Below are 114,871 nucleotides of genomic sequence, written 5' to 3'. Positions count from 1 at the left end.
GGCTTGAGCAGGGCTGCCGCAGCGTATCAGTGCGGTGCCGCGAGTGGTGGGTGACTGTCGGCGGGATGTGGTACATCAACTGTCGTGAGTGTTTCAAGCCCTGCCCGCACGGTGCGGCGGCCAATAATGTTGATCACATCCCTCCTGCTCGGTGCGTCGTCCGTCGTCATCCTGATTTCGCTAGTTGCCACACACTCATCACGCGCATTTTGGAGCGTGGCCGCCCAGCCCTTAGCGACGGTTTTCACCGGAACAGGCGCAATCGTGGCCGCCGGTCTCGTGCTTCTCAATGGGCACCTCGGCCGCAAGCAGGAAAGGGGTCAGCACGCCGACAAGGAGCACCGCGAACGGATCAGTACCTTGCACGGTCGGTACTCGACGATCGCTGGCCACATGGCGGATAAGTCGCACACTACAAGGCTTTTTGGTGTGCATGCACTGCTTGCGTTGGCCGACGATTGGGAAGATATCGGCCACGACAGGCAGAAAGATGTCTGCATCGGCATCTTGATAGATTATTTGCGGCATCCCATACCATTTACCGGCGCAAGGAATGCCAATGCCGACGAGCTGGGTGAACCGCAGGTGCGTCAAACAATTATTCGCGCTATTGCAGACCGCCGAGTGCTTCGAATCGAAGATACCGGTGAATCAGTACTCAAGGCTGAACAGTGGATGTTCTCCAAAGAATCGAATCTTGCCCACATATCATTGGCGGGCTGCGATTTGTCGCAAATCCGACTGCGTGGAGCCTACCTGGGGAACGCAGACCTTCGAGGCGCGAATTTTGAAGGGTGCGAGTTGCGAGAAGCCAATCTGAACAGTTCAAACCTTTCGGCCGCCTGCTTCTCTCTGACTGATTTGGAGGGCGCAAACTTGGTTGGAGCAAACGTTACGGGTGCATCCTTGGTGGCGGCTTATCTTGATGGAGCTACATTGTTTAATGCGACCTATTCCCAGACGACCTCTTGGCCCGATGGGAGTACACCGCCCGAGTCATCTCTCTTTATCCAGACTGGTGAGCGTCAGGCAAATGTGCAGTGCCAGTGGTGCGGACGCTCGCATGGCAGAGATGCCGCAGGACCGATGTGAGACCAGTACGCCCGCTCGCAACACAACCGATTCCTCGCTACACAATCGCAGATGACGAGAGCTGTCAGAAACTCAGAGCTGGCTTCAGCTCACTCAAGTGCGCGCTCATGCCGCACCGCGCTGACCGAACGGGCCAGCGCGGGGTGCCGACGACCGAAACCTGCTGCAGCGATACACGCGTTGCCCTACTTCTTCGCAGACGCTAATCCGCTACGGAACTCGACCGCCTTGACATCGATCACCTGTTGTGCGATGAACTACTGAGTAATAATCATTGAAGGACCGGCCGAACCGAAACGCCTTGCTGCGCAACAGGTCCCATCGCCTTGCCTGTCGATAGTCTCGCAGTGTACGTTGCAGAGGTTGGATCGTGATACGAACTGGCCCGTCCCGTGACGCGCCGGCAGGCGACATCGGCTCCGCCGACGAACTTGCCTCCGCGATCGAAGGTAAAGCCCGGCAACGAATCTCTCGGATGTACGAACGAGATCGGAAGCTGCGCTTGCGAAAAATCCGGCAGTCAAGGATCGAGCGCGGCAGCATCGCCTGTGAGGCCTGCGGGTACAGGGGCCGGCCAGGCGGGTTGGAGATTGGTCGGCTATCCATCGCTACTCTCATGCGGATGAGGCAGTGTGATGCGCAGCGGATTAGAGGGTGGTTCTTCCTGCCCGAGGCCCCGGACAACAGGGTTCCCGGCATCCTTGTATGGGAGCCGTCTGATGGCGCGAAATTGGAGTTGATCGGCGGCTTCTCGCCACAGCCGGAGTATCAGCTGACCCCAGACGGCAAGGGCGAGATGACCAACCAGCTCGTGGGCGATATCCGCTCCGGAACCATCTACGGCGAGTCGAACTCCGGGCAGAAGCTGTCGATCTGGGACGCTCAGCGCACCACCTACTCAGCAGGTCTGCAAGGTCGTGTACACGAGGAGTCGTGGGAGTCGACCTGGGTGTGCGTCGGTGCACATGTACCTAGCCCCCAGCAGGATCAGTTCTCCAGCGCGGCACTCGTACTAGACGATCTTTACTACCTGACAGATGATGGTCGCTTCTGCCCTCCGCAGTGGGTGAAGATCGAGGGTGTCGATAGTCCCGGCAAGCGGCTCGAGAACGGTACCCTGCTGATGCCGTACGCGCTCCCGATAGTCGGCGGATACCGAGCCGAATGCGTTGTAGGGGAGACTGACGAAGCCCGGTACTCCGTGGACACCAAGGCAACTCGCCCGTTTCTTAGCCCTGCGACCCAAGCTATGCCTGACCTGATGCTTGAGCTCATGACGAAGCGTCGGAGGCATGGGCCTGTGATCGAACTGCGCGTTGACGCAAGTGTCTGCATCCGGCTACCTCAAGATGCCGCAGGAAGTGCAGCCAAATTCGTCGACTGCATGGCGCCGGTGACCGATTTGCTCAGACTGGCGACATTCAGCCCATGCGGTATCGAGGCGATCGCGCTGAATACCATCGACGATGGTGAAGCCTTTCTGTTGTCGAGCCTCGGTGAACCCGCTCGCCCTGATGAGACACACCAGCCCGCACACACGGTCTTCACCTTCGCCGACGTCTCCCTAGATTCGTACTTGAAGACCCGCCAGCGCCTCACGGAACAGCGACAAGCTGGCTACGCATGGAACGTGGCGATCGGCCTCTGCGGATACTCCTCGCGGTACGTCGAGGAGTATGTCAGCCAATCGCTTGCAGCTGCTGAAGGCTTCCACCTCTGGTGCCTTGACGGCGCTCCAAATGCAAAACTCAACGAACGGCTCAGACAGCTGCATGAGCGACTTGATGCAGAGCTGCAGACCCAAGTCGCGCTCGATGCGGAAAAGTGGATCGACTGGGCCGTATGGGCCCGCAACCATGTGGCTCACGGCGGCACGAAGCGTCAGCGCATCATCAACGACAGCATGGAAGTCGTTGCGATCGCTGAATCGGTCCACCTCGTGACATATCTGGTTGTCCTGCAAGAGCTCGGCGTGCCCGTCGAGAAGATCCGCGACGCACTTAGGAATCATCCTCGCCTACGTGTAATGGCGGCCAAATCCTCAGTCGTCAATCAAATCGAACAACAGATCTCCCCGCCGTGAGGCTCGAACGAAGTGGTTCCTCCGGCGATCCGAAGGCCCAATAGACACCTTGACCAGCGAGTTCGCGACCTTGCGGCCTACTTCTTCGCAGACGCTAATCCGCTGCGGAACTCGACCGCTATCGACTCCCATCGCTGCACGTCAAACGCCCTACTCGGGGCCCGACTCGCGTTCCGAAGCCGAATAACCTATGCACGCAACCCACCGATCCGGCCGATGCCGGCAGCGACCCGAGACCGCGCCTCTGGGCAATGGCGTCGCAGCCGGTGCGGACCAGTTCCGGCGCGTACCCGAGATCATGCAACCAAGCCGCGGAAACCAAATACTCCGGATCGTCAACTATTCTGGCCGTTCGACATGCCTGCTCACCGACGCCCTGGACATGCCTCCCTCGACGGTCGAGCTCAGCCAATCATGTGCGCGAGATCTGCTGAGCCCAATCGACGACGCAACTAGTCATAGGGCCACGGTAGATGCGTTTTGCGTTGGCGCACTAACATACGCCGTCATCGCTCGAACCACACCGGCAATACCCGGGACAGGGAGACCTGCGGGATTGTGGCGCGCAGGTCTCCCTGTAATCAGGGTCAGCGGCCGGCGGGATTGACCTCGGCGGTGGAGATCGAACCGCGGCGACAACGCCGCATGACCGCGCGAATCGCAACCGGCGAGCATATGGCTACCCCGCCGATACAGATACCGGTGCCGAGCAGACTCGCCAAGGTGAAAACGACCGCAATGCTGGTGCCTAGTACAACAGCCACGACGATGCCGACTGTAAGAATCAGATGCTCTGCGCGACGAGTACGATCGTCATCGTCGAGAATCCAGCAGATATGCGAACGACGCGGGGCAGAAGGACGACGAGGTGAGGACACGAGTTCTCCCAGGAAGGATCCTCGGCCGCGTCGGTCGTTCGATCGTCTGATCCCGATCGACTCTGCTGCCGCTTACAACCGCAGTCCTGCTGCGGCCACTCTCCCTGGTACTCCTGAGCGACTACGGGCGGTCCTGGCGAACCGGTGTTCCACCCACGCTCCGCGTCAGACGACAGACGCGCTATCTCAAGTTTATCCGACCGCGTGGACCTTCGCTTTCCGACAGGGGCGGGCCGCTGTAGCGGCCACGGTAAACTCGCCGACCGCGGTCGTCACGCGTCCATGAGAGCTGCAATTGCCCTCCGACTTGCCACTCATCTGCCCAGCGGTGCAAATTCTTCTCACCTGCGCGGCCACCGAACGCTTTCGCGACTTGATTGCTGTCGATGCAGAACCCACGATGACCGTCTGCAGTATCGACGCAAGTCCATAGAGCGAATCGTGAGGCACCGTCCGGGGTGCGCTGCGGGCTTCCGTTGTGGTCCGTGCGTAATGCGACATACGGGTTGGTGACGATCGTTCCGACGTACCAGGTGCCAGGTTCCGGAAACTTCCAGGGCGGCGCGTGGTGTGGATCGAACAGAATGTCGGTCTCAGAGAAAGTATCCATGCCGCCCTCACATCGATTGACCATGATCGACAACTGAAGTCTAGACCAGACTACTTCACCCTGCCCCCCAAAATTCTTGATCGCCACCCAAGTCGGCGCTTTGAGCCAAGCGCGAATCCGCTGCAGAACTCAACAGTGATTCAATCTTCCGCAGGCAACTCCGCCCGAACCCGGGAATCGATCTGCTCGATAAGTCGGATCAGCCCATTAACAAGGTCGCCCGTAATTGGTCGATCGGCTTTATGCCCGTGGACAAGCGCGTTACGAAGACGTTGAAACGCTCTCACGCTACCCAAATGGTCATCGTCCAGGTATCCCGCAGAAATCAGCTCAGAGACAAGGCTGATGGCATTCGGACTATATTTTAGCCCCAGCTGTTTCACCAACCGAGCAAGCTTCCACTCGAGAACAACATAGGCAGAGACGAAAGCGGATGTCGGGGCCTTGTCCAGGATTATTTTGGCCTCCGCCAAGCGCTTCGCCATTTCCGACTCATCATCGAGCGCTTGGAGGTCAGGGCGCAAGAAGATGATCTCGAAGTCCCATCCGGGCAGGCCATGAACTGCCGACCTCATCTCAGCAATCAGCGCCTTTTCGTCTTCAGAGATGCCAGCCCCCTTCCGCTGGACAACTTTGAAAACTATCCCACCCTGGCCAAACTCGTCCACCGCGATGGCGTCGAACCGCATCTTCGAGAGCTCCCCGGGCAGGGCGGGAACATCAGGCGGGAAGTAGACCCTCCACGCTCCGCTATCCGGCAATCGATTGAAATGATTTAATACCGCAGACTGCACAGCCGAATCTATATCCACGGTAGCTCCCTCTTATCCATTGCGACTGCGATTGCCACGTACACAAAGGGCTCTCCCATACCGAGCGGTTCTATGATACACTCCGGCGGGTTCTTAAAAGCAATTTCCTCCGAGATATCCCGGCGGCTACCAGATAAATCCTGAATCATTGCATCGTCGAGGATGACCTCAGGATATATTCCATCGAGAATCGGCTTTAGCATATTGTCCATATCCAACGTCTCAGTAAGATGAAAAAATACGACTGAGACGGAAACCGTATCCAAGCACGGAAACATGGAGGAGTGCAATCCATTAGTGGCGCACTCGCGTACCTTCTGTTTCCACTTGGCCTTCCCCGGGCCTTTTGCCTGCAACGACCTTGGCGTTCCAGGCACCACAAAGTCCCAAATTATGCGATCCCCCATGGGCACTCCAGCCGGGCAGGCGCCGGGTACCGCTCGACCTACTTCTTGCCCCCAGACGCTAATCCGCTGCGGAACTCGACCACGTCGCCGTCCACCATGACGTAGTCCTTGCCTTCCATACGCACCTTGCCCGCGGCTTTGGCTGCGGCCATGGAACCCGCTTCGACCAGGTCGTTGTAGGCGACGACCTCTGCTTTGATGAAGCCGCGTTCGAAGTCGGTGTGGATGACGCCTGCGGCCTTGGGGGCGGTGTCGCCCTGGTGGATGGTCCAGGCGCGGGCTTCTTTCGGGCCCGCGGTCAGGTAGGTCTGGAGGCCGAGGGTGTGGAAGCCTGCGCGGGCCAGGGCGTGCAGGCCGGGTTCGGTCTGGCCGATGGATTCGAGGAGTTCGAGGGCGGATTCCTCGTCGAGTTCCAGCAGTTCGGCTTCCACCTTGGCATCGAGGAAGACCGCGTCGGCCGGGGCGACGGAAGCTTTCAGCTCGGCTACCTTCGCCTCGTCGGTGAGCACCGACTCGTCGGCGTTGAAGACGTAGAGGAAGGGCTTGGTGGTGAGCAGCGAGAGTTCCTTCAGCAGCTCGGTGTCCACCTTGCCCGCCGCGGCGAACAGGGTGGTGCCGTTGTCGAGGATCTCCTGCGCGGCCTTGGCGGCATCGGCGACCGGTTTGCGGTCCTTCTTGACCTTGGCTTCCTTCTCCAACCGCACGACCGCCTTCTCCAGGGTCTGCAGGTCGGCGAGGATGAGCTCGGTCTCGATCACCTCGATGTCGGCGCTCGGGTCGACGCGACCGTCGACGTGCACCACGTCGTCGTCGGCGAACACCCGCACCACCTGGCAGATGGCGTCGGCCTCACGAATGTTGGCGAGGAACTTGTTGCCCAAGCCCGCGCCCTCCGAGGCGCCCTTCACGATGCCGGCGATGTCGACGAACGACACGGTGGCGGGCACGATCCGCTCGGACGAGAAGATCTCCGCCAGCTTGTTCAGCCTCGGATCGGGCAGCGGGACCACGCCGACGTTCGGCTCGATCGTCGCGAAGGGGTAGTTCGCGGCGAGCACGTCGTTCTTGGTCAACGCGTTGAACAGCGTCGACTTCCCGACGTTCGGCAGGCCGACAATTCCGAGGGTGAGACTCACGAGGAGCAGAGTCTACCCTCCCCCACGAGCGGCACATGGCGGCGAGGTCTTCTCGACCTCTGCCGCCGGCCATGTGCCGCTCGCGAAGCCCGCGTCAGGGGATGAGGACGACTTTGCCGAGGTTGGCGCGATGCTCGACGGCGGCGTGGGCGGCGGCCGCTTCCTCGAGGGGGAATTCGGCGTGCACGGCGGGGCGCAGTTGGCCGGAGGCGAAGTACTGCCACAGCTCTTGACGCCAGTGCTCGTACAGGTCGGGCTGTTTCTGCGCGATGCGGGCCATTTGGAAGCCGATGACGGATTTCGCGCCCACGAGCAGGTCGTATGCCTGGATGACGCCGCCGCCGGAGCTGTAGGCGACCAGGCGGCCGCCGGGGGCCAGGGCCGCGAGCGCGGGCGTCAGGAGGTCGCCGCCGACCGCGTCGAGCACGTAGTCGGCGGGAGGTCCCCAGGTCTGTCGGCCGTACTCGACCACGTCGTCGGCTCCGAGCTGCTGGACGAAGTCGGCCTTCGCGAGATCCGACACCGCGCCCACCACCCGCGCCGCGCCGCGCACCCGTGCGAGCTGGACGGCGAGATGGCCGACACCGCTCGCGGCGGCGGTGATCAGCGCGGACTCGCCCTCCTGCGCAGACGCGGCATGGAGCGCACCGAGCGCCACCAAGCCGCTGCGCACCAGCGCGACCGCGTCCACCGCCGACGCTCCGTCGGGAATCGGCGACGCCATGTCCGCCGACAGCACCGCGTAGTCCGCGTAACCGTGCCCGAAGACGAGGCCGGTCACGCGGTAGCCGGGCGCGTACCGCTCGACGCCCTCACCGACCGCGACCACCTCGCCCGCGACCTCGCCGCCCAACGCGATAGGTTCGCGCTGCTCACGGACCTTCCGCACCACCGGCAGGGTCACCCCGACCGCCTCGACACGAACCAGCAGTTCCCCTGGTCCGGGCGTCGGCACCTCGGCCGAGACGAGCTCGAGCACCTCGGGACCACCGCTGCGCTCGTACTGCACCCGCCGCATCACACCTCCAGAAATCGTTAGAAGGCGTAACGGTAGCCGGATCGCGACGGGTGATCACAGTCCACTACACGCTGTAGTGGTACATCTCACCAGCGCCCGGAACCGGTGGAGAGCTGCCCGACACCAGGGACCAAGCACTGGCAGGCCACCCGGTCACGGCGGTGGTCCGCATGCGCTGCCCGACCATCCCGCGCTGCGATCGTCCGCGTGCCACAGCTCACGACCATGCGGCAGAAGGCTCCCAGCGCATCCGCGTCGACATGGCCACCTGCCTGCTCCACACGGCAACCGCCGAAACGGCGATCCGCGCGCACGTCGACGTCGCGAACCGAGCGGGCCAGGTGTCGGTCCCCGGGCGTAGCGTGTCCCGTATGGAGCCGACCACGGAGGTGGTGACGGCGCGTCCGGCGCCCGTGCTCGCCGCGTTCATCGACCGCTATATCGGGTATCGCATGTCCGGGTTCGCGGCGGCGACCCATCGTGGGTTGCCTTCGCGGCACATGACTTTCATCGTGGGGATCGGCCCGACGATCGACGTCGTCGAGCAGACCGATCCGCGACAGTCTCCGCGGAACTACCGGTGCGTGTTGAGCGGCCTACAGGCGAGCACGGCGCTGATCGCGCACGACGGTCACCAGGAGGGCGTGGCCGTGGCGCTCACGCCACTCGGTTGCCGCACCTTGTTCGGCATGCCCGCGGCCGCGCTGTGGGACACGTCGGTCGAATTGTCCGACGTCGTGGGTCCTGTCGGCCTCGAGCTGTGGGAACGGTTGCAGTCCGCGCCGAGCTGGCCGGAACGTTTCGCCGTGTGCGATCGGGTGCTCTGCGCGCTCGCCGATCCCGGCCGCGCGGTGCGTTCGGAACTCAGCTGGGCCTGGCGCGCCGTGGTCGGTTCCGGCGGCGCGATCGCGGTCGGCCCGCTGGCCGAGAAGATCGGGTGGAGCAGGCAGCATCTGACGCGGCGGTTCAATCGCGAGTTCGGTCTGAGCCCGAAGCTCGCGGCCCGGATCACGCGTTTCGAACGAGCCCGCCGCATGCTCGCGCACACGCCCTCCTACGTCACCATCGCCCAGGTGGCCGCCGCGTGCGGCTATTACGACCAGGCCCATCTGGACCGCGACTTCGCCGACCTCGCCGGGACGAGCCCGACCGTCTGGCTCGCCGAGGAGGTTCCATCCGTCCAAGCCGCCGACGAGTCCGCCGGATGACGATTGATCCATGACGAATCCGACAGAAACCAGCACCCGCACCGCCGTCTGGCCCGCGCTGACCTTCCGCGATGCCCGCGCCATGACCACCTTCCTCGTCGAGGCGTTCGGCTTCCGGGAAGCCGCGCTGTACACCCGCGAGGACGACCCGTCGATCGTGGAGCACGCGGAACTGCGCTGGCCGCTCGGCGGCGGCGTCATGTTCGGATCGGCGGGCAAGGACGACAGCCCGTTCGGCACCCGCCCGACCGGCACCGACTCTGTCTATCTGGTCTGCGAGGAGCCCGACGCCTTGTTCGCCCGCGCGACCGCCGCGGGCGCCGAAGTGGTCCGCGACCTGCGCGACGAGGATTACGGCTCGCGCGGCTTCACGGTCCGCGACCCGGAGGGCAACCTCTGGAGCTTCGGCACCTATTGGGGCGCTTGATCGGCGAGGCCGACGACGCCCGGCCGCTACCCGACCGCGGGGCCTTGCCGAGGCGCCGCGGCAGCGGGCGAGGTCCTGCTCAACGCCCGCCGAGCCCCGACATCGCGATGCCACGGATGAACGCGCGCTGCGCGATCGCGTAGATCACCAGCAGCGGAACCAGGATGACGATCGCGGCGGCCATGAGGATCGGCCACTGGGTGTGGTACTGGCCTTGCAGCCGGATCAGGCCCAGTGTCGCGGTGGCGACGTCCTCGCGCTGGATCATGACCAACGGCCAGAGGAAGTCGTTCCACACGGTGATCCAGGTGAGCACGGCGAGCACCATCAGCGCCGGACGGGTATGCGGCAGCAGGACCCGCCAGTAGACCTGCCAGGTGTTGCAGCCGTCGAGGATGGCTGCCTCCTCCAATTCGTCGGGCAGCGTGCGGAAGAACTGCCGCATCAGATACGTGCCGAACGCGCTGCCGAACAGGCCGGGAACGATCATCGCCCACGGGGTGTCCACCCAGCCGAACGCCCGCATCAGCAGGAACTGCGGGATCACCGTCACGGTCAGCGGCACCATCAGCGTCGCGAGGTAGGCGAGGAACAATATGTCCCGCCCGCGAAAACGGAGGCGCGCGAACGCGTAACCGGCCAGCGAGCAGAAAAAGACCTGCCCCGCCGTCACACACAGCGCGTAGACCGTGGTGTTGAGCAGCATCCGCCCCATCGGCAGCAGTTCGAAGACCTTCCCGTAGTTCGACCATTGCGGCCGCTGCGGGAGAAAGGCCGCGTCGGCGATCTCACCGTCCCGCTTCAGCGAGCCCGACATCGCCCACAGGATCGGCAGCAGCGCGCACCACGCGATGCCCACCAGCACCGCGTATATCGCGGTCCCGCGCAGCAGCCGCCGCACGATCGCCCGGTCGACCCGGCCGAACGAGACGCCCGCGCGGTCGCGCCGGACCGGCAGTGCGCGCCGCACCACCTCGTAGGTATTCACTGTTCCACCTCCGAACGCCGGGCCAGCCGCAGCTGCACCAGGGTCAGCAGGAACAGCATCGCGAAGATCACCCAGGCGAGCGCGGAGGCGTAACCCACCTCGTAGAAGCCGAACGCGTGCTGGAACAGCATGATCCCCAGGAGGTACGTACCCGTCTCCGGTCCCCCGTTCCCGCCGGTCAGCGCGTAGGCCTGGTCGAATGCCTGCACCGAATTGATGATCGTGATGATGAAGACGAACGACAACGGCCCTCGGATCAGCGGCAGCGTGATCGCGAAGAACCGCCGCAGCGCACCGGCTCCGTCGATCTTCGCGGCCTCGTAGAGCGTCTCCGGCACGCCCTGCATGGCGGCGAGCAGAATGACCGTCGCGAACGGCACGCTCTTCCACACGGTGACGATGCTGAGCGAGACCAGCGCCCAGTCGGGGTCGGTCAGCCACGGCACCGCGCCGATGCCGAGCCCGCCCAGCGCCAGATTCAGCAGCCCGTCGTCGGTGAACAGGAACCGCCACACCACGGCCATGGCGACCGCCGAGGCGACCAACGGCAGAAACGCGATGGTCCGAAACAGGCCGATACCGGCCAGCTTTCGATTCAGCGCGGCGGCGACGACCAGTCCGATGCCCACCGTCGGCACCAAGGTCGATACGGTGAAAACCGCCGTGTTGCGCAATGCGATGAGAAACAACGGGTCCGAACCGAACAGCCGCCGGTAGTTGTCCACACCGACAAAGCGCATGGGGCTGAACAAGTCCCACGAATGAAAACTCAGATAGAGCGAAAATCCCAACGGGAACAACAAGAAAATCGCGACGGCCGCCACGTTGGGCGCGACGAATGCCCACCCGGCCCGCTCTCGACGCCGCGCCAGCCGGGAGGCCACACCTCTTTTGCCCGAAGTTTGCGACCTTTGCGCGCCGGTCACGGCGTGTCCAGCAGCGCGTCGACGTCGGAGGCGAAACGCCCGTCCAAGGACGCGGCGGTGGCGGCGCCGCGCAGCACCCGGTTGGAGCCGCGTTCGAGCAGGGCGGACACCTTGCCCCACGCGGGCGTCACCGGCAGCGGACGGGAGCTGGCCGGGCCGTCGGTGAACACCTCGAGATTGCCGATCTCGCGGTGCGCGGCGGCGAAACCCGGTGAACCCATGGCCGATTTCAGCACCGGAACGAACAGCCCGGACGCGGCGATGATCGCCTGCCCCACCGGCCCGGTCGCGAACTTCACGAACTCCCAGGCCTGCTCGACGCGCGGACTGTCCGCGGCGATGGCCAGGCCGGTACTGCCGACGTCGGTGATGGCGCCGGGACCGCCGTGCGGTCCGACCGGCAGCACCGTGACGTCGATCGCGAGATCGTCGTGCCCGGCGAATTCGGAGTACAACCAGTGCCCGCCCAATGCCATCGCCGCCCGGCCCCGCCGGAACAGGTCGGGCGCCGAAACGGAGAGCGTGTCGGCGGCTTTCGGCGCCACGCGGTGGCGTACGGCGAGATCGGCGTAGAACTGGAACCCTTCGGCGAAGCGCGGATCGCCGAGGTTGGTCCTGGTCGGGCGGACCGAGGGCGAGAACCATTCGGCGCCGTTGTTCATGCCGAAGCAGGCCGCCGAGAAGTACGGCACCCAGGCGTCGGCGAAACCCCACCGGGTCCGTCCGGACGAGTCGCGCCTGGTCAACGCCGTGGCCGCGGACAGGAACTCGTCGAACGTCCAGGCGTCCCGCCAGCGTGCGGGTGGGGTGATCCCGGCCTCCTCGAACAGTGTCCGGTTGTAGTACAGGAACACGCCGGACCACTGTTCGGGCAGGGCGTACTGCCCGCCCGCGTAAGCGAAGGTGTCATACAGCGCCGGGTAGCTGTCTGCTTTCAGCTCGGCTGCGTAGCGGGGGTCGCGATCCAGCAGCGTGTTCAGATCCAGCAGGACGCCGCGCTCGGCCAGCCCGGAATAGAGCAGCTCCCACGCCATCAGCACGTCCGGGCACTTACCGCCCGCGCAGTAGGTGAGCATCTGCTGCAACGGATCCGGCCCCGAGACGATGGTGCGAATCCGGATGTCCGGGTGCGATTTCCGGAACTCGTCGATGATCTTCAGCCGCACCCGCGCCTCTTCCGGCCTGGCCTGGAAGAAGAAGGTCAGCGCGTCGTCATCGGAACCGCAGCCGCCGGCCAGCAGCGGCGCGGCCAGCGCCGACCCGAGCAGCGTCCGGCGACGGACCCGGGCGACGGGATTCGCACGCAACACAGCCCTCCTCCAGGGCGGATGTGGAGCTTCTCGAACCGCATGGCAGCATACGTCCGGCAATCACCTGGTGACGGCCGACACATGAACAATATTTCACGGTGCCCGCCCGGCGTCCGGAATCGGCACGACGGCGATCATCGATCGGATACGTTGTCACGTGTTTCAGCAAGATCCTGCGCGTTTTACAGGAGAGAAGGCAGATGGCGACAATCGAATATCTGCGGACCGATCCCGATCTGCCGCCCGTCGGCGTGGTCGACAAGTCCCCGATCACACCGGCCAAGAAATTGATCTTCGGCGGGATCGCCGTACTCGGCGCCATAGCCTGGGCGGTGCTCGCCATCTCGCGGGGCGAATCGGTGAACGCGGTGTGGATCGTGATCGCGGCGGTGTCCACCTACATCATCGCGTATCGGTTCTACGCCAGGTTCATCGAACGCAAGATCGTCGAACCACGTGACGACCTGGCCACGCCCGCCGAGATCCTGGAGAACGGCAAGGACTACATGCCGATGGACCGGCGGGTGCTCTACGGGCACCATTTCGCCGCCATCGCGGGCGCGGGTCCGCTGGTCGGGCCGGTGCTGGCCGCGCAGATGGGCTACCTGCCGGGGACCATCTGGATCGTGGTCGGCGTGGTACTGGCCGGCGCGGTGCAGGACTACCTGGTGCTGTGGGTTTCGATGAAGCGGCGCGGCCGCAGCCTCGGGCAGATGGCCAGGGACGAGCTGGGGGTGATCGGCGGCTGGTCGGCCATCGTCGGCGTGCTGGTGATCATGATGATCCTGCTGGCGGTGCTCGCTCTGGTGGTGGTCAACGCGCTCGCGCACAGCCCCTGGGGCGTCTTCTCGATCGGCATGACCATTCCGATCGCGCTGTTCATGGGCGTGTACCTGCGGTTCCTGCGGCCGGGCAAGGTCGGCGAGGTCTCCGTGATCGGATTCGCGCTGCTGCTGCTGGCCATCGTGAGCGGCGGTTGGGTGTCGGAAACCGACTGGGGCGCGGACTGGTTCACGCTCTCGCCGGTGACCATCTCGTGGCTGCTGATCGCCTACGGCTTCGTCGCCTCGGTACTTCCGGTGTGGCTGCTGCTCGCGCCGCGTGACTACCTGTCGACGTTCATGAAGGTCGGCACCATCGGGCTGCTCGCGGTGGGCATCCTCGTCACGCTGCCGGTGCTGCACGCCCCCGCGGTCTCGTCGTTCGCGTCCACCGGCACCGGGCCTGCCTTCGCGGGCTCGCTGTTCCCCTTCCTGTTCATCACCATCGCCTGCGGCGCGCTGAGCGGGTTCCACGCACTGGTCTCCTCCGGCACCACGCCGAAGCTGCTGGAGAAGGAGTCGCACGCCCGGATGATCGGCTACGGCGGCATGCTGATGGAGTCGTTCGTCGCGGTCATGGCCATCATCACCGCTTCGATCATCGACCAGCACCTGTACTTCGCGATGAACGCGCCGCTCGGCCTCACCGGCGGCACCGCGGAGAAGGCCGCGGCCTACACCAACAGCCTCGGGCTCAGCGGTCCCGCGGTCACTCCGGCGGAGCTGAGCCAGGCGGCGAGCGACGTGGGCGAATCGTCGATCATCTCTCGCACGGGCGGCGCGCCGACGCTGGCGGTCGGCATCTCGGAGGTGTTCCACCAGTTCCTCGGCGGCGCGAGCATGAAGTCGTTCTGGTATCACTTCGCGATCATGTTCGAGGCGCTGTTCATCCTCACCACGATCGACGCGGGCACCCGGGTGGCGCGGTTCATGCTCTCGGACGCGCTGGGCAACTTCGGCGGGGCGGCGAAGAAGTTCCGTGATCCGTCCTGGCGGGTGGGCGCGTGGCTGTGCTCCGCCATCGTGGTCGCGGCATGGGGTTCGATCCTGCTGATGGGCGTCACCGACCCGCTGGGCGGCATCAACACGCTGTTCCCGCTGTTCGGCATCGCCAACCAGTTGCTCGCGGCCATCGCGTTGACCGTGGTACTGGTGATCGTGGTGAAGAAGGGCCTCACGAAATGGGCCTGGGTGCCCGGTATTCCGCTGGTCTGGGACCTGCTGGTGACCATGACGGCATCGTGGCAGAAGATCTTCTCCGCCGACCCGAAGCTCGGCTACTGGAAGCAGCACAGCATCTGCCAGGCCGCGCAGGACGCCGGGAAGTTGTGCCTGACGGCGAAGACGCAGGACGATATGACCGCGATCGTGCGCAACACCTTCATCCAGGGCACGTTGTCGATCGTGTTCGCGGTGCTGGTGCTGATCGTCGCGGTGGTCGGCGGGTTGGTCGCCTACCGCGCCTGGCGCTCCGGCGAGACGAAGACCACCGAGACGCCGGAGGAGCCGTCGAAGATCTTCGCGCCCAGCGGTTTCGTCGCCACCGCGGCGGAGAGGGAAGTGCAGAAGCAGTGGGACGAGTTGATCGCGACCGGAAAGGTGCGCGCTCCCGGCGCGGCACACGTCCACGCGCAATGAGCGACTCGGCCATCCAGGGTGCCGACCGGTCCGGGCGACCGGTCGGCACCCGGCTGCGCGCCGCGGCCCGCGCCTGCCGCGACGGCGTTCGGGCGGCCATCTGGTGGTTCGACTCGATCCTGGGCGGGCAGGATTACCAGCGCTATGTCGAGCACCTGCGGCGCAGGCACCCGGGATGCGCCATTCCGACCGAGCGGGAGTACTGGCGGCAGCGGCATGCCGAGGCGGATCGCAATCCGGCCAATCGCTGCTGCTGACCGGCAAAATTTCGGCGCGTGCCGCCACACCCCTGTTTGGTAGGCGCCACAACCGCGAAGCAGGCGACGGCTGTGCGATGTCATGACCGTTGTGCGAGGTAGGGACAACCACCAGCGGTGGTGGCCGATTTCCGCTAGCACGGGTCCGCCGCAGCTGCCATTGTGGTGGACGTGACGATCACGGCATTGGATTTCGAACGTTGCTACCGGGCGGTGTCGACCCGGGACTCTCGATTCGACGGGCAATTCTTCACCGCGGTACGCACCACCGGAATCTATTGCCGCCCTTCGTGTCCGGCGATCACCCCGAAGCGGGCCAACGTGTCGTTCCTGCCGACCGCCGCAGCGGCGCAGCAGGCGGGCTACCGCGCCTGCCGCCGCTGCCTGCCGGACGCCGCGCCCGGATCGCCGCTGTGGAACACGCGGGCGGATCTGGCCGCCCGGGCGATGCGGCTGATCGGTGACGGCGTGGTCGAGCGCGCCGGAGTGCCCGGGCTGGCCGCCACCCTGGGCTACTCCCAGCGCCAGCTCACCCGGGTGCTGACCACGGAACTGGGCGCGGGGCCGCTGGCACTGGCACGGGCGCACCGAGCACACACCGCGCGGCTGCTGATCCAGACCACCGCCATGCCCATGTCCGACATCGCGTTCGCGGCGGGCTTCGCCTCCATTCGCCAGTTCAACGACACGGTGCGCGAGGTCTTCGCGGTGAGCCCCACCACCATGCGACTCGAGGCGCAGCGCGCGAAGAGCAGCGCCCCCGCGCGCGCGGCACAGGCCGGCAGCGGATCGCTCACCCTGCGGCTGCCCTACCGGGAGCCGCTCGACCGGGCCTGGCTGGAATGGTTCCTGTCCGCCCATGTCGTACCGGGCATGGAATTGTGGGAGAACCGCGCCTACACCAGGAATCTGCGCACGCCACACGGGCACGCCACCGCGCGGCTGAGCTTCCAGCGCGACCATGTGCGAGCGGAATTGTCCCTGCACGACATGCGCGATCTCGCGCCGACGGTGGCCAGGCTGCGGCACCTGCTGGATCTGGACGCCGACCCGATCGGGATCGATGACGCGCTCGGTGTCGGTCCCGCGGCGCGCATGCCCTCCTCGGGACAACTGCCCGAGCAGGCCGCCGAGTACCTGCCGGACGCGGGGTCGGGGCCGCCGCCGGAAACCGAGGCGCTGACCGAGGCGGAGCCGCTCGACGCGGCGCGGCCGTCATTCACGCCTGGTATCCGTGTGCCCGGGTGCCTGGACGGAGCCGAACTCTTGCTGCGCACCATGATCGGGCAGCAGATCTCGGTGTCGGCCGCCGCCACGCACACCGCGCGGCTGGTCGAAGCGCTCGGTGAACGGGTGGACGGGCCGATTCCGCTGCTGTTCCCGGCACCCGAAGTCATCGCCGAGCGTGGCGCAGAGGTCTTGACCGGACCGGCGCGGCGCATCCGTTCCATCATCGCGGCCGCCGAGGCACTCGCTTCCGGCGAACTGCCGCTGCACCAGGGACGTACCGCCGCCGACCTGCGCCGCGACCTTCTCGCGCTGGACGGCGTCGGACCGTGGACGGCCGACTACGTGATCATGCGCTTGCTCGCCGATCCGGACGTCCTGCTCGGGACCGACCTGGTCGTCCGCCGCGGCGCGACCCTGCTCGGCGTCGATCTGACGGACACCGCGCGCTGGGCGCCGTGGCGGTCGTATTTGTCCATGCACCTGTGGAAAGCGGCACTGACCAGCCGTGCCACACCTTCCGATGTCCCCGCGCTCGCCACCACGAAAGGCAGTGTCGAATCATGACCACCAGCATCACCGTCCGCGCCGAGGCAGGCGGCACCACCACCGCCACAGCGGATTTCGCCGTCACGCAGACCCCGCTCGGCCCGTTCACCACGCTCGTCGACTCCGACGGCGCGGTGCTGGCCTCCGGCTGGACATCCGACGCGGAGAACCTGCGCGGCCTGATCCACCCCACCCTGCGCCCCGGCCTGTTACGGCAGCGGGATTCGCTGGGCGAGGTGACCGGCGCCGTCACCGCTTACCACGAGGGTGATGTCACCGCGATCGATCGGATTCCGGTACGTCAGCAGTCCGGGGAGTTCCTCGTCCACGCCTGGGAGATACTCCGCGCCGTCCCGGCGGGCAGCCCACTGACCTACACCGAATTCGCCGCCCGCGCCGGCCGCCCCGACGCCACGCGCGCCGCGGCCAACGCGTGCGCCCGCAACGCCGCCGCCCTCTTCGTGCCCTGCCACCGCATCCTGCGCATCGGCGGCGCACTCGGCGGCTTCCGCTGGGGATTACCGGTGAAACGGTGGCTGCTCGACCACGAGGGGTGAGCGTCCATCGCCCGCAGCACTCGCGCGGGCAGACCCATGGATCGCCCGTTGGCCGCGTGAACCCAGTGGCACATCATCGGGGCCGAAAACCGGCTGTAGGCGATCATCCGTCCCTCGCGGAGGGGAGGCCCACGCTCAGGCGATGGTCGCTTGCAGGTGGGAGCCTGCGCGGCCGCGCAGGACGTGCAGGCGGCTGGGGATGCGTTGGCGCATCTCGTCCACGTGGCTGACCACGCCGACCACGCGGCCGCCCGCGCGCAGTTCGTCCAGCACTCCCATCACGGCGTCCAGGGTGTCGGCGTCCAGGCCGCCGAAACCCTCGTCGATGAACAGGGTGTCCAGCACGAGGCCACCGGATTCGGCGGCGACGGTGTCGGCCAGGCCGAGCGCCAGCGACAGCGAAGCCATGAAGGTTTCGCCGCCGGAGAGCGTCTTGGCCGGGCGGATGGCGCCGGTGTAATCGTCACGGATGTCCAGCCCGAGGCCGCCGCGGCGACCGCGCGGACCGGCCTTGTCCGAGTGGACGAATTCGTAGCGGCCGCCGGACATCCTGCGCAACCGCAGCGATCCCGCTTGGGCGACTTCTTCCAAGCGGGCGGCGAGGACATAGGAGTGCAGGGACATGCGGCGGTTGTTCGCCCCGCGCCCGGCGACCACGTCGGCGAGACCGTCCAGTTCATCGAACGCGCGCTGGGCCGGGGCGATCCGGTCCACGGCGGCCCAGAGCTGACCGCCGAGGTCCTCGAGCTGGCCGGCCCGCCTGCTCGCCTCGGCATGGGTGGCCACCGCCGCGTTGAGCGCGGCCTGCGCGTCCGCCACGAGCGCGTCGAGTTCGGCCGGATCGCCGGGCTCCTGCTCCGCTGCCGCCCGGATCTCCGGTTCGGCCAGCACCGCTTCCGCTGCGGCTCGGGCACGGTCGGCTGCCACGAGTTCCGTGTCGATCTCGGCCTGCTGCCGTGGGCTGCGGGACGCGGCGGCGACGACCTTCGCGTAGGCGCTCAAGAGCGCGACATCGTCGCGAGCGGTGACGGCAGCGGTGGCGAGGCGCAACGGGTCATCCAGACCAGCGGAGCCCGGTGTGACCGTCTCGCCGTCGCCCTCCAGCACGAAACCTGCTGCGCGCGCCAGGTTCTGGACCCGGTCGGCGATTACCGACACCTGTTCTCGCGCCGCCACGGCTTCGGCGCGGGCGTCGCGCAGGGCGGTGGCCTCGCCGACGAGGGCGGCGAGCCGCGCACGGCGGCGGTCGATGGTCTGGTCGGCGCCCGCCGCGGTACGCAGCCGTTCGGTGAGTTCGACCAAGCGCTCCTCGGCGGAAACGATGGTGGCGGCGACCGCGCTGCGGCGCGCCTCGGATGCGCGCAACTCCTCGTGCAGGCGGGCCTCGCCGTCGCGCAAACGGGTGAGTTCGGCTTCCAGCCCATCGGCGTTCGCGGCCAGTTCCGAGGTGTCCTCGTAGCGGTCGGTCGCGGCGCGCAGTGCGGCGGCGAGTTCGACACGGTCGGTATCGCCGCCGCGAGCGATGAGCGCTTCGATCTCGCGCTCTAGCCCGGTGATGCGGGCCAGCGCGCGGTCGCGGGTGCCCTCCGCGGCGCGCTCGGCCGCCACAGCGGCCTGCTCCTCGTCCTTGGACACCGCGGCGTCGGTGGGCCGGGCGGGCGCGGGATGCTCCGCCGAACCGCAGACCGCGCACGGACTCCCGTCCACCAATTCGCCGGCCAGTTCGGCGGCCATCCCGCTGAGCCTGCGCTCACGCAGATCCAGCACGCGTTCCTTGGCGTCGAGATGCGCGGTGCGGGCGGCGTCGAACTCGATCCGGGCGTGATCGAGCGCGGTGCGGCGGGCCGCCAGCTCGACCGCGGCCGTCGCGGCGGTCTGTAGCCGCTCAGTCTCCGCGGTAATGCCCGGCAGGGCCGCGGCCGCTTCGGTGGCCTCACGCAGCCGGGCCTCGGCCGCGGTGAGCGCGGCGGGCAATTCGTCACGCCGCGTGGCGAGTTCGGTCACGCGCCGGGCCAGCGTCGCGTCCTCGGTGCGCAGCGTGGCGAGTTCACCATCGAGCCTGGTCGCGGTGGCGGCATCGATCCGCACCTCGTCCAGCGCGCCGATCTGCGCGCTCCAGCGCTGGATCGCCGCGTCGATGTCGGCATCGTCTCGGACCTGCTCGCCGTCGGTATCGACCAGTTCGGCGCCACCGAGTTCGACGCTCTCCGGTTCCCGCAGCCTGGCCGCGAGTCGCAGGGCTGTGGCCTGCTTTTCGCCATCGAGCCTGCGCTGGGTTCGCACCGCCGAACGCGCTTCGTCGATAGCGGCCGCGACCGGCTCGGCCCGGCGAGCGAGGTCGAGTTCGGCTTGCAGCTCGGCCCGCCGGGCGGTGCCCGCGCCGTAGTCGTCCAGCTGGGCGCGCGCCACGCTCAGGCGGCGACGCAGCTCGCGCAGCCGACGCGCCTGTTCGGCCTGCTCCCGGACGCGCGCCGAATCTTGTTGACAGCGTTGCGTCTCCGCGACGGCGGCGGCGAGATCGGCGCGTGCCGTGGCCAGCAGGTCCTGCGACCATCCGACGCACTCGGCCGGACCGACCGAATCCGCCACTCCGGCCGCCATACCCACCTGCGTGATCAGCCGCTTGACGCCGTCCGCGCGAGCGTCCAGGTCCGCTTCGGCGGCGCGACGCTTGTCGGCGAGCCACTGCTCCGCGGTGCCGAAACGTCTGGTGTCGAAGAGCTTTTCGAGCAGTTTCTCGCGATCCTCGTTGTCCGCGCGCAGGAAGCGAGCGAAATCGCCCTGCGGCAACAGCACCACCTGGAAGAACTGATCGGCGCTCATGCCGAGCAGGCGCAGCACCTCCTCGCCGATATCCGGTATTCGGGACAGGTTCTCTCCGCGGCCGTCCAGCCAGGTCAGCGTCGCCTTCGGGTTGATGGTGCGGGTGCCGGTACCGTCGCGCTTGGCGCGCTGGAACTCGGGGCTGCGGGTCAGGCGAACTCGCCGCCCACCCAAGGTCGCCTCCAAGACCACTTGCGGTGGTGTCTGCTCCGGGGCGTGATCGGAGTGCAGTCGCTTGCTCTCCCCTCGCGCGCCGGGGACCCTGCCGTAGAGCGCGAACGCGATGGCGTCCAGCACCGTGGTCTTACCCGCGCCGGTCTGACCGTGCAGCAGGAACAGCCCGTCGGCGCCGAGCGCGTCGAAGTCGACGACCGTGGTGCCTGCGAACGGACCGAAGGCGGTCATCTCGAGCTTGTGCAGCCTCATCCCGCCGCGCCTACGCCCGGCTCCGGCAGGACGCTCATGCGGTCAGTTCCTCGGCGGCGGCCACCGCGGCCACCTGCTCCTGCTCCGGCTCCGCGACGGCGGCGGACAGCGCCCGCTCCAGCCAGCTCATCTCGCTCGAGCTGGGTACGCCGCGGACGTCGGTGAGGAAGCTGCGGGCTACTTCGATGTCGCGGCGGCCGTGCACCCGCTCACGGTAGCGCAGCTCGGGGTTCCCCTCCGGCCGCGCCCATTCGACGTGGACGGCGTAGGGGAACCGTTCGCGCAGTTTGCGCATGGCGTCGACCGGGCGGGCGACGTCGGTGAGCACGGCGGATACGTAGTGCTGTTCGGCCACGCCGTGCTGCGCGCCGCTCAGCAGCTCGTCCAGGGTGCCGGTCAGTTTGCTCAGCCCCCGTACCGTCGGCAGGTCACGGCGGCGCACCGCGTGCAGACCGGACGCGTCCAGGTCGACGATCCAGACGGCTTTGCGATGCGCGTTCTCGCCGAACGAATACGGCAGCGGCGAGCCGGAGTAGCGGACCTGTTCGGCGAGCGTCTGCGGCGAATGCAGGTGGCCGAGCGCCACGTAGTCGATGCCGTCGAAGGCCGCCAGCGGGACCGTCTCCACCCCACCGACCGAAATCGAGCGCTCCGACCCGGTGGATTCCCCGCCGACCACGAAGGCGTGCGCCAGCACGACCGTCCGCACCCCCGGCCGTCGCGCGATGTCGGCTCGCACCCGGGCCATCGCCGCGTCGAGGATCTCGGCATGCGAACGCGCTTGCGGCACTTCTAGTTCGGCGCGGGTGATCTCCGGCTCCAGGTACGGGATGCCGTAGAACGCCACCGGACCGTGCGCGTCCTCGAGCAGAACGGGGTGATCGGCGTCGGCCACGGTGGTACGCAGATGCAGCCCGCCCGCCGCGGCGAAACTCGCGCCGGCGCCCAGCCGGGCGGGCGAATCGTGATTCCCCGAAGTGGCGACGATCTGGGCCCCCGCGGCCCGGATCGCCTCGAATCCGCGGTTGCACACCGCGATCGCGTCGGCGCTCGGAATCGACCGGTCGTACACGTCACCCGGTAGCACCACCACGTCGACCGACTCCTCGGCCACCAGCTCCGCGATGGCGGCCAGTGAACGCGCCTGATCGGCAAGCAGATCGACCCCATGGAACGTGCGCCCGATGTGCCAGTCCGAGGTGTGCAGCATCCGCATGCCGCGAAACCGTAGGGCAACCCACCGACAGACTTCAATCGCCCCGCCCGCTGCGCCGGGTTTGCCCAGTAAGGGCCCGGAGTGTCCGGCGGAGTGGATGGACGTGTTCGAGCCGGTCGGCCCGCCGAGCCGAATCATCACATATCGCATGGCCTCCCGAACCCCTGCCCCGGATGCCGGAATTCGGATGGCTCGCGGAACGCGCGCGGAACACGCAGGCAGAACCGGTTGTCGACTCGATGCCCAACAGTTGCCGGGTGCGCGATCTTGTCGGTGACCTACGGCACTATCTGCGCTATGACCGCACCGATGCTCGTCGCACTGACGCTGGTGTTCGCCGCCGGTTTCGGCCTGGGCTGGCTGGGCCACGCCGCACGGGCCGGGCAGCGCGCCGCGGCGGCGGAAGCGCGGCTCGCGGTCGCCGCCGACAACGAACGGCTGCTACGGCAGTCGCTCACCGCGGCCAACGAGGATGCCGCGCGGCGGCATTCGCACGCCGTCGGCGCGATGGTGGAACCGCTGCGCGCGGCGGTCGGGGCGTTGAACGAGCACATCCAGCAGGTGGAGCGGCAGCGGCTCACCGCGTATTCCGGCCTGCGCGAACAGGTCGCGAACATGCAGCGCACCTCGCACCAGCTCACCGGGCAGACGGGGCAGCTGGTCGCGGCGCTGCGCGCGCCCCAGGTCCGGGGCCGATGGGGCGAGATCCAGCTGGAGCGGGTGGTAGAGCTGGCCGGGATGACCAGGCACTGCGACTTCGGCACCCAGGTGACCCGCACCGGTCGCGACGAGGGCGACCGCACGGTGCGACCGGACCTGGTGGTGCGCCTGTCCGGCGGCAGGCACATCGTGGTGGACGCCAAGGTGCCGTTCGCCGCCTACCTGGACGCCTGCGGCACCGACGACCCCGACGTGCGCGCCGAGCTGCTCACCCGGCACGCCAAGCATTTGCGCGCGCATGTCGATCAGCTGTCGGACAAGGCGTACTGGGCCGCTTTCGATCCTGCGCCGGAATTCGTGGTCTTGTTCGTGCCGGGCGACCCGTTCCTGGACGCGGCCCTGACCACCGACTCGGAGCTGCTGGAGTACGCGTTCGGTCGCAACGTGATCCTCGCTACCCCGACCACCCTGATCGCGTTGCTGCGCACCATCGCCTTCGGCTGGCGGCAAGAGGCGCTGTCCAGGGACATGGCCACCGTGCAGCGGCTGGGCCGTGAGCTGTATCACCGGCTGGGCATGACGGGCAAGCATCTGGACCGGCTGGGTACGCAACTCGGCAGGGCGGTGGAGGCTTTCAACTACACCGTGGCCTCGGTGGAGTCGCGGGTGATGGTCACCGCGCGCAAACTGCACTACCTGGAGATGGCCGAGCAGGAAGTGCCCGCCATCGGGCGCGTGGATTCGCGGCCCCGCGCGGTGGGCTTCGCCGACGCGGGCGAGTAACCAGGAGTATGGCCGTGCCGCCACGCCGCCACGAGCGGCGGCAACTAGTGTGCATATCGTGGCTGCTTCCGAACGTGTGCGATCCCGGGTGCCCGCGCCGCAACGCTCGATCCTGCCGTCGGTGCCGGGGATCCCGGTCGGCGCGGCGATCCTGATCGCGGTTGCCTGCACGTTTCTGGGGTTCCTGATCGATGCCGGCGGCGGCAATAACGAGCTGACCGGCACGTTCGCCGCGCTGTACATCCTCGGGTGTGTGGCGGCGGTCGCCGCCGTCCGCTATCGCGGCTTGTTCAGCACGATGGTGCTGCCGCCGCTGCTGCTGTTCGTTGCCGTGCCGCTGGCCTATCAGCAGCTCACCGGGCGTGGCTCGACCTCACTGAAGGACATCCTGCTGAACCTGGCGATCCCGCTGGTGAACCGGTTCCCGACCATGATGCTCGCCACGGTGGTCGTCCTGCTGATCGGTGGCGCGCGGATCTATCTGCACCGCCGCGAAGAGGAGTCCACTCGTCCGCCGTCGACCCGCCGCGGCGCGGGCTGGGGCAAGGCGCCTGCGAAGAAGAGCAAGCCCGGCCGTCCGTCCCGTGGTCTCGCGGACTCGCCACGCCGCAAAACCCGCCGCCCGAAGGCGGAGCCCGCCGAACCCGAGGCGGACGGCTCGGACGAGTCCACCCCACGGCCGGCCCGCCGACCAGCGGCGCAGGTCGCCGATACCCCGCCGCGCGTCGCACCCGCCCGCCCGCGGGAAGGACGCGCGCCCGCCAGGGGCGCTGCCCGACCGGCCGGGGCTGTGCCGCGGCCCGAAGGAGAACCACCGCGCGGCGCGGGCCGTCGCCGCGATATGCCCCCGCATCCCCAGCCGAATGTGCGCTACCGCGAACGTGATTCGGGCCGCCCGGAACGGCGCAGACCGGAGAACCTGTAGCCGGTCCGCTCGGCACGACGGCGCGGCTACTGCGCCCGCGGACGTGGCGACCTCACCACGACGCGCCTCGGTATCGGAGATGTTGCTCATCTCGCATGCACGCGAGGCGCGCGGACCGGAGCCGGCCCTGTCGGGCGCGGCCCGGCGTCAGCGCCGGGCGTCGCGCAGTTCGCGGGGAAGAGCGAAGACGAGGGTCTCGTTGGCCGTGGTGACCGGCTGAACCTCGCCGTAGCCGTGCTCGGCCAGCATGTCCAGCACGCCGCGGACCAGAATCTCGGGCACCGAGGCCCCCGAGGTGATGCCGATCGTGCGAACGCCGTCGAGCCAGGCCGGGTCGACCTCGCGAGCGAAGTCCACCAAATACGCGGCCTTGGCGCCCGCACCGAGCGCCACCTCCACCAGGCGCACCGAGTTCGACGAATTGCGCGAGCCGACCACGATCACCAGGTCGCATTCCGGCGCCATGGCCTTCACCGCGACCTGGCGGTTCTGCGTGGCGTAGCAGATGTCGTCACTCGGCGGGTCCTGCAGGGCGGGGAAGCGCTCCCGCAGCCGCTGCACCGTCTCCATCGTCTCGTCCACGCTCAGCGTGGTCTGCGAGAGCCAGATCACCTTCGACTCGTCGCGCACGTTGACGTTGTCCACCGCGCCGGGCCCGTCGACCAATTGGACGTGCTCGGGCGCCTCACCCGCGGTGCCCTCGACCTCCTCGTGGCCCTCGTGACCGATCAGCAGGATGTCGTAGTCGTCGCGGGCGAAGCGCTTCGCCTCCTGGTGCACCTTGGTGACCAACGGACAGGTGGCGTCGATGGTGTGCAGACTGCGCGCGGCGGCCGAAGCGTGCACCGCGGGCGACACGCCGTGCGCGGAGAACACCACCACCGCGCCCTCGGGGACCTCGTCGGTCTCGTCCACGAAGATCACGCCGCGGTCGCGCAGCGTCTCCACCACGTGGCGGTTGTGCACGATCTCCTTGCGCACGTAGATCGGCGCGCCGTGCTTGTCCAGCGCCTTCTCGACGGTTTCGACCGCGCGGTCCACGCCGGCGCAGTACCCGCGTGGTTCCGCGAGCAGCACGCGTTTTCCGCCCTCGGCAAGGGCGTTTCCGACGCCCGCCGAGCGCGCGATTCCGACGTTCAAGGGAATGGCCGAAGACATGCCCACAGGATACGTGCGGACCGCGACCACGCCACGTCCGGGAGTTGCCCGTCACATCCGCGCCGGAGCCGGTGCGTACGGGCCGCGAACTGGGGCGGAGAGCCCGCCGCGGCCGAGTTGCCGACCCGCCGCGCCGAATGTCTCGGACACTCCCGCCGGGACCTGCGTTTATTCTCCGCATTATGAGCACAGCGCCGCGCAATTCCCGCCGATCGGCCGCACGCCGTAACCGGCGAATATCGCGACCGGGCGCGCCCCTCCTTTGCATAACACACCATTTCGGGCAGGCTAGGACCATGTTTCGACCACCCTTTCTGGCCCGCGTCGCCGCCGGCGCCGCCGTATACGCCCTCGAGGAATCCCGCCGGCTACCCACGGCGGCAATGAATTTCCCGATCACGGCCATCAGTCAGGTACTGCAGACGACGATGCACGTCCAGCAGTTCGTCACCAGCCTGGCTCTGAAGGGCGACGCGGTATTCGACCGGCTGTCCAACCACCCGGTCGAGCAGCCGGAGTGGGCCACCTTCGACGAGGACCTCACCGACGACCCGAGCCCCACCACGCATCGCGGCAGTCGATTCGATCTCTTCACCGCCGACGATCCCGAACCGTTCCGCGCGAACGAGTCCTTCTCCGCCGACGACACCCGCGCCGAAGCGACCAACGGCCATGTCGCCTCGGTGACGCGGATCGCCGAGGAGCCGGCGGGAGAACCGGAGCCGGGCGACTCGGAAACCGATCCCGAGCCTGCCGCGGAAGCGCCCGAGATCGCCGAACCGGAAGTCGCCGTCCGCTACGACTACGCCAACATGACCCTGGCCCAGCTGCGCGCCCGGCTGCGCCTGCTGACGATCGAAGACCTCACCGCGCTGCTGGACTACGAGCAGCGCACCCGCGCCAGGGCGCCGTTCGTGACCATGCTCACGAACCGGATCGCCACTGTGCAGGCCCAGTGACCGAACCCCGGACTCCTTCGTCGCCGACGGCAAGCCGGGAGACCTCCGGCGGGCCCGCCGCCGCACCGGCCAACTCCGCCGAACACCCCTGGCCGGTGCGTTCGGTTTCCATGAAGGTCGCCCAGTGGATCGACCGGCTCGGCAGCATCTGGGTGGAGGGCCAGATCACCCAGATGAACCTCCGACCGGGCACCCGCACCGCGTTCCTGGTGCTGCGGGACCCGTCCGCCGACATGTCGCTGTCGGTGACCTGCGATCCGGACCTCATTCGCAATTCCCCCATCCCCTTGCAAGAGGGCAGCCGAGTGGTCGTCTACGGCAAGCTCTCGTTCTTCACCGGGCGCGGCACGATCTCCTTGCGCGTCACGGAGATTCGGCCGGTCGGCATCGGCGAGCTGCTGGCCCGCATCGAACGGCTGAAGGCGCTGCTGGCCGCCGAGGGTCTGTTCGATCCCCGGCTCAAGCGCCCGATCCCCTTCCTGCCCGGGACGATCGGCCTCATCACCGGCCGCGCGAGCGCCGCGGAGCGCGACGTGCTGAGCGTCGCCCGCAACCGTTGGCCCGCGGTACGTTTCGAGATCCGCAACACAGCCGTGCAAGGACCCACCGCCGTCGCGCAGATGCTCACGGCGCTGGCCGAACTCGATCGGCATCCCGCCGTCGAGGTGATCGTGCTGGCGCGCGGCGGCGGCAGCGTGGAAGACCTGCTGCCGTTCTCCGACGAGGCGCTGTGCCGCGCCATCGTGGCCGCCACCACGCCGATCGTGAGCGCGATCGGCCACGAGCCGGACAACCCGCTCAGCGACTTGGTCGCCGATCTGCGCGCGGCGACCCCGACCGATGCCGCCAAGCGGATCGTCCCCGACGCCGCCGCCGAACTGGCCTGCATCCGCGAGCTGCGCGAACGCACCGCCGCCGCGCTGCGCGGCTGGGTGGACCGGGAGACCAGGGCGCTCGCCCAACTGCGGTCGCGGCCCGTGCTGGCCGACCCGCTGCGCGAGATCGATCGCCGCCAGGAAGAGGTTGAACGCCTGCGCGCGGCCGCGCACCGCTCGGCCGAACAGCTGATCCGCACCGAGTCCACGGCCACCCGGCACCTGCGCGAGAAACTCACCGCCGTCGGCCCCGCCGCGACGCTGGCCCGTGGCTACGCTGTCGTACAGCGCGTCACCGGCCGGGAACGGGAGGTGGTGCGCTCGATCGAGGACGCGCCCGCGGGTAGCCAGTTGCGCATCCGGGTGGCCGACGGGGCCGTCACGGCCGCCGCGCTCGGCGCCCAGGCGCTCGGCGCGAAGCACACCGACACAGGGAGGAACTGACCTTGGCCGAGTCCGGCAAGTCCACGGGCAAGAACGGGACGGGAGCGGATCCGGCCGACGACGCGGCCGAGATCGCCGGTTTCGGTTACGAACGCGCCCGGGACGAACTCGTCAACGTCGTCAAGATCCTCGAACAGGGGGGCCTCGACCTGGACGAATCCCTGGCCCTGTGGGAACGCGGCGAGGCGCTGGCCACCCGCTGCGAAGAGCACCTGGCGGGCGCGCGCAAGCGCGTCGAGGACGCGCTGCACCGCACCGACCTGGAGCGGCAGGAATGACCATCCGCCGTGCCACACCCGACATCCGCACCACCGACCTGGCCGCCAGCCGGGATTTCTACCGGCTGCTCGGCTTCCAGGAGGCGATGGACCTGGGCTGGGTGGTGACCATGGCCTCACCGTCCAACCCGACCGCCCAGGTCCTGCTCGTAGGTCCCGACGCCGAGCAACTCCAGCCCAACATGAGCGTGGAGGTCGACGACGTCGACGCCGTCCACGCCGAGGTGCTCGCCGCGGGCGCCGACATCGTCTACCCCCTGCGCGACGAGCCGTGGGGCGTGCGCCGCTTCTTCGTCCGCGACCCGAGCGGGACCATCGTCAACGTGGTGAGCCACCGCTGACGACGGTCCCGTGCACCGCGCTCACCGCGGTGTGGCCGCTACCCGGAACCGCGCGACGCCGTCCGCGCTGCTCACCTGCTCGAACCCGGCTTTCTCCAGCACACGCACCGACGGCGGATTGGACAACTCCACGTCGGCGCGCACCACGCGGACGCCCGGCGCGGTGAACGCGTGCGCCGTCAGCGCGGCGGTGGCCTCGGTCGCGTAACCACGACCGCGCCGCGAGGCGACGATGCCGTACCCGATCTCCAGTTCACCGTCGGCGGGCGGCCAGAACAGCCCGATCGATCCGACGACGAGCCCACTCGATCGTTCGACGATCAGCCGGTGCCCGAAGGATCCGAGCCAGTCCGAATGCTCGGCGAGCAGGCCTGCGATGACGCGGTCGCCCTCGGCCGGGAAATCCGCCGCCCACGCGGCCCGACGCTGGTCGTCGAGCACGGCGGCCGTCGCATCGGCGGTCCACAACCGCAGGATCAGGCGTTCGGTGGGCAGATCGGAGGAAAGGAAAACAGACACGTGACACTCCTGGGTCATCGAGAAGAGACCGGTTCGCGTCGACGCGTCTGCGAAAGAATCAGGGGCGCGCGAACCGGCGAAGGGCATGCGGAATACAGCTGGTGGCAGCCATATTCATCGACCTCCGAGATCCGGTTCGGCACGTGTCTCGCACCGCGGTGAACTTAACGGGCGCGCACGGCGGAAGGCAAGCGTGTTTCAGGGCTTCAGTGGTTGCGCCGCGGCGATCGCCTGGGCGAGCGTGGTGAACGCCGCCTGGTTGCCCGCGCCGGTGATCAGCACGCGGGACCGGCCGAGGTCGGTGATCCACGCGGTCTCCGAGCCCTGCTCGGCGTAGACGATCCACTTCTGCGCGCCGACCTGCTCGGTACCGCTGGCGTACCGGGACCCGAGCACGAACCGGGCCAGCGCCTCCTCGGTCGCGTTGCTCTGGCTGAAACGCATGTAGGTGCCCTGCGGCGTGATGTAGCCGACCGTGCTGACCGGTCCGCCGCCATTGCCGCCGATGGACTCGCGGCTGCCGGAATTCGGCGTCCATTCCGCGGGCAGCTCCGGGTCGCGGATCGGGAACGGCAGGGATCGAGCGTCGGCGGTGAGCGCCGCCCGCGCGTCGAAGTGCGGGATCTGCCCCTGTGTCGGACCGTTCGCCGCGAAACTGCACTGGCTGGCCAGGCCCGCGAAAACCAGCGCGATCAACACCAACGGGATCAGCGACCAGAACAGATCCCGGTAGTCGTTCAGGATGCGTGGCTTTTGGTACGACACGCTCCCAGTATCCACTCGGACGGCGACGCCGCACCGCGCACCCCGACGCCGCCGAGCAGGGGTGTACGCCCGTGCCACATCGAATGAGACAATTGACCGGTACGTACCGACGCACAGGAGGCACCCCGCAATGACGGCAACTTCTCCCACACCTAGCCGCCGCGAGGCGCCCGACCGCAACCTCGCACTCGAGCTGGTCCGCGTGACCGAGGCCGGGGCGATGGCCGCGGGCCGGTGGGTCGGACGCGGCGACAAGGAGGGGGGCGACGGCGCCGCCGTCGACGCCATGCGGCAGCTGGTCAGCTCGGTGTCCATGCGCGGCATCGTCGTCATCGGCGAGGGCGAGAAGGACGAGGCGCCCATGCTGTACAACGGCGAGGCCGTCGGCGACGGCACCGGCCCCGACGTGGACTTCGCGGTGGATCCGATCGACGGCACCACGCTGATGTCCAAGGGCGTGCCCGGCGCGATCTCGGTGCTCGCGGTGGCCGAGCGCGGCGCCATGTTCGATCCGTCCGCCGTGTTCTACATGCACAAGATCGCCGTCGGGCCCGACGCCGCCGATGTGATCGATATCTCGGCCCCGATCGGCGAGAACATCAGCCGGGTCGCCAAGGCCAAGAACTCCGCGAAGTCCGACCTGACCGTCTGCATCCTGGACCGTCCCCGGCACGCCGAGCTGATCCAGCAGGTGCGTGACGCGGGCGCCCGCATCCGCCTGATCTCCGACGGCGACGTCGCGGGCGCGATCGCGGCCGCGCGCCCGGACTCCGGCACCGACATCCTGGTCGGCATCGGCGGCACGCCCGAGGGCATCATCGCCGCCGCGGCGATGCGCTGTATGGGCGGCGAGTTGCAGGGCATGCTCGCGCCGAAGGACGACGAGGAACGGCAGAAGGCCATCGACGCGGGCCACGACCTCGACCGCGTGCTGACCACCGAGGACCTCGTCTCCGGTGAGAACGTCTTCTTCTGCGCCACCGGCGTCACCGACGGCGACCTGCTGCGCGGCGTGCGCTACTACGGCGGCGGCGCCTCCACCCAGTCGATCGTCATGCGCTCGAAGTCCGGCACGGTCCGCATGATCGACGCCTACCACCGCCTGACCAAGCTGCGCGAATACTCCTCGGTCGATTTCATCGGCGACGAACACGCGGTCCCGCCGCTGCCGTGATATTTGGCCGCGACTTCGTCGCGGCGTGTTCGCGGCGCCCTTGTGGCTCGCGTTTGCGTGACCACCGCTTGCGACTTCGTCGCGGACGCGGCGGCCACGCAAACGCGAGCCAGGCCGCGAACGGAACATGCTCGGTCTCGCTTCGCTCGAAACCGGGAGTCGAGGTTGATCCGTTCACGTCAGACGCCACAGCGCCTCACCTCACTCCGCTGATAATCGGCCGCACCGGCGGAACCGTCTGTGACCTCTTCACCGACACAGGCCCATGAACACCAGGCGGGCCGCAAACGAACTATGCCACGCGAGCGTGAACCGGCAACTGCTCATCTCACCTTTCAAGACGAGCCCAGCGGTCTCGTAAGGCGGAACCTCGGCCCCGAGGTTGCCGAATTCCCCCGCCCCGGATAGAACGGCGGCAGATAGCGAACGCATCGCAGAACGGCCGGGTGAGTCGCCGGAACGATGGCGCAGGCGTCCCGGTGGACGGTTCCGGTATTCCCGGGTGGACCTCGTCCGGCGTGTGCGAATGACCTCAGGCGTGGCTGCCCCATGGGCAGCGGCCGCGGCATAGGGTCGGGATCATGAGCGAGGAGACGCAGTACCGCATCGAGCACGACACGATGGGCGAGGTCCGGGTTCCGGTGGACGCTTTGTGGCGGGCGCAGACCCAGCGGGCCGTGGAGAACTTCCCGATCAGCGGACGCGGCTTGGAGCGGACGCAGATTCGCGCGCTCGGCCTGCTGAAGGCCGCGTGTGCCACGGTGAACCGTGACCTGGGTCTGCTCGATCCCGCGAAGGCCGATGCGATCATCGCCGCGGCGAACGAGATCGCCGAGGGCAGGCACGACGACCAGTTCCCGATCGACGTCTTCCAAACCGGCTCCGGTACCAGCTCGAACATGAACGCCAACGAGGTGATCGCCTCGCTGGCCAAGGCCAACGGCGTCACGGTCCACCCGAACGACGACGTGAACATGTCCCAGTCGTCCAACGACACCTTCCCGACCGCAACGCATCTCGCCGCCACCGAAGCGGTCATCACCGACCTGGTTCCCGCGCTGGAGCATCTGCGGCTGGCGCTGCTGGACAAGTCGACGGAGTGGCGCACCGTGGTGAAGTCCGGTCGCACGCACCTGATGGACGCCGTCCCGGTGACCCTCGGCCAGGAGTTCGGCGGCTACACCCGCCAGGTCGCGGCGGGCATCGACCGCATCATGGCGACGCTGCCGCGGCTCGGCGAGCTGCCGATCGGCGGAACGGCGGTCGGCACCGGACTGAACGCGCCGGAGGGCTTCGGCGCGAAGGTCGTCGCGGAACTCGTGCGCGCCACCGGCATCGACGCGTTGCGCGAGGCCGAGGACCACTTCGAGGCGCAGGCCGCGCGCGACGGGCTGGTCGAGGCATCCGGCGCGCTCCGCACGATCGCGGTGAGCCTGACCAAGATCGCCAACGACATCCGCTGGATGGGTTCGGGCCCGCTCACCGGATTGGCCGAGCTCCAACTGCCGGATCTGCAACCGGGCAGCTCGATCATGCCCGGAAAGGTCAACCCGGTGCTCCCCGAGGCGGTGACCCAGGTCGGCGCCCAGGTGATCGGCAACGATGCCGCGGTCGCCTTCGCAGGCGCGAACGGCGCGTTCGAACTGAACGTGTACATCCCGGTGATGGCGCGCAACTTGCTGGAGTCGATTCGCCTGCTGGCCAACGTCGCCCGCCTGTTCGCGGACAAGTGCGTGCGCGGCCTGGTCGCCAATGTCGAGCATCTGCGCATGCTCGCCGAATCCTCCCCCTCGATCGTCACACCGCTGAACTCCGCGATCGGCTACGAGGAGGCGGCCGCGGTCGCGAAGGAAGCGCTGCGCGAGAAGAAGACCATTCGCCAGACCGTCATCGATCGCGGCTTGCTGGACGAGAAGCTGACCGAGGAGGAACTCGACCGCCGCCTCGACGTGCTGGCCATGGCGAAGGTGAAAGAACAGGACTGACGGAACCGGCCCGGTCGCCGCGCCGGCGCGAACACGAACGCCACCTCGGAAACCGGGGGTTTGCCGAGGTGGCGTTCGACTGAAACGTTTCCAACTCCGACCGGGCGGCCCGACCGCGACACGCGGGGCCGAGCGCCGGTGATCCGACTACGGCGGGTCAGTCGCGCAGGCGCGAGAGTTCCTCGCGCGCCAGCTCGCCGTCCGGGCCCAGGTCGGTGCGGGTGAAGATGTTCCACCGCCGCAGCAACGGGGCGAAGACCAGCTCGTCCTCCTTGGCGCGGTCGTAGACACCCGCCTCGGCGAGCACCTCGTCGCTGCTGCGGCCGTTCGGCAGCGCTACCGTGGGGACCTCGAAACCGGCGACCCGGTCGGCGATGGCCCGCACGGTCTGATCGGGCGCCAGATCCAGGGCGGCGGCGACCAGATCGGCGAAGAACACCGATTGCAGTTCGTCGTCCAGCGCGATGCGCTCGGCAATGGCGGTGACCAGGGGGTTCTCGCCGAGCGCCGCGGTGTTGCGATGCCGGACCGCGCTGGCGGCCTCCTCGAACGCGCAGTTCGCCAGCACGTCCAGCAAGTGCATCGCCGGGCGGCGGAAGCCCTTGGTCATGTGATCCATGCGCAACCGCTCCAGTTCGACCGGGTCGACGGCCCTGGTCACCATGAGGTAGTTGCGGATGGTGATCTCGTGGCGGTTCTCCTCGGCCGTCCAGCGGCCGACCCAGCGCCACCACGCGCCGGTGCGCAGGTACTTGCCGATCTCCCGGTGGTAGGAGGGCAGGTTGTCGGCGATCAGCACCGAGACGGTCAGCGCCAACTTGGCGGTTTCGCTGAGCTCGGACTGCTCCGGCGCCCAGTCGGTACCGCCGAGGAAGGCGAAGTTGCGGCCGTCGTCCCACGGGACGAGGTCGTGTGGCTGCCACCCGTCGGCGACATCGATGTGCTTACGCAGCAGCAGTTCTACGTCCACCGCGAGCGATTCGAGCAATTCGCGATCGGTCAGGAGAGTTTGCACCGAGATAACCTAGCGGCTTGGCCCGCGTAGCGGGGCGGATGGATGGGATTCACAGGTAACCGAGACCGGAGGCACGGCAACCGAGACCGCACCGCGATCTCGGACGCCGTACATCTGGTTCCTACTTGGGCGTGACGGTGATAGTACCGTTCACCCAGGTGATGGTGCCGCCGCTGAAGTCGCTCTGCTTGCCACCGGGGATGTCCTTCTCGTCGCTGACCGGGTAGCCGAGCTGCCCCTGCGCGCCGCCGTTGTCTTCCCACGCCTTGCGGATCTCGCCCCAGACGACGTGTGGATCGCCGTCGTTGGCCTCGTAGATCGTGCCGCCCGCGAAGTCCTGGTACTCCCCGTCCTCGGGGCCCTTCTCCTCCGCCTCCAGCGGAAGACCGAGCGTGCCGGTCGGACCACCGAGCTGCGTGTACTTCTTGTAGATATCGCCGTCGACGGCGATCTCGCCGCCCGGCGTGGCGATCTTGGTGCCCTCCGCGCTCGCGCCCGTGGTGGCCGTGGCGCCCGTGGTGCCGGTCGGCTCCGCTCCGGTGCGCGTCGGGCTCCCGGTGCCGCTGCCGGGGCTCATCATCGAAGTGACCATTCCGGTCATACTGGCCATACCGGTCTTGGCGCTGTCGCCCTTGTCGTTGTCATCATCGCCGCAGCCGGCCAAGACCAATCCTGCCGCGGCGAGCACTGCGGTGAATCCAGCCGTTCGTCGAGCGAAGTGGTGCATGTCCATCCTCTCGCTGTGGGCTACCGGCACACCACGGACTTCGTGACGACGCCGCACATAGCCTCGGCCGATTGTCAGGCGATGACCCGGTGACCGACAGACGGTCACCGGGTCATACCGAACAGCTATCGCGGCGGATGATACCCACCGGATATGCCGTGAAACACAGCGCGAGAGGGCCGTGCGGGATCAGGCGTTCGGGCCGTACTCCTCCAGCATCTCGGTGACCAGCGCCGCGATCGGCGAGCGCTCGCTACGGGTCAGCGTGATGTGCGCGAAAAGCGGATGACCTTTCAGCTTCTCGACCACCGCCGCGACACCGTCGTGCCTGCCGACACGCAGGTTGTCGCGCTGGGCCACGTCGTGGGTGAGCACAACCCGCGAGCCGGTTCCCAGGCGGCTGAGCACCGTGAGCAGCACGTTCCGCTCCAGTGACTGGGCCTCGTCCACGATCACGAAGGAATCGTGCAGCGACCGCCCGCGAATGTGGGTCAGCGGCAACACCTCCAGCATGTCGCGGCTGAGCACCTCCTCCATCACCTCGCGGCTGGCCAGCCCGTCGAGCGTGTCGAAGACCGCTTGGGCCCAGGGGCCCATCTTCTCGCTCTCGGTGCCGGGCAGATAGCCCAGCTCTTGGCCGCCCACCGCGTAGAGCGGACGGAAGACGACCACCTTGCGCTGCGTCCGCCGTTCCAGCACCGCCTCCAGGCCCGCGGTCAGCGCCAGCGCCGACTTGCCGGTACCCGCTCGACCACCCAGCGAGACGATGCCGACGCTCTCGTCGAGCAGCAGGTCGAGCGCGATGCGCTGCTCGGCGGAACGGCCGTGCAACCCGAACGCCTCGCGTTCGCGCACCAGCTGCACCCGCTTGTCCGGCGTGACCCGGCCCAGCGCACTGGAGCTGACGCCGAGCAACCGAACGCCGGTGTGGCAGGGCAGCTCTCGCGCTTCGTCCAGATCGATCACCGATTCGGCGTAGAGCTGATCGATGCGCGCGGTGCTGACATCGAGTTCCACCATGCCGGACCAGCCGGAGGTCACCACGTCCTGGGCGTGGTACTCGTCGGCGTGCAAACCCACCGCACTGGCCTTCACCCGCAGCGGGATGTCCTTGGACACCAACACCACTTCGCGGCCCTCGGCCGCGAGGTTGAGCGCACAGGCCAGGATCCGGGAGTCGTTGGTGTCGGTGCGGAAGCCGACCGGAAGGACCGCGGGATCGGTGTGGTTCAGTTCCACCTGCAACGTGCCGCCCTCGGTGCCGATCGGCACCTGCTGATCGAGCCTGCCGTACTGCAGGCGCAGATCGTCCAGATTGCGCAGGGCTTCTCGCGCGAACCAGCCCAGTTCGTGATGGTGCCTTTTGGCTTCGAGTTCACTGATGACCACCAGGGGTAATACCACGTCGTGTTCGCCGAACCGCGTGAAGGACCAAGGATCCGACAGCAGGACGGACGTGTCGATGACGAAGGTTGTGCCGGCTGATTGCGAGGGGCGGGCCCCCTTCGCGGCGGCTCCGCCTTTCGCGGAGCTGGAGTTCGCCGAGGGAGCGGAAACGGAGCGTGCAGCAGTCACGGTGGGCTCCTCTGTGTTCGCGCGGCAGTCGCACGAACGATCTCGCTGGACCGGTCCGTCCTGATGGACCCGACGTTGCCGTCAGGTGCCACGAGGGCCGGGTTCCGGCCCCCTCGTACTGAGTAGCTCAGTCACGGTCAGGACCTCCCGTACGAGCCACACCGCCGCGGCCCGCACACCCGACGCTACCTCCGATTACCATGTCCGCGCTCGGGGACCGGGAGGCGTGTCCGTGAACTTGTCGTAAACCGGCACGTCGCGGCTATTCACCGCAGCACGTCCAGCAGCACCGGAACATGGCTGTGCGCCGGATCCTGTACGGCCGTGAGCAATGTGACCGGACCTTCGGCGGCCAGCTCCCGCAAATCCCGCAAATCTTGCTGAACTTCCGGCGCGGCGAGCTCGGCGCGGTAGCGGCGGGCGAATTCCGCGCCTCGCGCGTCCCGATCGGCGTGGAACCAGCGCCGCAACTCGGTGGACGGGGTGAGGTCCTTGGGCCAGCGATCGACCCGCGCTTGCGCTTTGGTGATACCTCTCGGCCAGAGCCGATCGACCAGCACCCGGGCGCCGTCGTCCGGATCGGGGCTGTCGTAGACGCGCTTGACGCGGAAGCCGGGCTGCGGTTGCGGTGTCATAGCAGTCATCGCAGCACGGGGTCCGAGCGGCCACCGGATTCGCCACGCCGTCGCTGTCGGCCGATTCGACGGATAGAGTCGCTGGTATGTCCGGTAACGAGGATTTGGAGAAGCTGTCGTCGAAGGAGCTGCACGACCGGGCGATGAAGCTCGCCGTGCGACGCGGTGATGTGAAGTTCCTGTGGCGGTTGCTCACGTCGATCCCGGCGGCGGAAGCCGCCGCGGGCAATGTCGGCGAGAGCGAGGCGGACATCAAGTACGTGCTGCCCATGCTCGACGACTACGTCCACGCGGGTGACGGCGCGGTCGCCGAGGTGTTGCGGCCGGTATACCTGGACTACTTGGCCCAGCACTCCTGAGGCCGGGTCAGCCGCGGGTGAGCGCGGCCCGCCAGAGGCCGGCGGCGGTGCCGCGCAGGAAGTTCCCCCAGCTGAAGTGGTCGTGCCACAGGATGATTCGGCCGTCCCGCAGTTCGAAGGTGCCGGTGACCCAGAAACCGACCCGCACCGGCCCGAAGCGCAGGTAATCGGTGCGGTCGGTGAGCACGACGTCGCCGTCGGCCGCGATGTGGTGCAGGTCCACCCCGAAGCCGATCGAGTCGCGGCTCAGGCCGCGCAGCACGCCGCCGACCCGGCGGATGCCGCGCAGGTCGGGCAGCGAGGTGTTCTTCCAGACGATGTCCGGGTGCAGCAGGTCGATCGCCTCCTCGGAGGCGCCCATCTCCAGCGCGGCGAAGAACTCCCGCACGGTGGTGATCGAGTCCTGTCTCAGGTCGGGTTCGTCGGTCATGATCCGAGCGTAGGCCGCGCCGGTCATCCGCGGCGCGCGATGAGCACGGCCAGTCCGTCCAGAATGCGCGCGATGCCGAATCTCAGCGCACCCGCCCCTCCCGCAACCGCGCCTTCCTCGGCGAACGCCGCGGCCGCGGCCGGGTATCGTTCGGCCGCGGCCGCCACCATCTCGGCGAACTGCCCCGCGATCTGTTTCTCGAACTCCTCGGCGTCCGCCATCCGCACCTGCTGCGCCAGGCTGCGGGCGTGCCCGGTCAGCAGCACGATGGTGTCCAGGCGTTCGGCGGTGGTGAGCCCGGTCCCGGCGAGCGCGCCCAGCGCGGCTTCCATCCAGCCCAGCTCGTTCGGGCCGATCGGCCGCGCGCCCACCAACGCCTCCAGCGACCAGGGGTGATCGCGGAAGCGTTCGTAGATCGTCTCGCACCACACGGCCAGCAGATCCCGCCAGGCGTCCTGCGGCGTCTCCACGGCCGCGCTCATCTCCGGCGGCGCGCCCAGCGCCGTGTCCAGCATCAGCGCGACGAGTTCGGCCTTGCCGGGCACGTAGCGGTACAGCGACATCTTCGTGAAGCCGAGCCGCTCGGCCAGCCGCTGCATGGACAGGTGCGCCAGTCCTTCGGCATCGGCCAGCTCGATGGCCTCCGCGACGATCCGCTCCAAGGACAGCGCTGGTTTGGGGCCCCGCTTGGGGCGCTGACCGGTGCCCCAGAGCAATTCGAGTGCGGTCGGTGTCGGCATGCCCGAAATCCTTCCGGAGAACGTCTTGACGTGAAACTGTGTCCACCATACTCTTATTCGAGTCCGACGGATACAGTTTCTGTAGGACGCAGATTCTGACAGGAGTTCCATCATGCGCAACACCACCGTTCTCATCTCCGGCGCCAGCGTCGCCGGACCCGCGCTGGCCTACTGGCTGCACCGATACGGGTTCGCGGTCACCGTGGTGGAGCGCGCTCCGGCGCTGCGCCCCGGGGGCCAGGCGATCGACTTCAAAGGACGTACCCACCGCACGGTGCTGGAGCGGATGGGCGTGCTGGAGGACATCGAGCAACGCAGGACGGGCACCACCGACACCGTGTTCGTGGACGAGCAGGGCACCCGGCTGGCCCTGATGTCGGGCGACTTCACCGGCGGCGACGTCGAGATCCTGCGCGGCGACCTGGCCGAGATCCTCTACCGGCGCACGGCAGACCACTGCGAATACCTGTTCGGCGATTCGATCACCGCGCTCACCGAGAACGCGGACGGCGTCCACGTCGAGTTCGAGCACGCGGAGGCCCGCACCTTCGACCTCGTCTTCGGCGCCGACGGCATCCACTCGCGGGTCCGCAGGCTGGCGTTCGGCCCCGAGCGCGACTTCGTGAAATACCTCGGTTACTACTACGCCGTCGCGGGCGCCAGCCCATGGAGCGGCGAGACCACCGGACCACGCGAGCGGGTGACCGCGTACGCCCACAACGCTCCCGGACGACTCGCGATCAGCGGCGGCCCGAAGGCACAGCAGATGTACATGTTCGCCTCCCCCGAACTCGACTACGGCCGGGACGACAGCGCGGCCCAGCGCCGCATCCTCGCGGAGACCTACGCCGAAGTGGGCTGGGAAGTACCGCGGATGCTCACCGAGCTGGCCGGATTCGACGACTTCTACATGGACACGATCAGCCAGGTGCGCATGCCGGACGGATACACCAAGGGACGTGTCGCGCTGGTCGGCGACTCCGGATACGGAAACACGCTCGGAGGGTTCGGCACCGGGCTCGCCGTCGTCGGCGCGTACGTCATCGCGGGCGAGTTGGCATCGGCCGGCGGCGATCACGCCCTCGCGTTCGCCCGCTACGACGAGATCATGAAGCGCTACGCGAAGATCGCGGGCAACAGCAACGCCGGTCGTTTCCTGGCGCCGAAGACCGCGCGCGGCATCAGGATGCGCAACTGGTTCTTCGATTCCCGGCTGTTCGCGCTGATGACGAAATACAGCGACAACGCCGCCAACGACATCGATCTGAAGGACTACCCCGCACTGGTCGGCGCGGCGAACCCGCGCTGAGCATTCGTCAGCGGCCTTGACAACGATCGGATCGGCCGCGCCCATCGGGATTCGGCACAACCTCCCAGTTCGGAACCGTCGCGCCGTCGGCGACGAGCGGCACGACGGGGCGCACCGAGAAGTCGGCTGTGTTTCGATGGAACCGGAGTGCGGCGGGACGCGTCTATAAGGTCAGACGGCACTGACGGAAGGGGCCGCGATGGCGGACAGCCCGTTTCCCGGGTACATCGAAGCTGCGAAAACCGGGGCGCTGCGGGTACGGATGGACCCGCAAGGGTTCGTGGAGATCGATCAGGCGTGCCAGGAGTTGATCGACCAGCTCACCGGCGCCCGTGCGGATGCTCGTGAACTCGGCGAGCAGACGCAGTGGGGATTGGGCGAGGGCAATCCGCGTCTGTCGTCGGCGGCAGAACTGGTCCGGCTGTTCCGGGAGAAAGGGTTCGGCGGCCCGAACAACGCCTACGACACTCTGAACGAGTATCTCGCAGTCGCGGAGGAGATCCGGGCCATGTTCAAGGCGATCAGCGACGCCTATCAACGCACCGACAGCGAGTTCGCAGCGAAGATGCGGGAACTCCGCGTATGAACGGCCGTGGATACACACGTCGTTGGGCCATGGCGAGTTTCGTCGCCGCGTCCGTACTGACTGTTCTGCTCACCGGTTGCGACGGCGAGACGACGTCATCGGCACCGCCGACATCGACAACGGGGGCGAATGTTCCGGGCACCGGGGCAAACTCGAGCGCCGAGGCGGCCCCGCGGACAGCGTTCGATCCCTGCACCGCCCTGACGCCGCAGATCTTGACCGAGCATCAGTGGGACGCGCTGCCGCCCGCACCGAAGCAGAACAGCACCGGCGGCATCAGCTGGAAAGGCTGCCGCTATGTGGCGCGAGCCGGGTACAGCTTCACAATCCAAACAACCAACGGGACGCTCGACCAGGTGAAGGAGAAGTTTCCCTCGGCCGCAGGAATTCCCGTCGGAAGCCGAAACGCGTTGCGGTACGAAGCTCGACCGGATGTCCCCGGCGGCTGCACGATCAACGTCGAGATGCACGACGGCTCCCTGTACATCCTCGTCGATGACCCGAGCGGCAAGCACCCACGCAAACTGTCACCGTGTGACAACGCCACCGATATCGCCCGAGCAATCGCACCACTGCTGCCAGCGGGCAGCTGAACACGGGGGGAAGCGATCATGAGACAGACCGACGGCCGCGCGATCACCAATCCGGAGAACGCGCACAGTTTCTCGCACGCGGAGATCAAGCAGGCCGCCGACGCGATGAATCCGGCCGGGCTCGAAGGGGCGTTCGCGGCGTGGTCGGCCATCGCGGCGGCGGTCACGAACGCAGGGCAGCAGTTCGAGAACGCGATCAAGAACGCGGTGGAACAGAACTGGGAGGGCGCGGCGGCCGACAGCGCGGTGCGCGGTGTGCGGGACTACGCGGCGCGGGTGGGCGAACTCGGCGAGGCCCTCGGCGCGCAGAGCCTGCCACTGTCGGCGGCAGCGGACGCGGCGGCCAAATTCAAGGCTTCGGTGCCGGAATTGGTGGACGCCTCGGCAGGCGCGGGGAATGCCGAACAGCGCAACTCGCGTGAGGAACAGGCCCGCGACGAGATGAACACCCAGTACATCCAGCCGTACGGGGCGACCGCTCCGGCCATTCCCACGCTGCCGCCACCGGTGGGTCCCGCCGCCACGACGCCGACGGGAATCGAGACGGGTACCGGTATGGCTGTGAACTCCGATGTGGGTGCACAGCCGGTGGACGCCGACCGCCCCACCGACACCTCTTCCTCCGGTGACGAGCCTTCGTCCGAAGGAACCACCTCGGCCGCTGATGTGGCGGAGGAAGGCACCTCGGACGAGCCTGCGCAGCCTGCGGAGGAGGACACCTCGGAAACGACCACGCCACAGGCCGTCGCACAAGGCCACGACACGGCGACCACAACACCGGTATCCACTACAAGCGCACAGACGACGACAACCTCGGGCACGCCGTTCGTGTCCGCGCCTCCCCCTACCAGCGCACCCGCCGCCGTCGTCCCCACAGCGTTCGACGGCAGACCGAACGGCACACCGGCCCGGCAGGCCACGCCCGGTGCGGCCGGAACTCCGGGCGTCGCGGACAACGAGGCGCGGTCGGGCACTTCTCGTCCTGCCCAACCCACTACCCCCGGGGTGGCGAATCCGCAGACCAGCACGGTGGGACGTCCGGCAGCGCCCGGCGGCGCGGGGTACTCGGGCATGGTCCCTCCGGGGCTGCGTGGCAGGCGCACCGACGACGACGAACACAAGTCGCCGAAGTACCTGCGCACCGAGGAACACGCGAAGGAATTGCTCGGCGAAGTGCAGCCGACCGTGCCGCCCGCGCTGGGCGAGAAATGACGGCGCAGTGGTCGCTGTCGGCCGAGCAGTTCGCCGCGGCCTGGTTCGGCACAGGGCTGGATCGCATGCCGTTCCCGTTCCGATTCACCAGCCGGTTCCCCGGTCTGCACGAGTACCGGGAGTATCAACGGCAGTTCCGCGCCGAGCTGGGCCGCGACGAGCGTCTGCCCCTGCGCAGCGCGATCACCACGCTCGCCGGTCCCGACTGGCGCATCGAACTGTTCGGTTACGACAACACGCGCGAGGGCGTCGAACTGCGCGCCGTCGCCGCTGGGACACGCACCGGATCCGGGGTGCTCGCCGTGCAGGCGCCGGGCCCGGACGGCGGCCGAGTCCGGTTGCGCCGCTACCGAACCGATCAGCTCGCCACCGAATTGGCGCGCTTGCTGCCGGACACCCCGGCAGGAACGGTCGGCGAGAAGAGCTTCCTGCTCGACGACCTGAACGACGATCGCCCCGATGTGTTCGGAAACGCGCCGGCCAGTCAGGCCAAGGAACGCTACCGGCGTTTCTGGCGGCAATCGTGCACCACTCGCGGGACCGCGGTCGTGCTACTCGGCCCGCGCAACGCCGAACCGCTGCGCACCGGCCGCCTCCGCTGGATCGACACGGCCGATGGCCGCTACTGCGAGGTGCCCGCCAATCGCGCTCTGATGATCCGCCCCGGCACCAGCGCCGACATCACCCGATACCTGGACGAGTCGATCGTGCGGGCCAAGGCGCGCCTGGACCGGTGATCCCGCTCGCCCCGGCGGCGACGAGTGGCACATGGTCGCGGCATTTCCCGAGAAGGGAACTCCCGGCTGTGTCACTCGCGGTTCACCTCGCGCCGCTGCGCGGAACCCGGCGTCAGCCCAGCAGGCGCCAGTCCTCCAGGCCGTCGTACAGCGGAACGTCCTGCGCCAGCTTGCTCACCCGGGCGCGGAGTGCGTCCAGGTCGGCGTTGCCGGCCAGCGCGCTCGCGATGATGTCGGCGACCTCGGCGAACTCGGTGTCGCCGAAGCCACGGGTGGCCAAGGCGGCGGTGCCGATCCGCAGGCCGGAGGTGACCATCGGGGGCCGCGGGTCGAACGGAACGGCGTTGCGGTTCACGGTGATACCGATCTCGTGCAACAGGTCCTCGCCCTGCTGGCCGTCGAGTTCGGAGTTGCGCAGGTCGACCAGCACCAGGTGCACGTCGGTGCCGCCGGTGAGCACGCTGACGCCCTTGTCCTTGACGTCGGCGGCGGTGAGCCGCTCGGCCAGGATCTTCGCGCCCGACAGGGTGCGTTCCTGACGATTCTTGAACTCCTCGCCCGCGGCGATCTTGAAGGCGACGGCCTTGGCGGCGATGGCGTGCATGAGCGGACCGCCCTGCTGGCCCGGGAACACCGCGCTGTTCAGCTTTTTCGCGTACTCCTGCTTGGCAAGGATGAGGCCGGAGCGCGGACCGCCGAGGGTCTTGTGCACGGTGGAGGACACCACGTCGGCGTAGGGCACCGGCGAGGGGTGCAGACCGGCGGCGACGAGGCCTGCGAAGTGCGCCATGTCCACCCACAGGTACGCGCCGACCTCGTCGGCGATCGAGCGGAACGCCGCGAAGTCCTGATGGCGCGGGTAGGCCGACCAGCCCGCCACGATCACCTTCGGACGCGCCTGCAGGGCGATCTCGCGCACCTCGTCCATGTCGACGCGGTGGTCTTCCTTGCTCACCCCGTAGGAGTGCACCTCGTAGAGCTTGCCGGAGAAGTTCAGGCGCATGCCGTGGGTCAGGTGACCGCCGTGCGCGAGGTCGAGGCCGAGCAGCTTGTCGCCCGGGTCCATCAGCGACATCAGCACCGCGGCGTTGGCCTGCGCGCCGGAATGCGGCTGCACGTTGGCGAATTCGGCGCCGAACAGCTCCTTGGCGCGGTCGCGCGCCAGGGTCTCCACCACGTCCACGTGCTCGCAGCCGCCGTAGTAGCGCCGCCCCGGGTAACCCTCGGCGTACTTGTTGGTGAGCACGCTGCCCTGCGCCTGCAGCACCGCGCGCGGCACGAAGTTCTCCGAGGCGATCATCTCGAGTGTGTCGCGTTCGCGGGCGAGCTCGCCTGCCATCGCGGCAGCGAGCTCCGGATCGAGCTCACCGAGAGACTGGGAATTGACAGAGGCGGTCGTCTGCGTCACGACCTCAGTCTATGGGCCGCGGGCCCGGCCCTCGAGCAGGGGGTTCACCCCGCCGGCTCGTCGTGCGGCACAGCCGTGACGTGCGACACTCCCTGCGCACGCCGCCCCCCCGTGGTCAGCGGGAGTCGTCGTCCTCCGGGAGGTAGCTCTCCAACAGCGCCGCGAGATGCCGCTGCGCGTCTTCCAGCGGGCGTGTGGACTTCATGGCCCGCGCCTGGATGATCGCTCCCTCCATCGCGCTGAACGCGAAACTGCTGAACGAGCGCGCGTCGGCGGCGGTCATGCCCGCCGAGACCAGCGCCGAGCCGAGCCGCTCGTGCCAGGCGGCGAACACCTCTCCCGCGGCCGCCTGCACCCGGGGCTCGGACTCGGCCAGCGCCGCCCCCACGACCGGGCACCCGGCGCGATAGCCGGTCTTCCGCAGCGCGGGCACCCACCAGCCGAGCAGCGAATCGAACCAGCGGCGCGGCGGCGCGGCGGTGACCTTGTCGATCACCTCGCCGATCCGCGCGCCCGCCACCCGGGTGGCGGTTTCGACCAGCTCGCTCTTCCCCGCCGGGAAGTGCTGGTAGAGCGAGTTGCGTGAGGCGTTGCTGCGTTCCAGCAGGGTGGCCAGTCCCGCGGCGTGCACACCCTGCTCGCGGACCAGTTCGATGGCGCTCTCGATCAGCCTGGCGCGCGGCCCTGCGGTCATGCGAACTCCTTGCTCGAGGGTTGCGTGAACCGATCGGTCCATGTTGCAATCATCTCAGATGTGGACCGATCGGTTCATCGAAAGGATGGGATTGATGTCCGAAGCCACGGTCGACCCGGCGCGACTGTCCGGTCTGGAACTCCTGCGCACCGCGATGAGCCGGACGGATCGCCCGCCGTTCATCGGCGATCTGCTCGGCATGGAGGTCGACGAACTCGAACACGGCAAGGTGGTCTTCGCGCTGCGCACCCGGCCCGACTTCGCCAACCCGCTCGGTACCACCCACGGCGGCATCTGCGCGACCCTGCTCGACTCGGTGATGGGCTGCGCGGTGCACACCACGCTGGAGCCCGGCGTCGGGTACACGACGCTGGAGCTGAAGATCAACTACATCCGGGCCGTGCCGACCGGCGGCCGGCGGCTCACCGCCACCGGCACCACGATCCACGTCGGGCGCACCACCGCGACCGCCGAGGGACGGGTGGTCGACGAGCAGGGCCGCCTGGTCGCGCACGCCACCACCACCTGCGTCATCTTCCGCGCACAACAGTGACCCGAGGAGCACTGCCATGGCCGCACGAACACCGAGCGCCGCGGTACGCAAATTCCGGCGCGAACGCCTGATCGGCCGTTACCTGGTCAACCCGGCCGTCGGCCTGCTCGACCGGCTCGGCGTCCGGTCGCCGCTGATCGCCGAACTGGAGACCGTCGGCGCGCGGTCGGGTCGGCCGCGGCGGGTGCCGGTCACCGCGTCGATCGACGAGGCGGGCGCGTGGCTGATCTCGCAGCACGGCTACCGCTCCGGGTGGGCCCGCAACATCGCCGCCGACCCGCACGTGCGGCTGCGCCAGGGCAGCCACTGGCATACCGGCACGGCCGCCTTCGTGCCGGAGGACGACGTGGTGGCCCGCTCGCGCACGTTCGCCACGGGGCGGGTCAAGGCCGCGGTCGCCGAACGAACCATGAAAGCCCTGGAGAGCGACCCGATTTCCGTGCGTATCACGTTCGCGGACGCCTGAACCCGCGACCGCGTAGGCCCGGCGGGATCGGACACGAGCCGTGACGAGCGACGGTGCGCCGAGTGGTCATCCGATAACCGCTCGGCCCGCTCCCGCCGCCCACCGGCTCACGCGGCCGCGCGCAATGCTCCCGGCGTGAGCGGCTCGTCGAGCAGCCTGCGGAAGCGGTCGGCCCGGTCCTCGGCGTCGACCGCGCGATCGAGCCACCCGCCCAGCAGCCGATACCCCTCGACGTAGGTGGAGATGTACGCCCGCCACAGCGGCGAGGACAGGAAGCGCAGCGACTGGCGCGCCCGCTCGGGCGTCGTCAGGTTCCATTTCTGCAGGAACTCCGCCACCTCGTCATGCGAACGTCCCCGATCGTGCAGCAGCAGAGCGGCGTCCTGGCGCACGCTCAGCAGCTTGGCGGAGGCGTTCGAAAGGCGTTCGGCTCGTTCGCCGTCGAAGCGCAGCCCCAGGTCCGCGTAGATCTCCTGCGCCCACTTGCCCCAGCCGGGTCCGACGATCGAGCGCAGCGCCAGATCCGCGAGCCCCTCGGCCATCAGGCACTGCGGCGTGTTCACCAGGAACAATGTCTGCTCGGCCTGCCCGGTGGCGACCAGCCCGGCCTCCTTGCGGCAGTGCTCGGTGTGGTGGCCCGGGTAGGACTCGTGCGCGATCAGCTGCGGCAGGTGCGCCATGTGCTGCTTCAGGTCGGAATTGATCGCGACCCGGGAGTGGTAGTTGCCCAGGTAGTAGTTGAACCCGGACCAGGGCTTGTCCCCGACCACCTCGTAGGTGACGTGCTCGTGGTCGGGCAGCGGGTAGCGGGCGCGGACCAACTCGCGCAGCGCGCCGGAGAACGCCTCGACGCAGACCTGTAGGCGCTCGGGCGGGATCTCATCGGCCTTGCGGTGCGCGGCCACCCGTTCGGTCAGCGGACCGTCCCCCGCGAGCACCTCGTCCATCTGCCGGTGCGCGTCGCGGTAGTCGTCCACGTCGCCGGGCGCGATATCGACGTCGAAGTAGGCGCTGACCTCCTCGACGAACCCGATGTCGTCCCCGGCGAACTTCCGCCCGGAACATTCCAGCGCGCGCAGGTGCACGTCGAGGAATTCGGCGCGCTGCGGCGCCACCCCGGCCTCCGGCACCGCGGCGCGCAACTCGGCGGCACGGCGAGCCAGCTCACGCGGCTGCGGCGCGGGCGCGTTCTGCACCTCGCGGCGCAGGGCGGGATCGCCGGTATAGGCGTCGACGAACCCTTCCTCCAGCCGGTCGAAGGCGAGGCCGAGCCGCAAGTATTCGGTCACGAGCGGATGCGCATCCATGCCAGCCGACATTAGCGGTTCACACCTGGGGCATCGAGTCGGTTACCAACGGGTAGTGGTACCCCACTCATCCCACGATGTTGACGCGGAGCAGAATTCGGTCATGCGGCGACAGCTAGACCGAATCTCACCGGATCCGCACCCGCACTGTGCGTGTTTGCCGAAATGGAGCGTCGGGTAAGTGGCACGAATGAGCGAGCCGAGTCCCTACGTGGAATTCGACCGGAAACAGTGGCGGACCCTGCGTAAATCGACTCCCCTGGTGCTCACCGAGGAAGAACTGATCGGCCTGCGCGGTCTCGGGGAACAGATCGATCTCGAGGAAGTCGCGGAGGTCTATCTTCCGCTCGCTCGTCTCATCCACCTGCAAGTGGCCGCCCGTCAGCGGCTGTTCGCCGCGACCGCGACCTTCCTCGGCGAAACCCATCCCGACCAGCAGGTACCGTTCGTGATCGGCGTCGCGGGCAGTGTCGCGGTGGGTAAGTCGACTACCGCGCGCGTGTTGCAGGCGCTGCTGGCCCGCTGGGACCATCACCCGCGGGTCGACCTGGTCACCACCGACGGATTTCTCTATCCCACCGCGGAACTCACCCGGCGCGGCATCATGCACCGCAAGGGATTCCCGGAGAGCTACGACCGCCGCAAGCTGCTGCGGTTCGTCACCGAGGTGAAATCCGGTGCGGCCGAAGTCTGCGCACCGGTCTATTCGCACATCTCCTATGACATCGTGTCGGGCAAGCAGCACTGCGTGCGCCAGCCCGACATTCTGATCGTGGAGGGTTTGAACGTGTTGCAGACCGGTCCGCGCCTGATGGTCTCGGATCTGTTCGACTTCTCGATCTACGTCGACGCGCGCATCGAGGACATCGAGAAGTGGTACGTGCAACGGTTTCTGACCCTGCGCAACACCGCTTTCGCCGATCCGAACGCGCATTTCCACCACTACTCCGGATTCACCGACGAACAGGCCACCGCCGCGGCGCAGGAGATCTGGAACAACACCAACCGGCCGAATCTGGTGGAGAACATTCTGCCCACCCGTCCGCGCGCCACCCTGGTGCTGCGCAAGGACGCCGATCACAGCATCAACCGGCTGCGGCTCCGGAAATTGTGATTCCGCTTACAATTTCCACGCCTCGTCCAGACGCCGGGCGACATCGATATCGCGGACCGCGGCTATGTGCGGCTTACGGATCTCGGCGGAGATGTAGCGGGCGACGAAACGCTTGATCTCGTGATCGACGCTGGCGAGGATGCGCAGCAGCTGCCCGCGCTTGGTGGCGGCGGCCACGTCGACGCGCACGTCGGCCGGCCGCGGTTCGGCGATATCGATCACCACCCGCAGTGGCGGGGCCGTGCGCACCGTCAGGTGCAGGTGCACGGTGCCCTCGACGTGGAAGCGGTGCCGATCGACCGTCAAGTCCAGCAGCAGGTCGACCTCGAGCGGGATGATCAGCTCGAACGCGATCGTCTCTTCGCCGTGCCGGCGCAGCCGGGACGCGCCGAGCTGAACCTCCGCGGTCACCTTGGCCAGGCGGCCCGGACCGACGCCGATCGGGCCGAAATCGAAGGCCGTGCCGGTCAACTGTCCGAACGCGCCGGAGATTCGCTCTTCGGAGGCGGCGTACTCCAGGAAGCGTCTACCGAAGTCGGCATAGCTGATGAAGTCGCCCGATTCGCGCCGGACGGCTTCGGCGGGCCGTTGGCCGAACGCGCTCATGAGACCGCACGGTACGCGACAACGGCGGAGGTGGCGCCGAATTCACCGGGCCGAGATCGACTCAGACGCCGAAACGGCGATGGCGCGCGGCGAAGTCGCGCAGCGCCCGCAGGAAATCCACCCGGCGGAACTCCGGCCAATACGCCTCGGTGAACCATATCTCCGAGTATGCGCTCTGCCACAGCAGGAATCCGGACAGCCGCTGCTCACCGGACGTGCGAATGACCAGGTCGGGGTCGGGCTGACCGGAGGTGTAGAGGTGCTGGCCGATGGCGTTCACGGTGATCGACTGGACCAGGTCCTCGCCGGTTTCACCCGCGGCGATCTCCTGGCGGACCAGCGAGCGCACCGCGTCGGTGATCTCCTGCCTGCCGCCGTAGCCGACCGCGACGTTGACGTGCACCCCGTCGCGGCCGTCGGTGCGCTCGGCCGCGGTGCGCAGCCGCTTGGCGATCAGCTCGGGGAAGCCGTCGAGCGAGCCGACGATGCGCACGCTCCAGTTCTGCTCCGGCGCCGACAGCTCCTCGACCACGTCGGTGATCACCTCGAACAGCGTCTCCAGTTCGTCGGGATCGCGCTGCAGGTTCTCGGTGGACAGCAGGTAGACGGTCACCATCTCGATGCCCTCGGCCTCGCACCAGCCGACCAGCTCGGCGATCTTGAGCGCGCCGACCCGGTGGCCGTGACTGACGTCGGTGAAACCGTTCTCCCGCGCCCAGCGGCGATTGCCGTCACACATCACCGCGACGTGCCGGGGATGTTGTTTGCCGGCCAGCTGCCTGGACAGCCGGGCCTCGTAGATGCGATACGGCAGACCCCGCACCTGACTCGGAAGTTCCACGCGGGCAACCCTACGCCTCGGGGGCACGATCACGGCATCGACCGCGATAGGCCGGTAGAGTGGCCGGAAGCGCGCAAGTTACGGTTGCGTAGGTTACTGACGGGTTAGCCGGCTCGTCGATACCGGGTCCGGCGCGGGGCCGCGAACAGACTCGTCCGGCTGCCCCTCGAGGAGGTACTCGTGTCCGAATCGGTCGGCGCCACCCACTCGGCACCGGTCACGCCGGTTCCCGGCTCGGCGGGCGAAGCGCTCGCCGAGGCGTTGGTCAAGCCGCGCATGCGGGGCTGGATCCATACCTGGGCCGTCGGCGTCGCGGCGATCGCGGCGGTCGTGCTGATCGCCACCGCCGCGACGATCTCGGCGACCGCTGGATGGTCGACGCTGATCTACGGGCTCACCGTGTGCGGGCTGTTCGGCGTCAGCGCCGTCTACCACCGGGTGACCTGGCCGACCGCTCGCGCCCGCATCCGGATGAAGCGAGCCGACCACTCGATGATCTTCCTGTTCATCGCGGGCAGCTATACCCCCTTCGCCCTGCTCGGCTTGCCCGGACGCACCGGACAGACCCTGCTGGCCGTGGTCTGGGCGGGCGCGCTGGCCGGAGTGGCGCTGAAACTCCTGTGGCCGACCGCTCCCCGCTGGGTAGGCGTTCCGCTGTATCTGCTGCTCGGCTGGGCCATCGTGCCGGTGGCCGGACAGCTGAACAACCAGATCGGCATCGCGCCGCTGATTCTGCTGCTCATCGGTGGCCTCTTCTACAGCGGCGGCGCGATCCTCTACGCCACCAAGTGGCCGAACCCGTGGCCGGAGGTCTTCGGCCACCACGAGTTCTTCCACGCGGCCACGGTGCTCGCGGCACTGACCCATTACGCCGCGGTCTGGCTCGTCGTCTTGCGCTGAGCGCATAGAGTCGACGGGGAGGTCGGACGAGGAGGGGCGCATCCCATGATCGCGAAGCTCGTCGTCTGGGCGCTCAAAGCCAGGGGTGGTCTGGCCGCGCTGGTCACCACGGCGAATCTCAGCGGCCTCGCGGTGATCGTCACCCAGCTGTGGCTGAACGGGTTCCTCGGCAGGCTGGGCCCGGATTGGCCGCGGGCGCTGGCCTTCGTCGGCATCTACCCCGCCGTCGGGTTCGTGGCGGGCATCGTACTGGCGGTGCGCGACCGCAAGACGTACTTCGGCTGGCTCGACGCCGCCCGCAAGCCGACCGAGGTGGAGGCGCGGCGCCTGCTGCACCTGCCCGTCGCCATCACCATGCGCGCGCTCGCGCTGTGGATCCCCGGCGTGATTGTGGCGACCGTGATCTTCGCGCAGCTGAGCCCGCACAACGACCCCGGCGTGACGGCGGCGCTGTTCACGATCGGCGCCTTCGAGTCGGCGGCGGTCACCTTCCTGATCGTGGACCGGTTGATCCGCCCCACCATTCCGGTGGTGGCCCGAGTGCTCGGCTGGACCATGCACTGGAGTTCCTCCGTGCTGGTGCGGGTCGTGCTGACCTGGGCCGTGGCGGCGGCGCTTCCGCTGCTCATGCTGATCGTCGTGCTGGCCGACCCGGCGGCGGCCGCGTCCGACCGGGTGCGCACCGCCATCTACCTGTCCGGGGTCGGCATCGGCGTCGGTGCGCTGGCCACGGCATTCCTCGCTCGCGCGGTCGCCGCGCCGATGCGCACCCTGCGTCAGGCCCTGGACCGGATCGCCCAGGGTGACTGGGGAGCCCGGGTGCCGATCGGCAGTACCAGCGAGATCGGCAGGTTGGAGCATTCGGTCAACGAGCTGGCCGCGAACCTGCGCGAACGCGACCGGATGCGGGAGGTGTTCGGCAGGCATGTCGGGACGGAGGTGGCCGAGCGCGCGCTCGCGGGCGGAGCGGACCTCACCGGCGACGTGCGCGAGGTGTCGGCGTTGTTCGTCGACGTGACCGGGTCGGTGGAGCTGTCCACCGGGCTGCCACCGCAGGAGTTCGTGGCCAAACTCAACCGGCTGCTCGCGATCGTCGTCGCGGCGACCGAGGAGAACAACGGCCTGGTCAACAAGTTCGAGGGCGACGCGGCACTGTGTGTCTTCGGTGCGCCGATCGCGCTGCGCGACAACGCGACCCCGGCTCTGCGGGCGGCGCGGCGCATCCGGGACGAGGTGCTCGCCACCGGCGAACTCGACATCGGGATCGGCGTCGCGCGCGGACCGGTCTTCGCGGGCGACGTCGGCTCCGACACCCGGCTCGAGTTCACGGTGATCGGCGACGCGGTCAACGAGGCCGCCCGCCTGACCACGGCGGCCAAGGAGGTGCCGCGGCGGATCCTGGTGAGCCAAGCGGTGATCGAAGCCGGCGCGGAACACGAACGCGCCAAATGGACGTTCTACGACACCATCGTGCTACGCGGCATGAAGGAGCCGACGGTCTGCTGGACCGACATCGACAGCTCCGGCACGCGGCCCGAGTCCACGAACACCCGCACCGATCAGCCCGAGCTGCCGCCGGACACCAATCCCGTCATCGAAATCCACACCGCGGCACCCGAGCCCGAGGGCGCCAGGACACCGGACACCGAACTCGACGCCCCACCTCGTCGTTAGCCCCCGGCTCCCTCGAAGCGGGAACTCATCGATCGCCTCATTGCCGCTAGTTCCGCTGGAGCGCCGCCCGGAGCTGGTCCGGAGTGGAGACCGGGAGGTCGCACACGGAGCCACGGCAGACGTAGGCTGCCGCCGCGTCACGGACCAAGGGCCGGTCAGCGAGGAGCGGCACGGTGTTCGGCGCGGCGGCGAGAACGACCGAGCCACCCGGGGCGGCCGAACGAGCCGCGGCGAGCAATTCGGTAGGCCGGGCGGCCGGTTCGGCGGTGGCGATGGCGACCTGCAAGGGACCGCGCAGGGCCGCCTCCGCGACGGCGAGCCACTGACCCGCAGAACGGGGCGCGCGCGCCAGCACGATCGCACCGCGCCCGACGGTGCGGTCGGCGAGTTCGCGGTAGCGGAGGGCTCGTTCGGGGTCGCTCGTGGCCGCGGCGGTGAGCAGCGCTTCGGCCAGCGCGGAGGCGCCCGCGGGAGTGGCGCCGTCGACCGGGTCACGCGGGCGGGCGACGAGGGTTTCGGCGTCGTCGGCGGTGTCGAACCAGCTGCCCGGCTGGTCCGGGTCGGCGAAGTGCTCGATCGCGAGGTCCAGCAAGCGCTGGGCGTCTTCCAGCCAGCCGAGTTCACCGGTGGCCTGGTGCAGCGCGAGCAGGCCGGTGACCAGCCAGGCGTGATCCTCCAGGATGCCGGGCGCGGCGCCTGCGACGCCGCCGAGCGATGCGCGCCGCAGCCGCCCGTCCACCACGTGCTCGGCCAGCAGGAAGCGCGCGCACCGGACAGCGGCGGCGGTCCACTCCGGCTCGTCCAGTGCGGCCGCGGCCTCGGCCAGCGCGGTGATCGCCATTCCGTTCCACGCGGTGACCACTTTGTCGTCCCGGTCCGGCTGTGGGCGGCGGTCGCGGGCGGCGATCAACGCCGCTCGGACGCGTTCCACCCGCGCGGCGTCCTCCGCCGTGGCGGGGTCGACGTACCTGGTCGGCACGGAAGTGCCCTGTTCGAAGTTTCCGGCGGTGGTGACGCCGAAGAATCCGGCCGCCCACGCCCCGTCGATCGGCCCGAGTTCACCGGCCAGCTCGGCGGGCGTCCACACGTACGTCGCGCCCTCGACACCAGGCTTGCCGGGCTCCAGGTGGGTGTCGGCGTCCAGCGCGGAGGCGAAGCCGCCCTGCGCGGTCCCCAGGTCGTCGAGCAGGAACCGTACGATCTCCCGGGTCACCCGCCGCGACAACGACTCCGGAGGCGCCGGGGTGCTGCGCCGGGCCAGGTGCGCGTAGGCGCGCAGCAGCTGCGCGTTGTCGTAGAGCATCTTCTCGAAATGCGGCACGACCCATGCGGCGTCGACCGAATACCGCGCGAATCCGCCGCGCAGCTGGTCGTAGATGCCGCCGCGTGCCATCGCCTCGGCGGTGCGGGCCACCACGTCGATCACCGCGCCGTCACCGGTCCGCTCCCAGTGCCGCAGCAGTCCCTCCAACAGCGCCGACGGCGGGAATTTCGGGGCGCCGCCGAACCCGCCGTGCTCGGCGTCCTCGTCGCGCAGCACGGCGGCGACGGCGTGGGCGAGCAGCTCGGGGGTGATCGTCAGGTCCGTGTCGGGCAGTCCCGCCGTCTGGTCGCGCAGGGCCGCCGCCACCTGCGCGGAGGCCTGGTTCACCTCGTCTCGCCGGGTGCGCCAGGTCTCGGTGATCGCGGTGAGCAACTGGGTGAACGACGGCATGCCACCGCGCGGAAGCTTCGGGTAGTAGGTGCCGCAGTAGAACGGTTCGCCGTCGGGGGTGAGGAAGCAGGTCATCGGCCAGCCACCCTGACCTGTCATCGCGACCGTGGCGTTCATGTACACCGCGTCCAGATCGGGCCGCTCCTCCCGGTCGACCTTCACGCAGACGAAGTTCTCGTTCATTTGCTCGGCCGTGGCCGTGTCCTCGAACGACTCGTGCGCCATGACGTGGCACCAGTGACAGGACGCGTACCCCACCGAGAGCAGGACGGGCACGTCCCGCTCGCGCGCTTCGGCCAGTGCCTCGGCATCCCATTCCCGCCAGTGCACCGGGTTGTCCGCATGCTGGCGCAGGTACGGGGACGTCGCCTCTCCGAGCCGGTTCATGGCTCCACCGTACGGCGCATTCCGGCGCCGCGCGGGCGGCACGGCTCGACTCGTGGTGCTGACATCCGCCGCGAACGGCTACGTCACCGCTGAGACAGCCGGGCGCCCTCGCCGCCGCGGTACGAACCCACCAGACGGCCTACGCCCCGTCGGATCGGTGCGATCCGGTGGCTCGATCGGTAGAGCGGTCCACGGCAGGGTCCTCGGATTCGTCGGGCTCGATTCGCTCGGGCCGGTATTTCGTCGCCTGGAGATTTCGGGCGTCCAATGTGCCGTGCGGGAGCGGCCGATTTCGGTTCGGCCGCTCCCGCACGGGAAATGCGAATATTGATTATCAGTGGGATATTTGGCTCGGAGTCATTTCCGATCACGCAGCCGAACGGGTACCGGCGCCCTATGGGGAATTCACGGCAAACCGGATGGAGTGCGCAAGCCCCCTGCCGCGACGGATGGGCTCGTTCCCGCCGACTAGGCGGTTCGGGCAAGTACTTCTCGACCCACGTACGCCAACAACCGACGGTGCGCCGGTTCGTCGTCGGCGACCGCGACTTCGGGCCCGAAAATGCCGGGCCCGCGGAAGGTGTCGATGCCTCCCATTGCTTGCATGGTGGCGAGCAGTTCGCCACATAGCTCGTCGTCGGCCAGATCCGGCCGATCGATGGCCACCGCGATATCGACGCCGTGCACGAGGAGCTCGGTGAGATGCACCAGTGCCGCCACGGGACCGGGCAGTTCCCCGAGCGAGATGGCCACCGTGCCGTCCAGGGCGTCGAGCCGGTGCCAGGCGGCGCGGTCCACCTCGGCCGCCGCGGCGTACGCGCCCTGCGGATCACCGCCGAGCCAGTCGGATTCGTGCTCGGCCCCCGCGTCCGTGCCGCTCAGCGCTGCCGCGAAGATGTGCATGCCGCCCACGGTGTGGTTGAGCACGGCGCGGACATCCCACTCCCGGCACGGCGTCGGCGCTGCCAGACCCGCTCCTCCCACGGCGGCGACGATCGCTCCGGTCGCATCCAGTGCACGGTCGATCTGTCCGATCACGTTGTCCATGAGCATCCTTCGGTCGAGCGGTTTGGCTGAATTGGTAACACAGGACGCCGACAAGTGCGCGGTAATGCGAACACCACCTTGCACCCGGATAGTTGCCGGCGGTGTGCTTCTCTGCTCGCCACCTTTCTTCCGACCGGGCCCCTACCGAACTGCGGCGGGAGCGAGACCACCAGCCGGTCTCGGCCCCGCCGAGCGGGTCTATCCGAGCACCGGATAGTTGGCCCGGATAACGCCGTGCGGGTCCCGGGCGCGTTTGATCTCGCGCAGCCGGGTGAGCGTCGCGGAATCGAAAGCGGCCGAGGCGGTTTCGCCGGGTGTGAGGAAGGTGTACGGCTTGCTGCCGCTGATCTGCCCGCTCACCGCGTCGACGAGGGCGGTGCGCCGCGCGGTCACCGCGTCGGCGAGGTGCGGCAGCCCGAGACCGAGGCAATAGAGCAGGTACGGCTCCGCGATCGGGCCGCGCGCGCCCCCGTCCGGCCGGGCGGTGGCCATGGCGCCGCCCAGGTGCCGGATCTGCACGTTCGCCAGCGGCGCGACCGGCTCATCGATCAGGGTCTTCACCACGGCGTCGCCGAGATCGGTGAGCTGCTCGGCACGCGACAGCGACGGGCTCGGGTCCGTCGGTTCGCCGGTGACCGCGCCGATATCGGCGGGCCCGAAAACGCCGCGCCGGTCGAGAATCGGGTTCCCGATGGCGTCGAGCCGCGCGAGCAACGCACGCCCGCGATCCGGATCACCGAGGTACACCGCGTCCAGGCCGACCATGGGCGGTGCGTCCGGGATCTGCAAGCGCTGGAACCACACGCTCAGGTCATCGGGCGCGTCCGCGGTGATCTCCTGGAAGACGTCGAAGACCTCGCGGATCCGCGCTTCGGGCCACAGCGTGCGGCCGCCGAACAGCTCCGGCACGGGAAACAGGTCGAACTCGAGCGCCGTCACCACGGCGAAGTCGCCACCGCCGCCGCGCAGCGCCCAGTACAGGTCCGGATCGTCCTGGGCCGTGATCCGCCGCCGAGCGCCGTCGGCGTCCACCACCTCGAACGCGCGCACGGCGTCGCTCGCCCAGCCGTACTTGCGGCCGAACCAGCCCATACCGCCACCGAGCGTGTAGCCGGTGACGCCGACCACCGGATTGCTGCCCGCCAGGCCGGTCAAGCCGTGCCTGGCAGCGGCGGCCTGCACCCGGCCCCACGCCGCCCCGGCGCCGACGCGCGCCACCCGCCGCCGGGCATCGATCTCGATGTCGTCCAGCTCCCCGGTGCGCACCAGGATCGCGTCGGGCACTCCGCCGGACGCGCCGTGACCGGTCGGCTGGGTTACCACCGGCGCGCCGACGCGGGCGGCGTACCGGACGACGGCCGCGATGTCGCCCGCGTCACCGGCCCGCACCACGGCGGCCACCGGCTGGGTAACCGTCGTCGTCCACGGCCTGGCCGCGGCTCGGAAACCCTCGTCACCGGCCACCAGCACGCGACCGGGCAGCGCGGCGCGCAGTTCGTCGAATGTCATTGCTCGTCCTGACTCTCAGCGTTCGGAAGCAGCCGCGAGCGACGAATGCGTGAGCAGGCCCTCCGGACGGGACGGGCCGTGGTTCGTGCCGCGACTACCTCATCGACGAAAGAGAGCGCGGAAGAGTGACAAAGAGCGGATCAGCGGGCTCAGCGCCCGGTCAGCTCGATTCGGCGCGCCCTCCCGGGCCCGCGCCTTCGGTCCCGTCGGCACGACGGGTGATGCCGTGCTCGGTCCCCTCGTCGGCTTCCTGGTCCGGTTCGGGGTGCTCGGGCTCGAACGTCGCGGGCAGGCCCTTGATGTGCCGGTTCATCGAGCGGATCAGCAGGAAGGTCCCCGCCAGCAGAAGCAGGACGATGACCAGACCCAGCGGCGACGCTTTACCGAACTCGGGGCCGGTCGGCGTCCCGGGCGTCTGGGCGAGCAGGACCAGCGTCACGACCGCTCGTCCTCGATGCCCGCGAACAGGTCGGTCTCCGGCAGCTCGGTGCGCACCCGGGTCTTGGCCAGCTCGAACTCCTCGGTCGGCCACAACCGCTGCTGCATCTCCAGCGGAACGGCGAAGAACGCGCCGTTGGGGTCGATCTGCGTCGCGTGCGCGCGCAAGGCGTCGTCGCGCTGCGGGAAGTACTTGGCGCACTCGATCTGGGTGGTGATCCGGGCGAACATGTCACCGCGCTCTGCGGCGTACTTGCGCATCCGGTCCAGCCATTCCTGCATCGGGAACGGTTCGCCGAGACGCTCGTACTCCGCGGCGAAGGCTTCCATCCGCCGCATGCTGAAGCCGTGGTCGTAGTACAGCTTGAGCGGCGTCCACGGCTCCCCCGCCTCGGGGAAGCGCTCGGGATCCCCGGCCGCCTCGAACGCCGCCATCGACACTTCGTGGCAGCGGATGTGGTCGGGGTGCGGGTAGCCGCCGGTCTCGTCGTAGGTGGTCATCACGTGCGGCTTGAACTCGCGCACCACGCGCACCAGGGCCTCGGTGGCCTCCTCCAGCGGAACCAGCGCGAAACTGCCTTCGGGCAGCGGCGGCATCGGGTCGCCCTCGGGCAGCCCCGAGTCGACGAATCCGAGCCAGTGCTGACGCACGCCGAGCGCGCGCGCCGCGGCGGCCATCTCCTCGCGGCGGATCTCGTGGATCCGCTCCAGGACGCCGGGGGTGTCCATGGCCGGGTTCAGGATGCTTCCGCGCTCTCCGCCGGTCAGCGTCACGACGAGGACGTCGTGTCCTTCGTCTGCGTAGCGGGCGGTCGTCGCGGCACCCTTGCTGGACTCGTCGTCTGGGTGGGCGTGCACCGCCATGAGGCGAAGGCCACTCACGTCTCGTTCTCCGTCGCTCTCGGTCGCGGGTGTCGGGGCTTCGTTACCTATAGTTCCATTCGACCCACATTTGTTCCGACGTACCCCCCGGGAGCGACCACCATGAGCCAGCCCGCGCCGGAGCCCGGCGGTGACGCGAAGGCCGCGGCGGCGTCACCGGGCCTGCCTCCCGCCGACCGGTACGGCACCCGGCCCCGCAAGCCGCGCCGCTGGATCGTGCCGGTGCTCGGCGTACTGGTGGTGCTCGCCGGACTCGGCGTGGCCTATCTCGGGTACCAGAAGTACGGGCCGGAGGACATCGAGGCCGAGCAGCTCGGCTATGTCGTCGTCGACGACTCGACCATGACCATCCGGCTCAAGGTCACCCGCGCCGACCCGGAGCGGCCGGTGGTGTGTTTCGTCCGCGCGATGGCGCGCGACGGCTCCGAACTCGGCCGACGCGAAGTGCTGGTCGAACCGTCGAGCAGCGGGACGGTGGAACTGACCACCGTCGTGCGCTCGTCCGCGCGGCCCGCGTCGGGCAGTGTGTACGCGTGCAGCGATCGGGTACCCGGCTACCTGCGAGCTGGCTGATTTCCGCGCATACACCGGCGACCTGCCTACGAAATCAACTCCGACCTGCACATTTGTGAATCATGCTAAAATGGCGTGATACACGGTTCCGGGGCTCGGAGCCGTGTTTGCTGCATTGGCGGCCAGCGCTGACGGTTCGGGCTTGCGAGCTTGCCCGCGACCAGGGCCTGTCGGGGTTCGATGAACTTCCCAGGATCGCTCTAGCCGTCGACTGGTGCATGCCCGCTTCCGGGTGGGTACACGCCAGTGCTCAGGGAATCCCGGCCTGCCGGGAACAACTACTAGGGAGTGATCGAGATGACTGAGACGCAAGTGACCTGGCTGACCCCGGAGTCGCACGACAGGCTCAAGAGCGAACTCGACGCGCTCATCGCCAACCGTCCGGTCATCGCCGCCGAGATCAACGAACGCCGGGAAGAGGGCGACCTCAAGGAGAACGGCGGGTACCACGCCGCCCGCGAGGAGCAGGGTCAGCAGGAGGCGCGCATTCGCCAGCTTCAGGAACTGCTGAACAATGCCAAGGTCGGCGTCGCACCGACCAAGTCCGGCGTCGCGCTTCCCGGGTCGGTCGTCAAGGTCTACTACGACGGCGACGAGACGGACACCGAAACCTTCCTGATCGCCACCCGCGAGGAGGGTCTCAGCGATTCGAAGCTGGAGACCTACTCGCCGAACTCCCCGCTCGGTGGCGCGCTCATCGACGCCAAGGTGGGCGAGACCAGGGAATACATGCTGCCCAACGGCAACACGATGAAGGTCACCCTGATCAGCGCCGAGCCCTACCACAGCTGATGCACTCGGCCGTGGCCCCGCGCCCGGCCGACACCCCCGCGGACACGAGCGGCCGCGCCCGATCATCGGGTGCGGCCGCTTCCTCATATCCGTGAACCTAGCTCAATGCCTGCTCGATATCCGCGAGCAGGTCGCTGACATCCTCGATACCGACCGAGAGCCGCACCAGATCGGCGGGCACCTCCAGCTCGGACCCCTCGGTGGAGGCGTGCGTCATCGCGGCCGGATGCTCGATCAACGACTCGATGCCCCCCAGCGACTCGGCGAGGGTGAACACCTCGGTCCGCGAGCAGAACTTGCGCGCGGCCTCCACGTCGCCGTGCAATCGCACCGAGATCATCCCGCCGAACCGGCGCATCTGCTTGCCCGCGACGGCGTGGCCAGGATGCTCCGGCAGACCGGGGTAGATCACCTGCGAGATCGAGGGATGCCGGGACAGGAACTCGGCGACGGTTTCGGCGTTGTCGCAGTGCCGGTCCATCCGCAGCGCGAGGGTCTTGATGCCGCGCAGTGTGAGGAAAGCGTCGAACGGACCGGGGACGGCGCCCGCGCCGTTCTGCAGGAAGGCGAACGCCGCGTCGAGTTCCGGATCGTCGGTGATCAGCGCGCCGCCGATGACGTCGGAGTGGCCGCCGAGGTACTTGGTGGTGGAGTGCACCACGATGTCGGCGCCGAGCAGCAGGGGCTGCTGGAGATAAGGGGTCGCGAAGGTGTTGTCGACGACCAGCTTCGCTCCCGCCGCGTGCGCGACCTCGGCCAGTGCCGGGATGTCGCCGATGCTCAGCAGCGGGTTGGTCGGGGTCTCGATCCACACCAGCTTGGTGTTCGGCCGGATCGCGGCGCGCATCTCGTCGACGTTGAACACGTGCGCGGGTGAATGCTCGATCCCCCACTGGCTGAAGACCTTGTCGATCAGCCGGAAGGTGCCGCCGTAGGCGTCGTCGGGGATCACGATGTGATCGCCCGGACGCAGCGTGGCGCGCAGCGCACAGTCGGTCGCGGCCATGCCGGACGCGAACGCCCGGCCGTAGCGGCCCGATTCCAGCGCGGCGAGGTTCGCCTCCAGCACGGAGCGCGTCGGGTTGCCGGTGCGGGCGTACTCGAAACCGCCGCGCAAACCGCCCACGCCGTCCTGGGCGAACGTCGAACTCGCGTAGATGGGCACATTCACCGCGCCGGTCTGCGGATCGGGTTCATACCCGGCGTGCACGGCCCGTGTGGAGAATCCCAGCTCGCTCATGAGAGTCAGCCTAATCGGGGCGATCCCCGGGCTATTTCCAGGTGTGCGCATATCTCGGCCGCGCCCGCAGGAGAATCGGGCAAACCTCCGCAAAAGCGTCGGTGCGGCGGGATCCCGCCCCGTCGGTCCGGTCGAGTTACGCGACTGCCGGAGTTCGATCGGAAATCTTTCGCCCGCTGGCAGGGGACGTGAGTTCGGTCTCACCGGACTCGCCCCATTTAGGCTGAATCCATGGTCACTGTGGAAGAACTGTTCGCTACCGACGCACTGCTGTCCGAGGACGAGCGCGAGATCCGCGATACCGTCGCGGCCTTCGCGGCCCGGCGGCTGCGACCGCACATCGCGGACTGGTTCGAGGCGGGCACCTTCCCGGCGCGCGAACTCGCCCCGGAGCTGGGCGAGCTGGGACTGCTCGGCATGCATCTGGAGGGATACGGCTGCGCGGGCATGTCGGCGACCACCTACGGCCTGGCCTGCCAGGAGCTGGAGGCGGTCGACTCGGGTATCCGCAGCATGGTCTCGGTCCAGGGTTCGCTGGCGATGACCGCGATCCACGAATTCGGCTCGGAAGAACAGAAGCAGCAGTGGCTGCCGGAACTGGCCGCGGGCCGGGCGATCGGCTGCTTCGGGCTCACCGAACCCGACTTCGGCTCGAACCCGGGCGGCATGCGCACCCGGGCCAAGCGCGACGGCGCGGACTGGGTGTTGAGCGGTGCGAAGATGTGGATCACCAACGGGTCGGTGAGCGACGTCGCGGTGGTCTGGGCGCAGACCGACGACGAGGGCAAGCAGGTGATCCGCGGGTTCCTGGTGCCCGCGGGGACGCCCGGGTTCACGGCGCGGGAGATGCACCGGAAACTGTCGCTGCGCGCGTCGGTCACCGCGGAACTGGACTTCGACGACGTGCGCCTGCCCGCCGACGCGGTGCTGCCGGGATCCCGAGGGCTGGCCTCGCCGCTGGCCTGCCTGAGCGAGGCGCGCTTCGGCATCGTCTTCGGCGCGCTCGGCGCGGCACGCGAGTGCCTGGCGTCCACCATCGAGTACGCCAGGACCCGCGAGGTGTTCGACAAGCCACTGGCCGCCTACCAGCTCACCCAGGCCAAGCTGGCCGACATGGCGCTGGAATTCGGCAAGGGGCAGCTGCTCGCGCTGCACATCGGGCGGCTGAAGGACCGCGGCGTGGTGACACCGGAGCAGGTGAGCGCGGGCAAGCTGAACAGCACGCGCGAGGCCATCGCCATCGCCCGGGAATGCCGCACCATCCTCGGCGCCAACGGCATCACCCTCGACTACCCCGTGCTCCGCCATGCGAACAATCTGGAGTCGGTGCTCACCTACGAGGGCACCGCGGAGGTACATCAGCTGGTGCTCGGCCGGGCCCTGACCGACGCGAACGCCTTCCGCTGACAAGCGATTTCGGATGAATATTTGCTGAATCGCATTCGAATAATGGCGCTGCCGAGAGGTGAGTTCGGAATCGAATAAAACCGAAAAATTGCTGATCTAACGGAAATCGTCCTCGTCGGGGAAGTCGAAGTATTCGCGCGGCGGCGGGTGGGCGCCGCCGGACCTCGCCCCATCGCTTCGGTGCTGTCCCCGAGTTCGCGCACCGTGCTGGTGCCGTTGCCGCCCCGGACCGTCCTGCCACGGCACGCCCTCCCCGCGGTCGACCCGCCGGTCCCACTGCCATTCCGCACCGGGGTCCGGCCGGTCTTCCCACTGCTGCCCCCGCGCCGCCTGCTGATCCATCCACAGCTGCTCGCGCGCCGCGTCCGAGCGGCCGCGCTGGTAGGCCGCGGCATGTCCGCGAACCGCGGGCATCTCCTCCTCCAGTTCGCTGAGCCAGTTCTCCCAGCGTTGCTGCATCGGGCGGACCATACCGCCGCCGAGGCCGACCACCAGGATGCCGCCGATGGTGGCGAGCACCGTGATGAGGATCGGCAGCGTGACGGAGGTGGCCACGCCGATCTGGTTCAGCGCCGCCACGATGCCGATACCCCACACGAACACCGCCGCGACCCGGCCGAGCATCGCGCCGTAGGACAGACCGCCGAGCAGGCTGCCGACCATCTCGCGCGTCGCGTGGGCGACCGCGCCCGCGACGACCAGGATGATGATCGCGACGCCCGCCTTGGGCAGCCAGGCGACGACGCCGTCGATCGCGTCGCTCACCGGATTGGACCCGAAGACTCCGAAGCCCAGTTGCAGCGCGAGCAGCATGATCGCGTAGTACGCCAATTTCGCCAGCAGATCGCGGGCGTCGTAGCGACTGCGCGACAGCAACTGCCGGATCCCGCCGCGCTCGGCGAGGCGATCGAAACCGACCCGCCGCAGCACCTTCCCCACGATCGCGGCGACCGCTTTCGCGGCCAGCCAGCCGATCAGCAGGACGAGCAGGAACCCGGCGAGTTGGGGCACGAACCTCGCCACGGAACTCCACGCGTCGGACAATCCCTGCTGGTAATCGATAGCCGAACTGGAGGTGCGCATTACCTGCCCTTCGCTATCCGTCGACAAAAACATGACGTTTGCCACGATGACATATTGCCCGGTTATACCTCTGGACTTCGCTCGGCAACGCGATTTGCGAATAAGTTGCCAAAATCTGATGGACGAGACACGGCACCGAAACAGGCCCCTCCGGGCCGAACGGCGGTCCAGCGGGCGATCCGGCGCCTGCTCGGTCCCGTGCTGTGATCCGGACGCGGATTACGGTCCGGGAGAACCGAATTGGTCCTGCGCGCGCCGCGAACGGACACTACTGTCGGTGCATGTCGTCGATCCGCGCCGCCGAGGTCCTCGCGGCACTGTCGCTGACCACCGATCTCGCCACCGGGATGCCGTTGGAAAAGGGGCTGGCCACCTGCCTGATAGCCACCCATCTCGCCGAGCGGATCGGGCTGCCGGAGGCCGAGCGCCGTGCCGTCTTCCTCGCCGCACTGCTGGCCGCCCTCGGGTGTACCGGCCGCGCCTCGGAGAACGCGGAGTCGTATGCCGACGACATCGCCTTCCAACGCGCGTGCCATGTGCTCGATCCCGGTGATTCCACCGTCTTCACCGCGCAGCTGCGCCGATTCGGCAACTGGTCGCCCGCCGCCCAATCCGCGCTGCGCAATCGATTCCTCGCCCAGGTGCACACCGGGGCCCCGCGGGCCCTGCGCTCGTCGAGCGAGATGGTCCGGGCGCTCGGATTGCGACTGGGCCTGCCGGATGCCGCCGTTCGCGCCTTGACCGAGGTGGAGGAACGCTGGGACGGGCTCGGTGCGCCGGACCGGCTGCGCGGGGAGGCCATCTCGCTCGCCGGACGGATCCTGCACGTGTCCGAACAGGCAGTGCTCGCGCTGGAGGGGGTCGGCGACGAACCCGCGGCCGTCCTGCCGCTGGGGGGCGGCTTCCCCCGCGAAGAAACCGGGCATCGGGCGGATGGGTCCGAGCACGACCCGGCGCGTCCCGCGCCGAGCGCCGTGGCGAGCAGGCAGGGTGTCGTCCTGGGCGAGTTGCGGCGACGGGCCGGTGGCCACCTCGACCCCGACCTGGTCGCCGTCTGTGACGCCGATGCCCTGCGCGCGGTGCTCGACGTCCCCGACCTGCTCGCTGCCGTCCTCGCCGCCGAACCGGGAGCGCAGGCGACGCTTCCGTCCACCGAACTCGACCGGCCCGCCCTCGCGCTGGCCATGGTCGTCGACCTGAAAGGCCGTTACCTGCTGGGGCATTCGGCGCACGTCGCCGGACTGGCCGATGCCGCGGCCGGCCGGATGGGCGTGCCCGCCGAGGATCGGGCGGCACTGCGCGCCGCCGCCCTGCTGCACGATCTGGGCCGTGCCGCGGTGTCCAGCACGGTCTGGGACCGCGGCGGCCCACTCGGTCCGCGGGACTGGAAACGCGTGCGGTTGCGCGGCTATTGGACCGAACGCATCCTGCGCCGCTGCCCCGGGCTGGCGGGGCTGGCCGAGCTCGCCGCAGGACACCACGAGCGGCTCGACCCCAGCGGCGATACCCCGGGTGAGCGGGAGGCTTCGCCGGGGGCCCGATTACTCGCGGCCGCTGACATTTTCGCGGCCTGCACCGAAGCGCGACCCTATCGTCCGGCCGCTCGTCCCGAGGAAGCCGCGGCCCATCTCGGGGCCGAAGTCGCGGCGGGCCGCCTCGACGGTGACGCCTGCACCGCCGTGATCGCCGCCGCCGCGGACCGCCCCGGCCCCGGCGGCCACGGCCTCTCCGCCACCGAGATCGACGTCCTGCGCCTGTCGGCGCGCGGCCGCTGCGGCCGGGAGATCGCCGCCGAACTGCTCCTTCCCGAACGCACCGTCACCCACCACCTCACCGAATTGCGCGCCAAGACCGGCCACCGGACCCGGGCGGGCGCCGCCGTCTTCGCCATGTCCCACCAACTCTTGCCCGGCTGACCCGCCTCGCCCGCCGAAACACGTTCGCGCACAGGGCTCGCGAGGCGCGGGTGCGCGAGGCCTGCCTCACACGAGTCGCAGGCGGGATGGGTAGAGGATTGTTACCTCTTGTCATTCAGGTGCCATATGGGTGTCACCGTCAGGCCAAGGGGAACGCGGATGATAGTGGGGGACCAGGGCATTGGGGCGATGCCTCCACCGCCACACCATCGGAGGTGCGAAGATGCACACGTTGACGATCGACCCTCGCGCACCGTGGTCGGTTCCGAATGCACTGGGAGCCTGCCATGTTCGTGCGTGACCATCTGCCCCGGCGCTCGCACGGCGTCGCCCGCCGGCTACCGGATCAGCGCGAACTGGTGGCCGCCTTCGGCGGTCATCCGAGTGATCCGGCGGATGACCACCCCCTGCTCGGCTGGGCCGCGACGCTCGCCGCACTGCACCGCGAGCGCCACCGCGATCCGCTGGCCGCAGCCGGAATAGATTGCCGCCGAGCGGAATTGGTCGCCACCATCGACGCGTGGACGATCGACCAGCTGCCCGGGAAGCGGTCGGCCGATCATCTGCGCGCCGAATCCGTCGGCGCCACGGTCGACCGCATGGCCGCCGCGCACGTCCACGCCAGCCATCTGTTGCGCACCGCCGAGAAGGTGTCCGACGCGCGCGTGCACGCCGCCTGGTACCGGCTGGCCCTGCTGGCCGACGAATGGACCGACCTGGTCACCGGCGGCGTGCGCGAAACGGTGCGCGGCAGGAGACCGGCCTGAGCCGACAGCCGGAAAGCGCCTACTCGCCGTACCGGCGTGCGATACGGCCGAGTCGGCGCCCGGCACCGCTCTCCGGAGCGGTCGGTGTTCGCCTACTTCCCGAGGCTGCCCGTGCTGAGGAAGCCGAGCAGGTCGTGGCGGGTGATCACGCCGACGGGCTTGCCGTCCTCGACGACCATGAGCGCGTCGGTGTCCGAGAGCGCCTTCGTCGCGGCGGAGATCGGCTCGCCCGAACCGATCAGCGGGAACGAGGGGCTCATGTGCTGGGCCACCGAATCGGTCAGGTGGGCCCGGCCCTCGAAGACCGCCGACAGCAGATCGCGTTCGGACACGCTGCCCGCTACCTCGCCCGCCATGACCGGCGGCTCGGCGCCGACCACGGGCATCTGGGACACGCCGTACTCGCGCAGGATCTCGATCGCGTCGCGCAGCGTCTCCGACGGGTGGGTGTGCACCAGGTCCGGCAGCGCGCCGGACTTGCCCCGCAGCACGTCACCCACGAGCGGTTCGGCGGTGCCGTCCAGCCGCTCGCGGAGGAAGCCGTAGGAGCTCATCCACTCGTCGTTGAAGATCTTCGACAGGTAGCCGCGACCGCCGTCCGGAAGCAGCACCACGACCACCGCGTCCGGATCGCGTCGAGCCACCTCGACGGCCGCGACGACCGCCATGCCGCAGGAACCGCCGACCAGCAGGCCCTCCTCGCGGGCCAGCCTGCGGGTCATGTCGAAGGAGTCCGCGTCGGAGACCGCGATGATCTCGTCCGGCACGGCCGGGTCGTAGGCCGACGGCCAGAAGTCCTCGCCGACACCCTCGACGAGATACGGCCGCCCGGTGCCGCCGGAGTACACCGAGCCCTCCGGGTCGGCGCCGATGATCTGGACCTTCCCGCCGGAGACCTCCTTCAGGTATCGGCCGGTGCCGGTGATGGTGCCGCCGGTGCCGACACCCGCGACGAAGTGGGTGACCTTGCCGTCGGTGTCGCGCCAGATCTCCGGGCCGGTGGTCTCGTAGTGGCTGGCCGGACCGCCGGGGTTAGAGTACTGGTCGGGCTTCCACGCGCCGTCGATCTCGCGGACCAGGCGGTCGGAGACGCTGTAGTAGCTGTTCGGGTGGTCCGGCGGCACCGCGGTCGGGCAGACCACGACCTCGGCGCCGTAAGCGCGCAACACGTTGCGCTTGTCCTCGCTCACCTTGTCCGGGCAGACGAACACGCAGTTGTAGCCGCGCTGCTGCGCGACCAGGGCGAGGCCGACGCCGGTGTTGCCGGAGGTGGGCTCGACGATGGTGCCGCCCGGCCGCAGCTTCCCGGACTGCTCGGCGGCGTCGATCATCTTCACCGCGATCCGGTCCTTCGAACTGCCGCCCGGGTTCAGGTATTCGATCTTGGCCGCGACCAGCCCCGCGTTCGGTCCCACGACCGAGTTCAACCGGACCAGCGGCGTGTTGCCGATGAGATCCACGACATGATCCGCGATGCGCATGGCCCCCATAGTTGCAGACGCACTAACTGTGAGTTCGCGCACGCCGCGCGCAGCGGCCTCGGACTGCGCGCGAATCGGCGCCCGCAGCCTTAGGATCGCTGCCATGAGGCAGCCGAACATCGCCCGCGCCGCAACGCTTCTGGCCGGATCGGCGCTGGCTCTAGTGGTCGGATCCGGTGCGCAGGCGCAGGCGGCGACCGTCGAATTCCCGCAGGTGCCGACGCTCGCGCGCGGCGGTCTGTGCTGGACCAGCATCCGCACCTGGGCCGACACCGGTCCCGAATGGCCGGGCCGCGCCATCCTCAACGTCCGCGCGCTCCCCGTGAACGGTATCGGGCCCGGTATCTACCCGCTGGCGCCGCTGTGCGAGGTCCGCACCACCATCGCGTGGCGCAATGTGACCACCGGGGCGACGGGCAGCTACGACAACGTCGTGGTCACCGGCATCTACGGCAGCATCCAGTACGCGCTGTTCCAGGACACCGGTCCCGGCCTCGTCGAGGTCACCGTCTCCACCGACGCGGCGAGCATCCCCGCTCGCGGCAGCTTCGTCGTACCGGGCTGACCTCGTTTTCGTAAAATTCCCGACGTGAGCGCACCTCAGTTCCGCTGGCGCACCGCGGCGATGACCGGGGCCGCGGCCGTGCTCGCCGGCTCCGGTGCGGGAACGGCGTGGTGGGCGACCTATCGCCTGCTCATGGCGCAGGCGGGCGTCGCGCGCGGCATGATCGGCCGGGACACCTCCAAGCCGCCGGAAGCCGATGGCATCTATACCGCGGGCTGCGCGGAGCCCGAGCCGTGGCGGGCGGGCAAGCACGCCGACCTGCATCTGATGATCTTCGGCGACTCCACCGCGGCGGGACTCGGCTGCACGGTGGCCGACGAGGTGCCCGGCGTTCGCCTGGCCCGCGGACTCGCCGAGGCGACCGGGCGGCGGATCCGCCTGAGCACCAAAGCGATCTCCGGGGCCACCTCCAAGGGCTTGGCCGGTCAGGTGGACGCGATGTTCGTCGCGGGCCCGCCGCCGGATGCCGCGATCATCCTCGTCGGCGCCAACGACGTGACCAAGAAGCACTCGATCCGGGCCTCCGCGCGCAGACTCGCCGCGGCGGTCGCCCGGTTGCGCCGCGCCGACGCGGTGGTGGTGGTCGGCACCTGCCCGGACCTGGGCATCGTGACCGCCATCCCGCAGCCGCTGCGCACCGTCGTGCAGAACTGGAGCACGCGGCTGGCCAAGGCGCAGCACGTGGCGACGACGGTGGCGGGCGGGCACCCGGTGCGGATGGGCTATCTGCTCGCGCCCGAGTTCCGCGCCGCGCCCGAGCTCCTGTTCGCCGCCGACGGATTCCACCCCTCGGCCGCGGGCTACGAACTGGCCGCGGCGAAATTGCTGCCGGTGCTGCTGGACGCACTGGCCGGGACGCGCGCTTCCGGTACTCGGCGACGGGACGTAGATTCGGTAAGAACCCACGAGTAACAAGAGGGTTCGCCAGAACCGTCCGACCCAAGGAGTCCTCATGCCCGAGGCCGTCATCGTTTCGACCGCACGCTCCCCGATCGGTCGTGCCCGCAAGGGTTCGCTGGTCGACCTGCGGCCCGACGATCTGACCACGCAGATTGTGCGGGCAGCGCTCGACAAGGTGCCTGCCCTGGACCCCGCCCAGATCGACGACCTGATCCTGGGCTGCGGCTCGCCGGGCGGTGAGCAGGGCTTCAATATCGCCCGCGTCGTCGCCGTGCAGCTCGGCTACGACTTCGTGCCCGGCACCACCGTGCACCGCTACTGCGCTTCGTCGCTGCAGTCCACCCGGATGGCGTTCCACGCGATCAAGGCGGGCGAGGGCGACGTGTTCATCTCCGCCGGTGTGGAGACCGTGTCGCGGTATGTGAACGGTTCCTCCGACAGCTGGCCGAACACACAGAACCCGCTGTTCGCCGAGGCGCAGGCGCGCACCGCGAAGACCGCGGAGGGCGGCGCGGGCATCTGGCACGACCCGCGCGAGGACGGCCTGATCCCCGACGTCTACATCGCGATGGGTCAGACCGCCGAGAACGTGGCGACCTCCACCGGCATCACCCGCGAGGACCAGGACCGCTGGGGCGTGCGCTCGCAGAACCGCGCCGAGGAGGCCATCAAGAACGGCTTCTTCGAGCGGGAGATCACCCCGGTGACGCTGCCGGACGGCACCGTGGTCAGCAAGGACGACGGCCCGCGCGCGGGCGTCACCTACGAGGCGGTCTCCGGGCTGAAGCCGGTGTTCCGCCCGGACGGCACCATCACCGCGGGCAACTGCTGCCCGCTCAACGACGGCGCCGCCGCGCTGGTCGTCATGAGCGACACCAAGGCGAAGGAGCTGGGCCTGACGCCGCTGGCGCGGATCGTGTCCACCGGCGTGTCGGGCCTGTCGCCGGAGATCATGGGCCTCGGCCCGATCGAGGCCTGTAAGCGCGCGCTGGCGCTGGCGGGCAAGACCATCGACGACATCGACCTGGTCGAGATCAACGAGGCGTTCGCGGTGCAGGTGCTCGGCTCGGCCCGGGAGCTGAAGATCGACGAGGACAAGCTGAACGTCTCCGGCGGCGCGATCGCGCTGGGCCACCCGTTCGGCATGACCGGCGCCCGGATCACCACCACGCTGATCAACAACCTGCAGACCCACGACAAGCAGTTCGGTCTGGAGACCATGTGCGTCGGCGGCGGTCAGGGCATGGCGATGGTCATCGAGCGCCTGAGCTGACCCGGATGCGAGAAAGGGCGGTCACCGGAACTCCGGTGACCGCCCTTCTGCTGAATGGCTAGTCGTTCTGGAAGTAGCTCAGCAGTCGCAGGATCTCGACGTACAGCCAGACCAGGGTGACGGTGAGGCCGAGGGCCACGCCCCAGGCCGCCCGCTCCGGAGCCTGCGCGCGGATCAGCTGATCGGCGGCGTCGAAGTCGAGCAGGAAGCTGAACGCGGCGATGGCGATGACCACCAGGCTGAACACGATGGCCAGCGGGCCGCCGTCGCGCAGGCCGAGGCCGCCGTCGATGAAGAAGCTCGCGACCAGGTTGCCCAGCATCAGCACCAGGATGCCGATCATGGCGCCGACGATGATCCTGGTGAAGCGGGGCGTCACCCGGATGGCGCCGGTCTTGTAGACCACCAGCATGCCCGCGAAGACACCGAACGTGCCGAGCACCGCCTGACCGATCAGCGCGCTACCGCCGACCCCGCCGAACTCGACATTGGTGAACATGAACGACAGCGCACCGAGGAAAAGGCCCTCGGCGACGGCGTAGGACAACACGAGTACGGGGTTGTCCATCTTGTTCGCGAAGGTCGCCACCAGCACCAGCACCAGGCCGACCAAGCCGCCGACGATCACGAACAACGGCGCGAGCGAGGTGTTCGCGTTGGTAAGGCCGTAGGAGACGATGGCGGACAGGGCGAGCACCGCGAGGGTGATACCCGTCTTCGTCACCACGTCGTCGATGGTCATCGACCGGGTGGTGGCCGGAGCCTGCTGATAGGGCTGCGGGTGCTCGCCGTACTGCTGCGGATACTGGCCGTACTGGTTGCCGAACTGTCCCGCGGAGGTCACGCCCGAACCGAAGCTGGCGTATCCACCGCCCTCCTGCCTTGGCAGGTTCCTGAAAACCGGATTGCTCGTGGTACGCATTGAACGGCGTCCCTTTCTGGAGTCGTTGCCGCTGTTCATCGAGTTCGTTCACTCGATATCCAACTGCCCTGTCCAACGTTTGTCATCCGTCGCGAGTTCCCGGAGAGTCACGCCGAGACGGACAATTCGGACTCTACTGCTGCCGTGAGTCGTGCAGGCCACGCACCGAGCGAGTCACGGTGAACTTCCGGTTGCGGCCGACCACCTCGGTCCGGCCCACCATCCGTTCGACCACGGCCCGGTAGTTCAGATGCGAGTTGTACACCGTCCACAGCTCCCCGCCAGGGCGCAGCACCCGCCCGGTCTCGGCGAACATCTTGATCGCGGATCCGGTGTGCACGGCCGCGCCGACATGGAACGGCGGATTGCACAGCACGAGGTCGGCGCTGTTGTCCGCGGCGGAGGACATGGCGTCGTCACGCACGGCGCACACCCGGTCGGCGACGCCGTTCGCCTCGGCGGTCGCCCGCGCCGAGGCGACGGCGGCCGCGGATTGATCCGTGGCGGTCACCTTGATGCCCGGCCGCGCCGTGGCCAGCGCGACGGCCAGGATGCCGGTGCCGCAGCCGAGATCAATGGCGTCGCGGGCGTCCGGCTTCATCAGTTTGAGGTGCTCGACCAGGAATCTCGTGCCGATGTCCAGGCGCGCCCCGGAGAAGGCCGCGCCGTGCGCGACCACATCGAGACCGAGTTCGTCCAGCCGATCGCGCACCGGAAACGGCCGATCCGCCACGGGTTTGGGTCCGGTCACCAGCAGCGTGCGCGACTTCTGCCTGCCACGGCTGGCGCGCACCTCGGAGAACGATTGCGCCAGAACGTCGTTCATCGACTTGGTCAGATACTTGTCCCGCCCGCCCGCGAACACCTCGACGGCCGGATCCGCGTAACGCGCGATGGCATCGGCGGCCTCGGCCAGTCCGGCCAGCACCCGGGGCAGGCGAAGCAGCACCACCCGGGCGTCACGCAGCAACCCGGGGCCGAGCGGGTGCGCCGTGTAGCGATCCGACAGACCCGCCGCACGGGCGTTGTTGGCAAGGGCGAGTTCACCGGTGAGCAGATCCTGATGCACCCGGACGTCGCGCAGATCGTGCCCCGCGATGGCGCCGAGAGTCAGCGCACCGTAGGCGTCACCGATAACGGCTACCTTCCCGCTATCCACAGTCGCCAGGGCGTCGGCCGCGACGTCGAGGATCAGCCGATCGGCGGCGTCGACGGCGTAGAGGTTCAGTGCCTCCACGTCCGGATACCGCCGCAGCCGGCTCAGTACGTCCTCGACATCTCCCACACCTCAAGTGTGCTAGATCGTTGCCGAACAGTCGCGCCCACCCCGCCGAATCGTTCTCGCGGCCTTCTCCGCAGCGCGGCTCGCGCACTGAACCGCTGTGGGACAAGCGGTTCGGCGGACGCCGCGTTCCCGATCGCCGCCACGCCGCGCCCGACCACAGGCGAATCAGCCGCAACGCCCTCCGGTTACGCCATCCGGCGCGTTTCGCTGAGTAGCATCGGGCCATGCGCAACAGGATGGTGCTCATGGTCGCGGTCGCGACGGCACTGCTCGCGGGCTGCGGTGACGGCGACTCGCAACCGGGCCTCCCGGTCGCCTCCAGCACCGCGACGCCCGCCGCGGTAGCGCAGGCCCCTGTGCCGGGGGACACCGCGCCGAAGCAGGGCAAGCCCTCCGGCGACGCCGCGCTCACGGTGACCGACGTTCGCCTAGGGCGTCAGCCCGGCTTCGATCGCGTGGTCTACGACCTCGGCGGGGTCGGCACGCCCGGCTGGCTCGTCCGGTACACCGACCGTGCCGTGCAGGACGGCAGCGGCAATCCGGTGGACGTGGCGGGCCGGTCGATCCTGGAAGTGCGCATTCTCGGGTCGGCCTATCCCTTCGACAGCGGCGTGACGCCGTACGAGGGCCCCGACCCCGCCGTGAACCCGGAGGTCCCCGGCATCGCGGGCGTTTACCGGACGACCGTGTTCGAGGGCGTGACCCAATCGTTCATCGGCATACAGGCCGACCGGCCCCCGTTCACCGTCACCGCGCTCTCCAACCCCACCCGGCTCGTCGTGGACATCGCTCACTCCTAGATACCGGTACCACCAACCGGTATCCGCGCAGGGGTAGAATCGGCGCTCGTGGTCCAACGCCGCATACTCGACGCCACCGGGCCTGCCCGGCTGCTGGGGATGCTCGCGCTGCTGGCCGGGGTGGTCGTTATGCATTCGGCGGTCTTCGGGTCCTCGGGCCACGTCCACGCCGCCGGTGCGCACGCCGCGCCTGCGCTCGCTTCCGGAGCATCGGCCGACGGCCTCGGACGGCATGCCGCGATCCGGGATATCTCGGATCACGATGTAGCCCGGTCGAGTCACGCGACATCCGGCAGCCGCGAACAGGTAGCGCTCCCGCACTGCGCGGGCGGCGGGTGCGACGGCGCGCACAGCGCGCTGCACAGCTGTGTGTTCATCCTGACCGGCCTGAGCGCGCTGGCCGCGTTGGTGCTGCTCTACCGGATGGCTGTCGATCGTCCCGGCGGCGGCGCGGCCCGGCCACGGCACTGGCGGGCGCGGCGGGAACGACCACCGCCATGGACCGTGCTCACCTTGGCCGAACTGGCGATTCTGCGGATCTGACAGGTCCGCCGCGGCCGTGTGTCCGAACCACGGTCGCGGCGTTGTCCCCTCCGTCCCGCAGACTTCGCACCTCGCAAGGAGCAACCCATGTTCATCACTCGCACCCGCTCGATCCTCGCCCTCGCCGCGATCGCAGCGGTGAGCCTCGCCGGATGCGGCGACGCCGACACCGGGCACACCACCGAGCACGGCACCTCGACAACCGCCTCGGCCGTCACGAGCGCACCCGCACGCGCGGAGTACGACGACGCCGACGTGATGTTTCTGCAGATGATGTATCCGCATCACGCCCAAGCCGTGGAGATGGCGCGGCTGGTGCCGAGCCACACCGACAACCCGCAGTTGCGGACGCTCGCCACGCAGGTCGAGCAAGCTCAAGCGCCGGAGATGCAGCAGATCACCGCCCTTCTGCAAAGCTTCGGCAAGCCGGCTCCCACCGCGAACGAAGGGCACGGCGGCCACGGGATGCCCGGCATGATGTCGGCCGAGCAGATGACCGCGCTGCGGGCGGCCTCCGGTCCGGACTTCGACCGCCAGTGGCTCACCATGATGATCGAGCACCACGCGGGCGCGATCACCATGTCCGAAACGGAACTGGCCGAAGGCCGCAATGCCGACGCGAAGGCGCTCGCCGAGACGATCATCGCCGCTCAGCGGACCGAGATCGAGCAGATGCGCACCATGCTCGGCCAGCGCTGAACCCCACCCCGCGCCGATATCGGTTGGCCATCGATATCGGCGCGGGCGGGCGTGTCCCGACCACGCGACGTACGGTCGGAATGTCCGGCGCTCCTGCTGTCCCGGCCGGACTTTCGAGGGGAGTGAGGGCACCGACCATGCGACGACTCGAACGCGCGGGCCTGCTGGCCGCCGCGGTGGCCACGACGGCCGGCGTGCTGCTCATCGGCGCCTGCGCACAGCAAGTTTCCGGCACGGCGGAGGTCAACCGGACCGACCTGGCCGCGTACGCCTCGGAGGTCACGTCCTCCTCGGCCGCCGCCTCCTCGTCCAAAGCCGCGGCCGTCGAACGCGCGACCGGATCGGCGTGCGACGCCTTCCTGGCCGCGAACGGCAGCTCGGTACGGGCATTCAACGATTACATCGATGCCAGCAACGCCAAAGGCCGCGGCGATCCCGATACGAACAGCAAAGCCGACACCGCGGTGTCGACGCTGCGCAACAACGCGCGCTCGGTCGACCAGAAGGTGACCAGAGAGGTACCGTCCGTGGTCGCCGACCCGCTGCGCGCCTACCGCGACGACACCAACGCCCTGGCCGACACGCTGGCTCGTCGCGCCGACACCGACACTCTGAACGCGGTGATCGACCGGTTCAACGCCACCAAGAACACCGCGCTGACCGCCTGTCAGGGGCACGGCACCCGCTGACGGGCAACGCTTCCGGCCGACACCGGGTTCAGCGTGACCCAGCCGAGCCGACTCAGCCCAGCCGATCCGGCGCCGCCCAGGCAGTCCGGCGCAGCCCAACCAGTCCGGCGCAGCCCAGGCAGTCCGGCGCAGCCCAACCAATCCGACGCAGCCCAACCAGCCCGGCGCAGCCCAACCCAGCCCGGCGCACCCAACCAATCCGACGCAGCCCAACCAATCCGACGCAGCCCGACCAGCCCGGCGCGGTCCGACCAGCCCAACCAGCCCGACGCAGCCCAACCCAGCCCGGCGCACCCAACCCCGCGGGAGCGGCCCAACCAGTCCGGCGCGTCGAGCACCCTCGCGCCGACCGGGACTTCCATCCGCTCCCGCCGCGCGCGGCGGCGACCCACCCGCTCCGTCCGGACCGGCCAGGACGCCGAACCGGGAGCCGACGAGGTCGTGCCGGACGACGTCGCGGCACACGCCACCGGATGGCCCGAGCGGCGTGCGAAGCCGGTGCAGCCGCCTTCTCATCGGTGAGGAATCCCGCCGCACGGCTATAGCATCTGGCGCGTTACTGCCACGCGGAACGGGACGAAGATATGACCAGCGGTATCCGGAATCCTCGTCCACCCGCTCGCAACAGCCGTCGCCGCAGATCAGCCGACTCCGCCACGCCCACATTCGCCGCCCTGCTGGCCGCCGCGGCGGAGCACAATCCCGACGGCGTCGCTGTTCTGGACGGCGACACCACGATCACCTACCGCGACCTCGACGCCTGCTCGTCCCAGCTGGCCCGCACGTTGCTCGCCGCGGGCGCGGGGCCGGAAACAGCTGTGGCGGTGGCGCTTCCGCGATCCCTCGAATCGGTGCTCGCGGTGTGGGCGATCGCCAAGACCGGCGCCGCCTTCGTCCCGATCGATCCGGCGCTTCCGTTGTCGCGCATCACATTCCAAGTGATCGACAGCGGCGCCGCGCTGGGGCTGACCCGAACCGGGCTCGCGACGACGCTGCCCACCGAGGTGCGCTGGCTCGCGCTGGACGACGAGGAAGTGATCGCGCGGGTAGCGGCGAACCCCGCGAACCCGATCGCGTACTTCGAACGGACGGCGCGAGTTCGAGCCGCCCACGCGGCCTACCTGATCTACACCTCGGGGTCTACCGGACGCCCGAAAGGCGTCGCCGTCACCCATGCCGGGCTCGCCCCGCTGTGCACCGAATTGGCCGGGCGGCACGGGTTGGACAAAGACTCGCGGGTGCTGCACTTCGCGTCACCGAGCTTCGACGCCTCGATTCTGGAGTTGCTGCTCGCGATCTGCTCCGCGGCGACTCTCGTGATCGCCCCGCCCGGCCTCTACGGCGGCACCGCCTTGGTGGAACTGCTCGCGCGGCACGCGATCACCCATGCCTTCCTCACCCCGTCCGCGCTGGCCACGATCGAGCCGGCCGGACTGCCGGCCCTGCGGTCGGTCCTGGTCGGCGGTGAGCCCTGTCCCCCGATGTTGCCGCAGCATTGGGCCACCGACGGCCGCCTGTTCCACAATGCCTACGGCCCAACCGAATCCACCATCGTGGCGACACTCAGCCCGGCGCTGTCGCCGGACACACCGGTCACCATCGGATCGGCCGTGCCCGGCACGCGCTGCCAGGTGCTCGATCACCGGCTGCGGCCGGTCGGCATCGGCGTCGTCGGCGAGCTGTACGTGGCCGGACCCGGCGTGGCGCGGGGATATCACGGACGCCCCGATCTGACCGCGCAACGGTTCCTCGCCGATCCGTTCGGACCGCCCGGTTCCCGGATGTACCGCACCGGCGATCTCGTCCGGCGCACCACCACCGGTGATCTGGACTATTTCGGTCGCGCCGACGACCAGGTCAAGGTCCGTGGCTTCCGCATCGAGCTCGGCGAGATCGACGCGATCCTGTCGACGCAGCCCGGCGTCCGGCTGGCGGTGACCGTCGACCGCAAGACCGCCGTGGGCGAGACCACGCTCGCCGCGTTCGTCCAGCCCGAACCGGGACACGCCCCGGACCCCACCGCTCTGGCCGACGCGCTCGCCGCGCTGCTGCCGAAGTACATGGTGCCCAACACGATCACCGTCGTCGAACGGATTCCGCGCACTCCCACGGGCAAGGCCGATCGGCCCGCATTGCGCCTGCGTGCCATCGACGAGCCGGACTATCGGCCCGCCGCGGACCTCGGCGAGGAAACGGTCGCCGAGGTCCTCGCCCGCGTGCTGGGCCGGGAGCGATTCGGCGCCGACGCCGATTTCTTCGCGGCGGGCGGAAATTCGCTGCTGGCGACGCAGGTCGCCGCGCGGTTGAGCGAAATCTGGCGGCTGCGCATTCCGCCGCGACTGGTGTTCGACCATCCCACCGTCGCGGGCTTGTCGAAGGCGATCCGCTCGCAGCAATTCGATACGGCGCGCCCGGTTCTGCGTGCGCGAACCAGGCCGGAGCGCATCCCCCTGTCCCCCGCCCAGCTGCGGTTCTGGCTGCGCAACCAGTTCGACACGACGTCCTCGGTGGACAACATCGGCTTCGCGCTGCGGCTGTCGGAGCTGGACGTGCCCGCATTGCGCGCGGCGTTCGCCGATACCGTCGAACGGCACGAGTCGTTGCGCACCAGATACCCCGCCGACGAAGCCGGACCACGCCAGTTGATCCTCGACACCGAACGGGTGGTCGAGGATTTCGCGGTCGAGGAACTGTCCGACAACGCGGTGCCCGGCCGGGTACGCGCGATCCTGCGGCACGGGTTCGATGTAGCGGCCGAGGTGCCGCTGCGTGTCCGGCTGCTGCGCACCCCGACCGAGTACGTGCTGGTCTGCGGCTTGCACCACATCTGCGCCGACGGGTCCTCGCTGGCGCCGCTGGCCCGCGACGTGGCCCTGGCCTACGCCGCCCGCAGCGCGGGCGCCGCTCCGGCCTGGCAGCCGCCGGACGTTCAGTACGCCGACTACGCCCTGTGGCAGCGCGATCTGCTCGGTTCCCGCGACGACCCGGATTCGCCGCTGTCGCGGCAACTGGCGTACTGGACCGGCGAGCTGGCGGGCCTGCCCGACGAACTCGACCTGCCCGCCGACCGGCCGCGCCCGCCGGTGGCCACGCTGCGCGGCTCGGCCACCCAGCGGACGGTGCCCGCGACCCTGCACCGCGACCTGCTCACCGTCGCCCGCGCACATCGGGCGACGCTGTTCATGGTGATGCGCTCGGCGCTCGCCGTACTGCTGTCCCGCCTGTCCGGCAGCACCGACATCGCGATCGGCGTGCCGATGACGAACCGGGCCGAGCCCGCGCTCGCCGACGTCGTCGGCATGTTCGTCAACACGACCGTCTCCCGGACCGGGATCGAGCCCGCGGAGAGTTTCACCGCCCTGCTGCGGCGCACCAGGGAACGGGATCTGGTCAACTTCGCGCACTCCGAGGTGCCCTTCGAGCACGTGGTCGACGCGGTCGATCCGACCCGCTCGCCCGGGCGTCACCCGCTCTACCAGGTCGGCTTCGCGTTCCAGAATTTCACGCAGGCCACCCTCGAGCTGTCGGGGCCCAGCGTGTCGTTCCTCGATGTGGACGCCGACACGGCGAAGACCGACCTGCACATCGGTGTGGTCGACACCCGCGACGCCGACGGCGAGCCGGGCGAGATCATCATCCGATTCGGTTACAGCACCGACCTGTTCGACGAGCACACCGTGCAACGTTTCCTCGACGGTTACATCCGCATCCTGCTCCAGGTCGCGGCCGACCCCGGTGCCGTCGTCGGTGACATCGACATCATGGACCCGGTCGAGCACAAGCGCATCCGCTCCTGGGGCGCCGGAGCCGAGCACGAGGTCCCGGCCGAGCCGCTCACCGCCGCGATGGCGCGGCAGGCCGCTGCGACCCCGGACGCGATCGCCGTGGTCTGCGGAACCGAGACCCTCACCTACGCGCGACTGCGCGAGCGGACCGCCCGCCTGGCGCGCTGGCTGATCGAACAGGGCGTCGGTCCGGAAACCGTCGTGGCGGTGGCGATGCGGCGGTCGATCCAGCAGGTGGTCGCGCTGAACGCGATCGTGGAGGCGGGCGCGGCATGGGTGCCGATCGATCCGGGCCATCCCGCCGAACGCATCCGCTACGTGCTCGAATCGGCGGCGCCGCGATGCGTGCTCACCACCGCCGACGACGGCTTCACCGCCGCCGAGGCCTACGACGTCGACACCTTGGACCTCGACCGCTTCGGTCCGGAGCCCGTGACCGACGCCGAGCGCCGAGCGCCATGGCGCGCCGATCAGCCCGCCTACCTCATCTACACCTCCGGCTCGACCGGTCGCCCCAAAGGCGTGGTGGTCGGCCATCGGGCGATCGTGCACCAACTGGCCTGGATGCAGGCCGAATACGACGTCGACGCCACCGACGTCTATCTGCACAAGACCCCCGCGACCTTCGACGTGTCCCTGTGGGGCTACTTCCTGCCGCTGCGCGCGGGCGCGCGGCTGGTCCTGGCCGGGCCGGACGAGCATCGCGATCCGGCGGCGCTGGTCCGGCTGATCGCCGAGCACCGGGTGACGCTCACCGATTTCGTTCCCGCGATGCTCACCGTTTTCGCCCAGCACGCGACCGAGGACGAACTGTCCTCGCTGCGCGCGGTCTTCGTCATCGGTGAAGCGCTGCCTCCGGAGACCGCACGGGCTTTCGCGAGCGTGGCCCGGGCCGACTTGCACAACCTGTACGGGCCGACCGAGGCCGCGGTGAGCATCACCCGGCACGCCGTCTCGGCTGCCGACCGCACCGCTCCCGGCGTCTCCATCGGTGTGCCGGAATGGAATTCGCGCTGCCACGTCCTGGACGACCGTTTGCGGCCGGTTCCAGTGGGCGTGGCGGGCGAGCTCTACCTGGGTGGAGTTCAGCTCGCCCGCGGCTATCACGGCGCGCCCGGCCTGACCGCGGCCCGGTTCGTCGCCGATCCGCTGCACCCCGGCGAGCGGATGTACCGGACCGGCGACCTGGTGCGGTGGAACCGCGGCGGCACACTGGACTATCTGGGCCGCACCGACTTCCAGGTCAAGGTCCGCGGCCATCGCATCGAACTCGGCGAGATCGAAGCGGCCTTGCTGGCCGATCCGGCGGTCGGCAGGGCAGCGGTGGCGGTCAAAGGCTCCGATGCGGGAGACCGGCTGGTCGGCTACGTGGTGGCCGCGCCGGGGGCCGTGGTCGACGCGGACGCGGTGCGTCACTCGGTGGCCCGGGTGCTGCCCGGTTACATGGTGCCGTCGGCGGTGCTGGCGCTCGACACGTTCCCGGTGAACACCAGCGGGAAACTCGACCGCGCCGCGCTGCCCCAGCCGGTGTTCACCGCACGCGCCGGGGTGCGCCCCGGCACCCCGCTGGAGCGCACGATCGCGGAGGTCTTCGCCGATGTGCTCGCCGTGTCCCCGATCGGGGTCGGCGACGACTTCTTCGAACTCGGTGGGTCGTCCCTGCTCGCGTTCACCTTGCACCAGCGGTTGTCGGACCGGCTGCGGCGCGACGTGCCCATGTCGGCGATTCTCGCGGCCCCGACCGTCGGCGGCCTCGCGGCGCGGCTGACCGGCGAGTGCGCGCCCGCCGCGCCGACGCCGGAACGCGACGCCGTCCTCGAGCCGGAGATCGGCATCGCGGGCTGCGCACCCGCGCACAGCGGGCCGCCGCAGGAGGTCCTGCTCACCGGCGCGACCGGCTTTCTCGGCGCGCACCTGCTGCAAGCACTGCTGGATCGCACCGAGGCGCGCGTGTGGTGCGTGGTGCGCGCCGACGACGCCGAAGAGGGCATCGACCGGATCCTGAATGCGCTGAACCACTACCGGCTCTCGGGGACGACCGCTGCGGAGCGGATCGTCGTCGTCGCGGGCGATCTCACCGCACCGCGCCTCGGCTTGGATCCTGCCGACTACGACTGCCTGGCCGACAGCATCGATGCGATCTACCACAACGGCGCGCGCGTCAATCACGTCGATCCCTACGCCCGGCTACGGCAGGCCAACGTGGAGGGCACCCGGGAGTTGTTGCGGCTGGCGACCACTCGCCGGGTGAAGCCGTTCCATCTGATCTCCACGATGGGCGCGGCCGTCGGCGACGCACCGGAATCTCCGGTGGTCGCCGAGGGCGTCCGCTTGCGTGCCGACCAGGTGCCAGGGAACGGCTATCTGGCCTCCAAATGGGTTGCGGAGGAACTGGTCCGCCAAGCGGGTGAGCGCGGGCTGCCGATCGCCATCTACCGGCCGGGCACCATCTGCGGCTGCCCGGAGGTCGGGGTGAACAGCCCGGACGATTCGCTGTGGAACATGGTCCGCGCCGCCGTGATGCTCGGTATGGCGCCAGATGTGGGCGACGCCACCGTCTCACTGGTTCCGGTGAGCTATGTGGCGGGCGCGGTGGTGGAAATTTCGGCCCGCCCGCGCCCGGAAACCGTGTTTCACCTGGTCAATCGGGCCCCCGTCGCGGTCGGCGACATTCTCGCCAGTTTGCGCGCCCACGGGCTGCCGGTGGCGACGATGCCGGAGGACGCCGTGCGCGCCGGTCTGGTCAGGGAAGCGCGCCGCCGGGACGCGCTCGGCGACGATTCGCTGGTGCGCGCGGCGCTGCTGAGTCACGATTTCGCCGAACTCGCCGGTCACCTCGACTGGGCCGACGAGCACACCCGCGCGGCGCTGGCGGGCACCGGCGTGGACTGCCCGAAGGTGGACCGCACGGTGGTCGACACCTTCGTCCGCGAGTTCATCGAGTCCGGTTTCCTTCCCCGGGATTGAGGAAGCTCAGTACCCCGGCGGAACGGTGGCCCGCTCGGCGGGCTGTTCGGTGTGCTCGCGGGCCTTCGCTCGTGCGCGCACCTGCTCCAGCACGATCAGGCCCACCCCGATCACCAGGAAGACGGCCGCGATGATCGCGGCTACGGCCGAGAGCTGGGCGAACCCCCAGCCCGCCAGTACCGCGGCGGCTATCGCGACCGCCGCCGCGACCAGCAGCAGCCCGTAGCCCGGCCAGTTCCTGGTGTCGGCCATCGTCGCTCCGGGCGCGGGCGCGGGGTCGCGCGCGATATCCGGAGCGTTATCGATCGGAGGGATCTCCCATGGCCCGTCGTCCGCTGTCACCGGTGTTTCCTCCCGCCGCGATACCGGCCGTTTCTTCCGGTACCTGATGCGGAGAGGATGCCCGCATCATCTCCACCGAAACCGCCGCCTCGGCTTCAGTTGTAGGTCTTGGTGACTCCCTCGAGCAGGTGCTCGAGCGTGTCGTAGGTCGGGGTGGCGACGACGTCCAGCAGATCCGCGGCCACCGGAGCGTTGCGTTCGGCGGCGACCTTCGCGAACTGGGCGCCGTCGTTGGTCCGGAAGCCGTGCTCGGCGGCCAGCCGCTGCAACTCCGGGTCGGTGGACAACAGGCGACCGAGCCGGTCACCCGTCTCGCCGAACGGCACCAGCGTGTGCCGGGACAGCACCGTCGGGGAGGGGTACACCAGCGTCATCCCGGGTTTGATCTGGCCGCGCACCAGCGCCTCGACGTACTGCGCCTCATAGATCCATGCCATCGGCGTCGGGCCCATCCCGGTGGCGAGGTAGTTGTTGAACGGGCCCTCGGTGGTGTTCTCGGTGTAGCCCTGGCCCACGAACAGCCGCGACACCGCGGGCAGGACGGCCTGCTCGGCGGTTTGGCCCTGCACGATCGTGTTGTTGTTCGCGGCATAGCTCGCCGCGGCCAGATACATGGCGGCGGAATTCGAGCTACGCGGGTCTGTGGTGGAGATCAAGATGTTCTTGCGCACCGGGTAGGCGGTGTTGTCGGGCAGCTCGTCCCAGCGCGTGCCGTTGCGAACGAGTTCGAGGTAGCGGCGCAGGTCCAGCGTCGGCACCGGGCCTGGGCGCACCGCGCCCGCCCGGCCGAGCAGATCGGCGATCGGCGCGAACGTCGCGACGGCCATCGGCGAGGAGAACGGCGTGTACTTGGCGGTCACATTGCGCTGCCGCTGGATTCGCTCGGCCGCCTGCTCACTGGAGGGGAAGGCGAAGTCGAATTTCGCGAGATCGACGGACGTGGCGATCTGGCGCGACCCGGCGGGTTCGACCTCCACGCGCACGCCGCCGCGCGCCAGCGCGTCGATCACCTTGGGGTCCTGGAAGAACGGCATCTTCTCCGACCCGACCACGCCGCGCACGACCGTGAGCGGCGCGACGGGAGCCGGAGCGGCCGCGGGCGCTTCGGGACCGGGTTGCCGCACGGCGAGAACGACGGCGATCACCGTCAGGATCACGACGAAGCCCACCGCATAGGGTGCGAAACGCTTCTTCGACGACCACAAGTCACGCAGCCGCGACAGTGTCCCCGAAGGGCTCGCGGAGGGCTCGGGCGCCTTGTCCATCGAGACGGTGGCGGGTTGGACTTCCGCTTCGGGAGACTTCTCCAACTCCCGTCGCACCACGCGCTCGATCAGGATCGGAACGAATTGCCGCACCGGATGGCCCGCGAACTTCTGCCGGGCCGCGCCCACGGTGCTCTCGATATGCTCGGGAGAATAGGTCTCGGTGTAGTTTTCGACCAGCCGCTCCGTCATCTGACGGATCGCCTGTTCCTCGCGGACGGTATCGACAACCACCACAGTCTCCTCGGCGTCGGGGGTAACGCGGCAGCGTCTCCGGCCTGCACCGCGCCGGCCAACACTAGCCCCATCCCGCGACGGCCGACATCCGCGCGAACTTCCCTCCGGTGAACGATTTCGACTGCGCCGGTGCGTATCTCACGCCGATGCGCGGGCCCGTCTGCCCAGCTCACAGGCTCGCGGGTGATCCGAGCAGAGTGCACGCGGCAGCACCGTGCCACCGCGGGCGGTGCAGAACCCGCCATGGAGAATTCAATGGGCAATCCCCGAGCCGCCACCACACGTTGTATTCCCGTTTCCCGCCGCCGCGCGGACGGGACGGACCCATCGACGCCATACTCGTGGCGCTCAGTGCCCCACCCCACCGGACGCCCTCGTCAGCGGCAGAAAGTTACTTCCGGGTAGCGCGAACCGAGGAGTTGACGATATCGTCAGCGTATTGCTGTCGAAAGGAGCCCCATGTCTCGCGTCGCCGTGGTCACCGGTGCGTCGTCCGGAATCGGGAAGGCCACGGCCACCGCACTGGCCGGGCGTGGATATCGCGTGATCGGAACCAGCCGCAACCCTGCCACCATCGGCTCCGACGCCGTTGTGCCCGGCGTCGAGTACCGGGCGCTCGACCTCACCGACCCGGCGTCGATCGCGGCCTTCACCGCCGGTCTGGACCAGGTCGACGTACTGGTGAACAACGCGGGCGAAAGCCAGGCGGGCCCGCTCGCCGAACTACCCACCGACGCTGTCGAACGACTGTTCCAGCTGAATGTGCTCGGACCCGTCGCCCTGACCAGTGCGGTGCTGCCCGGCATGCGGGAACGCCGGTACGGCCGCGTCGTCATGGTCGGATCGATGCTCGCCAGCTTCCCGATGCCCTACCGCTCGTCCTACGTCGCCACCAAGGCGGCACTGCGCGGCTTCGCGGTGGCCGCCCGCTTCGAGGAATCCCCCTTCGGCGTCTGGATCACCGCCGTCGAGCCCGGCCAGATCGACACCGGCCTGCGCGAGCGCCGCACCAAGTACCTCACCGAAAACTCCCCCCACACCGCCGATTTCACGACTTTCATGGCGAAACTGGACGACAAGCAGGGCAAGGGCATCACCCCGGAGAAGGTCGCCACCACCATCGTCAAAGCGATCGAAGCCGACCGCCCCCAACCCCTCTACGCCGTAGGCAGCAACGCCCCCGCCCTCTTCACCCTCCGCCGCCTCCTCCCCCGCACGGTCATGGAACGCATCATCGCCCGCGCCCACGGCCTTTCGCGCTGAAACGCATGGCACTGTACGCGGAGATCCGAAAGATAGCGGAAGACCAGCAACAGGTCCGCTACGCCTACACCACCGCATCGGGAATCGAGCGAACCCTCCTCCTCGACAAGGACGCCGAGACGATACGCCCCGAGACCGGCACCGAGGACATACTCTTCCGCGCGGTGGCGCGCAAGATCGCATCGGCGTGGTTGAAAGACAAGAGCGCACCTGATCGTCTCATCGTCCAGTCATGAACAGCACCTTGAACCACAGCAATTGTGGCCACAACGGTTGGGTGTCTGCAGAGGGGCGATCGAGCAGCCGAGGCTACCGCGTAGACGGCGGGCCGTCTTCATTCTCGATGCGCTCGCGGATCGCCCTCCACTGTGCGGTCCTTGGGAACTCGAGCACACGGGCGCAAGCCGTCAATCCGGCCTCGCCGCCGCCTGTCGGGCCGCGAGCGCTGGGATCGCCGCGATCTTCTCTTGCGGCAACGAGTCCCAGAGGAGTCCAACTGGGCGACGGCGTTCGTCGCACCGAATAACGTCCTCCGGCGTGACGATCATGTCCACCCGGAAGTCATGCGCACTCTCCGGCAATGGCTCGTTCAGCACCTGAAGTCGATGCACGGTTGTTGCGATCACCGTATCCGGACCGATCCGGTGACCCTCTTGCAGAAGTGCAAGTTCGATGTCGGAGTACCCTGCGCCCTTGCCCAATCGAGCGCCGCTACGGTCAACCGCTACGCTGCCGAGGACCACCATGTCAACTGCATGCATCTCATTAACATCCACGTTCCGGCCGATTGCGGCGGCTACGTCCCTTTGCGCCGCACGCTCAGGCAACTCGACCAAAGCAGCGGGGTCAAGAAAATAGAAAGGCTTCGGCGCAGCCAGGCGAGGAACCGCCATATAGACCAATTTTCCCTCGGCAAGGGCACGAATCCGAACGGGTAATTGAGCGGTGTCGGGAACTGTCTTGACAACTTTAGCGCGCTTCCATTCGTTCAGACCAGCCAAGCGGTCAGCCGCCAATTCGGCACCCGCGAATGCCGGGATATGGCGGGGAGCGCCTCGCTCCGTAACTCCTTCATGCTCCAGTACGTCCCAGATCTCTTCGCGAAGCTTCTGCTTCCGCTGCTCAACACTCACTGCGCCCTCTCCTATCGTGTCATCAGCTCGAAAACGCGGTCGTACACGTCACGCAAAACTGCGGAATTGCGGTACGACTTGAGCTCTCGGCAAGCATTGAACACAATGTTCAACCCAGCGCCGCCGCGCGTCTTTTCCACAGAATCGATTGCTTTATTGAGAACATGCGCGCCCTCTTCGAGCCTATGCTGCCTGAGTTGAGCAAGGCTGAGGTTGCCCAAGACGATGGCATCGGTCTTCGATTTCTTTCCCACCTTGCCGGCCACTTCTTCCAGCATGACTTGAGCACGCTTTTCTTTACCAAGGAAGAGGTAGCACGATCCAGCAAGCCGATTATATTCCGCTACGGTGTCCATACCTGATACGACCGCGCCGTCGGCAACACCCCCATGGATATGGTCAGCACGGACCAATGCCTTCTCGCATTCCGTTTGCCTACCCATCATCGCGAATGCCTCAGCCTGATGAAGAAGCGCCAGAAACGCCAACTCTTGATCAAATGCCTGTCCAGAATCCAGAAGTCTGGTAGACAAACTCAATGCAACAGCGGGGTTCTTTTCGCCATAGAGCGAAATGTATATTTTTCGCAGGAGAGCTCGGCCTTCGACGACCGGATCACCCAACTCCTGTGCCGCCGCAATTGATTGGTCCAGATAATAGTGCGCCGTCGCGTTGTCGCGGCGCTGAGAAGCGTCCCAGACAAGACGGCTCATAAGTGCCGCACCTTGAGCTTCGACAGCAAGTAGTTTTCTGCGGATTGACTCAGTGGTCACATGGGTGTGAAAAAGTCGCACTTGGCCGAGATGTTGTCCAGCCTGCCCGAGAAGGGACGTGGAGGGCTCAATTTCATAAGAGGCATTCAGATCGCATATGCGGCCTCGAATAAGGTCAATGGTTCTGACATCTAATTTCTCCGTAGTGGCAATACTACGCTGCACCCGGTGATTTCCTTCGTCGCCGCTCACCGAACCGCGATTACCATCTCGTACGTTGGCAAGGGCAGACTGAAACCGCGCCCGCTGCCGGTCATCGAGGCGCCGGAGCAGAGTATCCATACCCTCGGCGAACTCACTCGCAAGTGTGATCGTTGATCCGCGACGCTCCCACTTCCGCACCGCACCTATCGAAAACCCGGACACGGCCGCAAGCTCTTTCTGCGTCAGACGAAGCGCTTGGGTGCGCAGCAGCAGCACCTCAACACCCGTCCACCTAGTCACGATCATCGCATCCGTCCAATCGTGCACACCGGTCCTTGATGGGCACGAGCGTAGCGCTTCCGTAGCACTCGGACGGTTCCGATCACGTCGGCGATGAACAACCCTCATGGTCAGCCCCGGCGCCGGGTGCACACCAGTACATCGAACAGGGGAGGCATTAGTGAATCCATCCAGACAGCTTGGGCATACACCGTTGTCCGCGTGTCACTTCTACCGGCACGTGTGCGATCTGCCCGCTGAGGTCGAGCCGCCGCATCTGGGTCGCATCACGCTACGGGCGGGGCGGGTGTGCGGGGTGATGATGCCCGCGTTCATCGGCTCGGAGGTCAAAACATGGATGCATCAGCACGGCCAGCAGGCCGGGCCGGTACTGACGCATCCGCGCTCGCAGCGATGGACGTTCCTGACCGGCCCGGACTTGCCGGAGGACATCCGGTTGTTCGCGGAGATGTCACGGCTGGGTGTGTCGATCCTGCGCGCCGGACAGATCGCGTTGCCCGGCCCCGGCCAGCGGCCAGGTTTGTTCCGGGCGTGGGTGCAGCCGCCCTGCGACGGCTACCGCCCACCGGGTCGGGCTGTCATCGAAGCGATCCGGGGATGCGCCGCCAACCGTGTGCGGCAGCGCCGGGCGGTGGCGTATGCCTGACCACAGCAGCACGGCCATAGTGCCATTCGGATGCGGCCCAAGCTGTGAACCGTGGATCGGTATCCGCGTGGTGTTCGACCCCACCAGATACCCCGAACACGCCACGCCGCCACCAGTACCACCGCAGGCCGGGCGGTGACCGACGACCAGGACGCCGAGCGCGCCGCCGCCGAACTCGACGTCCTCACCGACGTCATCGGCACCCTCATAACCGCCACCGCCACCGCCGACGCGGTGCGGGACGGGATGAGCGACACAACCCGCGTGCGCGTGATGGCGATGGTGGTCTACGAACTGATCAACAGTGCCCGCACCGCCGCCGGACCGCACACCGGCCGCTTGTACGCCGCCCCGCTGCTGGACCCGATCATCGACAACATCCCCGCCGCCGACGACATCACCCTTCTGGACCTATTGATCCCCGCGATCATCGGCCAGCACCTCAACAACACCTGAACCACCCAGACCGGCCCGCACGGATAACCGTCCCCTGCCCCCTTCGCCCTACGGGGGATGTAGGCAGATCAGAGGGAGGGCGCGCGGACGGGACTCCGCATCGGTGTGCCAACCGAACCCGCCAGTCTTCACGGATCACTTTATGTCAGTGCACCACAACAGCATTCACGCCAAGGTGACCCTTCGCGGAAGACCTCACATGCACCCGGAACCAGCCGGACCGCACCATTTCTTGCACGGCACGACTTCACCCCTTCCGAACGAACCCGACGTGCACCTGATCGTACGAATGCGCAGCTACCACCTGCATTACGCGGCGGGCTCGACTGCGGCTCTGGTGTTCGCAAGACAAAAGTATCGACCGTTGCACCGACACCGTATCCGGCGCAACTGATCGGCTGCCCCGGTTACCGTGTGAACGCCTGCATATCGAGCGATGACGGTTCCGATGTGACACCGCGCTGTCTGCGCTGGTTGCCTGGTGCGTGCGCGGGCGTGACACTGACCCGTTCGGACCATGACGAGAGGGAGTAGACGGTGGGGAAGGACGAGCAGATGACGATGGATCTCGGCGTTCAGGTCGAGCAGACCGAATGGGGCAAATGGGTCGACCCGAATCGGCGGGCTACACAAGTGCGAAAGTTCCTCGATTATGCGGGATTGCGCGACATTCCCCCTGAGCCGTGGCCCGAAGGCGATCCTGAATTGTCCAAGCTCGACGCCGTTGTGGCCGAATTGTTCCCGGACATGACTACCGCCATGAGAGCCGAAAACGCCGAATTGGCTGACGCCTTCATATGTTTTCTGGGAGAACTGTTCATCCGGTATGCGGGTGCACACTGGGAGGATTATGAATGGTTCGGCCGCGAGAATTCATTCTACGATCACGTCAACCCATTGCTCGAATACGGTTTCGACACCGACGGCGACACCGCATACGGATTGATGAAACTCATGATCGACGATCATGACGAAGCCGACGGCGGAATGTTCTCCAGCATGGCCCAGATGTTGCGCGAATTTGCAGAAGAATATTCATCGTCTGATGATAATTAGGTTGATAGCTCCATACTGAGACACGTGCAATACTTTCGGGGGTGGGTACTGTCATGCCAGATGAGTACGACAGAATCCGAGATGAATACGACAATCCGACTCGCGGAAGAATTTTCGAGAACGGCATAGAACACCTCTTCCGTGATCGCCAGAACGGTTACGTGCAGCAACCGGATCGGCACTCCACGTCGCTCGGTCCCCGCCGTTACGATAAGGCCAGGGCCGATGAGCACGGACGGATTCACGCCATCGAAGACAAGTCGGGCCAGATCGGTAGCAAGAACGACATCCGGGAGCTGCAAAAGGACCGCGAACTTCTCACGAAACGCGAAATCGAATCGCTGAGAATTCGGACTGTCGCAGGTGAACAGATGTCGCCGAAATACCGCCAATTGCTGGTAGCGCTGAAGCAAGAATTCGGCGACAGGGTGATTCACCAAGAATTGACACGGGAGCAGGCTCGTGAGGCATTCACCAGAGGGCTAATACGCGAAAACGACGCCCGCCAGCTGGAGTTGAAGACAAGATACGAACTGAACCGCGCCAACCGGGCACGTCAACGCCTGGCCAAGTTACGCACGATCGAGCGGGCACAGCAGCGAGCCGAAAGTTTCCGGAAGATGCAGCAGTTTCGGGAAGCCGCTGCGCGTGGCCGGGCGGACGCACCGCAGAAAACCGAACGCGATCGGCAGACGCGAGAACAAGCCGAGCTTGCCAGGCAAGCAGGCCGAACACCGGAAACCGAGCGAGCACGGGTTGAACGTGAAGCCGCCCAACGAGTAGCGCGGGCCTTCCCAGTACCCAACCAAAATCAGGAACGGGAATCCGCCGACACCGGAGAACACGCCGCCCCAGAAGCGACCGACGCCGTCAGCGTCGAGCGTGCAGCGGCCGAGGCGCGCGCAGCAGCGGAAAAGGAACGCGAGGCCGCGTCCAAGGCTCTAGACGAAGCGCGGAACGCGGCGTTTAGAGAGTTGGACGAGAAGGGGCGTCTATCCGAGGTGGAAAGACTTGTGTGGTTGGGTCAGGCGCACCACCCGCAAGCGGCGGTAAGGCAGCCACACGGTCACGCACCGAGTGTTGTGCGTGGCGGCACCGGGCACGGGCAGGACCGCACACGCGGAATATCCCGCGACCGATGACCCTCTGCGCTCGACCAGCTCGCAGTGCGGTCGGCCCCTGGTCGGGTTCAGGTCACACACTGGATTGTGCGGCAGCAGTGCCACACCCTTTGCGTCCGCTCGCCCTAGGGTGCAAGCGGACGCAGGCAGCAGAGGGTCCCGCGCCTCGAATTGAGCTGGGTGGGCCTTGATGTAGTCGTGGTTATGCGGCGCCGGGGCCGGACGGGCTCGCCGCTGCCCAGCTGTGACCGACGCATGCGCCCTGTGTGCGGGGCAAGTAGCCGTAGCTCCCCTGACATTCGCATGACGCACGGATTGGGCCGGTAGTGCATGCGGTGGTCCGAGCGCACTGGCCGCTGCTGGGGACTCCCTGCGGCACGCGAGGTGTCGATGGCGGTGGGCCACGCTCTGGAAAAGAGGATCTGGTTGTCGCTTGACCAGTGCCCCCAGTCGGACTCGAACCGACACTTGGCGGATTTTAAGTCCGCTGCCTCTGCCAATTGGGCTATAGGGGCGTCCGGGACAGCGTACCGAGTCGTACGGATGTACCGGAATTCCGAGTATTCCTCGGGGTGGCGGGGCGTCGGCCGTGGGCGGATGCCGGAGGGCGCGGTCGGGTGACCGGCGCCGCTGGCGGTTGTTTCGAGCCCGGGTCGGCAGGCGTCCCAGAGAACTAGATCGGTCTGGGCGGGCCGGTGTTAACGTCCGCCGGTCGGCTCGGCGTGTCGGGCGTCAGCGCCGGGGTGGCACTGGGATGCGGGCGAGGTCGGTGGCGATGTGGATCTCGCCGGTGAAGTACTTCGCCGCTTCGGCCAGGTGCTCGTCGAGGTCGCGGTAGCGCTGGGAGAAGTGGGTGAGGACCAGGGTGCGGACGCCCGCGTCGGCGGCGGCCCGCGCGGCTTGGCCCGCGGTGAGATGGCCGTATTCGACGGCGAGGTCTTCGTCGGCGTCCAGGAAGGTGGCTTCGATGACGAGCATGTCGGCGTCGGCGGCGAGTTCGCCGACCCCGGCACACAGCCGGGTGTCCATCACGAAGGCGAAGCTCTGACCGGCTCGGGGCTCGCTGATCTCCGCCAAAGTGATGGTGCGACCGTCGAACTCGACCTCGCCGCGCTGTTGCAGTTCGGAGATGATCGGCCCGCGCAACCCCAAGGCGCGCAACCGATCCGGCAGGATGCGCCTACCGGGCGGCTCGCTGAGCCGATAGCCGAAGGTGTCCACCGGATGCGAGAGCCGTACCGCCGTCACCGTGAACGGCGCCCCCGGCAAGTCCACGGGACCGGGGCCCGCGACCAGGCGCGGCCGCAGTTCGGCGCGGTGATAGTAGGACGTCGCGTTGACCAAGCGGTCGTAGTACACGGCGCCCGACGCCGGGAAGCAGACATCGACCGGATGCGGCACCCGATCGAGGTTTATCCGCTGCACCACCCCGGCCAGCCCGAGGCTGTGGTCACCGTGGAAATGGGTGATGGCGATCCGGGTGATCCCGGTGACGGACACACCGGCATAGGTCATCTGCCGCTGCGTACCCTCACCGGGGTCGAACAGGATCGCCTCGTCGTCCCACCGGAGCAGGTAACCGTTGTGGTTTCGCTGTTTCGTCGGCACCTGACTCGCGGTTCCGAGAACAACCAACTCACGCTGCGACACCGCGTCAGGCTATCCGCCGTCCTCCGGCGCGCCGAACAGGGCCGCGCTACCGGGTGGCCGCGGCCTTCCGGACCAGGGAGTGGCGCCGGGAGTAGGCGAAGTAGACGACGAAGCCGATCAGCATCCACACCAGGAACCGCAGCCAGGTCTCCACCGACAGGTTCAGCATCAGCCACAGGCACGACAGCACCGCCAGGATGGGGATCAGCGGCACCAGCGGCACCCGGAATCCGCGCGGCAGGTCCGGGCGCGTGCGGCGCAGGATGAGCACGCCGATCGACACCAGCACGAACGCGAACAGCGTCCCGATGTTGACCATCTCCTCCAGCGTGCCGAAATCCACGAACCCGGCCAGCAGCGCGCACGCCACGCCGACGATGACGGTGACCCGCACCGGCGTGCCGTTGGTGCCGGTGTGCGCGAGCCTGCGCGGCATCAGTCCGTCGCGCGCCATCGCGAACAGCACCCGGGTCTGTCCGAGGTACATCACCATGACCACCGTGGTGAGCCCGGCGAGGGCGCCGATGGAGATGATGTTCTTCGCCCAGGTCACCCCGTGGATGGCGAACGCCGTCGCGAGCGTCGCGTCGCCGCCGGACAGCTCGGTGTAGGGCACCATGCCGGTGAGCACGAGCGACACCGCGACGTACAGGACGGTGACGATCAGCAGCGAGCCGAGGATGCCGCGCGGCACCGCCTTCTGCGGGTCGCGGGTCTCCTCCGCGGTCGTGGCGACCACGTCGAAGCCGATGAACGCGAAGAACACCAGGCTGGCCGCGGCGAGCAGGCCGTACCAGCCGAAGTTGCTGTCCCCGGCGCCGGTCAGATAGGAGAACAGCGACTGCCGCAGGCCCTCGCCCCGCTCACCGGGTTGCGACGGCGGAATGTAGGGCGAGAGGTTCGAGGACTTGAAATAGGTGAAGCCGACGACCAGCACCAGCGCGATCACACCGAGCTTGATGGCGACCGCCACCGCCGACACCCGCGAGGACACCTTGGTGCCGGTCGCGAGCAGCACGCCGAGCACGGCGATCAGCAGCACCGCGCCCCAGTCGAAGGTCACCGGGCCGAGGTGCGCGATCGGGGAGATGTCCCCGAGCACCTCCCCGAGGTACTGCGACCAGCCCTTGGCCACCACCGCAGCGGCGAGGGCGAACTCCAGGATCAGGTCCCAGCCGATGATCCAGGCGACGAGCTCGCCGAAGGTGGCGTAGGAGTAGGTGTAGGCGCTGCCCGCCACCGGCACGGTGGACGCGAACTCGGCGTAGCACAGCGCGGTCAGCCCGCAGGCGATCGCGGCGAACACGAAGGCCAGCGAGACCGACGGTCCCGCGACATTGCCCGCGGTGCGTGCGGTGAGGGTGAAGATGCCCGCCCCGACCACGACGGCCACGCCGAAGACGGTGAGGTCCCAGGCGGTCAGGTCCTTGCGGAGTTTCGAGTCGGGTTCGTCGGTGTCGCGGATCGACTGTTCGATGGACTTGGTTCGGAACAAACCGCCCCACCGAGACGAGACATCACCCGCCGGATCGGCTTGTGGCCCGGGGTTAGTCACGCGTTCTCCTTAGATCGTGCTGCTGTGCTTGGTGTTCTGTACCCATACGGCGAGGTGATGCACGCCGGCCAGGAATTTGCTGATCCATGGTGCGATGGCGGCGACGATCAGCCCCCGCACAAACCATGACCGTCCCGGCGGTACCGGGAATCGGCGAACTCGTGACCTGGGTCATAGAACCGAGCCAAACTACCCGACATCGACATTCCGAGACCAACCGAGCCATGGTGTTGCCGCTTCAACCATTCTTAGAAGATCGCAGCTCGGACAGCGTTGTGGAGGATTCGTATGTTCTGTTCACGCCGGTGGGGCAACCGGGTCGGGGCAGGTGGTTTGCCCGCCGCACCACCGGGCACCCCGCAATCGACAGGCAAACACGCAACGGCCGACCCCCAGAAAGCGTTGAGCTGATGGTCCACGTGGAAATCACCGTGCCGACGACACCGGAACAGGTCTTCGACGTTCTCGCCGACGGATGGCTGTTCTGCGCCTGGGTGGTCGGCGCCACGCACATCCGCGACGTCGACGGCGAATGGCCCGGCGTCGGCTCCCGACTGCACTACAGCGCGGGCGTATGGCCGTTCACCGTGAACGACACCACGCAGGTCGTGTCGGTGGAGCCGCCGCACATGCTCGAACTCGAGGCCAAACTCTCGCCGCTCGGCGCCGCGTGGATCCGTCTGGAACTCGTGGAGACCGCGCCCGGCGAGACCCAGATCCGGATGTACGAACACGCCGAGCGAGGGCTGGGCAACCTGGTGCCCAACGTTCTGCAAGAGCTGCTCTTGGTGCCGCGGAACATGGAATCGCTGTCCCGGCTCGCCGATATCGCGGTCGGCAAAGCCCGTCTCGCGGGCCGCACGCAAGCCCGCCCGGGAGCGGAGACACACGCCGAGGTACGGCTCGACGGTCACGTACCGCAGAACTGACCGGCCCGGTCGCCGGATCGGGCCCGGTCAGGCGATCGACAGGGCGATGCCGTCGAGAATGTCGTGCTCGCTGACGACCAGTTCGGCGATGCCCGCGCGCCGGGACAGTTCCTCCGCGAGCACCTCGGTGATGACCGCGCCGCCGCCGATCACGTCGACCCGGCCCGGGTGCATCGGCCCCAGCGCGGCGCGCTGATCGTGGTCCATGGCGATCAGCCGGTCGCAGACCTGGCGGACCTGGTCCATGGTCAATCGGGTGAGATGCACCCGCTGCGAGTCGTATTCGGGAAGATCGAGCGCGACCGCGGCCAAGGTGGTCATCGTGCCGGCCACGCCGACCCAGGTGTGCGCGCCCTCCACGGGGACGTGCGTGAACGCTTCGGTCAACCGCTCGGTGGCGAAGGCGCGGGCCGCGGCGATCTCCTCGGCGGTGGGCGGGTTGCCCGCGAGGCAGCGCTCGGTGATGCGGACACAGCCGATGTCGGCGGAGAACGCCGATCGCACCCCCGCGCTGTCCCCGAACACCAGCTCGGTCGATCCGCCGCCCAGATCCACCACCACGAAGGGACCCGAGGCGCTGGACAGTTCGCCGATCGCGCCCGCGAACGACAGGCGTGCCTCCTCGTCGCCGGTGATCACCTCGGCTTCCGCACCCGCGACCACGGTGCCGAGTTCGGCCCTGGCCATGGCGAAGAAGTCCTCGCGGTTGGCGGCGTCCCTGGTGGCGGAGGTGGCCACCATCCGAACCCGGCCGACGCCCGCCTCGCGCATCAGCGCGGCGTAGTCGGCAAGGGCGGCGCGGGTGCGTTCGATCGCCTCGGGCGCCAGCGAACCGGTGGCGTCGACCCCTTGGCCGAGGCGGACGATGCGCATCTCGCGGTGCACGTCGGCCAGGCGCCCGTCACCGAGCACGTCGGCGATCAGCAGCCGGATGGAGTTCGTGCCGCAATCCACGGCGGCTACGCGGTCACTCATCACTGTGCTCCAGTCTCTCGCGGGCCGGTCGGGCGCGGCGCGGGCCAGTCGGCCGGAACGGCGGTGCCACGCAGGCCGTGCTCGGCGGCCAGCGCCACCGCCTCGTCGCCGAGCGGATTCACCCCCGGCCCCTTGGCCAGTGCGTGCGCGATCAGGACGTGCAGGCACTTGACCCGCTCGGGCATCCCGCCGCCGGTGAAATCCGTACCGAGCGATTCGATTTCGTCCCGTTCGGCCAGATAGCTCTCGTGTGCGGCGCGATAGGCGGCGGCCAGCTCCGCGTCGGCGGCCAGCCGCTCGGTCATCTCACGCATCACACCGGCGGATTCCTGCCTGCTCGCCTCCGCGGTGAGCCGGGGGTCGGTCAGATAGTAGAGCGTCGGGAAGGGGGTGCCGTCGGGCAACCGGGGCGCGGTCTTCACCACGGCCGGGATCCCGTCCGGGGTGCGATAGGCGATGGCGAGCACGCCGCGCGGCGCACGGCCGAGCTGCTCGGCGATGATCGCGAGATCCTGGTCGTTCGGGGCGGTCACCTAGGTCCTTCCAGTACTTGCGGTGCGGCGGGCGCCGCCGGAGCGGCCGCGGGCGTCGGCTGTGGCTCGGCGATGCTGCGCCACAGTTCGGTGTACCAGGGATCGGGTTCCCTGGCTCTGGTGGGCGCCGGGGGCGGGGCGGGCGCCTCGATGCCCGGCACCTGCACGATGTACGGCGTCTCGCCGGGCAGCACCAGGCGAAGGCGGTCCCGCGCCTCGGTCCGGATGTAGGCCGGATCCTGTTGCTGCGCACGGCGATCCCGCAACCGGGCCAGATCCGCCTCGAGTTCCTCGCGCTGCTGCGCGAGCTGCGCGGCCTCCGCGCGCTGGGTGAAGTACGTGCGCATCGGCACGGCGAGGGTGAGTGCGAGCCCGCACACCACCATCGCGAGGATCACCGCCTTGCCGGTGGACAGCCCCAGGAACGTGTGGTCGTGCCTGCCGACGGCCGAACCCCGCGCGCTCTTGCGCGGTTTCGGCTTCTCCGCGGTCTCCGATCGCCTGCGGCCGCGCTTGGCCGCGGCATCGGCCGGGCGCGATCCGTCGGCACGCGACGTGCGGCGGTCCCCACGTCCGGCCGGACTGGTCCCACGCGCACGTCGCTCCGTCATCTCACGCCTCGGTCTCTGCTTCGCGGCACTCCCGGGGCCCTGGGTGGTGGTCACGCACCGCTACCTCCTCAGGGCCCGTCGCTCGTACCGCAGGTCAGCCTTCGAACGCGAAGCGAGGAAACGCGACGTCGCCGGCGTAACGAGCCGAATCGCCGAGCGCGTCCTCGATGCGCAGCAGCTGGTTGTACTTGGCGACCCGCTCGCTGCGAGCGGGGGCGCCGGTCTTGATCTGGCCGCTGCCCACCGCGACGGCGAGGTCGGCGATGGTGGTGTCCTCGGTCTCGCCGGACCGGTGCGACATCATCGTCTTGTAGCCGTTGCGGTGCGCCAGCTCCACCGCATCCAGGGTCTCGGTGAGCGTGCCGATCTGGTTGACCTTCACCAGCAGCGCGTTGGCGGCGCCCTTGGCGATGCCCTCTTCCAGGCGCTCCGGGTTGGTGACGAACAGGTCGTCGCCGACGAGCTGGATCTTCTCGCCGATCTGGTCGGTCAGGGTCACCCAGCCGTCCCAGTCGTCCTCCGACAGCGGGTCCTCGATGGACACCAGCGGGTAGGCGCCGATCAGGTCGGCGTAGAACTGCGCCATCTCCTCGGCCGAGCGCACGACGCCCTCGAACTTGTAGCCGCTGCCGGTGCTGTAGAACTCGGTGGCCGCGACGTCCAGCGCGAGCGCCACGTCGCTGCCCAGCTTCAGGCCGGTCTTGGCGATGGCCTCGCTGATCAGGTCGAGCGCGGCCTTGGTGCCCGCGACGTCGGGTGCGAAACCGCCTTCGTCACCGAGGCCGGTGGACAGGCCCTTGGCCTTCAGCACCGACTTCAGCGCGTGGTAGACCTCCGCGCCCCAGCGCAGCGACTCCTTGAAGGTGGGCGCGCCGATCGGGGCGACCATGAATTCCTGCACGTCGACGCCGGTGTCGGCGTGCGCACCGCCGTTGAGGATGTTCATCATCGGAACGGGCAGCACGTGCGCGTTCGGACCGCCGAGGTAGCGGAACAGCTCGAGCCCCGAGGACTCGGCGGCGGCGCGGGCCACGGCCAGCGAGACACCGAGCAGGGCGTTGGCGCCCAGCCGGGACTTGTCCTGGGTGCCGTCCAGGTCCAGCAGCACCTGATCGACGGTGCGCTGCTCCACGGCGTCCAGGCCGATGACGGCGGGCGCGATCTCGTCGAGCACACCATCGACCGCCTTGCGCACGCCCTTGCCGCCGTAGCGTTCGCCACCGTCGCGCAGTTCGACGGCCTCGTGCTCGCCGGTGGACGCGCCGGAGGGCACGGCCGCCCGGGTCAGGGTGCCGTCGTCGAGAGCGATCTCGACCTCGACGGTGGGGTTACCGCGGGAATCCAGGATCTCGCGAGCTCCGACCTGTTCGATGATGGCCACGAAAACGACACTCCTTCGGCTGCTGACACGGTTGGTCTCACGGGATGGGCCGTGCGTTGCGAGCCTATCGTCCCGGCAGCGAGGCGGGTAACCGGCACTCCGGGGACCGGAGGATCACACCCGGCGGCCGACGCTGTAGCTCGCGGCTCGATCGCGCACCGTCAGCAGGTAGCTGCGCGACTGGTTGTAGGTGAGCAACGCGCGCTGCCAACCGTGCTCGGAGGTGAGATCGCCGCCGCTGGCGCACAGGTACCTGGCGGCGGTCAGCGCGGCGTCGTCGATGTTCTGCGGATCCGCGGTCGCGTCTCCGTTGGCGTCGACGCCCCAGCGCTTCCAGGTCTCCGGGATGAACTGCAGCGGGCCGACGGCGCGGTCGTGCACCGGGTCACCGTCGAGTGCGCCGCGGTCGGTGTCCTCGACCAACGCGACGCCGGGTGAGCCGTCCAGCGGGATGCCGATGATCGGCGGGCGGATCGAGCCGTCATCGCCGAGCCGCGCACCGCGATGGGTGCCGTGCCCGCTCTCCACGCTCGCGATGCCCGCCAACGTCGTCCACGCGATGCCGCAGTCGGGGCGGGCCCTGGTCATCACGGCCGCCGCGTAGCCGTACGCCTCCAGGGCGACCTGCGGGATGCCGAGCCGCCCGGCCTGCTCGCCTGCCCAGCCGTGCAACTGGACGGCCGTGCGGCCGGGAGCGTCCAGGTCGATCACGGGCAGCGGCGCCCCGGGTCCGGGCGGAATGCCCTCCGGGATCGGGGTGCGGTCGATCCCGCAACCGGCGAGCCCGAGAATCACCACGACGGCGGCCGAGACGCCGGTCTTTCGCAACACCCCTTCCATGATCCAGGTGACGGCTCGTGCCCGCGGGAAGCCGGTGACGGAGTCCACGGCGTGTCGGCCGCGCGCATGACCCGCTTCAGACGAGCAGCTCGTTGGTCGCGTTGTGCGTCGGCGCGGCGAGAACGGTTCCGGTGTGACCCGATTCGGCGATCCGTCCCTGATCGAGGACCAGCAGGCCGGGACAGTATTCGGCGACCAAGGCCATGTCGTGGGTGATGATCAGCAGGGCGGTGTCGCGTTCGGCCCGGATCCGGTCCAGTAGTGCCATGATCGCGGACGCGGTGGTGTGGTCGAGTGCCGAGGTGATCTCGTCGCACAGGAGCACGGCGGGTTCGGCGGCGAGGGCGCGCGCCAAGGCCACGCGCTGGCGCTGTCCGCCGGACAGCTCGTGCGGGTAGCGGGCGGCCAGATCGGCGGACAGGTCGACTGCGGCGAGCAGTTCGGTGACCCGCCGCGCGAGGTCCCGGCGCCCGACGCGCCCGATCCGCCGCAGTGGACGACCGAGCGTCTGCGCGACGGTGCGGCGCGGGTTGAGCGCGGAGCGAGGGTTCTGGGTGACCAACTGAATGCCGCCCGCGCCGTAATGGATTCGTCTGTTCGCGCCCACGACGATCGGATTCCCGCGCAACTCCAGTGATCCGGTCGCCGAGCGGTGCAACCCCGCGATGACGCGCGCCAGAGTGGTCTTGCCCGCGCCCGACGCGCCGACCACCGCGAGCGCCGACCCCGCTTCGAGCGCGAAATCGATGTCGGCGAGCACCTGGTGTCCGTCGATCGAGGCGTTGATCCCCTCGGCGCGCAGCGCGAGGGCCGGCGGTCGATCGTCCGTCGCGACGACAACGGAGGACGTATGACCGTTGCTCGCCGGTTCGCATTCGTCCGCCCGCTTCGGCTCGTCGCGTCGAACAGCCACACCGTTGGGCGGCCGTGCCGAAGCGTCCGGACCGGTGCTTTGCTCGCGTCCGCCCGCCGCCGCGGTTCGTGCCGGATCGGAGCTGCCGGGCCGCGACCATCCACTGTCGGGCACCGGCGCGTGCTCGGCCCGGCCACCGACCGCCATGGCGTCGACCGGATCAGCGGACGTGGCGGTCGGCAGGCCAGGCGCGGGCTCGGTCACCACACCGGAGGTTCGCCCTGCTGTGGCGGTCGTCCGAACCGGAGGCACGGATACCTGAACCACACCGAGTTCGACGATGTCGTCGGCGATCGAGTGCACGAGGGCGGTGTCGTGACCGGACAGCAGGATCGCCGTCGACCGCTCACGGGCGAGCGCCGCGAGTTGTCCGGCGATGTCGGTGCGCAGCGCGCCGTGCAGCCCGGCGAGCGGCTCGTCGAGTACCAGCACGCCGGTGCGGCGGATCAGCGCCCTGGCGAGGGCGACGCGGCGCTGCTGGCCGCCGGAGAGTTCACCGGGACGGCGGCGCAGGTAATCCGGCGACAGTCCGACCAGTGCCAGCGTGTCGGTCAGGGTGGACTCGGGCGCGTCCGGAGCGACCTCGCGCAGCAGGGCGCGCACGCGCAGCAGCGGATTCAGCGCCGAACCCGGGTCCTGCCCGACGAAGGCGATGTGCCGCCGCCGAAACCTTTGCAGGGCAGGACGATCGAGCGTCAGTACGTCGTGCCCGGCGACCGACGCCGTTCCCGTCGCGCGCGCCTGAGCGGATGGCAGCTGCCCGAGCAGGGCGCGCATCACCGTCGTCTTACCCGACCCGGACGGGCCCGTCAGCGCCGTCACCGTGCCCGCCGGGATCCGGAACGTCGCGGGACCGGCCAGTTCACGGCCGTTCGTTCCCAGCACGGTCAGACGGTCGACCGAGACGAGATCGGTCGCCGCACCCTCCGCCGCAGCCGCCGGGCAACCGCGTTTCGTCACGTTCACGTTCATTCCCGCTCCCCTCGCCCGAACGCCGAGACCGCCAGGTTCACGCTCACCGCGACAATCGCGATGGCGAGGCTCGGGGCCAGCACCGCCCATGGATTGAGCAGCATGCCGGAGGTGTTCTCGCGCACCATGACCGCCCAGTTGGTCGCGCCGAGCGTCGTGGGCAGTTGCAGGAAGGACGCCGTGCTCACGAGATAGACCCCCGCCACGAAACGCAGCCCGAGCTGGGTTGTCGACACTTCGCGCAGATTCGGGATCACCTCCCGGAACACCAGGTGCGTCAGCGACTCACCGGCGGCCCGCGCGCTCTCGACATATCCGGATGCCGCGACCCCGGCAGCGGCGGCGGTGAAGATCCGCGCGCAATAGGGGACGCCGAACAGCAGCGCCAGAACGATCAGACCCCAGGTGCCGGCGTCGGGCCACGAGGTAAGCACGAGCAGGATCCCCAGCACCGCGGGCAGCAGGATGAACAGGTCGGTGCCCAGTTCGATCCACTCCCCGATCCGCGGGCGCAGTGCCGCGACCGCGCCGAGCACACACGACACCCCGGTCACCGTCACCGCGATGATGGCGGCCACCAGCAGCAATCCCCAACCGCCGTAGAGCAGTTGGCTGAGCACGTCGCGGCCCAGTCGGTCGGTACCCAGCGGCGCGCCCGCGCCGGGATCGTCGAACGGTATGCCGATCGCTCGCTCCGCCGGGTGCGGCGCCAGCGTCGGGCCCAGCACCGCCAGCAGGGTGACCAGCAGCGCGGGCGCGACCGTGAGACGGACGAGCCGTCGCCGCGCCGGACGCGCGACCTCGGAGAAGGGCTTCATCGCCGCCCCCGCAACGACCAGCTGCGGATGCCGTCGGCGACGGCCAGCATGATCATGATGATCACCCCGGACAGCGCGACCACCGCGGCGACCACCGAGGTGTCCCGATCGGCCACCGAGCCGGCCAGGACCGCACCGAGACCGGGGTAGTTGAAGACGGTCTCCACCACCAGTGCCCCGCCGAGCAGCATCCCCACCGTGGTGGCGAAGCTGGCGACGATGGTGGGCAGCGCGAACGGCAGCACGTGCCGAACCAGCACCGTCCGGCTCGAAATCCCGTCCAGCACCGCGCTTTCCACATGCGGCGCCAGCGCGGCGTCGGCCAGGGCGGCACGCACCACCCTGGTGTTCCACCCCGCTTGGGGCAATGCGAGCGCCAGTACCGGCAGCACCAGCATCTCGGGTCCGGCGGGCATCCCGGAGCGGCCGGTGATGGTGACCGCGGGCAGCCACCCGAGCGCCAGCGCGAACACCAGGATCAGGAGCGTGGAGATCACGAACTCGGGAACCGCCACGGCGGTGGTCGTCGTCGGCTGCAACACGCGCGCGGCAACGCTGTCCGGACGCGTCGCCCACCACGCGCCGAGCGCGAGCGACGCGAGCACGGTCACCGCGAGGGCGAGCCCACCGAGCAGCAGCGTCGGCGGGAACTTGTCGACGAGCAGGTCGTTGACCGGCCGTCCGCGCGCGGTACGCCCGAAATCACCGGTCACGACACCCGATATCCAGTGCCAGAACCGCACCGCCAGGGGGCGGTCAAGTCCGAGTTCGTGTTCTTTGGCCGCGATCTGTTCCGGCGTGGCCTCCCGGCCGAGGACGGCGCGGGCGGTGTTGCCCGGCAGCAGGTCCACGGCGACGAAGACGCAGGCCAGCAGCGTCACCAGCAGGATGACGCGCCGGATCAGGAGTCGCGCGAAGGAGATCACCCGGCCAGCCAAGCCCTTTCCAATTGCACGCGGGCGAAGCCGCCGAGCGTCGGCAGGTCGCGCACCCGGGACGCGGCGATGTCGATACCGTCGGCCATGCCCCAGACCAGGTATCCGCCGCGCTCGTACTGGATGCGCTGTAGTTCTCCGGCGGCCTGCTGATATTCCTCGTCGCTGTGCGCGCCGAGCGCTTTCGCCGTGGCCGCGTCGAACGCCGCGTCCTTGAAGGCGGTCTCGTTGCGATTCGATCCGCCCGCCAGCAACTTGCTCGCGAAGAAGAGCGTGGAATCGTTCGTGCCCCAGGAGATCGTGTACAGCGGCGCCTTCAGCCAGGTCTGGTCGTAGAAGGCGTTCGGCTCCTGGGTGACCACGTCCAGCCGCACACCGATCTCGGCGAGCTGGGTGGCGATCACCTTCGCCGACTCCACCTCACCGGGTGCCTCGGCCTTGGTGACGAACGGATAGCCGCGCCCGGTGTCGAAATTCGCCTCGCGCAGCAGCGCCTTCGCGCGGTCCACGTCGCGGGTGCGCTGGGCGAGAGAGGTGTCGTAGAGCGGGTCGCCGGTGCCGAGGACATCGTTGGCCACTGTTCCGTATCCGGAGTGCACCTGGTCGACCAGAGCTTTGCGGTCGACGCCGAGCCGCAGGGCGGTGCGCACCCGCGGGTCGGCGAACGGCCCGTCGGAGGTGCGCATGGCGACGCCGACCACCGTGTCGTTCGCGCGGCGCACGACTGTCAGGTCACCGCGGCCCTCGGCGGTGCGTCCCGCGATGGCGCCGACGTTCGAGGCGAGGTCGATCTGCCCGCCGAGCACCGCGTTGCCCAGCGCGGTCACGCTTTCGAACATGGTGACCTCGATGGCGTCCAGCGGCGGTGGCCCGCCGTGCCACTGCTCGTTGCGCACCAGCCGGGCGTTGCCGCCCTGATAGGAATTCAACCGGAACGGTCCGCTGCCGACCGCCTTGGTGAAATCGGTGCTGTCCTTCTTCACCGTGAAGGTCATCAGCCGGACCAGCAGCGGCAGTTGGTTATTCGGCTCGGGCACCGTGAGGATGACGCGGTTCGGCCCGTCGGCGGTGATGTCCTCCACTGCCACCGGCATCTTCGACGCGCCGCCGACCGTTCGCAGCCTGCGCAGCGACCACACGACATCCTCGGACGTCACCGGTGATCCGTCGTGGAAGATCGCGTTCTCGGCGAGGGTGAAACTCCAGCGCCGGCGATCGGCATCCGACTCCCAGCGAGTGGCCAAGCGCGGCACGACATTCGGGTTACCGCCGGGCACGGTGAGGGCGTCGTACACCAGGGAGGCGATCAGGAAGTCGCTGTCGTTGCTGAGGTTGGCGTGTGGGTCGCGCTCGATGCGAGCCGCGGTGCCGAGCGCGCCCACCCGCAGCGTGCCGCCGCGCCGCGCGGGGCCGGATGAGTCCGCGCCGTCGGAACAGGCGGCTACCAGCAACACCACCCCCGCTCCGAGACTCGACCGCAGCAGTTGCCGTCGATTCAAAACCATTGTGCTGCCCTCATTCCTGAACCGAACCACCTCGGTACCGCCCACCCAGTGTATTGATCAGGACAGGCTAGCCTAATGGATTGCGCGACTCGCCGATTCCGGCACCGAAACGGCAGCGCAAGGGCGTACCGCCCGCAAACTCCCCGATCGAGCGCGAGCGCACCCGCCGACCGCCGTCCCGGACCGAAGCGTGGTTATGCGATCCGGCTATTTTTTCGCCGACTCGCTTAGGTAAGCCTTGCTTCACTAAGACGGAAGGGATACCTTCGCATACAGAACGTGACCCCTGCTTTTCGAACCGATGCGAAGAAGGGACTCTTGGTGAAAAGCGTTCTCTCCGAACGTAAGACGCTTCACCCACAAGACCTCGAACGACGTGAGATGTCCGCGGCGGCGGGCCGGGCGGTGCGAGAGCTCGCCAGAGCGATATCCGCCACACTCGATCACGCGCTCACCGATCCGGCCACCGCCGCGCGCACCCTCACGGACCCGGCGATCATCGAACGGATCGATGCGGGCGCCGCGGAACTCCCGACCGAGGTGCGCGATGCCATGCGCCCGCCGGCCACCCCGGCAGGCGCCGTGGTCGTGGGACGTCTTCCGCTGGCGGACAACGAGTTCGGTCCCACTCCGCCGAGCTGGCGCGAGGCGGCGAGCTGGAGCGGCGATCCGGCGCGCCGCGCGCGTTCGTTCGAACTCGACCTGGTCATGCTGTTGCTCGCGCGCAGTACGGGTGAGCCGTTCGGCTGGCAGGGGCAGCAGGGCGGACGGTTGGTCAACAACATCGTTCCCGCTGCCGGTCACGAGTACGAACAGTCCGGAGCCAGTAGCGAAGTACTGCTGAGCCCGCACACCGAGGACGCCTTCCATCCGCAGCGCGCCCACATACTGATGCTCGGTTGCCTGCGCAACCCGGACCTGGTGGGCACCACCGTGTCGTCGGTGCGCCGGATCGAACTCACCACCGAACAGCGCGCATTGCTCAGCACTCCCGCCCTGCCGATCCTGCCCGACGTCTCCTACGGCGACGGCCACGAAACATACTCTGCGGCGGCCATTCCGACGCTGTGGAGCGCCGCCGGGCCCGACCGGCAGACGCTGCGCTACGACCCCGCATACACTCCGCTCGCCGAGGCGGACGCCGAATTCCGTTCAGCCTACGAACGACTCGCCGCCGAACTCGAACGCGTCTGCGTGACCGCCACCTTGTCCCCCGGTGAGTTGTTGTTGGTGGACAACGACGTCGCCGTGCACGGCCGGGTACCGTTCACCGCGCGATACGACGGCACCGACCGATGGCTCAAGCGAGTGAACATCCGGCTTCCGGAACGACAGCGGCGGGCCGAGGAAGCCGACGAGAATGGCTACGGGCAACAAATCGTGGCCCCGTTCCGGACGGCGGACACCCCGCCGGTCGCGAGCGGCACTCATGAGCGGGATGCAGTACGACATGATCGAGGACCCCTTGAGCACGCGTGACCGAAGCACACCTTTGCGGGTGTTGAGCCGCAGCGACCTCGCCGACGTGCCGATCACACCGGCCGCGGTGGTGCGCGCTGTGGAGGAGGCGTATCTCGCCTTCGCGGCGGGCGATTCGGACAACCCGCGCAAACTCAGCGTCGCGAACCCGGACGGCTGGTCGGTCGCCTACGCGATGCTCGGCCGGGACGGCCGCAGGCGCGTGGTGGCGATGAAGACCTCCTACAAGTTCGACCCCGGCCACGATCGCAGCACCAAGCGGTACTACACGACCATCACGCTCTACGACGACAGCACCGGTGCGCCGATCGCGATGATGGACTGCGCCCGAGTCGGCGCGTTGCGCACGCCCGCGGTGTCGGCGCTGCTGGTGCGCGAGACGATCCGGCGCGGCGCGGAGAGCGTACTGCTGATCGGTACCGGCACTCAGGGCCGCAACGCCCTGCCGCAGCTGCTCGCCGCCAACCCGCAGCTGCGCAAATTGATGGTCTACGGCACCCACCCGGAGGGGCTGGAAGCCGTGCACCGCGGCCTCGCCGAGCATCATCCGCACGCCCTGCTCGAGACGGTGACCGATCCCCGTGCCGCGGCGGCCACGGCCGATGTCGTGCTGGCCACCGCGGGCCCGGCCACCGAGGTGGCGCTCGAATCCGACGATCTGGCACCCGGTTCGGTGGCGGTGCTGGTCGGCTACGGACTCGCGCCGTCGACGCTGGCGGATGCCGATCGCGTGATCGCGACCAGCGCCGAGCAGATGGCGCTGACCGGCACCGACATGGCAGGTCCGGACGGCACACTGCGCGCGGTGGACGCCGAGCTGCCGCAGATCCTGAATCGCCGCGCGGTGGCGCGCCGCTCGGACGACGAACGCGTCTTCGTCTACAACAGCGGACTGGTGCTGACCGACATCGCGGTGGCCCACGCGCTGGCCGAGCGGGCGATCGCGGAGGGCCGGGGTACGGAGGTGCCGCTGTGGGACTAGCGCACGGAGGTACGCGGTGGGACTAGAACAGTCGAGTATCGCCGTGGAGCCGGGGGCCGACGCGAACGCGCACGAGTCGATCAGCGCGTCACCGATGCCCGCGCATCTCGACCCGTGGGAGCGCCGCCTGCTCGCCGATCCGAACCTGCTCGGTGACCTGTCTTTCGCGATGGGTGGCCCGTTCCATGTGATGTATCCGGCACGGATCGGCCACAACATCCGGGCCTTCCGCGCCGCTTTCACCCGCGCCGGGGTGCACGGCACGATCTACTACGGCAAGAAGGCGAACAAGGCCGCTTGTGTGGCGCGCGCGTGCGCGGAACACGGCGCCGGGGTCGACGTCGCCAGCGTCGGCGAGCTGACCGCCGCGCTGGCGCAGGGCGTGCGCGGCCCCGAGCTCATGGTGACCGGCCCGGCCAAGGCGGACGACCTGCTGTGGCTGGCCGCCCGGCACGGTTCGCTGATCGCCGTGGACGACCTCGGCGAACTCGAGCGGCTCGCCGCGCTCACGTCTGCCGGGGAGCCCGCGCGCGTGCTGCTTCGCGTGCTGCCCGCCGCCTCGGCCAGCCGATTCGGCATGACATCCGGCGAAATCGAGGACGCGCTGGCGCTGTGCGGCGCTCGCGCATCGATCCGGCTGGAAGGCTTCAGTTTTCACCTGTCCGGCTACGACGCGACCGCGCGCGCGGAACTGGCGGGCGAGCTGATCGCCCGCTGCCTGCACGCGCGCACACTGGGGCATCCGGCCACGACCGTCTCGATCGGCGGTGGCTTCGGCGTCGACTACGTTCCGGCGGACGCCGCCCTGGAGTTCACCGCGGGGATGGGCAGGCAGTGGTTCCACTCCGGGAAGTCCTTCGATTCGTACTATCCGTACCACTTTCCGGTGCCCGGCGCGGCCATGCTCACACAGATCCTGGACCACGACGATCTCGCCGGGCGACTGCGCGACAACGCCGTGCGCTTGGCGATCGAACCGGGCCGCGCGCTGCTCGCGCACGCGGGCTGCACCGTATTCCGCGTCCAGGGCGGCAAGACCAGGCACGCGCACGGCAAGCCCTACCGATTGCTCACCGTCGACGGCACCAGTCTCAGCCTCTCGGAGCAATGGTTCGACAGCGAGTACCTGCCCGATCCGGTGCTGTGGCCCGCGCGCCCCGGCGCCGTGACGCCGACGTGCGTCGGTGCGGCCAGCTGTCTGGATTCCGACATGCTGAGCTGGCGCCGGGTGCCGCTGCCGCGCCCCGCCGAGGTCGGCGACCTGCTGATCTACCCGAATACCGCTGGCTATCAGATGGATTCGAACGAGTCCGCCTTCCACGAACTGCCCATACCACCGAAAGTCGTGCTGCACGACGCACCCGGCGAGCGCTTCCGCTGGACCCGCGACGGTAGCTGACCCTCGACTTCCCGACCCGAACCAGGAGACATCAATGCCGCTCGTCACGCGCGTGACGGATCTGATCGGTCGCACGCCGCTGTTCGAGCTCGCGGCCACCGCGACGGGCACCCGCCTGCTGCTCAAACTCGAGCAGTTCAACCCGACCGGCGCGGCCAAGATCAGAATGGCGCGCGAAATGGTGCTCGATGCCGAGCGTCGCGGTTTGCTGCGCAGTGGTGGACATATCATCGAGTCCACGTCCGGCAACACCGGGCTCGGCCTGGCGGTAGTCGCCGCCGAACGTGGGTATCGCTTCACCGCAGTGGTCGACCATCACGCATGTAAGGACAAACTGCGCGCGATGCGGGCAATGGGTGCGGAACTGGTGTACGTCGCCGACGAGGGCGACGACAATCTCGCCACCTCGGCACGGGAGGACCTGGCCGAGGCGATGGCGGCCGAGCGCGCCGACGCGTTCTTCACCGAGCAGCACAACAACGACGCCAACGCGGTGGGCTACTACCCGGTGGCGGAGGAATTGCTCGAGGACGTCGAGCGGGTCGACATCCTGCTGTCCGCGGTGGGAACCGGAGGTTCGCTGTTCGGCACCGCGACCCGGCTGCGCCAGCTCGGCTGCCCGCCCTACGTGATCGGCGTCGAGCCGGTCGGTTCGATCGCCTTCGGCGGGCCCGGCGGCCCGTACTGGCAGTCGGGCACCGGCACCCCGCCGGGCGCCACCATCGGCACCGCCGTCGACTATTCGCTGCTGGACGAGGGCGTGAAGGTCTCCGACGTGGCGGCCTTCGCGACCGCCAGGGCAGTGGCGGCCGAACTCGGCCTGATGATCGGCGGGTCGGCGGGCGGTTCGGTGCACGCCGGGCTGACCCGGCTGGAGGAGTTCCCGCCGGGCTCGACCGTGGTCACCATCGTCTGCGACGGCGGGGAGAAATACCTGGACACCGTGTTCGACGACGACTGGATGAACGAGCGCGACCTGCTCGACGCCGACGCCGAACGCGAGGTCGCGGAACTGCTGCGGCGCTACGCGCCCGCTGCCAGGAACACGCTGGTGCAAGCGCGGTGAGGTCGGGTCGCTCGTACCGCATGACGTTGCGCCCGCGCGGGACCGCGCTCCCGCCTTCTGCGAAGGAGAACCGGTGATCGTGACGAGTTTCCGCGGCGACGGCGGGCGGCTCACCGCGCTCGCGACGCCGATCGCGCTGACCCAGCTGGCCCAGATCGCGGTGTCCACCACCAACATCGCGCTGATGGGCACGCTCGGCGTGCGGCAGGTGGCCGCGGGCGGCCTGGCGATCGTGCTGTTCAACCAGATCCGCACCATGTGCGTCGGCTTGATCACCGGCAGCGGCAACCAGATCGCCACCGCCGTGAGCGCGGCGGGCAAGCGCGGCGACTCGCCGGATCCGGAGATCCGCGACCTGCTGCGCTCGAGCTTCGCGATCGCCACGGTCGCGGGCCTGCTCGGCGGCGCGGTGCTGATCGGGCTGGGCTGGGTGCTGCCGTGGCTCGGGCAGGACCCGGGCGTGCTCGCCGACGCCCGTCCCCTGCTGGTGGCGCTCGCACCGGGCCTGCTGCCCTGCCTGTGGTTCCAGGTGCTGCGCCAATACACGGTCGGCATGCAGCGCCCGCAGGCGCTGTTGCTGGTGACGCTCGGCTCGGTGGCGCTGAACCTGCTGCTGGCGCTCGGCTTCATCCACGGCAAGGGCGGGCTGCCCGAACTCGGTCTGACCGGTATCGGCGTCGCGACCTCGCTCGTCTTCCTGATCACCTTCGGTGTGTTCTGGGCGATGGTGTGGCGTGACGAGGAACTCGGCCGCACCCTGCCCGTGACGCCGTTGCCGGTGCGGCTGAGCACCGTGCGCGCCGAGCTGAAACTGGGCACGCCGATCGCGTTGACCTACGGCTCCGAGGCGGGCATGTTCTCGGTGCTCGCCCTCGTCATGGGCAGTATCGGCCCCGCGGCGCTGGCCGCCCACAATGTCGTCTACCAGATCATCTACATCGTCTTCCAAGTCGCGATCGGCCTGTCGCACGGCGCGTCGATCCTGGTCAGCCACGCGGTCGCGCGCGAGGAGCACACGCACGCACGCGCGCTGGCGTGGCTCGCGCTGCGGCACGCCGCGGTGATCGCGGCGGTGACCGGCGCGGTGTACGTGGTCGCCCCCGATCTGGTGCTGCGCCCCTTCCTGGATTCCTCGGACGCCGACACCATCCGGGTCGCGCACACCCTGCTGCTGATCGGCATCGTGCTCCAGTTCTTCGACGCCGCCCAGAACATCGGCAACGGTTTGCTGCGCGGACTCAAGGCGACGAACGCGGGCTTCCGGCTCTCGCTGATCGGCTACTGGGGTGTGGGCCTGCCCGTCGCCCTGCTGCTGGCCTACCCCGCGGGTCTCGGCGCGGCGGGCGTCTGGTGGGGCCTCACCGCGGGCCTGGCCACCACCGCCGTCCTCATGCTGCGCCGCTACTTCGCCTTGCTCGGCGAGCGGGAACGCGACCGGCCCCGCCTGCTCCCGGAAACCCTCACCACGCCGAGTTGATCCGGCCGCGAGCGCTCCTTACGCCACCTACGGTTCGAGGAAGGGGCGCTCGCGATCGTCCCGATTCCGAGAGCGCGGGAATGCGTTCCGGCACCGGCAGTCCCGGAGGGCCACGGTTCCCGGCCGGAAGCGCGCCGAGCAGTGCCGCGCCGTCCGAACGCGGGTCCGGCAAGTTCGGCTGACCACGGCCACGGGAGGGGACGCCTCGCGTAACGTCGAATCGTCGTCGGTCGGTCCGGGATGACGTGTGGCCCGGGATCGGGAGGTGCCAAGTGCTGAGCGTGTTCTCCTCGCCGGGACACTACGTGCAGGGCCGGGATGCCACCGCCGCGCTCGGCGCGGAGATGACGCGGCTCGGAATCGGCGGTCCGGTGCTGATCGTGGCCGGATCCAGCGCCTTCCGACTGCTCGCCGACACCTGGGAACGCTCGCTGACCGACGCGAAGATCGCCTATTCCATCCATCTCTCCGGTGGGGAATGCAGCAGGACGGAGATCGCGCGGATCGTTCACGCCGTCGAAACGTCCGGTAGCACGGTGGTCCTCGGCGCGGGCGGCGGCAAGGTGCTCGACGCGGCGCGCGCGGTCGCCGACGATCTCGACCTGCCGATGATCAGCTGCCCCAGCACCGCCTCCAGCGACGCGCCGTGCAGCGCGCTGTCGGTGATCTACACCGATGCGGGCGAGTTCGAGGCGTATCAGCTGGTCCGGCGGAATCCGGCGCTGGTGCTGGTGGACACCTCGGTGGTCGCCCAAGCCCCGGCCCGGCTGCTGGCCGCGGGGATGGGCGACGCCTTGGCCACCTGGTTCGAGGCGCGCACATGCAGCGCGGCCCAGGTGCGCAATATGCGCGGCGGTGCCTCCACGCGCAGCGCCACCGCCTTGGCCGAACTCTGCTACCGCACTCTGCTCGCCGACGGAGCGCAGGCGCTGACCGCAGTCCGCGCGCGCAGCGTCACACCGGCGCTGGAGCGCGTCGTCGAGGCCAACACGCTGCTGTCCGGGCTCGGCTTCGAATCGTCGGGGCTGGCCGCGGCGCACGCCGTGCACAACGGTCTCACCGCCGCCGCGCGGACGCGCCCGTTCCTGCACGGCGAGAAGGTGGCCTTCGGCACCGTCACCCAGCTGGTGCTCGAGGGCGCGCCCGCGTCCGAGATCGGCACGGTGCTCCATTTCTGCGCCGAAGCGGGCTTACCGACCACGCTCGCCGCACTCGGCCTGCCCGACGCCGACGACGAGACGCTGTGGGCCGTCGCGAAGCGGGCGACCGCCGCTGGCGAGACCATCCACAACGAACCCTTCACGGTGGACGCCGCGATGGTGGTGGACGCCCTGCGCGCCGCCGACGCGCTCGGCCGGTGACCAATCCCACACCGGTCGGCGTTTCCCCAGCGTTCGACACCGAAAACTCACCTTCCCGCAAGCGTGTCTTCATCAAACGTCGGGAAACCTGTCCGTAACCGACGCTATCGTTGCGACGGAGCCAAGCCAATGGCGGGCAACCCGCCAGGAGGAGTTCGGTCCGGTGTCCATCACCAGAGTCGCGGAGTATCCGCGTCCGGATCACGTGTTGTTCCACTTCAGCGACACACATCTCATCGCGGGCGACGACCCCTTGTACGGCGATGTCGACGCCGACCTGCGGTTACGGCAACTGCTCGAGCAGGCCGCGGCCAGCCGGATCCGACCGACCGCGATCGTGTTCACCGGCGACCTCACCGATCGGGGCGAGCCCGCCGCATACGCCAAGCTGAAGTCGATCGTCGAGCCGTTCGCTAGAAGTTTGCAGGCGCCCATCGTGTGGGTGACCGGCAACCACGACGACCGCGCCGCCCTGCGCGCCCGCCTGCTCGGCGAGTACCCCACGACTTCCCCGCTGGATCGAGTGCACCTGATCGACGGGCTGCGGGTCATCGCCCTGGACACCTCGGTCCCCGGGCACCATCACGGCGAGATCTCCGACGGCCAGCTGGAGTGGCTGCGCTCGGTGCTGGCCGAGCCCGCTCCCTTCGGCACCATCCTGGCCATGCACCACCCGCCGGTGCCGTGTGTGGTCGACCTCGCCGTCACCGTGGAACTGCGCGATCAGCGCCGACTGGCCGACGTGCTGGACGGCAGCGACGTGCGCGCCATCCTCGCGGGACACCTGCACTTCTCCACCAGCGCGACCTTCGCGGGCATCCCGGTCTCGGTGGCGTCGGCCACCTGCTACAGCCAGGATCTCGGTGTGGCCCACGGCGGCCTGCGCGGCCGGGACGGCGCGCAGGCCTTCAACTACGTGCACATCTACCCGGACACCGTGGTGCACTCGGTGGTGCCGATCGAACGCGGCAGCACGGTCGGCGTTCCCGCGACACCGGAGCAGGCGCGGCGGCGGCTGGCGGAGGAGGGCATCGTGATCCCGCCCGCCGGCCGCATCCCGCACGTCATGCGGCGCCCTGCGTCGACTCCGGAAGCGGATGACGAGGCGGTGTGCTGAACCGCTCCCACGGCGCGGGCTCCGGGTAGTACGCGGCGAGGAACTCCGAGACGATCCGCACCCGCTCCGACTCGGCGACCTCGGGGAAACTGCCGTCGTTGAGGCAGAAGAAATCGATGTCGCGCCTGCGCGCCAGCCCGTCGAGCAAGGTGAGTCCGCTGTAGCTGGTGGTGTCGACATAGCGCACCTTCGCCGCCTCCTGCGGCACCGCGCGCCCGGTCAGCATGGCGTAGTAGTGGTACAGCGAATTGGTGACCGAGATGTCGGTGGCAGCCCGGAACCGGCTCGCGCTGGTGCGCGCGAAGTCACCGGCGAATTCCTCTTCCATCTCCAGCAGCACGCTGCGCCGCAACGGCACCGGCGTGTGCTCCAGGTGTCGGGTGATGACGTGACCGAAGCGATCGGCCAGCAGCGCCCGGTTCACCCGCGCGGCGTTCTCGAAACCGCTGCGCCGCTCGTCGCTGTGCCCCGGACCGATTCTGAGGTCCGCTTCGATGAACCGGCTCACGCCGCCCGGCGTGAAGAACATCGACGGACGCACCGGCCGCGCGAAGAACATGTCGTCGTTGGAGTACAGGAAGTGCTCGCTGAGCCCGTCGATGTGCTGCAACTGGCATTCCACCGCGTGCGAGTTGTACACCGGCAAACCGCTGACGTCGCGGAAGTGGTCCACCGCCCGCACCACGGTCACCTTCGGGTGCGCGGTCAGCCAGCGCGGCGGCGTGGAGTCGGTCGCGATGAAGATCCTGCGGATCCACGGCGCGTTCTTGTGCACCGACCGCAGGGCGTACTTCAACTCGTCGATCTGCCGGATCCTGGCGTCCGCGTCGTCGCCCTCGCCGACCACGACCTGGGCGAGCATCCCGGCGCGGCGGGCACGGAATTCCGGATCGGAGCCGTCCACCCAGGAGAACACCAGGTCGATGTCGAAACCGACGTCGTCGGTCTGCGGCGCGAACATGTCCACCAGGGTGGGCCAGGTCCGGTCGAACAGCCGCACCTGCGTGCGCTGGACGTCGGCGAGGTCGAAGACCGTCCGGGTCAGCGCGTTCGGGCGCGGACAGGTCACCGTGTCACCGTGGTACTCCCACAGTTCCAGCTCGACGTGATGCGCCGGATCATGGTCGCGCCCGAGCCGGAAGACGTTGTGCCGCACCTCGACGCAGGTGAATCCGGCCGAGATCGCCGCGGCGGTCACCCGGCGCACCATCAGGCGG

103 protein-coding genes and 1 tRNA gene (1 of these 104 running past the window's edge) are annotated in these 114,871 nt (G+C 68.6%); 54 read left to right on the top strand and 50 right to left on the bottom strand.

Annotated features, from left to right (window positions below; all coding sequences use genetic code 11):
- Nucleotides 1–126 precede the first annotated feature (126 nt).
- Nucleotides 127–1,092 (top strand): pentapeptide repeat-containing protein, encoded by a 966-nt coding sequence (locus ABZ803_RS12600; RefSeq protein WP_357036111.1) that lies wholly within the window; start codon nucleotides 127–129, stop codon nucleotides 1,090–1,092.
- Between the two features lie 622 nt (nucleotides 1,093–1,714).
- Entirely contained in the window at nucleotides 1,715–3,175 is a 1,461-nt protein-coding gene (locus ABZ803_RS12595) for a HEPN domain-containing protein (RefSeq protein ID WP_357036108.1), read from the top strand.
- Between the two features lie 1,628 nt (nucleotides 3,176–4,803).
- Here ABZ803_RS12595 and ABZ803_RS12590 read toward each other — a convergent pair.
- The 4 genes from ABZ803_RS12590 to ABZ803_RS12575 all read right to left on the bottom strand — a co-directional run bounded on the left by ABZ803_RS12590 (nucleotide 4,804) and on the right by ABZ803_RS12575 (nucleotide 8,036).
- Nucleotides 4,804–5,475 carry a hypothetical protein gene (locus ABZ803_RS12590; protein ID WP_357036106.1) on the bottom strand — a complete coding sequence of 224 codons (672 nt, stop codon included), beginning with the start codon at nucleotides 5,473–5,475 and terminating at the stop codon, nucleotides 4,804–4,806.
- Nucleotides 5,466–5,882, bottom strand: coding sequence for a hypothetical protein (locus tag ABZ803_RS12585; protein ID WP_357036103.1), 417 nt, complete (start codon nucleotides 5,880–5,882; stop codon nucleotides 5,466–5,468). Before ABZ803_RS12585 ends, ABZ803_RS12590 begins: the two co-directional genes overlap by 10 nt.
- 38 nt (nucleotides 5,883–5,920) lie before the next feature.
- Nucleotides 5,921–7,018, bottom strand: coding sequence for a redox-regulated ATPase YchF (gene ychF / locus ABZ803_RS12580; protein ID WP_357036100.1), 1,098 nt, complete (start codon nucleotides 7,016–7,018; stop codon nucleotides 5,921–5,923).
- 94 nt (nucleotides 7,019–7,112) lie between these two features.
- On the bottom strand, nucleotides 7,113–8,036 hold the full coding sequence (locus ABZ803_RS12575) for a zinc-binding dehydrogenase (RefSeq protein ID WP_357036097.1): 924 nt from the start codon (nucleotides 8,034–8,036) through the stop codon (nucleotides 7,113–7,115).
- A gap of 371 nt (nucleotides 8,037–8,407) precedes the next feature.
- Between ABZ803_RS12575 and ABZ803_RS12570 the strand changes: the two genes are divergently transcribed.
- Together ABZ803_RS12570 and ABZ803_RS12565 are read left to right on the top strand one after the other, a co-directional pair.
- Entirely contained in the window at nucleotides 8,408–9,244 is an 837-nt protein-coding gene (locus tag ABZ803_RS12570) for a helix-turn-helix domain-containing protein (protein ID WP_357036095.1), read from the top strand.
- Between the two features lie 10 nt (nucleotides 9,245–9,254).
- A complete protein-coding gene (locus ABZ803_RS12565; RefSeq protein WP_357036092.1) occupies nucleotides 9,255–9,671 on the top strand; it encodes a VOC family protein in 417 nt (138 codons plus the stop codon).
- A gap of 79 nt (nucleotides 9,672–9,750) precedes the next feature.
- Here the strand turns inward: ABZ803_RS12565 and ABZ803_RS12560 are convergent, their stop codons facing one another.
- The 3 genes from ABZ803_RS12560 to ABZ803_RS12550 all read right to left on the bottom strand — a co-directional run bounded on the left by ABZ803_RS12560 (nucleotide 9,751) and on the right by ABZ803_RS12550 (nucleotide 12,892).
- Entirely contained in the window at nucleotides 9,751–10,575 is an 825-nt protein-coding gene (locus ABZ803_RS12560) for a carbohydrate ABC transporter permease (protein WP_357036366.1), read from the bottom strand.
- A gap of 80 nt (nucleotides 10,576–10,655) precedes the next feature.
- The gene (locus ABZ803_RS12555) at nucleotides 10,656–11,531 is read right to left on the bottom strand and encodes a sugar ABC transporter permease (RefSeq protein WP_357036363.1); all 876 of its coding nucleotides are present in this window, start codon (nucleotides 11,529–11,531) and stop codon (nucleotides 10,656–10,658) included.
- 50 nt (nucleotides 11,532–11,581) lie between these two features.
- Nucleotides 11,582–12,892 (bottom strand): sugar ABC transporter substrate-binding protein, encoded by a 1,311-nt coding sequence (locus ABZ803_RS12550; RefSeq protein ID WP_357036089.1) that lies wholly within the window; start codon nucleotides 12,890–12,892, stop codon nucleotides 11,582–11,584.
- 203 nt (nucleotides 12,893–13,095) lie between these two features.
- Here ABZ803_RS12550 and ABZ803_RS12545 point away from each other — a divergent pair, with 203 nt between their 5' ends.
- From ABZ803_RS12545 to ABZ803_RS12530, 4 genes are all read left to right on the top strand, one after another.
- Nucleotides 13,096–15,354, top strand: coding sequence for a carbon starvation CstA family protein (locus ABZ803_RS12545; protein WP_357036086.1), 2,259 nt, complete (start codon nucleotides 13,096–13,098; stop codon nucleotides 15,352–15,354).
- 53 nt (nucleotides 15,355–15,407) lie between these two features.
- Complete coding sequence (locus tag ABZ803_RS12540) at nucleotides 15,408–15,611, top strand: YbdD/YjiX family protein (protein ID WP_063051221.1); 204 nt, start codon at nucleotides 15,408–15,410, stop codon at nucleotides 15,609–15,611.
- 165 nt (nucleotides 15,612–15,776) lie between these two features.
- Complete coding sequence (locus ABZ803_RS12535; RefSeq protein WP_357036359.1) at nucleotides 15,777–17,405, top strand: Ada metal-binding domain-containing protein; 1,629 nt, start codon at nucleotides 15,777–15,779, stop codon at nucleotides 17,403–17,405.
- Nucleotides 17,402–17,944, top strand: coding sequence for a methylated-DNA--[protein]-cysteine S-methyltransferase (locus tag ABZ803_RS12530; protein ID WP_357036083.1), 543 nt, complete (start codon nucleotides 17,402–17,404; stop codon nucleotides 17,942–17,944). Before ABZ803_RS12535 ends, ABZ803_RS12530 begins: the two co-directional genes overlap by 4 nt.
- 135 nt (nucleotides 17,945–18,079) lie before the next feature.
- Here ABZ803_RS12530 and ABZ803_RS12525 read toward each other — a convergent pair whose 3' ends face one another.
- Nucleotides 18,080–21,193, bottom strand: coding sequence for an SMC family ATPase (locus ABZ803_RS12525; RefSeq protein ID WP_357036080.1), 3,114 nt, complete (start codon nucleotides 21,191–21,193; stop codon nucleotides 18,080–18,082).
- Nucleotides 21,194–21,227: 34 nt separating this feature from the next.
- Nucleotides 21,228–22,409, bottom strand: a complete 1,182-nt coding sequence (locus ABZ803_RS12520) for an exonuclease SbcCD subunit D (protein ID WP_357036077.1) — start codon at nucleotides 22,407–22,409, stop codon at nucleotides 21,228–21,230.
- A 297-nt stretch (nucleotides 22,410–22,706) separates the two neighbouring features.
- Between ABZ803_RS12520 and ABZ803_RS12515 the strand changes: the two genes are divergently transcribed.
- Nucleotides 22,707–23,852, top strand: coding sequence for a DNA recombination protein RmuC (locus ABZ803_RS12515; RefSeq protein WP_357036074.1), 1,146 nt, complete (start codon nucleotides 22,707–22,709; stop codon nucleotides 23,850–23,852).
- A gap of 58 nt (nucleotides 23,853–23,910) precedes the next feature.
- The gene (locus ABZ803_RS12510) at nucleotides 23,911–24,777 is read left to right on the top strand and encodes a DUF6542 domain-containing protein (protein WP_357036071.1); all 867 of its coding nucleotides are present in this window, start codon (nucleotides 23,911–23,913) and stop codon (nucleotides 24,775–24,777) included.
- 147 nt (nucleotides 24,778–24,924) lie between these two features.
- On the opposite strand, the gene ABZ803_RS12505 is transcribed toward ABZ803_RS12510, so the two are convergent.
- Nucleotides 24,925–25,935: a 4-hydroxy-3-methylbut-2-enyl diphosphate reductase gene (locus ABZ803_RS12505; protein ID WP_357036068.1), complete on the bottom strand. Its 1,011-nt coding sequence runs from the start codon at nucleotides 25,933–25,935 to the stop codon at nucleotides 24,925–24,927.
- Between the two features lie 296 nt (nucleotides 25,936–26,231).
- Here ABZ803_RS12505 and ABZ803_RS12500 point away from each other — a divergent pair, with 296 nt between their 5' ends.
- The 4 genes from ABZ803_RS12500 (at nucleotide 26,232) to ABZ803_RS12485 (ending at nucleotide 28,832) form a co-directional block, all read left to right on the top strand.
- Nucleotides 26,232–26,894, top strand: coding sequence for a lipid droplet-associated protein (locus ABZ803_RS12500; protein ID WP_357036065.1), 663 nt, complete (start codon nucleotides 26,232–26,234; stop codon nucleotides 26,892–26,894).
- Nucleotides 26,895–26,989: 95 nt separating this feature from the next.
- Nucleotides 26,990–28,213 (top strand): exodeoxyribonuclease VII large subunit, encoded by a 1,224-nt coding sequence (gene xseA, locus ABZ803_RS12495; RefSeq protein WP_357036356.1) that lies wholly within the window; start codon nucleotides 26,990–26,992, stop codon nucleotides 28,211–28,213.
- A gap of 71 nt (nucleotides 28,214–28,284) precedes the next feature.
- Nucleotides 28,285–28,491 carry an exodeoxyribonuclease VII small subunit gene (locus tag ABZ803_RS12490; protein ID WP_051175542.1) on the top strand — a complete coding sequence of 69 codons (207 nt, stop codon included), beginning with the start codon at nucleotides 28,285–28,287 and terminating at the stop codon, nucleotides 28,489–28,491.
- Nucleotides 28,488–28,832 carry a VOC family protein gene (locus ABZ803_RS12485; protein ID WP_357036062.1) on the top strand — a complete coding sequence of 115 codons (345 nt, stop codon included), beginning with the start codon at nucleotides 28,488–28,490 and terminating at the stop codon, nucleotides 28,830–28,832. Before ABZ803_RS12490 ends, ABZ803_RS12485 begins: the two co-directional genes overlap by 4 nt.
- 21 nt (nucleotides 28,833–28,853) lie before the next feature.
- Here the strand turns inward: ABZ803_RS12485 and ABZ803_RS12480 are convergent, their stop codons facing one another.
- Together ABZ803_RS12480 and ABZ803_RS12475 are read right to left on the bottom strand one after the other, a co-directional pair.
- Nucleotides 28,854–29,351, bottom strand: a complete 498-nt coding sequence (locus tag ABZ803_RS12480; RefSeq protein ID WP_357036059.1) for a GNAT family N-acetyltransferase — start codon at nucleotides 29,349–29,351, stop codon at nucleotides 28,854–28,856.
- A gap of 198 nt (nucleotides 29,352–29,549) precedes the next feature.
- Entirely contained in the window at nucleotides 29,550–30,116 is a 567-nt protein-coding gene (locus ABZ803_RS12475; RefSeq protein WP_357036056.1) for a DUF4245 domain-containing protein, read from the bottom strand.
- Between the two features lie 130 nt (nucleotides 30,117–30,246).
- Here ABZ803_RS12475 and glpX point away from each other — a divergent pair, with 130 nt between their 5' ends.
- Together glpX and ABZ803_RS12465 are read left to right on the top strand one after the other, a co-directional pair.
- Entirely contained in the window at nucleotides 30,247–31,290 is a 1,044-nt protein-coding gene (glpX, locus tag ABZ803_RS12470; RefSeq protein ID WP_357036053.1) for a class II fructose-bisphosphatase, read from the top strand.
- Nucleotides 31,291–31,871: 581 nt separating this feature from the next.
- A complete protein-coding gene (locus ABZ803_RS12465; RefSeq protein ID WP_357036050.1) occupies nucleotides 31,872–33,275 on the top strand; it encodes a class II fumarate hydratase in 1,404 nt (467 codons plus the stop codon).
- 157 nt (nucleotides 33,276–33,432) lie between these two features.
- Here ABZ803_RS12465 and ABZ803_RS12460 read toward each other — a convergent pair whose 3' ends face one another.
- The 4 genes from ABZ803_RS12460 to ABZ803_RS12445 form a co-directional block, all read right to left on the bottom strand.
- A complete protein-coding gene (locus ABZ803_RS12460; RefSeq protein ID WP_040869591.1) occupies nucleotides 33,433–34,290 on the bottom strand; it encodes an acyl-ACP desaturase in 858 nt (285 codons plus the stop codon).
- A 121-nt stretch (nucleotides 34,291–34,411) separates the two neighbouring features.
- On the bottom strand, nucleotides 34,412–35,017 hold the full coding sequence (locus tag ABZ803_RS12455) for an esterase (protein WP_357036046.1): 606 nt from the start codon (nucleotides 35,015–35,017) through the stop codon (nucleotides 34,412–34,414).
- 189 nt (nucleotides 35,018–35,206) lie between these two features.
- On the bottom strand, nucleotides 35,207–36,592 hold the full coding sequence (locus ABZ803_RS12450) for a PhoH family protein (RefSeq protein ID WP_357036043.1): 1,386 nt from the start codon (nucleotides 36,590–36,592) through the stop codon (nucleotides 35,207–35,209).
- Between the two features lie 266 nt (nucleotides 36,593–36,858).
- Complete coding sequence (locus tag ABZ803_RS12445) at nucleotides 36,859–37,227, bottom strand: DUF488 family protein (RefSeq protein ID WP_357036040.1); 369 nt, start codon at nucleotides 37,225–37,227, stop codon at nucleotides 36,859–36,861.
- Between the two features lie 86 nt (nucleotides 37,228–37,313).
- Here ABZ803_RS12445 and ABZ803_RS12440 point away from each other — a divergent pair, with 86 nt between their 5' ends.
- Nucleotides 37,314–37,586, top strand: coding sequence for a hypothetical protein (locus ABZ803_RS12440; RefSeq protein ID WP_039800723.1), 273 nt, complete (start codon nucleotides 37,314–37,316; stop codon nucleotides 37,584–37,586).
- A gap of 7 nt (nucleotides 37,587–37,593) precedes the next feature.
- On the opposite strand, the gene ABZ803_RS12435 is transcribed toward ABZ803_RS12440, so the two are convergent.
- The gene (locus ABZ803_RS12435; protein ID WP_062972643.1) at nucleotides 37,594–38,016 is read right to left on the bottom strand and encodes a limonene-1,2-epoxide hydrolase family protein; all 423 of its coding nucleotides are present in this window, start codon (nucleotides 38,014–38,016) and stop codon (nucleotides 37,594–37,596) included.
- A gap of 23 nt (nucleotides 38,017–38,039) precedes the next feature.
- Complete coding sequence (locus ABZ803_RS12430) at nucleotides 38,040–38,756, bottom strand: TetR/AcrR family transcriptional regulator (protein WP_357036037.1); 717 nt, start codon at nucleotides 38,754–38,756, stop codon at nucleotides 38,040–38,042.
- A 112-nt stretch (nucleotides 38,757–38,868) separates the two neighbouring features.
- Here ABZ803_RS12430 and ABZ803_RS12425 point away from each other — a divergent pair, with 112 nt between their 5' ends.
- From ABZ803_RS12425 to ABZ803_RS12405, 5 genes are all read left to right on the top strand, one after another.
- Nucleotides 38,869–40,065 (top strand): FAD-dependent monooxygenase, encoded by a 1,197-nt coding sequence (locus ABZ803_RS12425; RefSeq protein ID WP_357036034.1) that lies wholly within the window; start codon nucleotides 38,869–38,871, stop codon nucleotides 40,063–40,065.
- 199 nt (nucleotides 40,066–40,264) lie between these two features.
- Nucleotides 40,265–40,651, top strand: a complete 387-nt coding sequence (locus tag ABZ803_RS12420; protein WP_357036031.1) for a hypothetical protein — start codon at nucleotides 40,265–40,267, stop codon at nucleotides 40,649–40,651.
- Nucleotides 40,648–41,244 carry a DUF3558 domain-containing protein gene (locus ABZ803_RS12415; protein WP_357036028.1) on the top strand — a complete coding sequence of 199 codons (597 nt, stop codon included), beginning with the start codon at nucleotides 40,648–40,650 and terminating at the stop codon, nucleotides 41,242–41,244. Before ABZ803_RS12420 ends, ABZ803_RS12415 begins: the two co-directional genes overlap by 4 nt.
- Before the next feature lie 18 nt (nucleotides 41,245–41,262).
- On the top strand, nucleotides 41,263–42,456 hold the full coding sequence (locus tag ABZ803_RS12410) for a hypothetical protein (protein ID WP_357036026.1): 1,194 nt from the start codon (nucleotides 41,263–41,265) through the stop codon (nucleotides 42,454–42,456).
- Nucleotides 42,453–43,193, top strand: a complete 741-nt coding sequence (locus ABZ803_RS12405) for an ESX secretion-associated protein EspG (RefSeq protein WP_357036023.1) — start codon at nucleotides 42,453–42,455, stop codon at nucleotides 43,191–43,193. Before ABZ803_RS12410 ends, ABZ803_RS12405 begins: the two co-directional genes overlap by 4 nt.
- Nucleotides 43,194–43,305: 112 nt before the next feature.
- Here ABZ803_RS12405 and glyA read toward each other — a convergent pair whose 3' ends face one another.
- Complete coding sequence (gene glyA, locus ABZ803_RS12400; protein ID WP_357036021.1) at nucleotides 43,306–44,601, bottom strand: serine hydroxymethyltransferase; 1,296 nt, start codon at nucleotides 44,599–44,601, stop codon at nucleotides 43,306–43,308.
- 115 nt (nucleotides 44,602–44,716) lie between these two features.
- The gene (locus ABZ803_RS12395) at nucleotides 44,717–45,295 is read right to left on the bottom strand and encodes a TetR/AcrR family transcriptional regulator (protein ID WP_357036018.1); all 579 of its coding nucleotides are present in this window, start codon (nucleotides 45,293–45,295) and stop codon (nucleotides 44,717–44,719) included.
- An 85-nt stretch (nucleotides 45,296–45,380) separates the two neighbouring features.
- Between ABZ803_RS12395 and ABZ803_RS12390 the strand changes: the two genes are divergently transcribed.
- Together ABZ803_RS12390 and ABZ803_RS12385 are read left to right on the top strand one after the other, a co-directional pair.
- Nucleotides 45,381–45,848 carry a PaaI family thioesterase gene (locus ABZ803_RS12390; protein ID WP_357036353.1) on the top strand — a complete coding sequence of 156 codons (468 nt, stop codon included), beginning with the start codon at nucleotides 45,381–45,383 and terminating at the stop codon, nucleotides 45,846–45,848.
- Nucleotides 45,849–45,864: 16 nt separating this feature from the next.
- Entirely contained in the window at nucleotides 45,865–46,314 is a 450-nt protein-coding gene (locus ABZ803_RS12385) for a nitroreductase family deazaflavin-dependent oxidoreductase (RefSeq protein ID WP_357036015.1), read from the top strand.
- Between the two features lie 107 nt (nucleotides 46,315–46,421).
- On the opposite strand, the gene ABZ803_RS12380 is transcribed toward ABZ803_RS12385, so the two are convergent.
- Entirely contained in the window at nucleotides 46,422–47,621 is a 1,200-nt protein-coding gene (locus tag ABZ803_RS12380) for a DUF885 domain-containing protein (RefSeq protein ID WP_357036012.1), read from the bottom strand.
- A 181-nt stretch (nucleotides 47,622–47,802) separates the two neighbouring features.
- Here ABZ803_RS12380 and coaA point away from each other — a divergent pair, with 181 nt between their 5' ends.
- Complete coding sequence (gene coaA / locus ABZ803_RS12375) at nucleotides 47,803–48,735, top strand: type I pantothenate kinase (RefSeq protein WP_040869612.1); 933 nt, start codon at nucleotides 47,803–47,805, stop codon at nucleotides 48,733–48,735.
- 6 nt (nucleotides 48,736–48,741) lie between these two features.
- Here the strand turns inward: coaA and ABZ803_RS12370 are convergent, their stop codons facing one another.
- Together ABZ803_RS12370 and ABZ803_RS12365 are read right to left on the bottom strand one after the other, a co-directional pair.
- Nucleotides 48,742–49,341: a hypothetical protein gene (locus ABZ803_RS12370; RefSeq protein WP_357036009.1), complete on the bottom strand. Its 600-nt coding sequence runs from the start codon at nucleotides 49,339–49,341 to the stop codon at nucleotides 48,742–48,744.
- Between the two features lie 61 nt (nucleotides 49,342–49,402).
- Nucleotides 49,403–50,182, bottom strand: coding sequence for an isoprenyl transferase (locus ABZ803_RS12365; protein ID WP_062972490.1), 780 nt, complete (start codon nucleotides 50,180–50,182; stop codon nucleotides 49,403–49,405).
- Between the two features lie 261 nt (nucleotides 50,183–50,443).
- Between ABZ803_RS12365 and ABZ803_RS12360 the strand changes: the two genes are divergently transcribed.
- A complete protein-coding gene (locus ABZ803_RS12360; protein ID WP_357036350.1) occupies nucleotides 50,444–51,082 on the top strand; it encodes a hemolysin III family protein in 639 nt (212 codons plus the stop codon).
- Nucleotides 51,083–51,127: 45 nt separating this feature from the next.
- Entirely contained in the window at nucleotides 51,128–52,756 is a 1,629-nt protein-coding gene (locus ABZ803_RS12355) for an adenylate/guanylate cyclase domain-containing protein (protein WP_357036006.1), read from the top strand.
- 46 nt (nucleotides 52,757–52,802) lie between these two features.
- Here ABZ803_RS12355 and ABZ803_RS12350 read toward each other — a convergent pair whose 3' ends face one another.
- From ABZ803_RS12350 to mca, 5 genes are all read right to left on the bottom strand, one after another.
- Nucleotides 52,803–54,857 (bottom strand): thioredoxin domain-containing protein, encoded by a 2,055-nt coding sequence (locus tag ABZ803_RS12350; protein WP_357036003.1) that lies wholly within the window; start codon nucleotides 54,855–54,857, stop codon nucleotides 52,803–52,805.
- A gap of 468 nt (nucleotides 54,858–55,325) precedes the next feature.
- A complete protein-coding gene (locus ABZ803_RS12345) occupies nucleotides 55,326–55,904 on the bottom strand; it encodes a TIGR03086 family metal-binding protein (protein ID WP_357036000.1) in 579 nt (192 codons plus the stop codon).
- A gap of 198 nt (nucleotides 55,905–56,102) precedes the next feature.
- On the bottom strand, nucleotides 56,103–57,413 hold the full coding sequence (locus tag ABZ803_RS12340) for an FAD-binding oxidoreductase (protein ID WP_357035998.1): 1,311 nt from the start codon (nucleotides 57,411–57,413) through the stop codon (nucleotides 56,103–56,105).
- Nucleotides 57,414–57,573: 160 nt separating this feature from the next.
- The gene (locus ABZ803_RS12335; RefSeq protein ID WP_357035995.1) at nucleotides 57,574–57,852 is read right to left on the bottom strand and encodes a hypothetical protein; all 279 of its coding nucleotides are present in this window, start codon (nucleotides 57,850–57,852) and stop codon (nucleotides 57,574–57,576) included.
- Nucleotides 57,849–58,733 carry a mycothiol conjugate amidase Mca gene (mca, locus tag ABZ803_RS12330; protein ID WP_357035992.1) on the bottom strand — a complete coding sequence of 295 codons (885 nt, stop codon included), beginning with the start codon at nucleotides 58,731–58,733 and terminating at the stop codon, nucleotides 57,849–57,851. The genes ABZ803_RS12335 and mca overlap by 4 nt, the downstream gene beginning before the upstream one ends.
- A gap of 102 nt (nucleotides 58,734–58,835) precedes the next feature.
- On the opposite strand from mca, the gene ABZ803_RS12325 reads away from it, so the two are divergent.
- Both ABZ803_RS12325 and greA read left to right on the top strand, forming a co-directional pair.
- Complete coding sequence (locus ABZ803_RS12325) at nucleotides 58,836–59,306, top strand: DUF4307 domain-containing protein (RefSeq protein WP_357035989.1); 471 nt, start codon at nucleotides 58,836–58,838, stop codon at nucleotides 59,304–59,306.
- A gap of 297 nt (nucleotides 59,307–59,603) precedes the next feature.
- Nucleotides 59,604–60,098 (top strand): transcription elongation factor GreA, encoded by a 495-nt coding sequence (gene greA / locus ABZ803_RS12320; RefSeq protein WP_357035986.1) that lies wholly within the window; start codon nucleotides 59,604–59,606, stop codon nucleotides 60,096–60,098.
- 97 nt (nucleotides 60,099–60,195) lie between these two features.
- On the opposite strand, the gene ABZ803_RS12315 is transcribed toward greA, so the two are convergent.
- Nucleotides 60,196–61,338: a cystathionine gamma-synthase gene (locus ABZ803_RS12315; RefSeq protein ID WP_040869624.1), complete on the bottom strand. Its 1,143-nt coding sequence runs from the start codon at nucleotides 61,336–61,338 to the stop codon at nucleotides 60,196–60,198.
- Between the two features lie 231 nt (nucleotides 61,339–61,569).
- Between ABZ803_RS12315 and ABZ803_RS12310 the strand changes: the two genes are divergently transcribed.
- Nucleotides 61,570–62,745: an acyl-CoA dehydrogenase family protein gene (locus ABZ803_RS12310; protein WP_357035983.1), complete on the top strand. Its 1,176-nt coding sequence runs from the start codon at nucleotides 61,570–61,572 to the stop codon at nucleotides 62,743–62,745.
- Between the two features lie 96 nt (nucleotides 62,746–62,841).
- Here ABZ803_RS12310 and ABZ803_RS12305 read toward each other — a convergent pair whose 3' ends face one another.
- The gene (locus ABZ803_RS12305) at nucleotides 62,842–63,828 is read right to left on the bottom strand and encodes a hypothetical protein (protein ID WP_357035980.1); all 987 of its coding nucleotides are present in this window, start codon (nucleotides 63,826–63,828) and stop codon (nucleotides 62,842–62,844) included.
- A gap of 281 nt (nucleotides 63,829–64,109) precedes the next feature.
- Here ABZ803_RS12305 and ABZ803_RS12300 point away from each other — a divergent pair, with 281 nt between their 5' ends.
- Both ABZ803_RS12300 and ABZ803_RS12295 read left to right on the top strand, forming a co-directional pair.
- Nucleotides 64,110–65,744, top strand: a complete 1,635-nt coding sequence (locus ABZ803_RS12300; RefSeq protein WP_357035977.1) for an HD domain-containing phosphohydrolase — start codon at nucleotides 64,110–64,112, stop codon at nucleotides 65,742–65,744.
- 287 nt (nucleotides 65,745–66,031) lie between these two features.
- Nucleotides 66,032–66,511, top strand: a complete 480-nt coding sequence (locus tag ABZ803_RS12295; RefSeq protein ID WP_357035974.1) for a DUF4254 domain-containing protein — start codon at nucleotides 66,032–66,034, stop codon at nucleotides 66,509–66,511.
- A 92-nt stretch (nucleotides 66,512–66,603) separates the two neighbouring features.
- Here ABZ803_RS12295 and ABZ803_RS12290 read toward each other — a convergent pair whose 3' ends face one another.
- Nucleotides 66,604–67,992 (bottom strand): cystathionine beta-synthase, encoded by a 1,389-nt coding sequence (locus ABZ803_RS12290; protein ID WP_040869628.1) that lies wholly within the window; start codon nucleotides 67,990–67,992, stop codon nucleotides 66,604–66,606.
- A 103-nt stretch (nucleotides 67,993–68,095) separates the two neighbouring features.
- Between ABZ803_RS12290 and ABZ803_RS12285 the strand changes: the two genes are divergently transcribed.
- From ABZ803_RS12285 to ABZ803_RS12275, 3 genes are read left to right on the top strand one after another with little or no spacing between them, the layout of a single operon-like run.
- Nucleotides 68,096–68,557, top strand: coding sequence for a hypothetical protein (locus tag ABZ803_RS12285; protein ID WP_357035970.1), 462 nt, complete (start codon nucleotides 68,096–68,098; stop codon nucleotides 68,555–68,557).
- A 60-nt stretch (nucleotides 68,558–68,617) separates the two neighbouring features.
- Nucleotides 68,618–69,469, top strand: coding sequence for an SGNH/GDSL hydrolase family protein (locus ABZ803_RS12280; RefSeq protein WP_357036347.1), 852 nt, complete (start codon nucleotides 68,618–68,620; stop codon nucleotides 69,467–69,469).
- A gap of 40 nt (nucleotides 69,470–69,509) precedes the next feature.
- Entirely contained in the window at nucleotides 69,510–70,730 is a 1,221-nt protein-coding gene (locus ABZ803_RS12275) for an acetyl-CoA C-acetyltransferase (protein WP_040869638.1), read from the top strand.
- A gap of 58 nt (nucleotides 70,731–70,788) precedes the next feature.
- Here ABZ803_RS12275 and ABZ803_RS12270 read toward each other — a convergent pair whose 3' ends face one another.
- Together ABZ803_RS12270 and ABZ803_RS12265 are read right to left on the bottom strand one after the other, a co-directional pair.
- Nucleotides 70,789–71,652, bottom strand: a complete 864-nt coding sequence (locus ABZ803_RS12270; RefSeq protein ID WP_357035967.1) for a Bax inhibitor-1/YccA family protein — start codon at nucleotides 71,650–71,652, stop codon at nucleotides 70,789–70,791.
- A gap of 133 nt (nucleotides 71,653–71,785) precedes the next feature.
- The gene (locus tag ABZ803_RS12265) at nucleotides 71,786–72,937 is read right to left on the bottom strand and encodes a methyltransferase (RefSeq protein WP_357035964.1); all 1,152 of its coding nucleotides are present in this window, start codon (nucleotides 72,935–72,937) and stop codon (nucleotides 71,786–71,788) included.
- Between the two features lie 224 nt (nucleotides 72,938–73,161).
- Here ABZ803_RS12265 and ABZ803_RS12260 point away from each other — a divergent pair, with 224 nt between their 5' ends.
- The 5 genes from ABZ803_RS12260 (at nucleotide 73,162) to ABZ803_RS12240 (ending at nucleotide 82,420) form a co-directional block, all read left to right on the top strand.
- Nucleotides 73,162–73,737, top strand: a complete 576-nt coding sequence (locus tag ABZ803_RS12260; RefSeq protein ID WP_357035961.1) for a hypothetical protein — start codon at nucleotides 73,162–73,164, stop codon at nucleotides 73,735–73,737.
- Between the two features lie 48 nt (nucleotides 73,738–73,785).
- A complete protein-coding gene (locus tag ABZ803_RS12255) occupies nucleotides 73,786–74,280 on the top strand; it encodes a hypothetical protein (RefSeq protein ID WP_357035958.1) in 495 nt (164 codons plus the stop codon).
- An 87-nt stretch (nucleotides 74,281–74,367) separates the two neighbouring features.
- Nucleotides 74,368–74,979 (top strand): DUF305 domain-containing protein, encoded by a 612-nt coding sequence (locus ABZ803_RS12250; protein WP_357035956.1) that lies wholly within the window; start codon nucleotides 74,368–74,370, stop codon nucleotides 74,977–74,979.
- A 137-nt stretch (nucleotides 74,980–75,116) separates the two neighbouring features.
- Nucleotides 75,117–75,668 carry a hypothetical protein gene (locus ABZ803_RS12245; RefSeq protein ID WP_357035953.1) on the top strand — a complete coding sequence of 184 codons (552 nt, stop codon included), beginning with the start codon at nucleotides 75,117–75,119 and terminating at the stop codon, nucleotides 75,666–75,668.
- Nucleotides 75,669–76,252: 584 nt separating this feature from the next.
- Nucleotides 76,253–82,420 carry an amino acid adenylation domain-containing protein gene (locus ABZ803_RS12240; RefSeq protein ID WP_357035950.1) on the top strand — a complete coding sequence of 2,056 codons (6,168 nt, stop codon included), beginning with the start codon at nucleotides 76,253–76,255 and terminating at the stop codon, nucleotides 82,418–82,420.
- A 6-nt stretch (nucleotides 82,421–82,426) separates the two neighbouring features.
- Here the strand turns inward: ABZ803_RS12240 and ABZ803_RS12235 are convergent, their stop codons facing one another.
- Both ABZ803_RS12235 and ABZ803_RS12230 read right to left on the bottom strand, forming a co-directional pair.
- The gene (locus ABZ803_RS12235) at nucleotides 82,427–82,762 is read right to left on the bottom strand and encodes a hypothetical protein (RefSeq protein ID WP_357035947.1); all 336 of its coding nucleotides are present in this window, start codon (nucleotides 82,760–82,762) and stop codon (nucleotides 82,427–82,429) included.
- A 95-nt stretch (nucleotides 82,763–82,857) separates the two neighbouring features.
- Nucleotides 82,858–84,261, bottom strand: a complete 1,404-nt coding sequence (locus tag ABZ803_RS12230; protein ID WP_357035944.1) for a three-helix bundle dimerization domain-containing protein — start codon at nucleotides 84,259–84,261, stop codon at nucleotides 82,858–82,860.
- A gap of 462 nt (nucleotides 84,262–84,723) precedes the next feature.
- Here ABZ803_RS12230 and ABZ803_RS12225 point away from each other — a divergent pair, with 462 nt between their 5' ends.
- Both ABZ803_RS12225 and ABZ803_RS12220 read left to right on the top strand, forming a co-directional pair.
- Nucleotides 84,724–85,527 (top strand): SDR family oxidoreductase, encoded by an 804-nt coding sequence (locus ABZ803_RS12225; RefSeq protein WP_357035941.1) that lies wholly within the window; start codon nucleotides 84,724–84,726, stop codon nucleotides 85,525–85,527.
- A gap of 5 nt (nucleotides 85,528–85,532) precedes the next feature.
- Complete coding sequence (locus ABZ803_RS12220; protein WP_357035938.1) at nucleotides 85,533–85,763, top strand: hypothetical protein; 231 nt, start codon at nucleotides 85,533–85,535, stop codon at nucleotides 85,761–85,763.
- Nucleotides 85,764–85,934: 171 nt separating this feature from the next.
- Here the strand turns inward: ABZ803_RS12220 and ABZ803_RS12215 are convergent, their stop codons facing one another.
- Nucleotides 85,935–86,660 (bottom strand): 5-formyltetrahydrofolate cyclo-ligase, encoded by a 726-nt coding sequence (locus tag ABZ803_RS12215; protein ID WP_357035935.1) that lies wholly within the window; start codon nucleotides 86,658–86,660, stop codon nucleotides 85,935–85,937.
- Between the two features lie 11 nt (nucleotides 86,661–86,671).
- The gene (locus ABZ803_RS12210; protein WP_357035932.1) at nucleotides 86,672–87,904 is read right to left on the bottom strand and encodes a hypothetical protein; all 1,233 of its coding nucleotides are present in this window, start codon (nucleotides 87,902–87,904) and stop codon (nucleotides 86,672–86,674) included.
- A 133-nt stretch (nucleotides 87,905–88,037) separates the two neighbouring features.
- Between ABZ803_RS12210 and ABZ803_RS12205 the strand changes: the two genes are divergently transcribed.
- From ABZ803_RS12205 to ABZ803_RS12190, 4 genes are all read left to right on the top strand, one after another.
- Nucleotides 88,038–88,523, top strand: coding sequence for a DNA-directed RNA polymerase subunit beta (locus tag ABZ803_RS12205; protein ID WP_357035929.1), 486 nt, complete (start codon nucleotides 88,038–88,040; stop codon nucleotides 88,521–88,523).
- A 135-nt stretch (nucleotides 88,524–88,658) separates the two neighbouring features.
- On the top strand, nucleotides 88,659–88,979 hold the full coding sequence (locus ABZ803_RS12200; protein WP_357035926.1) for a hypothetical protein: 321 nt from the start codon (nucleotides 88,659–88,661) through the stop codon (nucleotides 88,977–88,979).
- 537 nt (nucleotides 88,980–89,516) lie between these two features.
- Nucleotides 89,517–90,035 carry a hypothetical protein gene (locus ABZ803_RS12195; RefSeq protein WP_357035923.1) on the top strand — a complete coding sequence of 173 codons (519 nt, stop codon included), beginning with the start codon at nucleotides 89,517–89,519 and terminating at the stop codon, nucleotides 90,033–90,035.
- Between the two features lie 41 nt (nucleotides 90,036–90,076).
- A complete protein-coding gene (locus ABZ803_RS12190; protein WP_357035920.1) occupies nucleotides 90,077–91,177 on the top strand; it encodes a hypothetical protein in 1,101 nt (366 codons plus the stop codon).
- A 420-nt stretch (nucleotides 91,178–91,597) separates the two neighbouring features.
- Here ABZ803_RS12190 and ABZ803_RS12185 read toward each other — a convergent pair.
- The 3 genes from ABZ803_RS12185 to ABZ803_RS12175 all read right to left on the bottom strand — a co-directional run bounded on the left by ABZ803_RS12185 (nucleotide 91,598) and on the right by ABZ803_RS12175 (nucleotide 94,361).
- Nucleotides 91,598–91,671 (bottom strand) — tRNA-Leu (locus ABZ803_RS12185).
- Between the two features lie 217 nt (nucleotides 91,672–91,888).
- Nucleotides 91,889–92,806 carry a ribonuclease Z gene (locus ABZ803_RS12180; RefSeq protein ID WP_357035917.1) on the bottom strand — a complete coding sequence of 306 codons (918 nt, stop codon included), beginning with the start codon at nucleotides 92,804–92,806 and terminating at the stop codon, nucleotides 91,889–91,891.
- A gap of 46 nt (nucleotides 92,807–92,852) precedes the next feature.
- Entirely contained in the window at nucleotides 92,853–94,361 is a 1,509-nt protein-coding gene (locus ABZ803_RS12175) for an amino acid permease (protein ID WP_357035913.1), read from the bottom strand.
- A 410-nt stretch (nucleotides 94,362–94,771) separates the two neighbouring features.
- Between ABZ803_RS12175 and ABZ803_RS12170 the strand changes: the two genes are divergently transcribed.
- Entirely contained in the window at nucleotides 94,772–95,290 is a 519-nt protein-coding gene (locus ABZ803_RS12170; RefSeq protein ID WP_357035910.1) for an SRPBCC family protein, read from the top strand.
- 27 nt (nucleotides 95,291–95,317) lie between these two features.
- On the opposite strand, the gene ABZ803_RS12165 is transcribed toward ABZ803_RS12170, so the two are convergent.
- The 9 genes from ABZ803_RS12165 to ABZ803_RS12125 form a co-directional block, all read right to left on the bottom strand.
- Nucleotides 95,318–96,265 carry a Ppx/GppA phosphatase family protein gene (locus tag ABZ803_RS12165; protein ID WP_357035907.1) on the bottom strand — a complete coding sequence of 316 codons (948 nt, stop codon included), beginning with the start codon at nucleotides 96,263–96,265 and terminating at the stop codon, nucleotides 95,318–95,320.
- Complete coding sequence (locus ABZ803_RS12160) at nucleotides 96,265–96,798, bottom strand: DUF501 domain-containing protein (RefSeq protein ID WP_040869658.1); 534 nt, start codon at nucleotides 96,796–96,798, stop codon at nucleotides 96,265–96,267. The genes ABZ803_RS12165 and ABZ803_RS12160 overlap by 1 nt, the downstream gene beginning before the upstream one ends.
- Nucleotides 96,795–97,409, bottom strand: a complete 615-nt coding sequence (locus tag ABZ803_RS12155; RefSeq protein ID WP_357035904.1) for a septum formation initiator family protein — start codon at nucleotides 97,407–97,409, stop codon at nucleotides 96,795–96,797. The genes ABZ803_RS12160 and ABZ803_RS12155 overlap by 4 nt, the downstream gene beginning before the upstream one ends.
- Nucleotides 97,410–97,503: 94 nt before the next feature.
- Nucleotides 97,504–98,790, bottom strand: coding sequence for a phosphopyruvate hydratase (gene eno / locus ABZ803_RS12150; protein WP_040869660.1), 1,287 nt, complete (start codon nucleotides 98,788–98,790; stop codon nucleotides 97,504–97,506).
- Nucleotides 98,791–98,904: 114 nt separating this feature from the next.
- Nucleotides 98,905–99,630, bottom strand: coding sequence for a lytic murein transglycosylase (locus ABZ803_RS12145; RefSeq protein ID WP_357036344.1), 726 nt, complete (start codon nucleotides 99,628–99,630; stop codon nucleotides 98,905–98,907).
- Nucleotides 99,631–99,706: 76 nt separating this feature from the next.
- Nucleotides 99,707–101,515, bottom strand: a complete 1,809-nt coding sequence (locus ABZ803_RS12140) for an ATP-binding cassette domain-containing protein (protein ID WP_357035901.1) — start codon at nucleotides 101,513–101,515, stop codon at nucleotides 99,707–99,709.
- Nucleotides 101,512–102,333, bottom strand: coding sequence for an ABC transporter permease subunit (locus ABZ803_RS12135; protein ID WP_357035899.1), 822 nt, complete (start codon nucleotides 102,331–102,333; stop codon nucleotides 101,512–101,514). The genes ABZ803_RS12140 and ABZ803_RS12135 overlap by 4 nt, the downstream gene beginning before the upstream one ends.
- Nucleotides 102,330–103,271, bottom strand: coding sequence for an ABC transporter permease (locus ABZ803_RS12130; protein ID WP_357035896.1), 942 nt, complete (start codon nucleotides 103,269–103,271; stop codon nucleotides 102,330–102,332). Before ABZ803_RS12130 ends, ABZ803_RS12135 begins: the two co-directional genes overlap by 4 nt.
- Nucleotides 103,256–104,773 (bottom strand): ABC transporter substrate-binding protein, encoded by a 1,518-nt coding sequence (locus ABZ803_RS12125; RefSeq protein WP_357035893.1) that lies wholly within the window; start codon nucleotides 104,771–104,773, stop codon nucleotides 103,256–103,258. The genes ABZ803_RS12130 and ABZ803_RS12125 overlap by 16 nt, the downstream gene beginning before the upstream one ends.
- 321 nt (nucleotides 104,774–105,094) lie before the next feature.
- Here ABZ803_RS12125 and ABZ803_RS12120 point away from each other — a divergent pair, with 321 nt between their 5' ends.
- The 7 genes from ABZ803_RS12120 to ABZ803_RS12090 all read left to right on the top strand — a co-directional run bounded on the left by ABZ803_RS12120 (nucleotide 105,095) and on the right by ABZ803_RS12090 (nucleotide 113,654).
- Nucleotides 105,095–106,252, top strand: a complete 1,158-nt coding sequence (locus ABZ803_RS12120; protein WP_357035890.1) for a TauD/TfdA family dioxygenase — start codon at nucleotides 105,095–105,097, stop codon at nucleotides 106,250–106,252.
- Nucleotides 106,224–107,234 (top strand): ornithine cyclodeaminase family protein, encoded by a 1,011-nt coding sequence (locus tag ABZ803_RS12115; RefSeq protein ID WP_357036341.1) that lies wholly within the window; start codon nucleotides 106,224–106,226, stop codon nucleotides 107,232–107,234. Before ABZ803_RS12120 ends, ABZ803_RS12115 begins: the two co-directional genes overlap by 29 nt.
- A gap of 16 nt (nucleotides 107,235–107,250) precedes the next feature.
- On the top strand, nucleotides 107,251–108,633 hold the full coding sequence (locus ABZ803_RS12110; protein ID WP_357035887.1) for an alanine racemase: 1,383 nt from the start codon (nucleotides 107,251–107,253) through the stop codon (nucleotides 108,631–108,633).
- 34 nt (nucleotides 108,634–108,667) lie between these two features.
- Entirely contained in the window at nucleotides 108,668–109,699 is a 1,032-nt protein-coding gene (locus ABZ803_RS12105; protein ID WP_357035884.1) for a cysteine synthase family protein, read from the top strand.
- Nucleotides 109,700–109,772: 73 nt separating this feature from the next.
- Nucleotides 109,773–111,176: an MATE family efflux transporter gene (locus ABZ803_RS12100; RefSeq protein WP_357035881.1), complete on the top strand. Its 1,404-nt coding sequence runs from the start codon at nucleotides 109,773–109,775 to the stop codon at nucleotides 111,174–111,176.
- Between the two features lie 272 nt (nucleotides 111,177–111,448).
- Nucleotides 111,449–112,537 (top strand): glycerol dehydrogenase, encoded by a 1,089-nt coding sequence (locus ABZ803_RS12095; RefSeq protein ID WP_357035878.1) that lies wholly within the window; start codon nucleotides 111,449–111,451, stop codon nucleotides 112,535–112,537.
- A 163-nt stretch (nucleotides 112,538–112,700) separates the two neighbouring features.
- Nucleotides 112,701–113,654 carry a phosphodiesterase gene (locus ABZ803_RS12090; protein WP_357035875.1) on the top strand — a complete coding sequence of 318 codons (954 nt, stop codon included), beginning with the start codon at nucleotides 112,701–112,703 and terminating at the stop codon, nucleotides 113,652–113,654.
- Here the strand turns inward: ABZ803_RS12090 and ABZ803_RS12085 are convergent.
- On the bottom strand, nucleotides 113,602–114,871 hold the 3' portion of the coding sequence (locus tag ABZ803_RS12085; RefSeq protein WP_357035872.1) for a stealth family protein. Its footprint extends 140 nt past the window's final position; 1,270 of the gene's 1,410 nt are visible here — the last part of the coding sequence; the start codon falls outside the window, past its right edge; the stop codon is at nucleotides 113,602–113,604. The two genes, ABZ803_RS12090 and ABZ803_RS12085, sit on opposite strands and share 53 nt — an antisense overlap.

The organism is Nocardia sp. NPDC047648, assembly GCF_040642815.1.
Classification (GTDB): domain Bacteria; phylum Actinomycetota; class Actinomycetes; order Mycobacteriales; family Mycobacteriaceae; genus Nocardia; species Nocardia gamkensis.
Note: the sequence above shows the minus strand (reverse complement) of the source record. Positions and strands in the feature narration are given on the sequence as shown.

Excerpts from the sequence above, each read along its gene's own strand:
- ABZ803_RS12395 (WP_357036018.1), bottom strand. The coding sequence starts at position 45,295 with ATGACCGCAGGGCCGCGCGCCAGGCTGATCGAGAGCGCCATCGAACTG.
- ABZ803_RS12305 (WP_357035980.1), bottom strand. The coding sequence starts at position 63,828 with ATGCGCACCTCCAGTTCGGCTATCGATTACCAGCAGGGATTGTCCGAC.
- ABZ803_RS12250 (WP_357035956.1), top strand. The coding sequence starts at position 74,368 with ATGTTCATCACTCGCACCCGCTCGATCCTCGCCCTCGCCGCGATCGCA.
- ABZ803_RS12345 (WP_357036000.1), bottom strand. The coding sequence starts at position 55,904 with ATGGACAACGTGATCGGACAGATCGACCGTGCACTGGATGCGACCGGA.
- ABZ803_RS12355 (WP_357036006.1), top strand. The coding sequence starts at position 51,128 with ATGATCGCGAAGCTCGTCGTCTGGGCGCTCAAAGCCAGGGGTGGTCTG.
- ABZ803_RS12155 (WP_357035904.1), bottom strand. The coding sequence starts at position 97,409 with ATGACGGAGCGACGTGCGCGTGGGACCAGTCCGGCCGGACGTGGGGAC.
- ABZ803_RS12420 (WP_357036031.1), top strand. The coding sequence starts at position 40,265 with ATGGCGGACAGCCCGTTTCCCGGGTACATCGAAGCTGCGAAAACCGGG.
- ABZ803_RS12170 (WP_357035910.1), top strand. The coding sequence starts at position 94,772 with ATGGTCCACGTGGAAATCACCGTGCCGACGACACCGGAACAGGTCTTC.
- ABZ803_RS12390 (WP_357036353.1), top strand. The coding sequence starts at position 45,381 with ATGGGATTGATGTCCGAAGCCACGGTCGACCCGGCGCGACTGTCCGGT.
- ABZ803_RS12505 (WP_357036068.1), bottom strand. The coding sequence starts at position 25,935 with ATGTCTTCGGCCATTCCCTTGAACGTCGGAATCGCGCGCTCGGCGGGC.
- ABZ803_RS12485 (WP_357036062.1), top strand. The coding sequence starts at position 28,488 with ATGACCATCCGCCGTGCCACACCCGACATCCGCACCACCGACCTGGCC.
- ABZ803_RS12585 (WP_357036103.1), bottom strand. The coding sequence starts at position 5,882 with ATGGGGGATCGCATAATTTGGGACTTTGTGGTGCCTGGAACGCCAAGG.
- ABZ803_RS12570 (WP_357036095.1), top strand. The coding sequence starts at position 8,408 with ATGGAGCCGACCACGGAGGTGGTGACGGCGCGTCCGGCGCCCGTGCTC.
- ABZ803_RS12600 (WP_357036111.1), top strand. The coding sequence starts at position 127 with ATGTTGATCACATCCCTCCTGCTCGGTGCGTCGTCCGTCGTCATCCTG.
- ABZ803_RS12225 (WP_357035941.1), top strand. The coding sequence starts at position 84,724 with ATGTCTCGCGTCGCCGTGGTCACCGGTGCGTCGTCCGGAATCGGGAAG.
- ABZ803_RS12220 (WP_357035938.1), top strand. The coding sequence starts at position 85,533 with ATGGCACTGTACGCGGAGATCCGAAAGATAGCGGAAGACCAGCAACAG.
- ABZ803_RS12275 (WP_040869638.1), top strand. The coding sequence starts at position 69,510 with ATGCCCGAGGCCGTCATCGTTTCGACCGCACGCTCCCCGATCGGTCGT.
- ABZ803_RS12125 (WP_357035893.1), bottom strand. The coding sequence starts at position 104,773 with ATGGTTTTGAATCGACGGCAACTGCTGCGGTCGAGTCTCGGAGCGGGG.
- ABZ803_RS12415 (WP_357036028.1), top strand. The coding sequence starts at position 40,648 with ATGAACGGCCGTGGATACACACGTCGTTGGGCCATGGCGAGTTTCGTC.
- ABZ803_RS12280 (WP_357036347.1), top strand. The coding sequence starts at position 68,618 with ATGACCGGGGCCGCGGCCGTGCTCGCCGGCTCCGGTGCGGGAACGGCG.
- ABZ803_RS12445 (WP_357036040.1), bottom strand. The coding sequence starts at position 37,227 with ATGACACCGCAACCGCAGCCCGGCTTCCGCGTCAAGCGCGTCTACGAC.
- ABZ803_RS12105 (WP_357035884.1), top strand. The coding sequence starts at position 108,668 with ATGCCGCTCGTCACGCGCGTGACGGATCTGATCGGTCGCACGCCGCTG.
- ABZ803_RS12565 (WP_357036092.1), top strand. The coding sequence starts at position 9,255 with ATGACGAATCCGACAGAAACCAGCACCCGCACCGCCGTCTGGCCCGCG.
- ABZ803_RS12270 (WP_357035967.1), bottom strand. The coding sequence starts at position 71,652 with ATGCGTACCACGAGCAATCCGGTTTTCAGGAACCTGCCAAGGCAGGAG.
- ABZ803_RS12325 (WP_357035989.1), top strand. The coding sequence starts at position 58,836 with ATGAGCCAGCCCGCGCCGGAGCCCGGCGGTGACGCGAAGGCCGCGGCG.
- ABZ803_RS12500 (WP_357036065.1), top strand. The coding sequence starts at position 26,232 with ATGTTTCGACCACCCTTTCTGGCCCGCGTCGCCGCCGGCGCCGCCGTA.
- ABZ803_RS12165 (WP_357035907.1), bottom strand. The coding sequence starts at position 96,265 with ATGAGTGACCGCGTAGCCGCCGTGGATTGCGGCACGAACTCCATCCGG.
- ABZ803_RS12145 (WP_357036344.1), bottom strand. The coding sequence starts at position 99,630 with ATGGAAGGGGTGTTGCGAAAGACCGGCGTCTCGGCCGCCGTCGTGGTG.
- ABZ803_RS12385 (WP_357036015.1), top strand. The coding sequence starts at position 45,865 with ATGGCCGCACGAACACCGAGCGCCGCGGTACGCAAATTCCGGCGCGAA.
- ABZ803_RS12525 (WP_357036080.1), bottom strand. The coding sequence starts at position 21,193 with ATGAGGCTGCACAAGCTCGAGATGACCGCCTTCGGTCCGTTCGCAGGC.
- ABZ803_RS12290 (WP_040869628.1), bottom strand. The coding sequence starts at position 67,992 with ATGCGCATCGCGGATCATGTCGTGGATCTCATCGGCAACACGCCGCTG.
- ABZ803_RS12260 (WP_357035961.1), top strand. The coding sequence starts at position 73,162 with ATGCGCAACAGGATGGTGCTCATGGTCGCGGTCGCGACGGCACTGCTC.
- ABZ803_RS12425 (WP_357036034.1), top strand. The coding sequence starts at position 38,869 with ATGCGCAACACCACCGTTCTCATCTCCGGCGCCAGCGTCGCCGGACCC.
- ABZ803_RS12465 (WP_357036050.1), top strand. The coding sequence starts at position 31,872 with ATGAGCGAGGAGACGCAGTACCGCATCGAGCACGACACGATGGGCGAG.
- ABZ803_RS12135 (WP_357035899.1), bottom strand. The coding sequence starts at position 102,333 with ATGAAGCCCTTCTCCGAGGTCGCGCGTCCGGCGCGGCGACGGCTCGTC.
- ABZ803_RS12315 (WP_040869624.1), bottom strand. The coding sequence starts at position 61,338 with ATGAGCGAGCTGGGATTCTCCACACGGGCCGTGCACGCCGGGTATGAA.
- ABZ803_RS12410 (WP_357036026.1), top strand. The coding sequence starts at position 41,263 with ATGAGACAGACCGACGGCCGCGCGATCACCAATCCGGAGAACGCGCAC.
- ABZ803_RS12245 (WP_357035953.1), top strand. The coding sequence starts at position 75,117 with ATGCGACGACTCGAACGCGCGGGCCTGCTGGCCGCCGCGGTGGCCACG.
- ABZ803_RS12405 (WP_357036023.1), top strand. The coding sequence starts at position 42,453 with ATGACGGCGCAGTGGTCGCTGTCGGCCGAGCAGTTCGCCGCGGCCTGG.
- ABZ803_RS12295 (WP_357035974.1), top strand. The coding sequence starts at position 66,032 with ATGTTCGTGCGTGACCATCTGCCCCGGCGCTCGCACGGCGTCGCCCGC.
- ABZ803_RS12575 (WP_357036097.1), bottom strand. The coding sequence starts at position 8,036 with ATGCGGCGGGTGCAGTACGAGCGCAGCGGTGGTCCCGAGGTGCTCGAG.
- ABZ803_RS12515 (WP_357036074.1), top strand. The coding sequence starts at position 22,707 with ATGACCGCACCGATGCTCGTCGCACTGACGCTGGTGTTCGCCGCCGGT.
- ABZ803_RS12285 (WP_357035970.1), top strand. The coding sequence starts at position 68,096 with ATGAGGCAGCCGAACATCGCCCGCGCCGCAACGCTTCTGGCCGGATCG.
- ABZ803_RS12435 (WP_062972643.1), bottom strand. The coding sequence starts at position 38,016 with ATGACCGACGAACCCGACCTGAGACAGGACTCGATCACCACCGTGCGG.
- ABZ803_RS12455 (WP_357036046.1), bottom strand. The coding sequence starts at position 35,017 with ATGCACCACTTCGCTCGACGAACGGCTGGATTCACCGCAGTGCTCGCC.
- glpX (WP_357036053.1), top strand. The coding sequence starts at position 30,247 with ATGACGGCAACTTCTCCCACACCTAGCCGCCGCGAGGCGCCCGACCGC.
- ABZ803_RS12115 (WP_357036341.1), top strand. The coding sequence starts at position 106,224 with ATGATCGAGGACCCCTTGAGCACGCGTGACCGAAGCACACCTTTGCGG.
- ABZ803_RS12520 (WP_357036077.1), bottom strand. The coding sequence starts at position 22,409 with ATGCGGATGCTGCACACCTCGGACTGGCACATCGGGCGCACGTTCCAT.
- ABZ803_RS12300 (WP_357035977.1), top strand. The coding sequence starts at position 64,110 with ATGTCGTCGATCCGCGCCGCCGAGGTCCTCGCGGCACTGTCGCTGACC.
- ABZ803_RS12350 (WP_357036003.1), bottom strand. The coding sequence starts at position 54,857 with ATGAACCGGCTCGGAGAGGCGACGTCCCCGTACCTGCGCCAGCATGCG.
- ABZ803_RS12310 (WP_357035983.1), top strand. The coding sequence starts at position 61,570 with ATGGTCACTGTGGAAGAACTGTTCGCTACCGACGCACTGCTGTCCGAG.
- greA (WP_357035986.1), top strand. The coding sequence starts at position 59,604 with ATGACTGAGACGCAAGTGACCTGGCTGACCCCGGAGTCGCACGACAGG.
- ABZ803_RS12240 (WP_357035950.1), top strand. The coding sequence starts at position 76,253 with ATGACCAGCGGTATCCGGAATCCTCGTCCACCCGCTCGCAACAGCCGT.
- ABZ803_RS12595 (WP_357036108.1), top strand. The coding sequence starts at position 1,715 with ATGAGGCAGTGTGATGCGCAGCGGATTAGAGGGTGGTTCTTCCTGCCC.
- ABZ803_RS12380 (WP_357036012.1), bottom strand. The coding sequence starts at position 47,621 with ATGGATGCGCATCCGCTCGTGACCGAATACTTGCGGCTCGGCCTCGCC.
- ABZ803_RS12545 (WP_357036086.1), top strand. The coding sequence starts at position 13,096 with ATGGCGACAATCGAATATCTGCGGACCGATCCCGATCTGCCGCCCGTC.
- ABZ803_RS12370 (WP_357036009.1), bottom strand. The coding sequence starts at position 49,341 with ATGAGCGCGTTCGGCCAACGGCCCGCCGAAGCCGTCCGGCGCGAATCG.
- ABZ803_RS12340 (WP_357035998.1), bottom strand. The coding sequence starts at position 57,413 with ATGACATTCGACGAACTGCGCGCCGCGCTGCCCGGTCGCGTGCTGGTG.
- ABZ803_RS12530 (WP_357036083.1), top strand. The coding sequence starts at position 17,402 with ATGACCACCAGCATCACCGTCCGCGCCGAGGCAGGCGGCACCACCACC.
- ABZ803_RS12440 (WP_039800723.1), top strand. The coding sequence starts at position 37,314 with ATGTCCGGTAACGAGGATTTGGAGAAGCTGTCGTCGAAGGAGCTGCAC.
- ABZ803_RS12430 (WP_357036037.1), bottom strand. The coding sequence starts at position 38,756 with ATGCCGACACCGACCGCACTCGAATTGCTCTGGGGCACCGGTCAGCGC.
- ABZ803_RS12140 (WP_357035901.1), bottom strand. The coding sequence starts at position 101,515 with ATGAACGTGAACGTGACGAAACGCGGTTGCCCGGCGGCTGCGGCGGAG.